The 113,035-nt window shown below is 70.2% G+C and carries 109 protein-coding genes, 5 tRNA genes and 1 riboswitch (1 of these 115 only partly in view); of the genes, 83 read left to right on the top strand and 31 right to left on the bottom strand.

What is annotated here, in order from left to right:
* Nucleotides 1-302 precede the first annotated feature (302 nt).
* The 4 genes from ABZT93_RS13880 to ABZT93_RS13865 all read right to left on the bottom strand — a co-directional run bounded on the left by ABZT93_RS13880 (nt 303) and on the right by ABZT93_RS13865 (nt 5,624).
* Nucleotides 303-878: an ATP/GTP-binding protein gene (locus ABZT93_RS13880; protein ID WP_356103414.1), complete on the bottom strand. Its 576-nt coding sequence runs from the start codon at nt 876-878 to the stop codon at nt 303-305.
* Nucleotides 859-1,257 carry a DUF742 domain-containing protein gene (locus tag ABZT93_RS13875; RefSeq protein ID WP_003973454.1) on the bottom strand — a complete coding sequence of 133 codons (399 nt, stop codon included), beginning with the start codon at nt 1,255-1,257 and terminating at the stop codon, nt 859-861. Before ABZT93_RS13875 ends, ABZT93_RS13880 begins: the two co-directional genes overlap by 20 nt.
* 110 nt (nt 1,258-1,367) lie before the next feature.
* The gene (locus ABZT93_RS13870; RefSeq protein WP_003993189.1) at nt 1,368-1,781 is read right to left on the bottom strand and encodes a roadblock/LC7 domain-containing protein; all 414 of its coding nucleotides are present in this window, start codon (nt 1,779-1,781) and stop codon (nt 1,368-1,370) included.
* A 9-nt stretch (nt 1,782-1,790) separates the two neighbouring features.
* Nucleotides 1,791-5,624, bottom strand: a complete 3,834-nt coding sequence (locus ABZT93_RS13865) for a nitrate- and nitrite sensing domain-containing protein (protein WP_356103412.1) — start codon at nt 5,622-5,624, stop codon at nt 1,791-1,793.
* Nucleotides 5,625-6,190: 566 nt separating this feature from the next.
* On the opposite strand from ABZT93_RS13865, the gene ABZT93_RS13860 reads away from it, so the two are divergent.
* From ABZT93_RS13860 to ABZT93_RS13820, 9 genes are all read left to right on the top strand, one after another.
* Entirely contained in the window at nt 6,191-6,373 is a 183-nt protein-coding gene (locus ABZT93_RS13860) for a hypothetical protein (RefSeq protein WP_356103410.1), read from the top strand.
* A 136-nt stretch (nt 6,374-6,509) separates the two neighbouring features.
* Nucleotides 6,510-7,295: a fumarylacetoacetate hydrolase family protein gene (locus ABZT93_RS13855; protein ID WP_356103408.1), complete on the top strand. Its 786-nt coding sequence runs from the start codon at nt 6,510-6,512 to the stop codon at nt 7,293-7,295.
* Nucleotides 7,279-8,763, top strand: coding sequence for a glutamate--tRNA ligase (gltX, locus tag ABZT93_RS13850; protein WP_356103405.1), 1,485 nt, complete (start codon nt 7,279-7,281; stop codon nt 8,761-8,763). Before ABZT93_RS13855 ends, gltX begins: the two co-directional genes overlap by 17 nt.
* A gap of 123 nt (nt 8,764-8,886) precedes the next feature.
* Nucleotides 8,887-9,621 carry an HAD family hydrolase gene (locus ABZT93_RS13845; protein ID WP_356103403.1) on the top strand — a complete coding sequence of 245 codons (735 nt, stop codon included), beginning with the start codon at nt 8,887-8,889 and terminating at the stop codon, nt 9,619-9,621.
* A gap of 91 nt (nt 9,622-9,712) precedes the next feature.
* Nucleotides 9,713-9,784: transfer RNA gene (locus tag ABZT93_RS13840), tRNA-Gln, on the top strand.
* 40 nt (nt 9,785-9,824) lie between these two features.
* Nucleotides 9,825-9,897: transfer RNA gene (locus ABZT93_RS13835), tRNA-Glu, on the top strand.
* Nucleotides 9,898-9,959: 62 nt separating this feature from the next.
* Nucleotides 9,960-10,032, top strand: a tRNA-Glu gene (locus ABZT93_RS13830).
* 20 nt (nt 10,033-10,052) lie between these two features.
* Nucleotides 10,053-10,124: transfer RNA gene (locus ABZT93_RS13825), tRNA-Gln, on the top strand.
* A 46-nt stretch (nt 10,125-10,170) separates the two neighbouring features.
* Nucleotides 10,171-10,243, top strand: a tRNA-Glu gene (locus ABZT93_RS13820).
* Nucleotides 10,244-10,452: 209 nt separating this feature from the next.
* Here ABZT93_RS13820 and ndgR read toward each other — a convergent pair.
* On the bottom strand, nt 10,453-11,169 hold the full coding sequence (ndgR, locus tag ABZT93_RS13815) for an IclR family transcriptional regulator NdgR (RefSeq protein WP_286064918.1): 717 nt from the start codon (nt 11,167-11,169) through the stop codon (nt 10,453-10,455).
* A 191-nt stretch (nt 11,170-11,360) separates the two neighbouring features.
* Here ndgR and leuC point away from each other — a divergent pair, with 191 nt between their 5' ends.
* The 4 genes from leuC to ABZT93_RS13795 all read left to right on the top strand — a co-directional run bounded on the left by leuC (nt 11,361) and on the right by ABZT93_RS13795 (nt 14,674).
* Nucleotides 11,361-12,785, top strand: a complete 1,425-nt coding sequence (gene leuC / locus ABZT93_RS13810; RefSeq protein ID WP_356103400.1) for a 3-isopropylmalate dehydratase large subunit — start codon at nt 11,361-11,363, stop codon at nt 12,783-12,785.
* Between the two features lie 5 nt (nt 12,786-12,790).
* Nucleotides 12,791-13,384: a 3-isopropylmalate dehydratase small subunit gene (gene leuD / locus ABZT93_RS13805; protein WP_356103398.1), complete on the top strand. Its 594-nt coding sequence runs from the start codon at nt 12,791-12,793 to the stop codon at nt 13,382-13,384.
* A gap of 277 nt (nt 13,385-13,661) precedes the next feature.
* Nucleotides 13,662-13,892, top strand: coding sequence for a hypothetical protein (locus ABZT93_RS13800; protein WP_280849110.1), 231 nt, complete (start codon nt 13,662-13,664; stop codon nt 13,890-13,892).
* Between the two features lie 137 nt (nt 13,893-14,029).
* On the top strand, nt 14,030-14,674 hold the full coding sequence (locus ABZT93_RS13795) for an HU family DNA-binding protein (protein ID WP_356103395.1): 645 nt from the start codon (nt 14,030-14,032) through the stop codon (nt 14,672-14,674).
* Nucleotides 14,675-14,745: 71 nt separating this feature from the next.
* Here ABZT93_RS13795 and ABZT93_RS13790 read toward each other — a convergent pair whose 3' ends face one another.
* Both ABZT93_RS13790 and cofC read right to left on the bottom strand, forming a co-directional pair.
* On the bottom strand, nt 14,746-14,937 hold the full coding sequence (locus tag ABZT93_RS13790) for a hypothetical protein (protein ID WP_356103393.1): 192 nt from the start codon (nt 14,935-14,937) through the stop codon (nt 14,746-14,748).
* 9 nt (nt 14,938-14,946) lie between these two features.
* Nucleotides 14,947-15,585, bottom strand: coding sequence for a 2-phospho-L-lactate guanylyltransferase (gene cofC / locus ABZT93_RS13785; protein WP_356103390.1), 639 nt, complete (start codon nt 15,583-15,585; stop codon nt 14,947-14,949).
* 155 nt (nt 15,586-15,740) lie between these two features.
* Between cofC and ABZT93_RS13780 the strand changes: the two genes are divergently transcribed.
* The 3 genes from ABZT93_RS13780 to ABZT93_RS13770 all read left to right on the top strand — a co-directional run bounded on the left by ABZT93_RS13780 (nt 15,741) and on the right by ABZT93_RS13770 (nt 18,752).
* Nucleotides 15,741-16,505, top strand: a complete 765-nt coding sequence (locus tag ABZT93_RS13780) for a lysophospholipid acyltransferase family protein (protein ID WP_356103386.1) — start codon at nt 15,741-15,743, stop codon at nt 16,503-16,505.
* Nucleotides 16,502-17,512: an NAD(P)H-dependent glycerol-3-phosphate dehydrogenase gene (locus ABZT93_RS13775; protein ID WP_356103383.1), complete on the top strand. Its 1,011-nt coding sequence runs from the start codon at nt 16,502-16,504 to the stop codon at nt 17,510-17,512. The genes ABZT93_RS13780 and ABZT93_RS13775 overlap by 4 nt, the downstream gene beginning before the upstream one ends.
* 82 nt (nt 17,513-17,594) lie before the next feature.
* Nucleotides 17,595-18,752: a D-alanine--D-alanine ligase family protein gene (locus tag ABZT93_RS13770; RefSeq protein ID WP_356103380.1), complete on the top strand. Its 1,158-nt coding sequence runs from the start codon at nt 17,595-17,597 to the stop codon at nt 18,750-18,752.
* A gap of 39 nt (nt 18,753-18,791) precedes the next feature.
* On the opposite strand, the gene ABZT93_RS13765 is transcribed toward ABZT93_RS13770, so the two are convergent.
* Both ABZT93_RS13765 and ABZT93_RS13760 read right to left on the bottom strand, forming a co-directional pair.
* Nucleotides 18,792-19,274: a DUF3515 domain-containing protein gene (locus tag ABZT93_RS13765; RefSeq protein ID WP_356103377.1), complete on the bottom strand. Its 483-nt coding sequence runs from the start codon at nt 19,272-19,274 to the stop codon at nt 18,792-18,794.
* Between the two features lie 20 nt (nt 19,275-19,294).
* Nucleotides 19,295-19,528, bottom strand: a complete 234-nt coding sequence (locus ABZT93_RS13760) for an Lrp/AsnC ligand binding domain-containing protein (protein ID WP_003997603.1) — start codon at nt 19,526-19,528, stop codon at nt 19,295-19,297.
* 206 nt (nt 19,529-19,734) lie between these two features.
* Between ABZT93_RS13760 and ABZT93_RS13755 the strand changes: the two genes are divergently transcribed.
* Entirely contained in the window at nt 19,735-20,703 is a 969-nt protein-coding gene (locus ABZT93_RS13755) for a thiamine-phosphate kinase (protein ID WP_356103374.1), read from the top strand.
* Nucleotides 20,700-21,497 (top strand): bifunctional hydroxymethylpyrimidine kinase/phosphomethylpyrimidine kinase, encoded by a 798-nt coding sequence (gene thiD / locus ABZT93_RS13750; RefSeq protein WP_356103372.1) that lies wholly within the window; start codon nt 20,700-20,702, stop codon nt 21,495-21,497. The genes ABZT93_RS13755 and thiD overlap by 4 nt, the downstream gene beginning before the upstream one ends.
* Before the next feature lie 86 nt (nt 21,498-21,583).
* Here thiD and rpmB read toward each other — a convergent pair whose 3' ends face one another.
* A complete protein-coding gene (gene rpmB, locus ABZT93_RS13745; protein ID WP_003993230.1) occupies nt 21,584-21,769 on the bottom strand; it encodes a 50S ribosomal protein L28 in 186 nt (61 codons plus the stop codon).
* Nucleotides 21,770-22,026: 257 nt separating this feature from the next.
* Between rpmB and ABZT93_RS13740 the strand changes: the two genes are divergently transcribed.
* Nucleotides 22,027-23,715: a DAK2 domain-containing protein gene (locus tag ABZT93_RS13740; protein WP_356103370.1), complete on the top strand. Its 1,689-nt coding sequence runs from the start codon at nt 22,027-22,029 to the stop codon at nt 23,713-23,715.
* Between the two features lie 12 nt (nt 23,716-23,727).
* Here the strand turns inward: ABZT93_RS13740 and ABZT93_RS13735 are convergent, their stop codons facing one another.
* Nucleotides 23,728-26,652: a tetratricopeptide repeat protein gene (locus ABZT93_RS13735; protein WP_356103367.1), complete on the bottom strand. Its 2,925-nt coding sequence runs from the start codon at nt 26,650-26,652 to the stop codon at nt 23,728-23,730.
* On the bottom strand, nt 26,652-28,487 hold the full coding sequence (locus tag ABZT93_RS13730) for an HSP90 family protein (RefSeq protein ID WP_356103364.1): 1,836 nt from the start codon (nt 28,485-28,487) through the stop codon (nt 26,652-26,654). Before ABZT93_RS13730 ends, ABZT93_RS13735 begins: the two co-directional genes overlap by 1 nt.
* A 169-nt stretch (nt 28,488-28,656) precedes the next feature.
* Between ABZT93_RS13730 and recG the strand changes: the two genes are divergently transcribed.
* The 8 genes from recG (at nt 28,657) to mutM (ending at nt 35,880) form a co-directional block, all read left to right on the top strand.
* The gene (gene recG / locus ABZT93_RS13725) at nt 28,657-30,864 is read left to right on the top strand and encodes an ATP-dependent DNA helicase RecG (protein ID WP_356103361.1); all 2,208 of its coding nucleotides are present in this window, start codon (nt 28,657-28,659) and stop codon (nt 30,862-30,864) included.
* A 39-nt stretch (nt 30,865-30,903) separates the two neighbouring features.
* Nucleotides 30,904-31,491: a 16S rRNA (guanine(966)-N(2))-methyltransferase RsmD gene (gene rsmD, locus ABZT93_RS13720; protein WP_356103360.1), complete on the top strand. Its 588-nt coding sequence runs from the start codon at nt 30,904-30,906 to the stop codon at nt 31,489-31,491.
* Between the two features lie 26 nt (nt 31,492-31,517).
* Entirely contained in the window at nt 31,518-31,997 is a 480-nt protein-coding gene (coaD, locus tag ABZT93_RS13715) for a pantetheine-phosphate adenylyltransferase (RefSeq protein WP_020138732.1), read from the top strand.
* A gap of 57 nt (nt 31,998-32,054) precedes the next feature.
* Nucleotides 32,055-33,122: an ATP synthase F0 subunit B gene (locus tag ABZT93_RS13710; protein WP_356103357.1), complete on the top strand. Its 1,068-nt coding sequence runs from the start codon at nt 32,055-32,057 to the stop codon at nt 33,120-33,122.
* A 132-nt stretch (nt 33,123-33,254) separates the two neighbouring features.
* Nucleotides 33,255-33,908, top strand: a complete 654-nt coding sequence (locus tag ABZT93_RS13705; protein WP_031041209.1) for a DUF177 domain-containing protein — start codon at nt 33,255-33,257, stop codon at nt 33,906-33,908.
* Nucleotides 33,909-33,910: 2 nt separating this feature from the next.
* Nucleotides 33,911-34,084 carry a 50S ribosomal protein L32 gene (gene rpmF, locus ABZT93_RS13700; protein ID WP_006139588.1) on the top strand — a complete coding sequence of 58 codons (174 nt, stop codon included), beginning with the start codon at nt 33,911-33,913 and terminating at the stop codon, nt 34,082-34,084.
* A 19-nt stretch (nt 34,085-34,103) separates the two neighbouring features.
* Nucleotides 34,104-34,913, top strand: coding sequence for a ribonuclease III (gene rnc, locus ABZT93_RS13695; RefSeq protein WP_020120996.1), 810 nt, complete (start codon nt 34,104-34,106; stop codon nt 34,911-34,913).
* A gap of 106 nt (nt 34,914-35,019) precedes the next feature.
* A complete protein-coding gene (gene mutM, locus ABZT93_RS13690; protein WP_356103354.1) occupies nt 35,020-35,880 on the top strand; it encodes a bifunctional DNA-formamidopyrimidine glycosylase/DNA-(apurinic or apyrimidinic site) lyase in 861 nt (286 codons plus the stop codon).
* On the opposite strand, the gene ABZT93_RS13685 is transcribed toward mutM, so the two are convergent.
* Together ABZT93_RS13685 and ABZT93_RS13680 are read right to left on the bottom strand one after the other, a co-directional pair.
* Nucleotides 35,853-36,254, bottom strand: coding sequence for a helix-turn-helix domain-containing protein (locus ABZT93_RS13685; protein WP_356103352.1), 402 nt, complete (start codon nt 36,252-36,254; stop codon nt 35,853-35,855). The two genes, mutM and ABZT93_RS13685, sit on opposite strands and share 28 nt — an antisense overlap.
* 78 nt (nt 36,255-36,332) lie before the next feature.
* Nucleotides 36,333-37,415: a CAP domain-containing protein gene (locus tag ABZT93_RS13680; protein WP_356103350.1), complete on the bottom strand. Its 1,083-nt coding sequence runs from the start codon at nt 37,413-37,415 to the stop codon at nt 36,333-36,335.
* A 172-nt stretch (nt 37,416-37,587) separates the two neighbouring features.
* Here ABZT93_RS13680 and ABZT93_RS13675 point away from each other — a divergent pair, with 172 nt between their 5' ends.
* From ABZT93_RS13675 to ABZT93_RS13660, 4 genes are all read left to right on the top strand, one after another.
* Nucleotides 37,588-37,869, top strand: a complete 282-nt coding sequence (locus ABZT93_RS13675; protein WP_356103347.1) for an acylphosphatase — start codon at nt 37,588-37,590, stop codon at nt 37,867-37,869.
* Nucleotides 37,870-38,251: 382 nt separating this feature from the next.
* A complete protein-coding gene (locus ABZT93_RS13670; RefSeq protein ID WP_016432419.1) occupies nt 38,252-38,455 on the top strand; it encodes a hypothetical protein in 204 nt (67 codons plus the stop codon).
* A gap of 238 nt (nt 38,456-38,693) precedes the next feature.
* The gene (gene smc / locus ABZT93_RS13665) at nt 38,694-42,299 is read left to right on the top strand and encodes a chromosome segregation protein SMC (RefSeq protein WP_356103345.1); all 3,606 of its coding nucleotides are present in this window, start codon (nt 38,694-38,696) and stop codon (nt 42,297-42,299) included.
* A 180-nt stretch (nt 42,300-42,479) separates the two neighbouring features.
* Complete coding sequence (locus ABZT93_RS13660; RefSeq protein ID WP_356103342.1) at nt 42,480-43,898, top strand: sugar porter family MFS transporter; 1,419 nt, start codon at nt 42,480-42,482, stop codon at nt 43,896-43,898.
* Nucleotides 43,899-44,015: 117 nt separating this feature from the next.
* Here the strand turns inward: ABZT93_RS13660 and ABZT93_RS13655 are convergent, their stop codons facing one another.
* Both ABZT93_RS13655 and ABZT93_RS13650 read right to left on the bottom strand, forming a co-directional pair.
* The gene (locus tag ABZT93_RS13655; protein WP_356103340.1) at nt 44,016-44,393 is read right to left on the bottom strand and encodes a hypothetical protein; all 378 of its coding nucleotides are present in this window, start codon (nt 44,391-44,393) and stop codon (nt 44,016-44,018) included.
* Nucleotides 44,394-44,452: 59 nt separating this feature from the next.
* A complete protein-coding gene (locus ABZT93_RS13650; RefSeq protein WP_356103338.1) occupies nt 44,453-45,424 on the bottom strand; it encodes an LLM class flavin-dependent oxidoreductase in 972 nt (323 codons plus the stop codon).
* Nucleotides 45,425-45,742: 318 nt separating this feature from the next.
* Between ABZT93_RS13650 and ftsY the strand changes: the two genes are divergently transcribed.
* Nucleotides 45,743-46,936: a signal recognition particle-docking protein FtsY gene (gene ftsY, locus ABZT93_RS13645; protein WP_356103335.1), complete on the top strand. Its 1,194-nt coding sequence runs from the start codon at nt 45,743-45,745 to the stop codon at nt 46,934-46,936.
* A 79-nt stretch (nt 46,937-47,015) separates the two neighbouring features.
* Here the strand turns inward: ftsY and ABZT93_RS13640 are convergent, their stop codons facing one another.
* Entirely contained in the window at nt 47,016-47,672 is a 657-nt protein-coding gene (locus tag ABZT93_RS13640) for a bifunctional DNA primase/polymerase (protein ID WP_356103332.1), read from the bottom strand.
* Nucleotides 47,673-48,104: 432 nt separating this feature from the next.
* On the opposite strand from ABZT93_RS13640, the gene ABZT93_RS13635 reads away from it, so the two are divergent.
* The 6 genes from ABZT93_RS13635 (at nt 48,105) to ftsH (ending at nt 57,690) form a co-directional block, all read left to right on the top strand.
* The gene (locus tag ABZT93_RS13635) at nt 48,105-49,610 is read left to right on the top strand and encodes a hypothetical protein (protein WP_356103331.1); all 1,506 of its coding nucleotides are present in this window, start codon (nt 48,105-48,107) and stop codon (nt 49,608-49,610) included.
* A gap of 311 nt (nt 49,611-49,921) precedes the next feature.
* The gene (locus tag ABZT93_RS13630) at nt 49,922-51,253 is read left to right on the top strand and encodes an ammonium transporter (protein ID WP_356103328.1); all 1,332 of its coding nucleotides are present in this window, start codon (nt 49,922-49,924) and stop codon (nt 51,251-51,253) included.
* Entirely contained in the window at nt 51,250-51,588 is a 339-nt protein-coding gene (locus ABZT93_RS13625; protein ID WP_003997576.1) for a P-II family nitrogen regulator, read from the top strand. Before ABZT93_RS13630 ends, ABZT93_RS13625 begins: the two co-directional genes overlap by 4 nt.
* Nucleotides 51,589-51,614: 26 nt before the next feature.
* Entirely contained in the window at nt 51,615-54,062 is a 2,448-nt protein-coding gene (locus ABZT93_RS13620) for a [protein-PII] uridylyltransferase (RefSeq protein ID WP_356103325.1), read from the top strand.
* 84 nt (nt 54,063-54,146) lie between these two features.
* The gene (gene ffh / locus ABZT93_RS13615; protein WP_356103322.1) at nt 54,147-55,700 is read left to right on the top strand and encodes a signal recognition particle protein; all 1,554 of its coding nucleotides are present in this window, start codon (nt 54,147-54,149) and stop codon (nt 55,698-55,700) included.
* A gap of 49 nt (nt 55,701-55,749) precedes the next feature.
* Nucleotides 55,750-57,690, top strand: coding sequence for an ATP-dependent zinc metalloprotease FtsH (gene ftsH / locus ABZT93_RS13610; RefSeq protein ID WP_356103319.1), 1,941 nt, complete (start codon nt 55,750-55,752; stop codon nt 57,688-57,690).
* Here ftsH and ABZT93_RS13605 read toward each other — a convergent pair.
* On the bottom strand, nt 57,687-58,544 hold the full coding sequence (locus ABZT93_RS13605) for an SAM-dependent methyltransferase (RefSeq protein WP_356103317.1): 858 nt from the start codon (nt 58,542-58,544) through the stop codon (nt 57,687-57,689). The two genes, ftsH and ABZT93_RS13605, sit on opposite strands and share 4 nt — an antisense overlap.
* A 200-nt stretch (nt 58,545-58,744) precedes the next feature.
* On the opposite strand from ABZT93_RS13605, the gene proS reads away from it, so the two are divergent.
* From proS to ABZT93_RS13515, 18 genes are all read left to right on the top strand, one after another.
* Nucleotides 58,745-60,160, top strand: a complete 1,416-nt coding sequence (gene proS / locus ABZT93_RS13600) for a proline--tRNA ligase (RefSeq protein ID WP_356103315.1) — start codon at nt 58,745-58,747, stop codon at nt 60,158-60,160.
* A 261-nt stretch (nt 60,161-60,421) separates the two neighbouring features.
* A complete protein-coding gene (locus ABZT93_RS13595; RefSeq protein ID WP_355741128.1) occupies nt 60,422-61,021 on the top strand; it encodes a hypothetical protein in 600 nt (199 codons plus the stop codon).
* Between the two features lie 253 nt (nt 61,022-61,274).
* Nucleotides 61,275-61,694 carry a 30S ribosomal protein S16 gene (rpsP, locus tag ABZT93_RS13590; RefSeq protein WP_037708517.1) on the top strand — a complete coding sequence of 140 codons (420 nt, stop codon included), beginning with the start codon at nt 61,275-61,277 and terminating at the stop codon, nt 61,692-61,694.
* A 2-nt stretch (nt 61,695-61,696) separates the two neighbouring features.
* Nucleotides 61,697-61,936, top strand: coding sequence for an RNA-binding protein (locus tag ABZT93_RS13585; RefSeq protein ID WP_003973401.1), 240 nt, complete (start codon nt 61,697-61,699; stop codon nt 61,934-61,936).
* Between the two features lie 83 nt (nt 61,937-62,019).
* Complete coding sequence (gene rimM / locus ABZT93_RS13580) at nt 62,020-62,571, top strand: ribosome maturation factor RimM (protein ID WP_356103311.1); 552 nt, start codon at nt 62,020-62,022, stop codon at nt 62,569-62,571.
* On the top strand, nt 62,571-63,404 hold the full coding sequence (gene trmD / locus ABZT93_RS13575) for a tRNA (guanosine(37)-N1)-methyltransferase TrmD (RefSeq protein WP_356103308.1): 834 nt from the start codon (nt 62,571-62,573) through the stop codon (nt 63,402-63,404). Before rimM ends, trmD begins: the two co-directional genes overlap by 1 nt.
* 131 nt (nt 63,405-63,535) lie before the next feature.
* On the top strand, nt 63,536-63,886 hold the full coding sequence (gene rplS, locus ABZT93_RS13570; RefSeq protein ID WP_007384968.1) for a 50S ribosomal protein L19: 351 nt from the start codon (nt 63,536-63,538) through the stop codon (nt 63,884-63,886).
* Between the two features lie 45 nt (nt 63,887-63,931).
* Nucleotides 63,932-64,627 carry a signal peptidase I gene (lepB, locus tag ABZT93_RS13565; RefSeq protein ID WP_356103306.1) on the top strand — a complete coding sequence of 232 codons (696 nt, stop codon included), beginning with the start codon at nt 63,932-63,934 and terminating at the stop codon, nt 64,625-64,627.
* Nucleotides 64,620-65,714 carry a signal peptidase I gene (lepB, locus tag ABZT93_RS13560; RefSeq protein WP_356103304.1) on the top strand — a complete coding sequence of 365 codons (1,095 nt, stop codon included), beginning with the start codon at nt 64,620-64,622 and terminating at the stop codon, nt 65,712-65,714. The genes lepB (ABZT93_RS13565) and lepB (ABZT93_RS13560) overlap by 8 nt, the downstream gene beginning before the upstream one ends.
* Entirely contained in the window at nt 65,602-66,573 is a 972-nt protein-coding gene (gene lepB, locus ABZT93_RS13555) for a signal peptidase I (RefSeq protein WP_356103301.1), read from the top strand. Before lepB (ABZT93_RS13560) ends, lepB (ABZT93_RS13555) begins: the two co-directional genes overlap by 113 nt.
* A 128-nt stretch (nt 66,574-66,701) precedes the next feature.
* Nucleotides 66,702-67,475: a signal peptidase I gene (lepB, locus tag ABZT93_RS13550; protein ID WP_356103298.1), complete on the top strand. Its 774-nt coding sequence runs from the start codon at nt 66,702-66,704 to the stop codon at nt 67,473-67,475.
* Nucleotides 67,465-67,977, top strand: coding sequence for an NUDIX hydrolase (locus ABZT93_RS13545; RefSeq protein WP_356103295.1), 513 nt, complete (start codon nt 67,465-67,467; stop codon nt 67,975-67,977). The genes lepB (ABZT93_RS13550) and ABZT93_RS13545 overlap by 11 nt, the downstream gene beginning before the upstream one ends.
* A gap of 56 nt (nt 67,978-68,033) precedes the next feature.
* Complete coding sequence (locus ABZT93_RS13540; protein ID WP_003965949.1) at nt 68,034-68,342, top strand: DUF2469 domain-containing protein; 309 nt, start codon at nt 68,034-68,036, stop codon at nt 68,340-68,342.
* Between the two features lie 101 nt (nt 68,343-68,443).
* Nucleotides 68,444-68,806 (top strand): YraN family protein, encoded by a 363-nt coding sequence (locus ABZT93_RS13535; RefSeq protein ID WP_356103294.1) that lies wholly within the window; start codon nt 68,444-68,446, stop codon nt 68,804-68,806.
* A gap of 1 nt (nt 68,807) precedes the next feature.
* Nucleotides 68,808-70,433, top strand: coding sequence for a YifB family Mg chelatase-like AAA ATPase (locus tag ABZT93_RS13530; protein ID WP_356103291.1), 1,626 nt, complete (start codon nt 68,808-68,810; stop codon nt 70,431-70,433).
* Nucleotides 70,430-71,587, top strand: coding sequence for a DNA-processing protein DprA (gene dprA / locus ABZT93_RS13525; protein ID WP_356103289.1), 1,158 nt, complete (start codon nt 70,430-70,432; stop codon nt 71,585-71,587). The genes ABZT93_RS13530 and dprA overlap by 4 nt, the downstream gene beginning before the upstream one ends.
* A gap of 243 nt (nt 71,588-71,830) precedes the next feature.
* Complete coding sequence (gene whiG, locus ABZT93_RS13520; protein ID WP_356103286.1) at nt 71,831-72,673, top strand: RNA polymerase sigma factor WhiG; 843 nt, start codon at nt 71,831-71,833, stop codon at nt 72,671-72,673.
* A gap of 105 nt (nt 72,674-72,778) precedes the next feature.
* Complete coding sequence (locus tag ABZT93_RS13515) at nt 72,779-73,336, top strand: helix-turn-helix domain-containing protein (protein ID WP_356103582.1); 558 nt, start codon at nt 72,779-72,781, stop codon at nt 73,334-73,336.
* A gap of 36 nt (nt 73,337-73,372) precedes the next feature.
* On the opposite strand, the gene ABZT93_RS13510 is transcribed toward ABZT93_RS13515, so the two are convergent.
* Nucleotides 73,373-73,921 carry a M23 family metallopeptidase gene (locus ABZT93_RS13510; protein ID WP_356103283.1) on the bottom strand — a complete coding sequence of 183 codons (549 nt, stop codon included), beginning with the start codon at nt 73,919-73,921 and terminating at the stop codon, nt 73,373-73,375.
* A 328-nt stretch (nt 73,922-74,249) separates the two neighbouring features.
* On the opposite strand from ABZT93_RS13510, the gene rpsB reads away from it, so the two are divergent.
* The 14 genes from rpsB to ABZT93_RS13440 all read left to right on the top strand — a co-directional run bounded on the left by rpsB (nt 74,250) and on the right by ABZT93_RS13440 (nt 88,623).
* On the top strand, nt 74,250-75,197 hold the full coding sequence (gene rpsB / locus ABZT93_RS13505) for a 30S ribosomal protein S2 (protein ID WP_356103281.1): 948 nt from the start codon (nt 74,250-74,252) through the stop codon (nt 75,195-75,197).
* Nucleotides 75,198-75,354: 157 nt separating this feature from the next.
* The gene (tsf, locus tag ABZT93_RS13500) at nt 75,355-76,191 is read left to right on the top strand and encodes a translation elongation factor Ts (RefSeq protein WP_356103279.1); all 837 of its coding nucleotides are present in this window, start codon (nt 75,355-75,357) and stop codon (nt 76,189-76,191) included.
* A 187-nt stretch (nt 76,192-76,378) separates the two neighbouring features.
* On the top strand, nt 76,379-77,137 hold the full coding sequence (gene pyrH / locus ABZT93_RS13495; protein WP_356103276.1) for a UMP kinase: 759 nt from the start codon (nt 76,379-76,381) through the stop codon (nt 77,135-77,137).
* 145 nt (nt 77,138-77,282) lie between these two features.
* Nucleotides 77,283-77,840 (top strand): ribosome recycling factor, encoded by a 558-nt coding sequence (gene frr, locus ABZT93_RS13490; RefSeq protein ID WP_356103273.1) that lies wholly within the window; start codon nt 77,283-77,285, stop codon nt 77,838-77,840.
* A complete protein-coding gene (locus tag ABZT93_RS13485) occupies nt 77,840-79,084 on the top strand; it encodes a phosphatidate cytidylyltransferase (RefSeq protein WP_356103271.1) in 1,245 nt (414 codons plus the stop codon). The genes frr and ABZT93_RS13485 overlap by 1 nt, the downstream gene beginning before the upstream one ends.
* A gap of 351 nt (nt 79,085-79,435) precedes the next feature.
* Complete coding sequence (locus ABZT93_RS13480; RefSeq protein ID WP_356103268.1) at nt 79,436-79,765, top strand: type VII secretion target; 330 nt, start codon at nt 79,436-79,438, stop codon at nt 79,763-79,765.
* A complete protein-coding gene (locus ABZT93_RS13475; RefSeq protein ID WP_356103265.1) occupies nt 79,762-80,880 on the top strand; it encodes a WXG100 family type VII secretion target in 1,119 nt (372 codons plus the stop codon). The genes ABZT93_RS13480 and ABZT93_RS13475 overlap by 4 nt, the downstream gene beginning before the upstream one ends.
* Nucleotides 80,877-81,125: a hypothetical protein gene (locus tag ABZT93_RS13470; protein ID WP_356103262.1), complete on the top strand. Its 249-nt coding sequence runs from the start codon at nt 80,877-80,879 to the stop codon at nt 81,123-81,125. The genes ABZT93_RS13475 and ABZT93_RS13470 overlap by 4 nt, the downstream gene beginning before the upstream one ends.
* A gap of 755 nt (nt 81,126-81,880) precedes the next feature.
* Nucleotides 81,881-82,096, top strand: a complete 216-nt coding sequence (locus tag ABZT93_RS13465; RefSeq protein WP_356103259.1) for a hypothetical protein — start codon at nt 81,881-81,883, stop codon at nt 82,094-82,096.
* Nucleotides 82,097-82,824: 728 nt separating this feature from the next.
* Nucleotides 82,825-83,931 carry a 23S rRNA (adenine(2503)-C(2))-methyltransferase RlmN gene (gene rlmN, locus ABZT93_RS13460; RefSeq protein WP_356103256.1) on the top strand — a complete coding sequence of 369 codons (1,107 nt, stop codon included), beginning with the start codon at nt 82,825-82,827 and terminating at the stop codon, nt 83,929-83,931.
* 22 nt (nt 83,932-83,953) lie between these two features.
* Nucleotides 83,954-84,061: riboswitch (TPP riboswitch) on the top strand.
* Nucleotides 84,058-85,134: a thiamine ABC transporter substrate-binding protein gene (locus ABZT93_RS13455; RefSeq protein WP_356103253.1), complete on the top strand. Its 1,077-nt coding sequence runs from the start codon at nt 84,058-84,060 to the stop codon at nt 85,132-85,134. (Overlaps the previous riboswitch by 4 nt.)
* A complete protein-coding gene (locus tag ABZT93_RS13450; RefSeq protein ID WP_356103250.1) occupies nt 85,110-86,780 on the top strand; it encodes an iron ABC transporter permease in 1,671 nt (556 codons plus the stop codon). The genes ABZT93_RS13455 and ABZT93_RS13450 overlap by 25 nt, the downstream gene beginning before the upstream one ends.
* Nucleotides 86,781-87,806 carry an ABC transporter ATP-binding protein gene (locus ABZT93_RS13445; protein ID WP_356103247.1) on the top strand — a complete coding sequence of 342 codons (1,026 nt, stop codon included), beginning with the start codon at nt 86,781-86,783 and terminating at the stop codon, nt 87,804-87,806.
* 25 nt (nt 87,807-87,831) lie between these two features.
* Nucleotides 87,832-88,623, top strand: coding sequence for a maleylpyruvate isomerase family mycothiol-dependent enzyme (locus ABZT93_RS13440; RefSeq protein WP_356103244.1), 792 nt, complete (start codon nt 87,832-87,834; stop codon nt 88,621-88,623).
* Nucleotides 88,624-88,685: 62 nt separating this feature from the next.
* Here the strand turns inward: ABZT93_RS13440 and ABZT93_RS13435 are convergent, their stop codons facing one another.
* The 7 genes from ABZT93_RS13435 to ABZT93_RS13405 form a co-directional block, all read right to left on the bottom strand.
* Nucleotides 88,686-89,378: an LAETG motif-containing sortase-dependent surface protein gene (locus tag ABZT93_RS13435; protein WP_356103241.1), complete on the bottom strand. Its 693-nt coding sequence runs from the start codon at nt 89,376-89,378 to the stop codon at nt 88,686-88,688.
* 147 nt (nt 89,379-89,525) lie between these two features.
* Nucleotides 89,526-90,647, bottom strand: a complete 1,122-nt coding sequence (locus ABZT93_RS13430; protein ID WP_356103238.1) for a Rossmann fold nucleotide-binding protein — start codon at nt 90,645-90,647, stop codon at nt 89,526-89,528.
* A 37-nt stretch (nt 90,648-90,684) separates the two neighbouring features.
* Nucleotides 90,685-91,104, bottom strand: coding sequence for a VOC family protein (locus ABZT93_RS13425; protein WP_356103235.1), 420 nt, complete (start codon nt 91,102-91,104; stop codon nt 90,685-90,687).
* 107 nt (nt 91,105-91,211) lie between these two features.
* Nucleotides 91,212-92,552, bottom strand: coding sequence for a hypothetical protein (locus ABZT93_RS13420; RefSeq protein ID WP_356103233.1), 1,341 nt, complete (start codon nt 92,550-92,552; stop codon nt 91,212-91,214).
* A complete protein-coding gene (locus ABZT93_RS13415) occupies nt 92,534-93,274 on the bottom strand; it encodes an ATP-binding cassette domain-containing protein (protein ID WP_356103231.1) in 741 nt (246 codons plus the stop codon). Before ABZT93_RS13415 ends, ABZT93_RS13420 begins: the two co-directional genes overlap by 19 nt.
* Before the next feature lie 190 nt (nt 93,275-93,464).
* Nucleotides 93,465-94,829 (bottom strand): aspartate aminotransferase family protein, encoded by a 1,365-nt coding sequence (locus ABZT93_RS13410; protein ID WP_356103228.1) that lies wholly within the window; start codon nt 94,827-94,829, stop codon nt 93,465-93,467.
* A gap of 19 nt (nt 94,830-94,848) precedes the next feature.
* Nucleotides 94,849-95,379 (bottom strand): Lrp/AsnC family transcriptional regulator, encoded by a 531-nt coding sequence (locus ABZT93_RS13405; protein ID WP_356103225.1) that lies wholly within the window; start codon nt 95,377-95,379, stop codon nt 94,849-94,851.
* Nucleotides 95,380-95,549: 170 nt separating this feature from the next.
* Between ABZT93_RS13405 and ABZT93_RS13400 the strand changes: the two genes are divergently transcribed.
* From ABZT93_RS13400 to ABZT93_RS13380, 5 genes are all read left to right on the top strand, one after another.
* Nucleotides 95,550-96,989 carry a gamma-aminobutyraldehyde dehydrogenase gene (locus ABZT93_RS13400; protein WP_356103222.1) on the top strand — a complete coding sequence of 480 codons (1,440 nt, stop codon included), beginning with the start codon at nt 95,550-95,552 and terminating at the stop codon, nt 96,987-96,989.
* 223 nt (nt 96,990-97,212) lie between these two features.
* Nucleotides 97,213-98,403: a spermidine/putrescine ABC transporter substrate-binding protein gene (locus ABZT93_RS13395; protein WP_356103219.1), complete on the top strand. Its 1,191-nt coding sequence runs from the start codon at nt 97,213-97,215 to the stop codon at nt 98,401-98,403.
* 111 nt (nt 98,404-98,514) lie between these two features.
* Entirely contained in the window at nt 98,515-98,730 is a 216-nt protein-coding gene (locus tag ABZT93_RS13390; RefSeq protein WP_356103216.1) for a hypothetical protein, read from the top strand.
* Nucleotides 98,731-98,897: 167 nt separating this feature from the next.
* The gene (locus ABZT93_RS13385; protein WP_356103213.1) at nt 98,898-99,323 is read left to right on the top strand and encodes an SRPBCC family protein; all 426 of its coding nucleotides are present in this window, start codon (nt 98,898-98,900) and stop codon (nt 99,321-99,323) included.
* A gap of 43 nt (nt 99,324-99,366) precedes the next feature.
* Nucleotides 99,367-99,882 (top strand): hypothetical protein, encoded by a 516-nt coding sequence (locus ABZT93_RS13380; protein WP_356103211.1) that lies wholly within the window; start codon nt 99,367-99,369, stop codon nt 99,880-99,882.
* Here the strand turns inward: ABZT93_RS13380 and ABZT93_RS13375 are convergent.
* Nucleotides 99,875-101,038 carry a serine hydrolase domain-containing protein gene (locus ABZT93_RS13375; protein ID WP_356103208.1) on the bottom strand — a complete coding sequence of 388 codons (1,164 nt, stop codon included), beginning with the start codon at nt 101,036-101,038 and terminating at the stop codon, nt 99,875-99,877. The genes ABZT93_RS13380 and ABZT93_RS13375 overlap by 8 nt on opposite strands.
* 203 nt (nt 101,039-101,241) lie before the next feature.
* Here ABZT93_RS13375 and ABZT93_RS13370 point away from each other — a divergent pair, with 203 nt between their 5' ends.
* Nucleotides 101,242-102,927 (top strand): sigma-70 family RNA polymerase sigma factor, encoded by a 1,686-nt coding sequence (locus ABZT93_RS13370; protein ID WP_356103206.1) that lies wholly within the window; start codon nt 101,242-101,244, stop codon nt 102,925-102,927.
* Here the strand turns inward: ABZT93_RS13370 and ABZT93_RS13365 are convergent.
* The gene (locus ABZT93_RS13365) at nt 102,872-103,279 is read right to left on the bottom strand and encodes a helix-turn-helix domain-containing protein (RefSeq protein ID WP_356103203.1); all 408 of its coding nucleotides are present in this window, start codon (nt 103,277-103,279) and stop codon (nt 102,872-102,874) included. The two genes, ABZT93_RS13370 and ABZT93_RS13365, sit on opposite strands and share 56 nt — an antisense overlap.
* 82 nt (nt 103,280-103,361) lie before the next feature.
* Between ABZT93_RS13365 and ABZT93_RS13360 the strand changes: the two genes are divergently transcribed.
* Nucleotides 103,362-103,955 (top strand): NAD(P)-binding domain-containing protein, encoded by a 594-nt coding sequence (locus tag ABZT93_RS13360; RefSeq protein ID WP_356103201.1) that lies wholly within the window; start codon nt 103,362-103,364, stop codon nt 103,953-103,955.
* Here the strand turns inward: ABZT93_RS13360 and ABZT93_RS13355 are convergent.
* Nucleotides 103,940-104,647: a glycerophosphodiester phosphodiesterase gene (locus ABZT93_RS13355; RefSeq protein ID WP_356103198.1), complete on the bottom strand. Its 708-nt coding sequence runs from the start codon at nt 104,645-104,647 to the stop codon at nt 103,940-103,942. The genes ABZT93_RS13360 and ABZT93_RS13355 overlap by 16 nt on opposite strands.
* 41 nt (nt 104,648-104,688) lie before the next feature.
* Nucleotides 104,689-105,732, bottom strand: coding sequence for an adenosine deaminase (locus ABZT93_RS13350; protein WP_356103196.1), 1,044 nt, complete (start codon nt 105,730-105,732; stop codon nt 104,689-104,691).
* Between the two features lie 342 nt (nt 105,733-106,074).
* Between ABZT93_RS13350 and ABZT93_RS13345 the strand changes: the two genes are divergently transcribed.
* Nucleotides 106,075-106,782, top strand: a complete 708-nt coding sequence (locus ABZT93_RS13345) for a DUF4190 domain-containing protein (protein WP_356103193.1) — start codon at nt 106,075-106,077, stop codon at nt 106,780-106,782.
* A 45-nt stretch (nt 106,783-106,827) separates the two neighbouring features.
* Here the strand turns inward: ABZT93_RS13345 and ABZT93_RS13340 are convergent, their stop codons facing one another.
* Complete coding sequence (locus tag ABZT93_RS13340) at nt 106,828-107,397, bottom strand: NADAR family protein (protein WP_356103190.1); 570 nt, start codon at nt 107,395-107,397, stop codon at nt 106,828-106,830.
* A 211-nt stretch (nt 107,398-107,608) separates the two neighbouring features.
* On the opposite strand from ABZT93_RS13340, the gene ABZT93_RS13335 reads away from it, so the two are divergent.
* The 5 genes in view from ABZT93_RS13335 to ABZT93_RS13315 are tightly spaced (at most 56 nt apart) and all read left to right on the top strand, a layout consistent with a single transcriptional unit that may run on beyond the window.
* Nucleotides 107,609-109,144, top strand: coding sequence for a gamma-aminobutyraldehyde dehydrogenase (locus tag ABZT93_RS13335; RefSeq protein ID WP_356103187.1), 1,536 nt, complete (start codon nt 107,609-107,611; stop codon nt 109,142-109,144).
* A gap of 56 nt (nt 109,145-109,200) precedes the next feature.
* Nucleotides 109,201-110,448 carry a spermidine/putrescine ABC transporter substrate-binding protein gene (locus ABZT93_RS13330; RefSeq protein ID WP_356103184.1) on the top strand — a complete coding sequence of 416 codons (1,248 nt, stop codon included), beginning with the start codon at nt 109,201-109,203 and terminating at the stop codon, nt 110,446-110,448.
* Nucleotides 110,445-111,611: an ABC transporter ATP-binding protein gene (locus ABZT93_RS13325; RefSeq protein WP_356103181.1), complete on the top strand. Its 1,167-nt coding sequence runs from the start codon at nt 110,445-110,447 to the stop codon at nt 111,609-111,611. Before ABZT93_RS13330 ends, ABZT93_RS13325 begins: the two co-directional genes overlap by 4 nt.
* Entirely contained in the window at nt 111,611-112,540 is a 930-nt protein-coding gene (locus ABZT93_RS13320) for an ABC transporter permease (RefSeq protein WP_356103178.1), read from the top strand. The genes ABZT93_RS13325 and ABZT93_RS13320 overlap by 1 nt, the downstream gene beginning before the upstream one ends.
* Nucleotides 112,541-113,035, top strand: the 5' portion of a protein-coding gene (locus ABZT93_RS13315) for an ABC transporter permease (protein ID WP_356103175.1). The gene runs 306 nt beyond the window's last position; only the first 495 of its 801 coding nucleotides appear in the window; its start codon is at nt 112,541-112,543; its stop codon lies beyond the right edge, outside the window.

Genomic DNA, 113,035 nt, shown 5'->3' with positions numbered 1-113,035 from the left:
CAGTTCAGGCATTCCAGCACGACGGCCTGCACACCTCCAAACAGTGGTACGCACGGATTCCGCGTGATGTAAGCCCCAGATAAAACGGTCATAAAGAGCGAGCCCCGCCAAAAGGCGGGGCCGTTGTGAGCGCAGCGAGACCGGTTGGCAACCACGCGTGGCCGTACCACCCGATTCCTCTGCCGAAACGTTATGAACCCCGGGGCCGACCGTGTCCAAGGCCACAGCCGACTCCGGGACATCTACGACAACTGCCGTATGACGCTGTTGATTTGGGAGCTGGTCGACACGTCCCTGGGGCGTTACCGCAGACGTGCCATCAGGGCGTGCTCGACCAGGGTGATCAGGGCGCTCTTGGCGTCCGAGCGGTGCCGGGCGTCCGTCGTGATGATCGGCGCGTCCGGCCCGATCTGCAGGGCCTCCCGGACCTCCTCGGGAGCGTACGGCTGGTGCCCGTCGAAGCCGTTGAGGGCCACGACGAAGGGCAGACCGCTGTTCTCGAAGTAGTCGACCGCGGGGAAGCAGTCGGCCAGACGCCGGGTGTCGACCAGGACGACCGCGCCGATGGCGCCGCGGACCAGGTCGTCCCACATGAACCAGAAGCGGTCCTGACCGGGCGTACCGAAGAGGTACAGGATCAGGTCCTGGTCGAGCGTGATGCGGCCGAAGTCCATGGCGACCGTGGTGGTCGTCTTGTCCCCGGTGTGGGTGAGGTCGTCGATGCCCGCTGACGCGGACGTCATCACGGCCTCGGTACGCAGCGGGTTGATCTCGGAGACCGCGCCGACGAACGTGGTCTTGCCCACGCCGAAGCCACCCGCCACCACGATCTTCGCGGACGTGGTGGCCCGCCCCGTGTCAGAGCTTGCGAAGTCCACTGAGCACCCTTTCGAGCAGCGTCACATCGGGAGCGCCGCCGTTGTTCTCGTCGCCGCCCGGCTGGTGGATGGCCACCAGGCCGGCCTCGGCGAGGTCCGCGACGAGGATCCTGGCCACCCCGAGCGGCATGGCGAGCAGTGCCGAGACCTCGGCGACCGACTTCACCTCACGGCACAGGTGGCAGATGCGCTGGTGCTCGGGGAGCAGTCCCATGAGCGCCGCCGGGTCGGCCGTGGTGCTGATCAGGGCCTCGATGGCGAGCTGGTAGCGCGGCCGGGTCCGGCCGCCGGTCATCGCGTACGGACGTACCAGCGGCTGGTCGCCCTCGTCCTCGTACGGCTCCGCGTACGGATCATGAGAGGCGGTGGGCGGGGTCATGAATCCTCCGGGCGGGACAGCAAGTCGGTCTGGCTAGCCGTCTGGTGAGGCCGGTGGGGGGATTGTGGCGGCCGGACGGTGATTTGGTGAGACGGGTGGATCCGGTGGGGTCAGTGGAGCAGACTGCCTTGCAGCTCGGCTCGCAGATCCGGCGTGAGGACGGCCCCCGCGCGATCGACGAGCAGTGCCATCTCATAGCCGACGAGGCCGATGTCGCATTCCGGGTGCGCGAGGACCGCGAGCGAGGAACCGTCCGAGACGGACATGAGGAAGAGGAATCCCCGCTCCATCTCCACGACGGTCTGGGCCACGCTGCCGCCCTCGAAGATCCGAGAGGCGCCCGCCGTGAGCGAGGTCAGCCCCGAGGCGACGGCCGCCAGCTGGTCGGCACGGTCGCGCGGGAAGCCCTCGGACATCGCCAGCAGAAGGCCGTCGGCGGACACGACGACGGTGTGGGACACCCCGGGGGTGTTGTCCACAAAGTTGGTGATCAACCAGTTGAGGTTCTGTGCCGCCTGGCTCATCGGGCTCAACTAACGCTCCTGCTGGTGAGTGGGGTTCGGGAAACTGCCCGTCTGGCCGTTGTTGCCGCCGACCTGACGACCTTGCGCGATACCCCGACGGAGATTGGTCAGCCGGCCGCGCACGTCGTCAGGCGCACGCGAGACAGCCGGACCGCTTTGGTGCTGTTGCTGCTGAGCCGTACCCGGGACGAGGTTCGCCCTGGGCACCCGGCGCGGCAGACCGGAGGTGGTGACACCGCCCGCGGCCGGCTGCCGGACGCGCTCCGCCTGCCGGACGAGGTCGTCGTTCGGCGAGCTGCGCCAGGCCGCGGAGGCCGCGGGCCGTTGCGGAGCGGCGGCGGAACTCTGTGATCCCGCCGGAGCCTGCTGCTGCCGCGGAGCCTGAGCCGGGGAGGAGCCGTTGCCGTTGGACGGCTGCTCCTGTCCCTGCTGCTGGCTGCCGTGGAACCAGTTGGTCTCCAACGTGTCGTACAGCGGCGTACGGCCGTCACCGGGACCCGCGGGCGGCAACGCCTCCGGCTCCTGGCGGACCGGCCGCTGCTGCGGCCGCGGCGGCATGGGCGGCCGCGGGGCACCGAAGTCGGCGCCGTTGGTCTGGGGGCGCTCGAACTGGCCCGTGGACGCGGGGTCCGGACGGCCCGGCAGGGAGTGCTGCCCGGTGGAGCTGCCCTCGTAGCCCGGCATCGCGAACTGGCCCGTCGAGCCGTTGTCGTACGCCTGCGGGGTCGCGAACTGCCCGGTCTGCGAGCCGCCGTTCTGCCCGGACGGAGTGCCGAAGACATCCGGTCGGACGAACTGGCCCGTGTTCTGCGGGTCGTTCGCGCCAGGGCGGGGGAACTCGCCCGTGTCCTGGGGGCCGTTGGATCCCGGCCTCGGGAACTGGCCGGTGTTCTGCGGGGCGTTCGCACCCGGCCTCGGGAACTGGCCCGTGTTCTGCGGGGCGTCGAAGTCCGGGCGGGGGAACTCGGAGGTGCTCGCCGGACCCCGGTGGTCCTCGATCCGCGGCATGCGCGCCGTGGCGGCGGGGTCCTGCTCGTCGTGGCCGCGCGGGACGTCGAGCGAGGCCCGCGGCACCGGCGGCTGGGCGTTCTCGTCGCTCCAGCTCGGCGTGCGGGGCTGCTGGTTGCCGCCCGGCAGCTCGGCTCGCGGACCACCGCGGCCCGGCAGCTGCGGCCGACGGCGCCGGCCGCCCGGCTCGGGAGCCTGGCCGGCGTTCGGGGCCTGCGCGGGCGGGGGCACGGCACCCCGGCCGCCGAAGGCGTCCTGTCCGCCGCCGAAAGCGTCCTGGCCACTGAAGGCGTCCTGGCCCGGACCACCCGTGCCCGCGGCCTGGAGGCCCTGCGGGGCACCCGGTGCCTGGCCGCCGAACCCGGCGCCGGCCGGAGCGGGCCGGCCCTGCGGAGGTATACCGGGGACCTGAGGTCCACGCGGCCCGCCCGGCGCACCGGGGCGACCGCCCTGGCCACTGCCGGGCAGCGCGGCCCGCGGTCCCTGACCGGCGTTGAGGCGCCCGCCCGAGGGGGCACCGGCGCCGAGAGCGCCACCGCCCGCGGCACCGGGGGCACCGCCGAGAGCGCCGCCGCCCTGGCCGTTGCCGCCACCACGACGGGCCGCGGCCACACCGGCGGCGGCCTGCGCCGCCGCGGGAGCACCGGGGGCGCCCTGACCGGGCTTGGGCTGGGGCTTCTTGCCGCCCTGGGCGACATCGACGGGCAGCATGACCAGCGCGGTCGTACCACCGGAGTCGGACGGGCGCAGCTGGATGCGGATGCCGTGGCGCTGGGACAGCCGGCCGACCACGAACAGGCCCATGCGGCGGGAGACGGAGACGTCCACGGTGGGCGGCGAGGCGAGCCGCTCGTTGATCGCGGCGAGGTCCTCGGGGGAGAGGCCGATGCCGGTGTCGTGGATCTCGATCAGGACGCGGCCGTCGGGCAGCGCGTGACCGGTGACCTTGACCTTGGTCTGCGGGGAGGAGAACGAGGTGGCGTTCTCCAGCAGCTCGGCGAGCAGGTGCACGAGGTCGTTGACCACACGGCCGGCCACTTCGGTGGTCGGCACGGCGGCCAGCTCGATGCGCTCGTACTGCTCCACCTCGGACGCGGCGGCACGCAGCACGTCGACCAGCGGGACCGGGCGGGTCCAGCGACGGCCGGGCTCCTCGCCCGCGAGGACGAGGAGGTTCTCACCGTTACGGCGCATGCGGGTCGCGAGGTGGTCGAGCTTGAACAGCGAGGACAGCTGGTCCGGGTCGGCCTCGCGGGACTCCAGTTCGGAGATGAGCGAGAGCTGACGCTGGATGAGGCCCTGGGAGCGGCGCGAGAGGTTGGTGAACATCGCGTTGACGTTGCCCCGCAGCAGGGCCTGCTCGGCGGCGAGGCGGACCGCCTCGCGGTGCACGTCGTCGAAGGCCGCGGCCACCCGGCCGATCTCGTCCCGGGAGTGCACACCGACCGACTCCACGGACGTGTCGACGTCCTGCGGGTCGGACTCGGACAGCTGCTTGACCAGCTCGGGCAGGCGGTCCTGGGCGACCTTGGTGGCGGTCTCCTGCAGACGGCGCAGCGAGCGGATCATGGACCGGGCGACGACGAAGGCGCCGACCAGGGACACACCCAGCACGATCAGGATCAGCGCACCGGCGATGATCGCGTCGCGCTCGGTGGCGCTGCGCAGCTCGCGGGCCTTCTGCTCCATGTCCTCGAGCAGCGTGTGCTCGATGTTGCCCATCTGCTGGATCTTGGTCGAGCTGTCGTCGACCCAGTCCTTGTAGGAGCGCCGGTCGAGGTCGGCGAGGCCCTCGGGCCGGCCGAAGGCGCGGCCGGCGTACTGGTCGGAGGCCTCGATCGTGGAGCTGCCGTCCTCGATGGGCTTGAGGAGTTCCTCGGCGCCGTCGTCGCCGTAGATGCTCCGGAAGCTGCTGAGGTCGGACTCCTCGCTCTCGAGGGCGCCCTGGGCGTACAGCCGGTCGTTCTCGGTGAGGTTGCCGAGGGACGTGTTGTTGGCCGGCAGGGCCGCGGCGAGGATCGCGCGCTGGATGGATGCGTACTCCTTGGCGGAGGAGAAGGCCGCCAGGGCGCGGGTGCGCTGGATCATGTCCGGGTTGCTGGTGGCCTCGGCCATGTCCTGGGAGAGGTCCAGCAGGTGGGTGATCAGCCGGTGGTACGACTCCACCGTCTGGGTGGCGTTGCCCTTGGTCTCGTAGGCGTCGCTGCGGATCTTGCTGAGCGTGTCCAGGTCGCGGACCAGACCGACGAGGCTGTCGCGGACACCCTGGAGGTTGCCGTCCTTGCTGGAGGTGTCGATGTCCTCGGCGGCGTTGATGAAGTTGGTCGCGGCCCGGTCCGTCTTGTCCCGGTAGCCCTTGACCGTGATGTTGCTCGCCGTGGAGTTGTGCGCCAGCGGGCCTGCCGACTGGTCGCGCTCCTCCTGGAGGGCGGCGGCCAGCTCGGTGGCCTGCTTGGTCATCTCCGTCAGCAGCTTCATGTTGTCGAGCTGCTGGATGTCGTCCATGGAGTCGTTGATGCGCAGCGCGCCCAGCGAGGTGGCCGCCACCACGGGAAGCGCGAGCAGCGACACCAGGCGCGTGGAGATGCGCCAGTTGCGCAGGGCTACGCGCGACCCCGGGCCGGGGCCCTTCGGCGGCTTCACCGGCGGCGTGGCCGCCGGGCCCGAGGACGCCGACGTGCCGGGGCGCCCGGGGCCGGAACCACCGTCGGCGGACGGGTTCGGGCCCGGGTTCTGGGCGTGCTGGGGGGAGGAACTGCCGACATTGGGGCCAGTCCCGCCGTGCCGCTCCGGCTCGGCCGAAGCGCTGCCATCCCTCTTGAAACGTCCCTGCACTAGCGTCGCAACCTCTGGACCAGGCGCTCCTCCGCAGGACGGCGGAGCACGGTGTCGGCGTTGTGGGGAGCGCCCTGAATACGCACCCCGGATGATCGTGATTGACCGGCGCTGGCTCCCCCTTCTCACCGCCGCTCGGCGCTTCTCAGCGCCCCCTGTGCGCCGGTTCGATCCCGCGGCGGTCCGTGGAATTCCAGCACAGTGCAGGATCTCCAACAAGGTCCGAGGGTCAGACCGTGACCTACGTGACACCACGTGAGGCAGGTGTCACCGGCTGTGGGAAGCGTTTTTGTCTATATCGGACATAGGCCCGCGAGTCACCCCGCGGGGGTGGGTGTCCCAGTCGCCATGATCAGGAGCGGAATGATGGCTTCAGGGAGTCAATGTCCGTTTCGTTGGGGTGGGTTGGGACCGTGAATTGTCCGGTTTGCCCATAGGTCAGTGAGCAAACTCACACGCCGATCATGAGGTCTTCGCGAGTTCGGAGGGGAATGCCATGTTTAGCCTGACGCTTTACAAGAAGGCCCCATCTGCCCAACCCACAACTGCCGAGGTCGAGTACAACCGTGAAGACGACGATGATGTTCCGCAACATTGCCAACCCGCGGCGCACGACGCTGGCGCACCTCGAGGACGCCGACGCACTGCGGACCCAGGAGCAGCCGGAGCACCCCCTCGACCTCCCCGCCCAGACCGCCAACCCCCGGCGCACGGTCCTGATGGAGATCCCGGTCTCCGCCGCGAAGTAACCGTAGCGCGCCCGGATCATCGCCCTTGCGGCAGGTGGCCCGGGCGCCGCGCGGTCCAGAGCCTCGGGGCACCCCTTCCCGCGTTAGCCTGGAGCGTCAGACTCCAGCCGGCCGAGTAGAGGGGCGCCCAGATCCCGTGCGCATCGCCAGATTCTCCATCGACGGGAACGTCGCCTTCGGCGCGGTCGAGGGCGACAGGCCGGACGAGCTCGTCCTCGACATCATCAAGGGCATCCCCTTCGCGGACTTCGAGCTCTCCGGTACGAAGGTCCCGGTCAACAAGGTGCGTCTGCTGCCGCCGGTGCTCCCCAACAAGGTCGTCGCGTACGGGCGCAACTACGCCGACCACGCGAGGGAACTCGGCAACGACGTCCCGGACGTCCCGTTCGCCTTCTTCAAGCCCTCCACCTCGGTGATCGGCCCCGGCGACGAGATCCAGTACCCGTCCTTCTCGGCGGACGTCCACCACGAGGCCGAACTGGCCGTCGTCATCGGCCGTATGTGTCGCGAGGTCCCGCGTGAGCGCGTCAAGGACGTGATCTTCGGGTACACCTGCGCGAACGACATCACCGCCCGGGACGTCCAGAAGCGCGAGAAGCAGTGGGCGCGGGCCAAGGGCTTCGACACCTCCTGCCCGCTGGGCCCCTGGGTGGAGACGGACCTGGACCTCGAAACGGCCGCGGACCTGACCATCCAGCTCACGGTCAACGGCGAACAACGCCAGCTCGGCCGTACCAGCGAGATGATCCACCCGATCGAGGATCTGATCGTCAACATCTCCGAGGCCATGACGCTGCTCCCCGGCGACGTGATCCTCACGGGCACCCCGGCAGGCGTCGGGCCGCTCACCGTCGGCGACGAGGTCGCCGTCACCATCGAAGGCATCGGCACTCTCACCAACAAGGTTGTCAAGCGTGGCTAGCGCACCCGTCCGCGTACGTTTCTGCCCCTCGCCCACCGGTAACCCCCACGTGGGCCTGGTCCGCACCGCCCTGTTCAACTGGGCGTTCGCCCGGCACCACCAGGGCACGCTCGTCTTCCGCATCGAGGACACCGACGCGGCCCGCGACTCCGAGGAGTCCTACAACCAGCTCCTCGACTCGATGCGCTGGCTGGGCTTCGACTGGGACGAGGGCCCCGAGGTCGGCGGCCCGCACACGCCGTACCGGCAGTCGCAGCGCATGGACCTCTACAAGGACGTCGCCGCCAAGCTCCTGGACGCCGGGCACGCGTACCACTGCTACTGCTCCCAGGAGGAGCTGGACACCCGCCGCGAGGCCGCCCGCGCCGCCGGCAAGCCGTCCGGCTACGACGGCCACTGCCGCGACCTGAGCGCCGAGCAGGTCGAGGAGTACAAGGCCCAGGGCCGCACTCCCATCGTCCGCTTCCGCATGCCCGACGAGACGATCACCTTCACGGACCTGGTCCGCGGCGAGCTGACCTTCACCCCGGAGAACGTGCCGGACTACGGGATCGTACGAGCCAATGGCGCGCCCCTTTACACCCTGGTCAACCCGGTCGACGACGCGCTGATGGAGATCACGCACGTCCTGCGCGGCGAGGACCTGCTGTCCTCCACCCCGCGCCAGATCGCCCTGTACAAGGCGCTGATCGAGCTGGGCGTCGCGAAGACCGTGCCCGCCTTCGGCCACCTGCCGTACGTGATGGGCGAGGGCAACAAGAAGCTCTCCAAGCGCGACCCGCAGGCCTCGCTCAACCTCTACCGCGAGCGCGGCTTCCTCCCGGAAGGCCTGCTCAACTACCTGTCCCTGCTGGGCTGGTCGCTCTCGGCGGACAAGGACATCTTCACCACCGACGAGCTGATCGCGGCCTTCGACATCGCCGACGTGAATCCCAACCCGGCACGCTTCGACCTGAAGAAGTGCGAGGCGATCAACGCCGACCACATCCGCCTGCTCGACGTGAAGGACTTCACGGAGCGCTGCGCCCCGTGGCTGAGGGCCCCCTTCGCCCCCTGGGCGCCGGAGGACTTCGACGAGACGAAGTGGCAGGCCATCGCCCCGCACGCGCAGACCCGCCTGAAGGTCCTCTCGGAGATCACCGACAACGTCGACTTCCTGTTCCTCCCCGAGCCGGTCTTCGACGAGCCGTCCTGGACGAAGGCGATGAAGGAGGGCTCGGACGCCCTGCTGCGCACGGCCCGCGAGAAGCTGGAGTCGGCGGACTGGACCTCGCCGGAGTCCCTCAAGGAGGCCGTCCTGGCCGCCGGTGAGGCCCACGGCCTCAAGCTCGGCAAGGCCCAGGCCCCGGTCCGCGTGGCCGTCACCGGCCGCACGGTCGGCCTGCCGCTCTTCGAGTCCCTGGAGGTCCTGGGCAAGGAGACGACGCTGGCGAGGATCGACGCGGCGCTGGCGAAGCTGGCCGCGTAGCTCACGCCCAGGTGAGGGGGCGGGACTCGGAACTCCGGGTCCCGCCCCCTCACGTATCGGCCGTACCCCGTACGCGCTCGAGGCCCCGGTGTGCGGGCGGCCGCCGCAGGCTACCGTCGGCACATGAGCATCCACGCCGTGGTCTGGGACGTCGACGACACCCTGTTCGACTACACGCGGGCCGACCGCATCGGAATGGGCCTGCATCTGGCGGCCGAGGGGCTGCTGGAGGCGTACGAGAGCGTCGAGCAGGCCATCGTGCGGTGGCGGGCGGTCACCGACGCCCAGTGGGCGCGGTTCTCGGCGGGGGAGGTCGACTTCCAGGGGCAGCGGCGGGACCGGGTGCGGGTGTTCCTCGGCGAGGAGCTGACCGACGCGCAGGCCGACGCCTGGTTCCAGCGGTACATCGCTCACTACGAGACCGCCTGGTCCCTCTTCCCGGACGTCCTGCCCGTCCTGGACGCGCTCGCCGCCAGCCACCGGCACGCGGTGCTGTCCAACTCCAGCATCCACGTCCAGGACCACAAACTGCGCGTCCTCGGCGTCCACGACCGCTTCGAGGTCATCCTGTGCGCCGCCGAGCTGGGCGTCTCCAAGCCCGAGGCCGGCGCCTTCCTCGCGGCCTGCGACGCCCTGGAGCTGGCCCCGCACCAGGTGGCGTACGTCGGCGACCATCCGGAGATCGACGGCCGGGGCGCCGCCGAGGCCGGACTGCTGTCGGTCTGGATCGACCGCGACGGCGGTGTGCACGCCCAGGTGCCCACGCCCGCCGGGCCGCGACGGATCGCCTCACTCGCCGAACTCCCCGCGGTCCTCGGCGCGGATACCCGTTTTGGAGCCCCGTCCACCTTCGGGTAATGTTCTTCCTGCGCCGCCGGGGAGCGGGCCGAAAGGCCGGGAACCGGAGGAGCGAACTAGAACAAAGTCCCCTGGGGGGCTTGCGTTCCAGTGGCCTATGGTGTAATTGGCAGCACGACTGATTCTGGTTCAGTTAGTCTTGGTTCGAGTCCAGGTAGGCCAGCTCGCAGAGCTCATCTGCAGGCGGAGATCAACTCCGCGAAGCCCCCGTTGTGTAGCGGCCTAGCACGCTGCCCTCTCAAGGCAGTAGCGCCGGTTCGAATCCGGTCGGGGGTACAGATCCTTCCCGGAGGGTCAGTCAGGGTCGCACCCGCTGGCTCTCATGCAGGATCGCTAGGGCCCCCGTTGTGTAGCGGCCTAGCACGCCGCCCTCTCAAGGCGGTAGCGCCGGTTCGAATCCGGTCGGGGGTACGCTTTACCTTGAATTACATTGGTCTATGGTGTAATTGGCAACACTACGGTTTCTGGTACCGTCATTCTTGGTTCGAGTCCAGGTAGACCAGCTCGGACCTGCGGCGTTGTAAATTAAACGCTTGCAGGATCGCTAGGGCCCCCGTTGTGTAGCGGCCTAGCACGCCGCCCTCTCAAGGCGGTAGCGCCGGTTCGAATCCGGTCGGGGGTACGAGACGAAGGCTCTTCGCTTTGGCGGAGGGCCTTCGCTGCGTTCCGGTGGGCCCGGCGCGCCAACCGTGCGTAAGGAACGGTTCGTTCACAAGTCCGGGACTGCAACTCCCCGCGTCCCGAGGTGGATCATCTGCCCGCCGGTCCAGGACCTGCCGCGGCGTTGAGGCCGGTCCCTTTCCGACGGGGGCATGACGATCCCGGGCGCCCTCAGCCTGTACGGCGCAGTGCCTCGGAGAGGCGGGCCGCCGCGTCGATGACCGCCTGGGCGTGCATGCGACCCGGGTGGCGGCTCAGGCGCTCGATGGGGCCGGAGACCGAGACGGCGGCCACCACGCGGTTGGAGGGGCCGCGTACGGGCGCGGAGACGGACGCGACGCCCGGCTCGCGCTCACCGATGGACTGGGCCCAGCCGCGGCGCCGTACCCCCGAGAGGGCGGTGGCCGTGAAGCGGGCGCCCTGGAGGCCGCGGTGCAGGCGCTCCGGCTCCTCCCAGGCCATCAGGATCTGCGCCGAGGAGCCCGCCTTCATGGTGAGCGTCGAGCCGACCGGGACCGTGTCCCTGAGGCCCGACAGGCGCTCCGCCGCGGCGACGCAGATGCGCATGTCGCCCTGGCGGCGGTAGAGCTGCGCGCTCTCGCCGGTGATGTCCCGCAGATGCGTGAGCACCGGGCCGGCCGTCGCGAGGAGGCGGTCCTCGCCGGCGGCCGCGGCCAGCTCGGCGAGGCGCGGGCCCAGAATGAAACGGCCCTGCATGTCGCGTGCCACCATGCGGTGGTGTTCCAGAGCCACGGCCAGCCGGTGGGCCGTGGGTCGTGCCAGTCCGGTCGCCGCGACCAAGCCCGCGAGGGTGGCCGGACCGGACTCCAGAGCGCTCAGGACAAGGGCTGCCTTGTCCAGAACGCCGACGCCGCTACTGTTGTCCATGAAACGATACTCACGTCTCACTCTGTGAAACGCAAGTTCCTTTTTTCGTGAGACGCGCAACCCTTGTAGGCACAGCGGCCCGCAGACCAACGGGCCTGGCGGCGGGTGCCCGGGAACAGGGGCCGAGGGCGTCGCCTCCACAAGAGCTTCTAGTTGGGTCGGCGCGGCTCTGGCCGACCGGAGGGAAAGCGATGGGTAGGACACTCGCGGAGAAGGTCTGGGACGACCATGTCGTCCGGCGCGCCGAGGGCGAGCCCGACCTCCTCTACATCGATCTGCACCTGCTGCACGAGGTGACCAGCCCGCAGGCCTTCGACGGTCTGCGCAAGAGCGGTCGCCAGGTGCGTCGGCTCGACCTGACCATCGCCACCGAGGACCACAACACCCCGACCCTCGACATCGACAAGCCGATCGCCGACCCGGTCTCGCGCATCCAGCTGGAGACGCTGCGCAAGAACGCCGCCGACTTCGGTGTGCGTCTGCACCCGCTGGGCGACGTCGAGCAGGGTGTCGTGCACGTCGTCGGCCCGCAGCTGGGTCTGACCCAGCCCGGTATGACGGTCGTCTGCGGCGACTCCCACACCTCCACGCACGGCGCCTTCGGCGGTCTGGCCTTCGGTATCGGCACCTCCCAGGTCGAGCACGTGCTGGCCACCCAGACGCTGCCCCTGGTCCGCCCGAAGACCATGGCCATCACGGTCAACGGCGAACTGCCCGACGGCGTCACCGCCAAGGACCTGATCCTGGCGATCATCGCCCGCATCGGCACCGGCGGCGGCCAGGGCTACGTCCTGGAGTACCGCGGCTCCGCCATCGAGAAGCTCTCGATGGAAGCCCGCATGACCATCTGCAACATGTCGATCGAGGCCGGTGCCCGCGCGGGCATGATCGCCCCCGACCAGACCACCTTCGACTACCTCGAGGGCCGCCCGCACGCGCCCAAGGGCGAGGACTGGGACGCGGCCGTCGCGTACTGGAAGACCCTCAAGACGGACGAGGACGCCGAGTTCGACGCCGAGGTCGTCATCGAGGCCGCCGAACTGTCGCCGTTCGTCACCTGGGGCACCAACCCGGGCCAGGGCGCGCCGCTTTCGGCCGACGTCCCCGACCCTGCTTCGTACGAAGACGCTTCGGAGCGCCTCGCCGCCGAAAAGGCCCTGGAATACATGGGGTTGGAGGCCGGCCAGCCGCTGCGCTCCATCAAGGTGGACACCGTCTTCGTAGGTTCGTGCACCAACGGACGCATCGAGGACCTGCGCGCCGCCGCCGAGCTCGTCAAGGGCCGCAAAGTCGCCGACGGCGTACGGATGCTGGTCGTCCCCGGCTCCGCGCGGGTGGGCCTGCAGGCCGTCTCCGAGGGCCTGGACGTCGTCTTCAAGGAGGCCGGCGCCGAATGGCGGCACGCGGGCTGCTCGATGTGTCTGGGCATGAACCCGGACCAGCTGGCCCCCGGTGAGCGCTCCGCGTCCACCTCCAACCGCAACTTCGAGGGCCGGCAGGGCAAGGGCGGTCGTACGCACCTGGTGTCGCCGCAGGTCGCGGCCGCGACCGCCGTGCTGGGCCACCTGGCTTCGCCCGCCGACCTGTCCGACGCCCCTGTCGCCGCTGGAGTCTGAGAGTCATGGAAGCATTCACCACGCACACCGGCCGGGCCGTCCCGCTGCGCCGTTCCAACGTCGACACCGACCAGATCATCCCTGCTCACTGGCTCAAGAAGGTCACGCGGGACGGGTTCGAGGACGGACTGTTCGAGGCCTGGCGCAAGGACGAGAAATTCATCCTCAACCAGCCCGAGCGCAAGGGCGCCACGGTCCTGGTCGCCGGTCCCGACTTCGGCACCGGTTCCTCCCGTGAGCACGCGGTGTGGGCGCTGCAGAACTACGGCTTCAAGGCCGTGATCTCCTCCCGCTTCGCCGACATCTTCCGTGGCAACTCGCTCAAGAACGGCCTGCTCACGGTCGTTCTCGACCAGAAGATCGTGGACGCGCTCCAAGAGCTCACGGAGAAGGACCCGGAGGCCGAGATCACGGTCGACCTCCAGGCCCGAGAGGTGCGCGCCGAGGGCATCACCGCGAGCTTCGAGCTGGACGAGAACTCCCGCTGGCGGCTGCTGAACGGGCTGGACGACATCTCCATCACCCTCCAGAACGAGCCCGACATCGCCACGTACGAGGCCAAGCGGCCCTCGTACAAGCCGCGGACACTGCAGGCGTGACCGCACCCCTCCTTCGGAGCAACTGAACAGGTCGAGTTTCGGCCAGCCCAACACCCCTGCCGTACCCCCGATCAGCCCGATCGGGGGTACGGCCGTGTCTGGGTCCGGACGGGCTCGCGCCGCGCGACACGCCCGTTCAACTTCCCACGTTACGGCGGGTGTTGTCGGGGTACGCGTCCCTTGTAGCCGTGACTCCCGGATGTGCCCGGAAGGCCGTTCGAGGCGGCAGTTGCACCCCTAGCAGGCGACAACTCGCCCCAGATGGCACAATCTGTGCATGGAACACGACGGCCAACTCGAGCTCTATGCGGCAGTCGCGGACCAACTGAAGGAAGCGCACGCAAGAGTGCGCGCACTGCAAGTCCCGGAGGGCGTACGGATGGCGCTGACCCGGAAGCTGCTGGTCATTACGGCCGCGGCCAAGCACGACGTCGTCGAAGCGACAAGGCGTCTGGAGGGGTTCATGACCGACCTCGACGCGGGTCGAATCCCGGAAGAGGAACGCTGAACAAGTCCAGAGCAGTCGAGTTCGTTGCGGCACAAGGGTGATAAGCCCGTTTCGTGTTTGATTTGCGGTATATATCTGCCTAACGTGCGAAAAAGCTTGAACAGTTTCGTTCTGGCAATGTCTCCGAAGGGGAAGACGTGAACAAGGCGCAGCTCGTAGAAGCGATTGCCGACAAGGTGGGCGGCCGCCAGCAGGCCGCCGACGCGGTCGACGCGGTCCTGGACGCCATCGTCCGCGCGACGGTCGCGGGCGACCGGGTCTCGGTCACCGGCTTCGGTTCGTTCGAGAAGGTCGACCGCCCGGCCCGTTACGCCCGCAACCCCCAGACGGGAGAGCGGGTTCGGGTCAAGAAGACCTCCGTTCCGCGCTTCCGCGCGGGCCAGGGCTTCAAGGACCTGGTGAGCGGCACGAAGAAGCTCCCGAAGAACGACGTCGCGGTCAAGAAGGCGCCCAAGGGCAGCCTGACCGGCGGAGCTTCGGCCACGGTCAAGAAGGCGGCCGCGAAGAAGGCCACCGCCAAGACCGCCGCGGCCAAGAAGACCACCGCGAGGAAGACGACGGCCAAGAAGACCACGGCCACCGCCAAGACGACGGCGAAGAAGGCCCCCGCCAAGAAGGCGACCGGCACCGCCGCCAAGAGCACCGCGGCCACCAAGACCGCCGCCAAGAAGACGACGGCCAAGAGCGCCCCGGCGAAGAAGGCGACCGCCAAGAAGGCGCCCGCCAAGAAGTCGGCCGCCCGCACCACCACCGCCAAGAAGGCCACGGCCCGCAAGAGGTAAGGGCACAGGGGCACTCACGCGCCGGGCCGGACTCCGTATCGGAGTCCGGCCCGCGGCGTGTGCAAGGGGGTTCAGAAGGTCTGGAGGGTCACCAGGGTGACCTTGTCCCCGGCCATCTCGATCCGCACGCGCTGTCCGGGACGCAGCAGCCTCAGACCGCCCGCGTCGAACGCCGGCGCCTCGAAGGGTACGGGGGTGCCGTCGTCGAGAAGCACCTGCCCGCTGCGGCTTTCGGGGTCGTACGTGTACGCGGTCGCCTGCATGTCCGCAGCCTACTGCCCGGGAATCAGCAACCGCGCCGCGGCGGCGGCCGTCCGGGGACCCACCCCGAGCGCGAGCGCGGCCCGCAGGTCATCGCCGGTGTCCACGTCCTGGCGTACGGAATCCACCGCGGTGAGCGGGAGTTCCACCGCTCCCGAGGCGCGATGCCGGGCACGCGAATCCGGGCCGAAGGCGGGACGCAATTCCTCGCCTTCCCCGGCCGCCAGCAGAGTGGTGCCTATTGCTGCGGCATCCGCGAGAAAAGCACGCGGGAATGCGGCGGCGGCGTCGAGGACCCGGGCCAATTCCAGCGGCCGTAGTGCCGGAAGGTCTGCGTTCAGGGCTGCGAGGGCGCTTTCGGGACGCGTCGACCGTACGAAGGCCGCCGCGTGCGCGAGGGCCGCGTTCAGGCCCCCCAGGGGCTCGTCGGGGACGATGCGGGCGCCCAGGGCCGCGAGCTCGCGGCCGGCCAGGGCGTCGTCGGTGACCACCGCCACATCCCCAACCGCCGGGCAGGCCAGCGCGGCCGCCACGGTGTCCTGGGCGAAGGCGAGGGCCAGACCCGGGCGCACCCCGTCGTTCGCGGTGTCCGAGAGCCTGCTCTTGGCCCGCGCCAGAGGCTTCAACGGGATGACCAACGTCCACTGCACGAGCGTTCCGTCCTTGTCTTCTGGCGGCCATTGTCACTCAGTCGTCACGCGCCCCATCTGGCGGTGTCGGTGGCGGGGCGTACGGTGTTCTCGACAGACAGACGGCCTGGGGCGACACTTGTGCGGCCCCCCAGGCTCTAGAGGAAGGTGTCCGAGTGCCCCGCCGCAGAATCGGCTTCTGGTACCGCCTGGCAGCGGTGATCGCCAAACCGCCGCTCATGGTTCTGCTCAAGCGGGACTGGCGTGGAATGGAGCACATTCCGGCTGACGGCGGATTTATCACCGCGGTCAACCACAATTCCCACATCGATCCCTTCGCGTACGCGCACTTCCAGTACAACACCGGCCGCGTTCCGCGATTCCTCGCGAAGAGCCCTCTTTTCAACAAGGGATTCGTCGGTGTCATGATGCGCGGCACCGGGCAGATTCCCGTCTACCGCGAGACCACGGACGCGCTCAGCGCCTTCAGGGCCGCCATCGACGCCGTGGAACGCGGCGAATGCGTCGCGTTCTACCCCGAGGGCACCATCACCCGGGACCCCGCCCAGTGGCCCATGATCGGCAAGACCGGCGCCGCGCGCGTGGCCCTGCAGACCAAGTGCCCGGTGGTCCCGGTCGCGCAGTGGGGCGCCAACGAACTGCTGCCGCCGTACGCGAAGAAGCTGCACGTCCTTCCGCGCAAGACCTCGCACGTCCTGGCGGGGCCGCCCGTGGACCTGTCGCCGTTCTACGACAAGGAGATGACCCCGGACCTCCTGAGGGAGGCCACCGAGGTCATCATGGCCGCCGTCACCGCCCAGCTGGAGATCGTCCGGGGCGAGAAGGCACCCGAGACGGCGTACGACCCACGCCGTGAGCGGATCGAGCAGCGGCGCCGGACCCAGGCCCAGAGCGGTCACGAGGGGGAGAAGAGCAAGTGAGCAAGCCCGTCAAGGCGGCTGTCTTCGGCACCGGTTCATGGGGCACCGCCTTCGGCATGGTGCTGGCCGACGCGGGGTGCGAGGTCACCCTGTGGGCACGCCGCCCCGAACTCGCGGAAGCGGTCAACTCCACCCGCACCAACCCGGACTACCTTCCCGGTGTGGAACTCCCGGAGAACCTGCGGGCCACGGCGGACGCCGCTCAGGCAGCGCGCGACGCCGAGTTGACGGTCCTCGCGATCCCCTCGCAGACCCTGCGCGCCAACCTCGCCGAATGGGCCCCGCTGCTCGCCCCCGACACCGTCCTCGTCTCCCTCATGAAGGGCGTCGAGCTCGGCTCCGCCATGCGGATGAGCGAGGTGATCGAGGACGTCGCGAAGGTGGGCGCCGACCGCATCGCCGTGGTCACCGGGCCCAACCTCGCGCGGGAGATCGCCGCCCGGATGCCGGCCGCCGCCGTGGTGGCCTGCACCGACGAGGCCGTCGCCCAGCGGCTCCAGGCGGCCTGCCACACGCCGTACTTCCGCCCGTACACCAACACGGACGTGGTGGGCTGTGAGCTCGGCGGTGCCGTGAAGAACGTCATCGGCCTCGCCGTCGGCATCGCGGACGGCATGGGACTCGGCGACAACGCCAAGGGCTCGCTCATCACGCGCGGTCTCGCGGAGACGACCCGGCTCGGCCTCGCCATGGGCGCCGACCCGCTGACCTTCTCCGGCCTCGCCGGTCTCGGCGACCTGGTGGCGACCTGCTCCTCGCCGCTGTCGCGCAACCACACCTTCGGCACCAACCTCGGCAAGGGCATGACCCTGCAGGAGACCATCGCGGTCACCAGGCAGACCGCGGAGGGCGTCAAGTCCTGTGAGTCCGTGCTGGATCTCGCCCGCAGGCACGGCGTCGACATGCCGATCACCGAGACCGTCGTCGGCATCGTGCACGAGGGCAAGTCCCCGGTGGTCGCCGTCAAGGAACTGATGTCGCGCAGCGCGAAGCCCGAGCGACGCTGAGCCACGACACCGCTTTTTGCCTCGTTCGCCGCGGGGGTGGACGCTGTATCACGGCACTACCAACGGGTACTCTCAACGCGATATGAGCACCGAGAACCTCCCCCAGAACCCTGAGCAGCCGCCTCGCAAGCCGCGCGTGGCCGTCGTGTTCGGCGGGCGCAGCTCCGAACACGGGATCTCCGTGGTCACCGCCGGCGCGGTACTGCGGGCCATCGACCGGACCAAGTACGACGTCCTGCCGATCGGCATCACCCGGGACGGCCGCTGGGCGCTCACCACCGACGAACCGGACCGCATGGCGATCACCGAACGCCGTACGCCGAGCGTCGATGACCTCGCCGAGTCGAGCGAGGGCGGCGTGGTGCTCCCCGTGGACCCCGCGAACCGCGAAGTCGTCTACAGCGAGCCCGGATCGGTGCCCAAGGCGCTCGGTGAGGTCGACGTCGTCTTCCCCGTCCTGCACGGCCCCTACGGCGAGGACGGCACCCTCCAGGGCCTCCTGGAGCTCTCCGGGGTCCCCTACGTCGGCTCGGGCGTGCTCGCCTCGGCCGTCGGCCAGGACAAGGAGTACATGAAGCGGGTGTTCACCTCCTTCGGGCTCAAGGTCGGCCCGTACGTGGTGATCCGGCCGCGCGAGTGGGAGCGGGACGAGTCCGCGGCACGAAAGAAGATCGTCGACTTCGCGGGCGAGCACGGCTGGCCGCTGTTCGTGAAGCCCGCGCGCGCGGGTTCCTCGATCGGCATCACCAAGGTCGACGACCTGTCCGGCCTGGACGAGGCGATCGCCGAGGCACAGAGCCACGACCCGAAGATCCTCGTGGAGGCGGCGCTGCGGGGCCGCGAGATCGAGTGCGGTGTCCTGGAGTTCGAGGACGGCCCGCGCGCGTCGGTCCCGGCCGAGATCCCCCCGCCGCAGGAGCACGCGTACTACGACTTCGAGGCGAAGTACATCGACTCGACCCCGGGGATCGTGCCGGCGCCGCTCACGCCCGAGGAGACGGCCGAGGTCCAGAAGCTCGCGGTCGACGCCTTCGACGCGGCCTCCTGCGAGGGCCTGGTCCGCGCGGACTTCTTCCTCACCGAGGACGGCGAGTTCGTGATCAACGAGATCAACACGCTCCCGGGCTTCACCCCGATCTCGATGTACCCGCAGATGTGGGAGAAGAGCGGGATCAGCTACCCGGAGCTGGTGGACCGGCTCATCGAGGCGGCACTTCGCAGGTCGACGGGGCTGCGGTAGCCGGTCGGCAGTCAGTCAGTCTGTCTGTCGGTCTGTCGGTCAGTCGGCGATCCCTTCGGGGATCGCCTTCTTTATGCCGGACGCCAGGTCCACCAGCGGCGCCAGGCCGTCCGCGGTGCGGCCCTCGGGGATCGTCACCTCGACGTACGCCTTGCGCAGGGTCGTGGTGAAGCGGAACGAGCCGTCGTCCCGCTTCTCCAGCAGCCACCCGACTCCGTCCGCCTCGACCCCGTCGGCCTCCGGATCGTCCATCTTCGAGGGCCGCGCGACACCGCACCGCAGTATGATCGCCGGGTCACCCCAGCCCGCGGTCAGCGCGGACGCGGGCTCGGGATCCCGACGGTCCTGGTCGTCGACCTTGGACGGCAGTACCCGGTCCAGTTCTCGGCACAGCTTCGTGACGCCCGCCCCCGGCGAGGGAACCGCCGCCGACGCGCTGTCGTCTGCGGAGGAGCAGCCCGCGACCGTGATCAGCAGGGCGAGCGCGGAAAGACCGAGAGGCCGGTGACGGAAGAAGTTCACCGGCCAAGGTTAGACGGGGGCTACAGATGGACGACCGGGCAGGTCAGGGTGCGGGTGATGCCGTCCACCTGCTGGACCTTGGCGACCACCATCCGGCCCAGGTCGTCCACGGTGTCGGCTTGTGCGCGGACGATCACGTCATACGGTCCTGTCACGTCCTCGGCCTGGATGACTCCAGGGATCTTGCTGATCGTCTCGGCGACGGTCGACGCCTTGCCGACCTCCGTCTGGATCAGGATGTACGCCTGTACCACGGAACCTCCAGGGCGGCCACGAGGATCATGTGGGGAAAAGGAACGCCACGGTATCGCGTCGCCCCTCGTCGCGGGGAGACCCGCGGGGACGCGGACACCCGCGCCGGGGTGCGGAGACGACAGAAGTTCACGGTCCCCTCGACCGTATCGAGGACACTGATGACGCGCGACCGGGCACGGCACGGCACAGAAGGGGCGTAAGGGCCATGAAGGGCACTGTTGGTGAGCTCGGCGAGTTCGGGCTCATCAGGGAGCTCACCTCCCGTCTCACCACCACCCCGGCGGTCCGGGTGGGCCCCGGCGACGACGCCGCGGTGGTCGCCGCGCCCGACCGCAGGGTCGTGGCGAGCACCGACATCCTTCTGGAGGGCCGGCACTTCCGCCGCGACTGGTCCACGGCCTACGACGTCGGACGCAAGGCGGCCGCGCAGAACCTCGCGGACATCGCCGCCATGGGTGCCGTGCCGACCGCCCTGCTGCTCGGCCTGGTGGTGCCCGCCGAACTCCCCGTCACCTGGCCCTCGGAGCTCATGGACGGCCTGCGCGACGAATGCCAGGTCGCGGGCGCCTCGGTGGTCGGCGGGGACGTCGTACGCGGGGACACGATCATGGTCTCGATCACCGCCCTCGGCGATCTGCGGGGCCAGGAGCCGGTGACCCGGGCGGGCGCCCAGCCCGGCGACCTCGTGGCGGTGACCGGCTGGCTGGGCTGGTCGGCGGCCGGGTACGCGGTGCTCGCCCGCGGCTTCCGCTCGCCCCGGGCCTTCGTGGAGGCGCACCGGCGCCCCGAGCCGCCGTACCACGCGGGCCCGGCCGCCGCGGCGCTCGGCGCGACCGCGATGTGCGACGTGAGCGACGGGCTGATCGCCGACCTCGGGCACATCGCCGAGTCCAGCAAGGTCCGGATCGACATCCGCTCCGGCGCGATCGACATCCCGACCCAGATGAACGACATCGGGCAGGCCGTCGGTGTCGATCCCATCCAATGGGTGCTGACCGGGGGAGAGGACCACGCGATCGTGGCGACCTTCCCGCCGGACGTGAAGCTCCCGGCCCGCTGGAAGGTGATCGGCGAGGTCCTCAACCCCTCGGCGCTGCCCCAGGTGACCGTCGACGGGGCGCCCTGGACCAGCAAGGGCGGCTGGGACCACTTCGGCGGGGACATCGAGTCGTGAGGCCCCTGGTGCTCACGGTGGCCGGTTCGGACTCCGGCGGAGGCGCCGGGATCCAGGCCGACCTGAAGACCATGCTCGCGCTCGGCGTGCACGGCATGAGTGTCGTCACGGCCGTCACCGCGCAGAACTCCCTCGGCGTACAGGGCGCCTGGGAGCTGCCGGTGGAGGCGGTGCGGGCCCAGTACCGCAGTGTCGTGGACGACATCGGCGTCCAGGCCGTGAAGACGGGGATGCTCTCCTCGGCCGAACTCGTGGAGACGGTGTCCGAGTTGATCGCCGGCACGGACGCTCCGGCCGTGATCGACCCGGTCGGCGTATCCAAGCACGGCGACTCGCTGCTGGCGTCGTCCGCCCTGGACTCCGTACGCCGACGACTGCTCCCGGTGGCGACCGTCGCCACCCCGAACCTCGACGAGGTGGCCCAACTCACCGGCGTCCGGGTCGAGTCGGAGAGCCACCTGCGAGAAGCCGCCGACGCCGTCCTGTCGTACGGACCGAAGTGGGTGCTCATCAAGGGCGGCCATCTCCCGGGTGACGCGGTCGACCTGCTCAGTGACGGCTCCGAGGAGCACTGGCTGCGCGCGTCCCGCCACGACAACCGGCACACCCACGGCACCGGCTGCACCCTCGCCTCCGCGATCGCCTCGCAGCTCGCGAAGGGCGGGTCCGTCCCGGAGGCGGTGACGGCCGCCAAGGAGTACGTCACCGGGGCGATCGCCGCCGGGTTCGCGCTCGGCGGCGGGATCGGGCCCGTGGACCATGGATGGCGGTTCCGTCGGCAGACGGGCGCGTAGACGCGGGCACGGCAAAAAGCCGGCCCACCTCTCGGTGGACCGGCTCAGTGCAGCGAACCAGCAGTGGCCGCGCGCTTAGCTGTGCGTCAGCGCGAGACCTTGCCGGCCTTGATGCACGAGGTGCAAGCGTTCACGCGCTTCGGCGTCCCGCCCACCACGGTACGGACGCGCTGGATGTTCGGGTTCCAGCGACGGGACGTACGGCGGTGCGAGTGCGAGATGTTGTTGCCGAAGCCCGGCCCCTTGCCGCAGACGTCGCAGTTGGCAGCCACGGGTCACTCCAAAGACTTCAGATGCACTTACGGTCGGATCCCGGCGGGCCGGGATCGAGATCGTAGGATCAAAGATCTGAGTGGCGCTGCCAGGGGGATTGGCCCGATCTGCATCGGGCAACCGGAGCAGCATACAACGACTGCGCCAGCAGAACGAAACTACCATGGCTGATCAGGCACCCGCTCCCGGCCCTTCTCCGGCAAAGACCCGCCCGGGGTCTACGCTGCGTCCAGTCCAGCAGCCCGAGGAGGCGCAGGTGGCGCAGGTGCCGCAGACATTCTTCGATGCTCTCGCGGTGCGCACCTGGTGCGGTCTCGCGCTGCGGGCGCTGGGCCGGGCCCGCGAGGAGATCGACGCGATCAACGTCTACCCGGTCGCCGACGGGGACACCGGCACCAACCTGTACCTGACGGCGGAGTCGGCGGCCGCGGCCGTGGAGGCCGTCTTCGAGGCCCATGACGCCCATGGCGAGGGGAAACCGGCGCTCGCCGACGCCGCGCGCGCGATGGCGCACGGGGCCCTCATAGGCGCCCGCGGCAACTCGGGCACGATCCTCGCCCAGCTGCTGCGCGGCATGGCCCAGGTGCTCGCCGCCGAGGGTGAGACGGCTCACACGGACGGCGAGGGACTCCGGATCGCCCTGCGGCACGCCGCCGAATCCGCCCGCGAGGCCGTGGCCCACCCCGTCGAGGGCACGGTCCTCACGGTCGCCTCGGCCGCCGCCGACGCGGCCGGGGCAGCGCAGGGCGACTGCGGGACGGTCGCCCGGGCCGCCTACGACGGAGCGCGCGCCGCTCTGGCCGCGACACCCGGGCAGCTGGACGTCCTGGAGCGGGCGGGAGTGGTGGACGCCGGCGGGCGGGGACTGGTGGCGGTGCTCGGGGCGCTGGTGGAGACGTTCACGGGGGAGGTGCCCAGAGCGGTGCCGGTGGTGAGCGGGGCGTCCCGGGAAGTGCCGGCGGGCTCCGTCGAGATCTTCGCGGCCTCCCCCGAGGACTGCGCCGACGCCCCGGCCGCCGGAGGCCCCGCCTTCGAGGTGATCTACCTCCTGGAGGCCGACGACACCGCCGTCGCGCGACTGCGGCAGCGCCTCGACGGGCTCGGGGACTCCCTCGTGGTGGTCGGCGGCGACGGACTGTGGAACGTCCATGTGCACGTCGACGACGCGGGCGCCGCCGTGGAGGCGGGCGTCGAGGCCGGGCGGCCGTACCGGATCCGGATCACCCACTTCGGCCTCGGTGACGTGCACACCACCGGCGCCGAACGGCCGCCCCGCGAGCCCGCCCAGCGGGCCGTCGTCGCCGTCGTGCCCGGCGAGGGCCTGGCCGGGCTGTACACCGAGGCCGGCGCCACTGCCGTACTCGCCCGTCCCGGCGAGCCGCCCGCGAGCGGGGAGCTCGTGGAGGCCGTACGACGGGCCCACGCGCGCGAGGTCGTGCTGCTGCCCAACGACGCCGACCTGCGCCACACCGCGGCCGCCGCGGCCGAGCAGGCCCGCACGGAGGGCATCCGGGTCGCGCTGATCCCGACCCGTTCCGCGGTCCAGGGCATCGCGGCGCTCGCCGTGCACGAACCGGAGCGCCGGTTCGACGAGGACGTCGTCCAGATGACCTCGGCGGCCGGCGCGACCCGCTACGCCGAGGTCGCCGTCGCCGAACGGCAGTCCTGGACCATGGCCGGCATCTGCCAGGCCGGTGACGTCCTCGGGCTCATCGACGGGGACGTGGCGGTGATCGGCTCGGACGTCATCGTCACCGCCGAGGCCGTCCTCGACCGCATGCTCGCGGCCGGTGGCGAGCTGGTCACCCTCGTCCTCGGCGACCAGGCCCCCGAGACCGTCGCCGACCACCTGGAGGCGCGCGTACGGGAGTCGTACCTCGCCGTGGACACGGTGGTGTACCGGGGCGGCCGGCAGGGGGCCGTGCTGCTCATCGGGGTCGAGTAGGACCCCTCGCGATCAGCTGTCCTGCCCCTCCACGAGCCCCAGCAGCTGCTCCGCCTCGGCACGTCGCGCCCGCGCCGTGTCATCGGCCCCGTCCGCGTCGCCGTAGGCGTCGAGCACCGCACGCGCGCGTGCCGCTGCCTGAGCCGGCCGGCTCAGGTCGGCCGCGAGCCAGCCCGCCGCCAGCTCGGCACCGGTCCGGGCGTCCAGGGCGCCGTCCCCCAGCGAGGCGAACACGACGATCGCCTCCGCCACCTCGGCCAGCGCCTCCTCCAGCACCGCCCGGATCGAGTCGTCCTCGGCGTCCTCGGGCCCGGAACGGGCGAGCAGGTCCCCGAACTGCCGGTGGGTGTGCCCGAGTTCGCCGACCAGCCGCTGCCGCGCCTCCTCGTCGTCCCGCACCTCACCCAGCGCTGCCTCGCACTCCCGGACCGCGCCCGCCATCAACTCCCGTGCCGCGTCCGCCCCGTCGTCCACGCGCAGCGCCAGCCACGCGCGGGCGCGCAGGGAGCGGACGAGACCGTGCACGTTGCCGAGCTCGCGCCACAGGGCGCCCGCGCGTGCGTACGCCCGGTCGGCCTCGGCAGGAAGCCCCGCGGCCCCGAGGGACTCGGCGGCGAGGTGGGCGAGGGTCGCGTGGTCGTGCTGCTCGGGCCATTGCCGGGCGATCTCGGCGGCCTGGAGGCGCCGCTCGGCCGCCTCCCGGTGCTCGCCCAGCTCGCTCAGACAGTCGCCGAGCCACCACTGCGTCTGAACGACCGCCCCCTCGCCGTGCCGCTCCGCGCTCAGGTCGGGCAGCGCCGACTCCAGCACCTCCGCGGCCTCGGCCCACCGGCCCAGGCGCAGCAGGAACCCGCCCAGCTGGTGCCGGGCCAGGGCACCCAGCGTCGGCCCCTCCCCGGCCTCGTCGGCCCAGTGAGCGGCCTCCAGGGCATGCTCGGCGGCCTCCTCGGCGAGCCCTCGGCCGCCGACGACCTCCGCGAGCTGGAGATGCAGCTGGGCGCGTCCGACAGCCTCCAGATGCGGCCCACCGTGCTCCAGGGCCGCCCGCAGCGCCCGTTCCGTCCCGGCCGGGTCGCCCAGGTGGTGCATCAGACCGGCCAGCCGGGCCTCGTACTCCACCGCGAACCACGGCAGGCCCGCCGCCACGAACCGGGCCGCGGACCCCGCGAACAGCTCCGCGGCGGCCTCCAGTTCCCCGGCCCGCGCGGCCAGCTCCGCCAGCATCGCCTGCGCCTCGGCGATCCGCGCGGCGAGCCGTACGTCGTCCCCGGCCCGCCCCTCGACGAGGGCGAGCACCTCCCTGACGGCGGACTCGGCGTCGGCCAGGAACGTCTCGTCCTCGCTCTGGTGCACCCCTCGCATCAGGATCCGCGCCCGGGACATCAGCACCGACGCCGTCTGCGGTACGCCGGTCTCGTCCGCGGAGTAGAGCGCGAGGACCTCGTCGTACGGCCCGGCGACCGCTGTGAGCGCCTCGTCCACGCCGCCCGCCAGCGCGCGTACGTACGCGGCACGCGCGTGTGCGGCCAGCGACTCGCCGGGGTCGCCCGCCTCCGCGTACAACTCGGCTGCCCGCTCGAACAGTTCGAGACCCTCTGGGCCCAGATCCATCGCCTCGTGGTCGGCGATCTCCGCCCGGTCGCGCGGGTCCAGCTCGACGCCCTCGGCGGCCCGTGCGACCGCCGCCCACGCTTCCACGGCGTTCGGCCGGAGGGTGTCCGACAGTCGCCGGGCCTCGGCGACCAGCGCGGGCAGATCGGGCTCCCGCGCGGGCGCGGGGGCCGCGGGCGCCACCACGGGCGCGGCGACCGTCCGGACCGCCCGAACCCCCAGCGGCAGCCGCTCCACCAGCGGCCGCTGCGCCATGCGCGCGCGTGCCTGCTCGCTGACGTGGGCCGTGCCGTTGCGCTCGTCGAAGCGGGCGGCCAGCGTGAGGGCCTCCCCGCGCGCGTGGGCGGCGAGCTCGGCCGCCGTCCAGGACCGGCCCGCGGGCCCCGGCACCGGCCGCTCGCCGAGGCCCAGCCCGGTCAGCCGGTCCATCAGCAGGGCCACCACCGCCATGAAGTCCAGCCTGCTGCGCGGATGACCGTCGTCCGTGAAGTACGCGGGACGCTCCGCGAGCAGCTCCAGCGCGCGTGCCTCGTTGCCGCTGAGCGCGCAGAACTCGACATGGTCCGCGTAGGCGCCGCGCATGCTCTCCATGGACCGTACGAGCCGGAAGCCCCGCAGGTGGTTGGCGCGCGCCTCGTCGAGACGCCCCAGGCGCAGCAGCGGCCCGAGGGAGGACGCGAGGACCGCGTGCGGCTCGTGGGCGCAGGTGAACTCGCCCTCCAGGACCGGCGCCCACAGGTCGAGCGCCTCCTCGTGCCGCCCGCGCTGCGACTGCCACCAGCCCTGCTCGTGCAGCTCGCAGGCATGGCAGTCGGCCATGCTGTCGCGGTCGGCGGCCAGCCACGCGGCGTACGCGCGCTCGGCCCGCTCCAGGTCCCCGACGTGCGCGGCCACGCTGTACTCGGCGCTGCGCACGGCCCGTTCGGAGTGCCCGGCCAGCCGGTAGCGGTGCTCCATCTCGCCGAGCCACTTCTCCATGGCGGAGAGCGGGATGTGCGGCTGGTCGAGCATGCCGGTCGTCATCCACTTGAAGACCCAGTGCAGCGAGTGCGTCTCGTACTCGTCGAAGTCCTCGGGGCGCTCGTCCCACATGCGCAGCAGCCGCGCGAAGGGGACGAACATCTTGGCCTTCTCGGAGCTGTAGTTGTAGACCTTCAGCTGGTGTCCGAGCGCCTCGATCACCGCGAGCGGGATGTTCAGCTTCTCGGCCTCGGCGAGCAGCTGCTCCGCGCGCGCGTTGCGGGCGGGCCCCTCCGGCTCCTCGGCGTTCTCCGCCATCGCCCGGCGCAGCGCGTCGAAGGCCGCACCCCCGTCGACCCCGCTCATCAGCGGCCCTCCTCGCCGTTCGTGGCCCACTCCAGCAGGCCTATGAAGGCCCGGTTCAGCAGCGCCGAGTCCGCGGGCCTGAGCGGCCGCTGGGCCATCAGCAGCGCCTGCCCGTACAGGGACTCGGTGGCGGTGCCCATCAGCTCCGGATCGCCCAGCGAACCGATCCGCCGTACCAGCGGGTTGAGATGGTTCAGCACGAGACGCGCGCGTGGGGCGCTCCCGCGCAGTGAGCCGAGGATGCCCGCCCACAGGTCGTCGGCCTGGTCCTCGGCCTCCGCGCGGGCTTGTTCGTGCCGGCCGTCCCGGTCGTCCAGGTGCAGCGCGGGCACGGACAGCGGCCGGAAGGCCCGCAGGACGACATCGCAGCCCAGCGGGTCGAGCCTGGCCCGCGCGGCCGCCAGGAAGCCCGACAGCGCCAGCTCCTCGGCCGGATCGACCAGGTTCATGTGGGCGGTGACGGTGTCCGCGTCCAGCTCGGCGACGACCGTCCCCGGCCGCACCGAGGGCAGCGCTTCGACCAGGTCGCTGTCGTAGGTGTAACCGCCGTTGACCACCCCGACGCCCTGCGCGGAGGCGATCGGCGCGACCTGCCGGTACTCCTCCACGGTCCGCGTGAAGTGCACCACCGGGTGCCGCTGCGCGAACTCCTCCAGCGACAGCCGCCCGTCGGTCGTCTCGAACGGCAGCCACGGCAGCATCGTGCGCAGCATGTCCTTGTCGTGCCGCGCGAGCGACTTCACACCCAGGTGATGCACGGACAGGAAGGCCGCGAGCCGTTCCGGATCCCCGGCGGCGAGGCCGGTCAGCCAGGACCGGATCCGCTCCCCGAGCGCCTCCCGCACGGCCGCCAGCGTCTCGTCCTCGTACAGCGACTCGCGCGAGGCCGTGGGCCGCAGGCTGTCGGTGTCCAGGACACAGCGCACGAAGAACGCCCAGTCCGGCAGCAGCTGTTCGGCCCGCTCGGTCAGCAGCATGCCCTTGAGGTGCACGCGATGGGTCGCCCGCTGGGCGGGACTGACCGCCGCGGGAAGGACGTACGCCACGCCCCGGATCCCGGCGAGCGGAACGTTCAGCTCGATCGAGTCCAGCGGGGTGAAGCCGAACTGCTCGTGACAGTGCCGGGCCAGGGCCACCCTGCGGGTGGCGGGGGAGGGGTACGGACGGTCCCAGGGCGCGGGCAGATCGGTGACCGCCTCGTCGCCGACCCGGACGTCGTACGGCAGCAGCGAGCCGAAGTCCCGGGCGAGCCGGAGGACCCGCTCGGGCGCGAGCCATTCACCGGCACCCGCCCGCGCCACCAGGTGGACGGTGGTCCCCGGCTCCGGACGGGCGTCGTGCGGCAGCGTCCGCACCCGGTACGACCCGTCGTCGCTCGCCGTCCACTCCACGGGCTGCGCGTCCGGCGTACGGGCGCTGCGGCTGACCACGCGGATCCGCTCGGCGACCACGAAACAGGCGAGCAGCCCGATGCCGAACTGCCCGAGGAAGTCGGAGCGCACCTCCTGAAGTCCCTCGGCCCGCTTGGAACTGCGTCCGATGGTGGCCAGCAGGTCGTGCACGTCCGCCTCGGTGAGCCCGACCCCCGAGTCCTCGACCCGCAGGGTGCCGTTCTCGGCGTACAACCGCACGCGGGCCGGGGCGTCCGGCTGTTCGGCCCGCCGGGCCGTGATCGCGTCCACCGCGTTCTGGAGGAGCTCGCGGAGGTAGACCTTGGGGCTGGAGTAGAGGTGATGGGAGAGGAGGTCCACCAGACCGCGCAGGTCGACCTGGAACGTATGAGGTTGCTGGGGTACCTGGGGTGTCTGTGATGACTGTGAGGTCTGGGAATCCATCGTCGCAGCGCCGGTGGGGGGAACGTTCGCGCGGCGCGGGGTCGGGCGGTCCCGGGTGGGGCGGTGACCGCGGGCGGATGGCCGGAGCGCGCCATCGTATGCCCCCAACCAGCCGTCTGACCAGGGGTTTCCCGGTATGTATACGGCAATGTCAGTGGTGTGGTGTGCAATGGATCTCGTGCCCGCGCTGGAAGAACCACTGAAGAAGGTGCTCGGCCCCGCCACCGCGAAGGTGATGGCCGAGCATCTCGGCCTGCACTCCGTCGGCGACCTCCTGCACCATTACCCGCGCAGATACGAGGAGCGGGGGCAGCTGACCCACCTCGCCGACCTGCCCATGGACGAGCACGTCACCGTGGTCGCCCAGGTCGCCGACGCCCGTCTGCACACCTTCGCCTCCGCCAAGGCCCCGCGCGGCAAGGGGCAGCGGCTGGAGGTCACCATCACGGACGGCAGCGGCCGCCTCCAACTGGTCTTCTTCGGCAACGGCGTCCACAAACCCCACAAGGACCTCCTGCCGGGCACCCGCGCGATGTTCTCCGGCAAGGTCTCCCTCTTCAACCGCCGCCTCCAACTCGCGCATCCGGCCTACGAGTTGCTGCGCGGTGACGCGGAGGAGGCGGTGGAGACCTGGGCGGGCGCCCTGATCCCCATCTACCCCGCCACCGCCAAACTGGAGTCCTGGAAGATCGGCAAGGCGATCCAGACGGTCCTGCCGAGCGCGCAGAAGGCGGTGGACCCCCTTCCGGAGTCCCTCCGCGAGGGCCGCGGCCTGGTCCCCCTCCCCGAGGCCCTCCTCAAGATCCACCGCCCGCACACCAAGGCAGATGTCGCCGACGCCCACGCCCGCCTCAAGTGGGACGAGGCCTTCGTCCTCCAGGTGGCCCTCGCCCGCCGCCGCCACGCGGACGCCCAACTCCCCGCGGTGCCGCGGAAACCCGCCCCGGACGGCCTCCTCACCGCCTTCGACGACCGCCTGCCCTTCACCCTCACCGACGGCCAGCAGAAGGTCTCCAAGGAGATCTTCGACGACCTGGCGACGGACCACCCGATGCACCGGCTGCTGCAGGGCGAGGTCGGATCGGGAAAGACCTTGGTGGCCCTGCGCGCCATGCTCGCCGTCGTCGACGCCGGTGGACAGGCCGCCATGCTGGCCCCCACGGAAGTGCTCGCCCAGCAGCACCACCGCTCGATCGTGGAGATGATGGGCGAGCTCGCCGAGGGCGGGATGCTGGGCGGTTCCGAGCACGCCACCAAGGTCGTGCTGCTCACCGGTTCGATGGGCACGGCCGCGCGCAGGCAGGCGATGCTGGATCTGGTCACCGGTGACGCCGGGATCGTGATCGGCACGCACGCGCTGATCGAGGACAAGGTGCAGTTCCACGACCTGGGCCTGGTCGTGGTCGACGAACAGCACCGGTTCGGGGTCGAGCAGCGGGACGCCCTGCGCGGCAAGGGAAAGCAGCCGCCCCACCTCCTCGTCATGACGGCCACCCCCATCCCGCGCACGGTCGCCATGACGGTCTTCGGCGACCTGGAGACCTCCGTCCTCGACCAGCTCCCGGCCGGCCGCTCGCCCATCGCCAGCCATGTCGTCCCCGCCGCCGACAAGCCCCACTTCCTCGCCCGCGCCTGGGAACGCGTCCGCGAGGAGGTGGAGAACGGCCATCAGGCGTACGTCGTCTGCCCCCGCATCGGCGACGAGGAGGACGACCCCAAGAAGTCCGCCAAGAAGAAGTCCCCGGAGGACGAGGCCGAGAAGCGCCCGCCGCTCGCGGTGCTCGACGTGGCGGACCAGCTCACCAAAGGCCCGCTGCACGGCCTGCGGGTCGAGGTCCTGCACGGCCGTATGCACCCCGACGACAAGGACGCGGTCATGCGCCGCTTCGCCGCCGGCGAGACCCACGTCCTGGTGGCCACCACGGTCATCGAGGTCGGCGTCAACGTCCCCAACGCCACGGCGATGGTCGTCATGGACGCCGACCGCTTCGGCGTCTCCCAGCTCCACCAGCTGCGCGGCCGGGTCGGCCGGGGCTCGGCGCCCGGCCTGTGCCTCCTGGTCTCGGAGATGCCCGAGGCGAGCCCGGCCCGCCAGCGCCTGAACGCGGTGGCGTCGACCCTGGACGGCTTCGAACTGTCCCGCATCGACCTGGAACAGCGCCGCGAGGGCGATGTCCTCGGCCAGGCCCAGTCCGGCGCCCGGACCTCCCTGCGCGTCCTGGCCGTGATCGAGGACGAGGAGATCATCGCGGAGGCCAGGGAAGAGGCGACGGCGGTGGTGGAGGCGGACCCGGAGCTGACAGCACTTCCCGGCCTGCGCACGGCCCTGGACGCGCTCCTGGACGAGGAGCGGGAGCAGTACCTGGAAAAGGGCTGAGAAACTGGACCCGCAGCCATCCCCGAACAAGGACCGAAGATGACCCGCGTGATCGCCGGCAAGGCCGGTGGGCGCCGCCTGGCCGTCCCGCCGGGCAACGGCACCCGTCCCACCTCCGACCGCGCACGCGAAGGACTCTTCTCCACCTGGCAGTCCCTCCTCGGCGGCCCCCTGGCCGGGGAGCGGGTCCTCGACCTCTACGCCGGATCAGGCGCGGTCGGTCTGGAGGCACTCTCCCGCGGCGCGGGCCACACCCTGCTCGTCGAGGCCGACGCCCGCGCCGCCCGCACCATCCGCGAGAACGTCAAGAACATCGGCCTCCCCGGTGCCGAGGTACGGGCGGGCAAGGCGGAACAGATCATCCGGACAGGGGCGCCGGCAGAGCCGTACGACCTCGTCTTCCTGGACCCCCCGTACCGAGTCACAGATCACGATCTTCGCGAGATTCTCCTCACACTCCGTGCGGAACACTGGCTCGCGCCGGAGGCCCTCGTCACCGTGGAGCGCAGCACCAGAGGTGGAGAATTCAAGTGGCCGCCCGGTTTCGACGCGGTCAAGGCCCGTCGCTACGGCGAGGGAACGTTTTGGTACGGTCGCGCCGCCTCTACGTGCGAAGACGCACGATGACCGGACCGGAGAGCGAGGGATCTCAAGTGCGCCGCGCCGTCTGTCCCGGGTCGTTCGACCCGATCACCAACGGACACCTCGACATCATCTCCCGCGCCTCCAGACTGTACGACGAGGTCTATGTCGCGGTGATGATCAACAAGTCCAAGAAGGGCCTCTTCGAGATCGACGAGCGGATCGACCTGATCCGCGAGGTCACCGCCGAGTACGGCAACGTGATCGTGGAGGCCTTCCACGGCCTGCTCGTCGACTACTGCAAGGAGCGCGACATCCCGGCCATCGTCAAGGGCCTGCGCGCGGTCAGCGACTTCGACTACGAGCTGCAGATGGCCCAGATGAACAACGGCCTGAGCGGAGTCGAGACCCTCTTCGTGCCGACCAACCCCACTTACAGCTTCCTGTCCTCCTCGCTCGTCAAGGAGGTCGCGACCTGGGGCGGAGACGTCTCCCACCTGGTTCCCCCGAGGGTTCTGGAAGCGCTGAACGAGCGTCTCCGCAAAGGCTGATGGGGCTACAGTCGTCCCGTCCGTCTCCAACACGGCTGTAGAGAGTGGCGAGCACAGGTGGACGTGCAGAAGAAGCTCGACGAGATCGTGGCCACGGTCTCCGGTGCCCGGTCGATGCCCATGTCGGCCTCGGTGATGGTCAACCGCGCCGAACTGCTCGCGATGCTGGAAGAGCTGCGCCAGGCCCTGCCCGGCTCCCTCGCGCAGGCCCAGGAGCTGATCGGTGACCGTGAGCAGATGGTCGAGCAGGCCCGCCAGGAGGCCGAGCGCATCATCTCCACGGCGCACGCCGAGCGCGGCTCCCTGATCTCCGACACCGAGATCGCCCGCCGCTCCCAGGCCGAGGCCGACCGGATCCTGAACGAGGCCCGCCAGGAGGCCGAGGAGGTCCGCGCGGAGGCCGACGACTACGTCGACTCCAAGCTCGCCAACTTCGAGGTCGTCCTCACCAAGACCCTCGGCTCGGTCGGCCGCGGCCGCGAGAAGCTCCTCGGCACCGGTCCCGGCCTCGACGAGAACGGCTACGAGGACGAGGACGCCCCCGAGCGCAGCCACGACCCGGAGACGCTGCGCAAGGACGCCGACTCCTACGTCGACGCCAAGCTCGGTGCCTTCGAGGCGGTCCTCGCCAAGACCCTGGAGGCCGTCGGCCGCGGCCGCCAGAAGCTGCACGGCCGAATCGCCAGCGACGACCTCGGCGCCCTCGGCGACCACACCTCCACCGTCCAGCACTCCAGCGACGCCGACTACCTGGCCGACCTCACCGCCCTCGCGGAGCAGGACGCCCGGGCCCAGGCCCGGAACCAGTCCGAGCAGCAGGACTACGCCCAGCAGCCGGCGTACGGCTACCAGCAGCAGACCGACGCCTACGCCGGCTACCAGCAGCAGCCCGACCCCTACGCCCAGCAGGACCCGTACGGCTACCAGCAGGCCGACCCCTATGCCTACCAGGGCTACGACCAGCAACAGGCCGCGTACGACCAGCATCAGGCCCAGCAGGCCCAGCAGCCGCAGCAGCCGCACCAGCCCCAACAGGACTACGCCCTCGACGAGACGAGCCTCTTCGACACCGGCATGATCACGCCGGAGCAGTTGAGGGCGTACGAGCAGGGTCGCGGCCAGTAGGAGACCACCGGATTGGGCCGTGAGCGAAAGGTCCAGTATCCTGGCCCTTCGGTCGCGTGTACGTCCGCGATCAACGCTGCCCGGGAACACCGAAGGGCAGCGTCCCCCAGAGCTCGAAGATCGAAAGCAGGAATGGCCCTGAACGCCCGCCTCGACCACCGCAACCCTCTCGTGTTCGACACACACGAGCTGGGTCGGCGTCCTGGCGCGCTGCAGCGCCTGACCCGTGAGATCGACGCTCCCAAGGATCTCGGTATCCAGGGAGTGATCGGAGTGCCGGAAGGCGCCCCGGTCGTGCTCGAACTCCGGCTCGAGTCGGTCATGGAAGGGGTGCTTGTCACAGGCACCGCCCGTGCACAGGCCGAGGGGGAGTGCGTAAGGTGTCTGGAGCCGCTTGAGCTGGCGCTCGAAGCGGACTTCCAGGAGATGTTCTCGTACCCTGACGCCGACGACCGTGGCCGCGTGAAAGCGGAACCGGCCGACGACGCCGAGGAAGACGAGGACAGGCTCTTCATCGAGGACGGCCTGTTCGACCTCGAGCCCGTGCTGCGCGATGCGGTGGTGCTCGCACTGCCGATGCAGCCGGTGTGCCAGGACGACTGCCTGGGCCTGTGCTCCGAGTGCGGAGAGCGGCTCACGGACGACCCGGACCACCACCACGACGCCGTCGACATCCGTTGGGCGGCACTGCAGGGACTCGCCGGTTCACTCGAAGACGGCGAGAAGGACGAGATGAGTGGCGAAGCGCCTCGATCGGCGCCCGCCAACGAGAAGCAGGAGAAGTAGCCGTGGCTGTTCCGAAGCGGAAGATGTCGCGCAGCAACACGCGCCACCGCCGGTCGCAGTGGAAGGCTGCGGTCCCCACCCTGGTTGCGTGCGAGCGCTGCCACGAGCCCAAGCTGCAGCACATCGCGTGCCCCGCTTGTGGCACCTACAACAAGCGCCAGGTCCTCGAGGTCTGAGCGGCTGGTGAGAGGCACTGTGTCCACGCCGAAGAAGAACTCGGGCGACAACCAGGCCTCGTCCCACACGCTGTTGGAAGGGCGGCTCGGGTACAAGCTCGAGTCCGCCCTTCTGGTGCGTGCGCTGACCCACCGTTCCTACGCGTACGAGAACGGCGGCCTGCCGACCAACGAACGCCTGGAGTTCCTCGGGGACTCCGTGCTCGGCCTCGTGGTCACGGACACGCTGTACACCACCCACCCGGACCTGCCCGAAGGCCAACTGGCCAAGTTGCGGGCCGCGGTGGTCAACTCGCGTGCGCTGGCGGAGGTCGGTCGCGGCCTGGAACTGGGCTCCTTCATCCGGCTCGGCCGTGGTGAAGAGGGCACAGGCGGCCGGGACAAGGCGTCCATCCTTGCCGACACCCTGGAAGCGGTGATCGGCGCGGTCTATCTCGACCAGGGCCTGGAGGCGGCGAGCGAACTCGTTCACCGGCTCTTCGACCCTCTGATCGAGAAGTCCTCCAACCTCGGTGCCGGCCTGGACTGGAAGACCAGTCTCCAGGAGCTCACCGCGACCGAAGGACTCGGCGTGCCCGAGTACCTGGTCACGGAGACCGGCCCCGATCACGAGAAGACCTTCACTGCTGCCGCCCGCGTCGGAGGCGTCTCGTACGGCACCGGCACCGGCCGCAGCAAGAAGGAGGCGGAGCAGCAGGCCGCGGAGTCCGCCTGGAGGTCCATCCGGGCCGCCGCGGACGAGCGCGCCAAGGCGGCGGCCGAAGCGGCTGTCGAAGCCGTGGAGGCTGCCGAGGACGACGACGAAGGTCCGTCGTCCGTCTCCGCCTGACGCCTGGAAGTTCCAGCGCGTCCGGAAGAACAGCGCAGCCGAGCGCCTGCCCCTGAACACCGGGGCGGGCGCTCGGCTCATACACCGTCCGTGACGGGGGAGCCCCATGCCCGAGTTGCCCGAGGTCGAGGTCGTACGGCGGGGTCTTGAGCGGTGGGTCGCCCACCGCACGGTCGCCGAGGCCGAGGTGCTGCACCCGCGTGCGGTCCGCCGGCACCTCGCCGGTGCCGACGACTTCGCGCACCGCCTCAAGGGCCGCCGCGTCGGCACCCCGAGCCGCCGCGGGAAGTACCTCTGGCTGCCTCTGGAGGACACGGACCAGTCGATTCTGGCCCACCTCGGGATGAGCGGCCAGCTGCTGGTCCAGCCGCACGCGGCGCCCGACGAGAAGCACCTCAGGATCCGGGTGAGGTTCGCCGACGAGGTCGACACCGAACTCCGCTTCGTCGACCAACGCACCTTCGGCGGGCTGTCGTTGCACGACAACACCCCCGACGGCCTGCCCGATGTCATCGCGCACATCGCGCGCGACCCCCTCGACCCGCTCTTCGACGACGAGGCCTTCCACCAGGCCCTGCGCCGCAAGCGCTCCACCATCAAACGGGCCCTGCTGGACCAGTCGTTGATCAGCGGAGTCGGCAACATCTACGCGGACGAGGCCCTTTGGCGCTCCCGCATCCACTACGAGCGCCCCACCGCGAACTTCACCCGCCCGCGCACGACCGAACTCCTGGGCCACGTCCGGGACGTGATGAACGAGGCCCTCGCGGTCGGCGGCACCAGCTTCGACAGCCTGTACGTCAACGTGAACGGCGAGTCCGGGTACTTCGACCGGTCCCTCGACGCGTACGGCCGGGAAGGGCTGCCGTGCAAGCGCTGCGGTACGCCGATGCGCCGACGGCCCTGGATGAACCGGTCCAGCTACTTCTGCCCGAGGTGTCAGCGGGCGCCGCGCGTCACGTCGTAACGCTCGCGGGCGGCCAGGACGTCGTCCATGCGGCCCTCGACGAAGTGGATCAGGCCCAGGAGGCGCTCGGCGAGCTCGTGGCCCAGCGGGGTCAGCTCGTAGTCGACCCGGGGCGGGTTGGTGGGCTGGGCCTCGCGGTGCACCAGGCCGTCGCGCTCCAGTGCCTGGAGCGTCTGGGAGAGCATCTTCTCGCTGACGCCGTCGACCCGGCGGCGCAGCTCGTTGAAGCGCAGCGAGCCCTCGTACAGGGCGCCGAGGGTGAGTGCGCCCCAGCGGCCCGTCACGTGCTCCAGCGTGCCGCGCGAGGGGCAGGCCTTGGCGAACACGTCGTACGGGAGGTCCCGCGCCTCCGGGGGCTGCTGCGTGGTGTCCATATCACGAGCCTACTGGAAGAGAGCACTAACCGACAGGTCGCACTAACCATAAGTTAGCGCGACCGTCGTCCGTGGTGTCTAGTACCCGAAGTCCTGGGTCCACCAGGGGCCGCCCGTACCGAACTGCACACCCACGCCCAGGGTCTTGAAGTCGCAGTTCAGGATGTTGGCCCGGTGGCCGGGGCTGTTCATCCAGGCTTCCATGACCGCGGCCGGGTCGGCCTGGCCCCGGGCTATGTTCTCGCCGCCGAGCGTGGTGATCCCGGCCTTCGCCGCACGGTCCCACGGCGTGGCGCCGCTCGGGTCGGTGTGGTCGAAGAAGCCCTGGTCGGCCATGGCCTTGCTGAAGGCACCGGCCAGGTCGGCCAGCGCGCTGTTGGCGGCGACCGGGCTGCAGCCGACCTTCGCCCGCTCGGCGTTGACGAGCTCCAGCACCTGGGCCGCGGCCGCGGCCTCCGTGGAGACCTCCACCGGCGCGGTGGTCTCCTGCTTGGCCGGCTCCCGCTCCTTCTGCGAAGGAGTCGTCTCCGGCTTCTTGCTCGGCGTGGCCGCCGGCTTCTTCGTCGGCTTCTCGGTCGGCGCGGTCGGCGAGGCCGAGGTCGAGGTCGACGGGGCCGGCGAGGGCGAGGAGGCGCGCTCGGCGTCCCGGCTCGTCGAGGAACCGTCCTCGCGGCCCTCGGCACTGCCGGAGGCGCCGCCCTGCTCGGCCGGGGAGTTGGTCGGCGAGCCCGCTGCCTGCACGTCACCGCCGGTGGTGCTGCCACCGCCGATCTTGTAGTTGTCGAGGCCGGGCACCACGCCCGCGGCGACGGCGACCGTGCCGATCGCGACGGCGGCGGAGACCCCGAGCAGACCGGTCTTGACCGGCGTCACGAGGTTCTTCCTGCGCCGGCGGTGCGAACCGCGACGCGGACCGTCGGCGGGCGTGTAGCCCTCGCCGCGGTACAGCGCGTACTCCTCCTCCGACGCGAACAGGTAGGCGTCACTGCGCGCGTAGGGGTCGGGGTCCTCGTGGCCCAGGTGGGTGGGGGGACCCACCGAGGTGAAGTCGTACGAGTCCTGCGGGTCGTGTCCGCTCCCGTAGGAGCTGTACGTCTGTGTGACCCCCGTGGCGCGGCCCGTGGCGGCGCGGCCGGCGGCGGAGCGTCGGTGGCGTCCCATGTCCTTGCCTTCCTCGTCTGTTCTTGAGGTCGACGCGTCCCCCCGGTCAACCAAAGTCACAAAACCCACACGATCAAGTGAGTTTCGTATGAGATTCATTGGCAGCGGACAGTACCGCATTGCGCCAGATGGAGGAGTGTCGGAAGAGACATTGGCCGGTTAGGTTGCACCCATGAGCGAGGATGTGCGGCTGGTCGCCTGGGTGCGAGGACGCGTCCAAGGTGTGGGTTTCCGCTGGTTCACGCGGGCCAAGGCCCTCGAGATCGGTGGCCTTAGTGGTTTTGCTCTCAATCTGGACGACGGACGCGTGCAGGTGGTCGCGGAAGGGGCGCGGAAGGGCTGCCACGAGCTCCTCGACTGGCTTCTGGGTGACGACACGCCCGGCCGCGTCGACGGGGTCACCGAGATCTGGGACACACCTCGCGGGGGTTACGACGGCTTCGCCATCCGATGAGCCGTTTCTGTAAAACGGCCCAGGCGGGAGCGGAGGGACATGCCACTGGCACCTGCCGGAAGCAGAAAGGCCCAGGTGGTTGCCAAGAAGCCCGTGCCGTGGCAGGCTCCCGGGCTAAGAATGATCGTCACGCCCCCGGGGTCCCGAGGGAGTCGCAGCGCCGCCGTTCCGAGGCCGCGCCGGTGCGGGTTGCCACCAATACGGGGCGTGATCGTGTTGACCGTCAAACTTTTTGGTGAGACGCTGAAAGCACCCCGCGCACCTTAGCTGTTTGGCATGGAAGAACGGCAGCACGAACTAAAGAGTGTCAAGCACCGCGGGTGCGAATCCCTCACGACCCACACCGCATCGGTCGGTCACTCAGTGTGGAGGACCATCCATCATGGCAAAGGCGCTTCTCGGTTACGTCGGCGGCTCGGACCCTCGACTCCTCGCCGAGATGCGACGGCTCCAGCAGCGCGTCCAGGACCTGGAATCCGAGCTCGTACGGATCCAGGCTGAGAACGACGCGCTCGCGGCTGCCGCTTCTCACGACAGGATCATGGAGAGCATCGACGCACACCAGGCGGAGCCTGCGCTCACCTGATCACTGCATCGCTCCACGACAGCTCACGCAGTGGTCGGGCGGCAGTATCAACCGCTAACCCGTATCAGCCGCTAAGTTGTCAGAGTTTGCAAGGGACGCTTCGGCGTCCCTTCTTTCTTGCCCCCGTGCACCCTTTCACTCTCTTAACGTTTGGTGTGCCCTCCACGTTCAACGGTGAAACCGCGGGCAACAGCGCGTTCATGGAGTGAGACACCCCCGGAAGGTAGAGTCCAGCGGCGTGCACCTCAAGGCCCTGACCCTCCGAGGGTTCAAGTCGTTCGCCTCGGCGACCACGCTCCGGTTCGAGCCGGGGATCACGTGTGTGGTCGGCCCGAACGGCTCGGGCAAGTCCAATGTGGTGGACGCGCTCAGCTGGGTCATGGGGGAGCAGGGTGCCAAGTCGCTGCGCGGCGGCAAGATGGAGGACGTCATCTTCGCCGGCACCACCGGGCGCCCGCCGCTGGGCCGCGCCGAGGTGTCCCTGACCATCGACAACTCCGACGGGGCCCTGCCCATCGAGTACGCCGAGGTCACCATCACGCGGATCATGTTCCGCAACGGCGGCAGCGAGTACCAGATCAACGGCGACACCTGCCGTCTCCTGGACATCCAGGAACTCCTGTCCGACTCCGGCATCGGCCGCGAGATGCACGTGATCGTCGGCCAGGGTCAGCTCGACTCCGTCCTGCACGCGGATCCGACGGGCCGCCGCGCCTTCATCGAGGAGGCCGCCGGCGTCCTCAAGCACCGCAAGCGCAAGGAGAAGGCGCTGCGCAAGCTGGACGCGATGCAGGCCAACCTCGCACGCGTGCAGGACCTCACCGACGAACTCCGGCGCCAGCTCAAGCCGCTCGGCCGGCAGGCCGCGGTCGCCCGCCGGGCCGCCGTCATCCAGGCCGACCTTCGCGACGCCCGCCTCCGGCTGCTCGCCGACGATCTCGTACGGCTGCGGCAGGCGCTGCAGGCCGAGGTCGCGGACGAGGCCGCGCTGAAGGAGCGCAAGGAGAGCGCCGAGCAGGAACTGAAGAAGGCCCTCCAGCGCGAGGCCCTGCTGGAGGACGAGGTACGGCAGCTCACGCCCCGGCTCCAGCGCGCCCAGCAGACCTGGTACGAGCTCTCCCAGCTCGCCGAGCGGGTGCGCGGCACGATCTCGCTGGCCGACGCGCGCGTGAAGAGCGCGACCTCGGCGCCGCCCGAGGAACGGCGGGGCCGTGACCCCGAGGACATGGAGCGCGAGGCCGCCCGTATCCGCGAGCAGGAGGCCGAGCTGGAGGCCGCCCTGGAGGCGGCCGAGCACGCTCTGGAGGACACGGTCGCGCACCGCGCCGAACTGGAGCGCGAGCTCGCACAGGAGGAACGGCGTCTGAAGGACGTGGCCCGGGCCATCGCCGACCGGCGTGAGGGCCTCGCCCGCCTCAGCGGCCAGGTCAACGCGGCCCGGTCCCGTGCCGCCTCCGCCCAGGCCGAGATCGACCGTCTCGCCGCCGCGCGGGACGAGGCCCAGGAGCGGGCGTTCGCCGCTCAGGAGGAGTACGAGGCGCTGAAGGCCGAGGTCGACGGCCTCGACGCGGGCGACGCGGAGCTGGCGGAGCAGCACGACGCGGCCAAACGGCAGCTCGCCGAGGCGGAGGCCTCGCTGACCGCCGCCCGCGAGGCGGTCACGGCGGCGGAACGCCGGCGCGCGGCGACCCAGGCCCGCCATGAGGCGTTGGCGATGGGGTTGCGGAGGAAGGACGGCACGGGAGCACTGCTGGGGGCGAAGGACCGTCTCTCGGGCTTGTTGGGTCCGGCGGCGGAGTTCCTGTCGGTCACTCAGGGCCACGAGGTGGCCCTGGCGGCAGCCTTCGGAGCGGCGGCGGACGCCCTGGCGGTCACCTCCCCCTCGGCGGCGGCGGACGCGATCCGCCTGCTGCGAAAGCAGGACGGAGGCAGAGCGTCCCTGCTTCTCGCCGGAGCACCGGACTCACCTGGGGGCGCGGGGCTGCATGAGTCTGCGGCTCCGCCGCGGGGCGCGACCAGCCACGGCGGACCCGCGGACGCCACCCATCAGCACGCGGCAGATCTCGTCCGCGCCCCCTCCGAACTGATGCCCGCAGTAAGGCGCCTCCTCCACGGCATCGTCGTCGTCGGCACCCTCGAAGACGCCGAGGACCTCGTGTACGCCAACCCTCACCTCACCGCCGTCACCGCCGAAGGCGACCTCCTCGGCGCCCACTTCGCCCACGGCGGCTCCGCGGGCGCCCCGAGCCTGCTCGAAGTACAGGCCTCCGTGGACGAGGCCGCGGCCGAACTCGAAGAGCTGGCCGTGCGGTGCGAGGAACTCACCGAGGCCCAGCGCACCGCCGTAGAGCATCGCAAGGCAGCGGCCGCCCAGGTCGAGGAGCTCGGCGAGCGCCGCCGCACCGCCGACCGCGAGAAGTCGGCCGTGGCCCAGCAGCTCGGCCGGCTGTCCGGTCAGGCGAAAGGCGCCGCCGGTGAAGCCGAGCGGTCCACGGCCGCGGCCGCCCGGGCGCAGGACGCGTTGGAGAAGGCCCTCGAAGAGGTCGAGGAACTCGCCGAACGGCTCGCCGTGGCCGAGGAGATGCCGGTGGAGGAGGAGCCCGACACCTCTGTACGGGACCGTCTCGCCGCCGACGGGGCCAACGCCCGCCAGACCGAGATGGAGGCCCGCCTCCAGGTCCGTACCCACGAGGAGCGGGTCAAGGGACTCTCCGGCCGTGCCGACTCCCTCGACCGCGCCGCCCGTGCGGAGCGGGAGGCACGCGCGCGTGCCGAACAGCGGCGGGCCCGGCTGCGGCACGAGGCCGCCGTGGCCGAGGCGGTCGCTTCCGGTGCGCGGCAGCTGCTCGCGCACGTCGAGGTGTCCCTCGCGCGCGCGGACGCGGAGCGCACCGCCGCCGAGGCGGCGAAGGCGCTGCGGGAACGGGAGTTGACCGCCGCGCGGAACACCGGCCGCGATCTCAAGGCCGAGCTCGACAAGCTGACCGACTCCGTCCACCGGGGCGAGGTGCTCGGCGCCGAGAAGCGGATGCGGATCGAGCAGCTGGAGACCAAGGCGCTGGAGGAACTGGGTGTCGAGCCGGCGGGTCTCGTCGACGAGTACGGCCCCCACCAGCTGGTACCGCCCTCTCCGCCCGCCGAGGGCGAGGAACTGCCCGAGGACCCGGAGCATCCGCGCAACCAGCCCAAGCAGTTCCACCGGGCCGAGCAGGAGAAGCGGCTCAAGGCGGCCGAGCGGGCCTACCAGCAGCTGGGCAAGGTCAATCCGCTCGCGCTGGAGGAGTTCGCGGCGCTGGAGGAGCGGCACAAGTTCCTCAGTGAGCAGCTGGAGGACCTGAAGAAGACCCGCGCCGACCTGCTTCAGGTGGTGAAGGAGGTGGACGAGCGCGTCGAGCAGGTCTTCACCGAGGCCTACCGGGACACGGCCCGTGAGTTCGAGGGCGTTTTCAGCCGGCTCTTCCCGGGCGGTGAGGGGCGGCTCATCCTCACCGACCCGGACAACATGCTCACCACGGGCGTGGACGTCGAGGCGCGACCGCCGGGCAAGAAGGTCAAGCGGCTCAGCCTGCTCTCCGGTGGCGAGCGCTCACTGACGGCCGTAGCGTTGCTGGTGTCGATCTTCAAGGCGCGGCCCAGCCCGTTCTACGTCATGGACGAGGTCGAGGCCGCCCTCGACGACACCAACCTCCAGCGGCTGATCCGCATCATGCAGGAGCTGCAGGAGGCCTCGCAGCTCATCGTGATCACGCACCAGAAGCGGACGATGGAGGTCGCCGACGCGCTGTACGGCGTCTCCATGCAGGGCGACGGGGTGTCGAAGGTCATCAGCCAACGGCTGCGTTGACCTCCCCTTACTTCAAGAAGTGAACGCATGTGACGGTCACCTGTCTAAGTTCTCACAATTCAGCGCGTTTGAATTTGAGACTTGAAGGCATAAGGTCAGCAACGTTGGATTTACCTTCAGGTACCACCTACCTGGGGGCTGACCACACCGACAGCGTTGCCGGTGGCCCGAGGAGTAAACGTGACCAGCACAGCACAGGCGTCCGAGCCAGGAGCCCGTACGGCTCACCCCGACCATCTCGGGCATGTCATCTTCATCGCGGCGGCGGCCGCGATGGGCGGATTCCTCTTCGGCTACGACAGTTCCGTGATCAACGGCGCGGTCGAGGCCATCCGGGGCCGCTACGACATCGGCTCCGCGGCCCTGGCGCAGGTCATCGCCATCGCCCTGATCGGCTGTGCGATCGGCGCGGCCACCGCCGGACGCATCGCGGACCGCATCGGCCGTATCCGGTGCATGCAGATCTCGGCCGTCCTCTTCACGATCAGCGCCGTGGGGTCCGCCTTGCCCTTCGCGCTGTACGACCTGGCGTTCTGGCGGATCGTCGGCGGCTTCGCCATCGGTATGGCCTCGGTCATCGGCCCCGCCTACATCGCCGAGGTGGCCCCGCCCGCCTACCGCGGCCGTCTCGGCTCCTTCCAGCAGGCCGCGATCGTGATCGGCATCGCCGTCTCGCAGCTGGTCAACTGGGGCCTGCTGAACGCCGCCGGCGGCGACCAGCGCGGCAAGCTGATGGGCCTGGAGGCCTGGCAGGTCATGCTCGGCGTCATGGTGATCCCGGCCGTCCTCTACGGGCTGCTCTCCTTCGCCATTCCCGAGTCCCCGCGCTTTCTGATCTCCGTCGGCAAGCACGAGCGGGCCCGGGAGATCCTTGCGGAGGTCGAGGGCGACAAGATCGACCTCGACGCGCGCGTGGCCGAGATCGAGCACGCTATGAAGAGCGAGCACAAGTCGACCTTCAAGGACCTGCTCGGTGGGAGCTTCTTCTTCAAGCCGATCGTCTGGGTCGGCATCGGCCTCTCGGTCTTCCAGCAGTTCGTCGGCATCAACGTCGCGTTCTACTACTCCTCGACGCTGTGGCAGTCGGTCGGCGTGGACCCGACGGACTCGTTCCTCTACTCCTTCACGACGTCGATCATCAACATCGTCGGCACCGTGATCGCGATGATCTTCGTGGACCGCGTCGGCCGCCGCCCGCTCGCCCTGATCGGCTCGGTCGGCATGGTGATCGGTCTCGCGTTGGAGGCCTGGGCGTTCTCCTTCGACCTGGTCGACGGCAAGCTGCCGGCCGCGCAGGGCTGGACCGCGCTGATCGCGGCCCACGTCTTCGTCCTCTTCTTCGCCCTGTCCTGGGGTGTGGTCGTCTGGGTCTTCCTCGGCGAGATGTTCCCGAACCGGATCCGCGCCGCCGCGCTCGGTGTGGCCGCGTCCGCGCAGTGGATCGCCAACTGGGCCATCACCGCGAGCTTCCCGTCGCTGGCCGACTGGAACCTGTCCGCGACCTATGTGATCTACACGGTCTTCGCCGCGCTCTCCATCCCGTTCGTCCTCAAGTACGTCAAGGAGACGAAGGGCAAGTCGCTGGAGGAGATGGGCTGACGGCCCCCGCGAACCCGGGGGGAGGGGCCAACACCCCGCTGCCCTTCTCCCCGTACCGTCCGCCGCCCCCGTTCCGGCAACCGCCTGGACCGGGGGCGGCGGTGTTGTCCGTGTGGGTCACCAGATGAGGACGCCTCCGCCGATCTCCAGGGCCTTGCGGATGCTCTCCTCGATGATCTGCAACCGAGTCTCGATCTGGTGCCGGTGCTCCTCGACCGTCCGTGGCCGCTGCGTGCCGTGGGCGACCTCGTCCAGGCGGGAGCGCAGCAGGGCCACCTCGCGCTGGAACTCCGGCAGGCCCTCGGCCTCGACATAGAGGTCGTCCTCGGCCAGTACGGGCAGGAAGCGCGCACCGAGTGAGCGCACGAACTCCGAGCCCCACACCGTCGTACGCCAGGACTCGAAGCCGCCGGACTGGTACACGCCGTCCGGCACGTCGAGTATCCGCCGCGTGCCGTCCGGCTCCCGGACGAACACTTCCACCAACAGACTCATGGGCTCAGTCGAGCATCGCCGAGTCCTCGTCCACCACCGGATATCGCCGGCTCGGCCATTCAGCCGCCCAGTGCCGGAAGCACCCGTTCCGCGAACAACCGCAGACTCCGCCACCCCTCCTCCACCGGCATCCCGCCCGCCAGCGGATGCAGGACGAGGTTGTCGAGCCCCTGCTCCACGCACTCGTCCGGTGTCAGGATCCGGTACACGCCTTCCGCGCGCAGCTCCTCCACGCTCACAGCCGCCGACCGCACCGCCGAGCGGATGTCACCGGACTGCCAGGAGGCGTACGTCCGGGCCTCGTGCAGGAAGTGTTCCCCGTGCCGTGCCCACACCTCGTCCGGGTTCTCGGCGATGTGCAGCAGCGGCGTCTCGGCCGTCGGCATCATGGTCCAGCCCTCGGTGCCGTACTCGACGAGGCGCTCCTTGTAGTACGCCTCGAGCTCCGGCAGATGCGCGCTGGGGAAGAAGGGGAGGCCCAGGCGGGCGGCCCGGCGGGCGGCGGCCTTGGAGGAGCCGCCGACCAGGAGGAGGGGGTGCGGGTCGGTGAAGGGGCGCGGGGTGACCCGTACCGTACGACCGCGGTACTCGAACTCCTCGCCGGTCCAGGCCTTGAGGAGGGTCTCCAGGAGCTCGTCCTGCAAGCGGCCGCGCCGCCTCCACTCCACGTCGAACAGCGCGTACTCCTCCGGCCGGTACCCGATCCCGGCGACCGTCACCAGGCGGCCGCCGCTCAGCAGGTCCAGTACGGCGATCTCCTCGGCCAGGCGGAGCGGGTCGTGCAGCGGGCCGATCACGGCGGAGACGGTGACCGCGATCCTGCGCGTCGCGCCGAAGACCGCGCCCGCGAAGGCGAACGGCGACGGCAGCCAGTTGTTGTCGACGCCATGGTGCTCCTCGGTCTGCACGGTGGTGATCCCGTGCTCGTCGGCGTACGCGGCCATGTCCAGGGCGGCCCGGTAGCGGGCGCTGAGGGAGGCGGGCGTCGCGCCGGGCTCGACGAGGTTGAAACGGACGACCGTGACGGGCATGGGAGGTCCCCCTTCGCCGGACGGGTGGTGCGGGGACGGTAGCTGACGGAGCGTCAGATTGCCATGGGGGTGGCACGCACGACCGTGGGGAGGGAACCGTCGCGGCCGGGTGCGTCCCGTTCGGCCGTCCGCCCGGCCGGTTCCTGCCCGATCGGCGCACCGGTCCGTACGACACGATCGGCGCCGCGACGCCGACGGCCAGGGCCTGCCGGAAGCCGAGGCCGTACGAGCAGGGTCCGCTCCCGGCCGATCTGCTCGCTCGCCCGAGCGATGCGGCGCAGTCGCCGCGGCGAGGGTGGGATGGATACTGGACGGGTTATGGAAACCGTCATCCTTGCTGTAGTCATCGCCGTGGTCGTGCTCGGTGTGCTCGGCGGGCTCGTCGTCGGCAGCCGACGCAAGAAGCCGCTGCCCCCGCCGCCCCCTTCCGCGCCCGACATCACCGCCCCTCCGGCCGAGCCGCACGTCGGCGACGAGGCCGAGACCCCGCGCGACGAACCGCGCCGGACCATAGAGGAGGTCGATCTCCCGGACGGCTCGGCGCCGCCCGTCACAGAAGAGCTCCCCCCGACCGAGATCGAGATCCCCGAGCCCACGGCCGGACGCCTGGTCCGACTGCGTGCCCGGCTCTCCCGCTCGCAGAACGCGCTCGGCAAGGGGCTGCTCACACTCCTGTCGCGCGAGCACCTCGACGACGACACCTGGGAGGAGATCGAGGACACCCTCCTCACCGCCGACGTCGGCGTGGCCCCCACCCAGGAACTGGTCGACGGGCTGCGTGAGCGGGTGAAGGTGCTCGGCACCAGGACCCCCGACGAACTGCGCGGACTGTTGCGCGAGGAGCTGCTGAAGCTGGTCGGCACCGAGGTCGACCGCACGGTGCGGACCGAGCCCGAGGAGCGCAAGCCGGGCATCGTGATGGTCGTCGGGGTCAACGGCACCGGCAAGACCACCACCACCGGCAAGCTCGCGCGCGTGCTCGTGGCCGACGGGCGGACCGTCGTCCTGGGCGCCGCCGACACCTTCCGGGCCGCAGCCGCCGACCAGCTCCAGACCTGGGGCGAGCGGGTGGGCGCCCACACCGTGCGCGGGCCCGAGGGCGGCGACCCCGCCTCCGTGGCCTTCGACGCGGTGAAGGAGGGCAAGGAGATGGGAGTGGACGTGGTCCTCATCGACACCGCGGGCCGCCTCCACACCAAGACCGGTCTCATGGACGAACTCGGCAAGGTCAAGCGGGTCGTCGAGAAGCACGCCCCGCTCGACGAGGTACTGCTGGTGCTGGACGCCACGACCGGGCAGAACGGCCTGGTGCAGGCCCGCGTCTTCGCCGAGGTCGTCGACATCACCGGCATCGTCCTGACCAAGCTGGACGGCACCGCCAAGGGCGGCATCGTGGTCGCGGTCCAGCGTGAGCTGGGTGTGCCGGTCAAGCTGATCGGCCTGGGAGAGGGCGCGGACGACCTGGCGCCGTTCGAGCCGGAAGCGTTCGTGGACGCGCTGATCGGGGACTAGGTCACCGGTCACCGATACAGGTGCGAAGAAGCGCCCGCCCCCGAGGTGCAGTCGGGAGCGGGCGCTTCGCTGTGTACGTCTACGCCTGTGACCGGTGTGCCACGTACGCCAGCGTCCCCAGCAGCAGGCGGGCCGCCGGAGGTTTCGTCGCCGCGTCCAGCGAAGGCGGCCGCAGCCACCGCACCGGCCCCAGACCGCCCCGGTCCGACGGCGGAGCCGTGATGTACGTGCCGGGGCCCAGGCCGCGCAGGTCCAGGGAGGCGCTGTCGTCCCAGCCCATGCGGTAGAGGAGTTCGGCCAGGTCGGACGCGGCACCGGGGGCGACGAAGAACTGGGCGCGGCCTTCGGGCGTCGCGATCACCGGCCCGAGGGGCAGGCCCATGCGCTCCAGGCGGACCAGGGCGCGGCGCCCGGCCGGCTCGGCGACCTCGATGACGTCGAAGGCCCGGCCGACCTGCAGCATCACCGAGGCGCCGGGGAACTCGGACCAGGCCTTGGTCACGTCGTCGAGCGTGGCCCCGGCCGGCACCGCGGGCGCGAAGTCGAGGGGGTGGGCGCCGGGGTGACGACAGTCCGCGCGGCCGCAGGAGCAGGCGCCGGCCGAGGCCCGCGCGCCCGGGACGACGTCCCAGCCCCAGAGTCCGGTGAACTCGGCGACGGCGGTGCACTCCGAGGAGCGGCCGCGCCTGCGCGTGACGGAACGAATCTCCCGAATGCCGCCGATCGTGAAACCCATGCCCCCTCCAACGGGTCCAGCGTGCCGGTGGTTACGAGGCGGACGCGAACAGTCACTCTCCGTTGCCACTTCCGGGCGATGGCGGCGCTCGGCAGTGTCCCGGGTGGTGTGCTGGGTCATGTGCGCCCCTGAGTGCACCGCTCCGCCCACCGCGCTCGGTCTATGTCAAGTGAATCGTGTGGGGGCGACGGTGAGTTCATTCGAAGGGGTGGCGAATGGTGGCGTTTCCGGGATCGCCATGGCTGGACGCGTGATCGTAGGATTACGCTGAGTGCACGAGTCCTGGAGCGCATGCACTCATGGGTATGCCGGAGGCAAGTCGGTTCCCCGTTCGAAGGCTGACAACCGCCGGACGAACGGCCGTATTTACCGGCATTCTGATAAGGCTTGGCGCACTCGGCGACAAGTGGTCTCAGGGATGGGGGCGTTCCAGTGGGCGGCAACAGCGGAAGCGGGACGGGCGCCGGGAGTGCAGCGCAGAGCTCCTCTTCGGTCGACAAGCGCCCCAACGAGCTGCTGACCTCCTGGTTCGTGCGCAGCGGCTGGTCGAAGGGCGAGCTCGCCCGCCAGGTCAACCGCAGGGCCCGCCAGTTGGGCGCCAATCACATCTCCACCGACACCTCGCGGGTGCGCCGCTGGCTGGACGGCGAGAACCCCCGCGAACCCATCCCGAAGATCCTCTCCGAGCTGTTCTCCGAGCGGTTCGGATGTGTCGTCTCCGTCGAGGACCTCGGACTGCGCGCCGCCCGCCAGTCACCGTCCACGACCGGGGTCGACCTGCCCTGGACGGGCCCGCAGACCGTGGCTCTGCTCAGCGAGTTCTCGCGCAGCGACCTCATGCTGGCGCGGCGCGGCTTCCTCGGGAGCTCGCTGGCCCTGTCCGCGGGCCCGTCCCTCATCGAGCCCATGCAGCGCTGGCTGGTCCCCGGCCCCGCCGCCCCCCCGCACCGGGAGCCCGACCCCGCCGCGGCCCGCCGCGTGGGCCGGCTCTCCAAGCCGGAACTCGACCTCCTCGAGTCGACGACCGTGATGTTCCGTCAGTGGGACGCCCAGTGCGGCGGCGGCCTGCGCCGCAAGGCGGTGGTCGGCCAGCTGCACGAGGTGACGGACCTCCTCCAGGAGCCCCAGCCCGAGACCACCACCCGCAAGCTGTTCAAGGTCGCCGCCGAGCTGGCCGAGCTCGCGGGCTGGATGTCGTACGACGTAGGGCTCCAGCCCAGCGCGCAGAAGTACTTCGTGCTCGCACTGCACGCCGCCAAGGAGGCCGGCGACAAGCCGCTCGGCTCCTATGTCCTGTCCAGCATGAGCCGCCAGATGATCCATCTCGGGCGGCCCGAGGACGCCCTGGAGCTGATCCACCTCGCGCAGTACGGCAGTCGGGACTGCGCGAGCCCGCGGACCCTGTCGATGCTGTATGCGATGGAGGCCCGTGCCTACGCCAACATGGGCCAGCCCGGCAAGTGCAAGCGGGCGGTCCGGATGGCCGAGGACACCTTCGCCGAGGCGGACGAGTGGGACGAGCCGGACCCCGACTGGATCCGCTTCTTCTCCGAGGCGGAGCTGTACGGCGAGAACTCCCACTCCTACCGCGACCTGGCCTACGTCGCCGGTCGCAGCCCGACCTACGCCTCCCTGGCCGAGCCCCTCATGCAGCGGGCGGTGGAGCTCTTCTCCGGCGACGGCGAGCACCAGCGGTCGTACGCGCTCAACCTCGTCGGCATGGCCACGGTGCATCTGCTGCGGCGCGAGCCCGAGCAGAGCACCGTGCTGGTGGAACAGGCCATGCACATCGCCAAGAAGGTCCGCTCCGAGCGGGTCAACACTCGTATCCGAAAGACGGTCGACACGGCCGTACGCGATTTCGGTGCTCTCGCCGAGGTCGTGGCTCTCACCGACAAGCTCGCAGCCGAACTCCCGGAGACCGCGGAAGCCGTCTGAATCCCCGGAACCCCGGCCGCGGCCGGCCCTCCCGAACTGCCCGACTCGGCTCCCCCATGCCAGGTCGTCGGAAGGCCGACCGTGGCCGGTTTCTCACCTTCTCCGAAGGTTGCGCCACGATAACGATCGACGCGGCCCATATCCGCCAGTTCATCGACGCGTAACACGCAAGGCGTCTTCGTCACGGCGGCGAAACAACGAGGGGCTTCCACCGAAACCGCGCTGCGCGAATCTCATGGCGCATAACCGGCCCACCCCTCAATCCGCTCTGGCTTCCCGCACGGGGCCGTACCTACGACGAGGAGACGCCGATGGCACCAGCCATCACGCTCGCCGCAGACAAGCTGTCTGTGGCGAACACAGGCTTCATGTTGATCTGTTCCGCCCTGGTGCTGATCATGACCCCGGGCCTTGCCTTCTTCTACGGAGGCATGGTCCGCGTCAAGAGCACCCTGAACATGCTGATGATGAGCTTCATCAGCATGGGTATCGTCACCATCCTGTGGGTGCTCTACGGCTTCTCCATGGCGTTCGGTACGGACCACGGCTCGCTCATCGGCTGGGAGAACGACTTCTTCGGCTGGACCGGCATCGACAAGGGCGACATCTGGTCCGGGTACACGATCCCGGTCTTCGCCTTCGCGGTCTTCCAGATGATGTTCGCCATCATCACGCCCGCCCTGATAAGCGGTGCCCTCGCCGACCGCGTGAAGTTCAGCGCCTGGTCGCTGTTCGTCGTCCTGTGGGCGACGGTCGTCTACTTCCCGGTCGCCCACTGGGTCTGGGGCACCGGCGGCTGGGCCTTCGAGCTCGGTGTGATCGACTTCGCCGGTGGTACCGCGGTCCACATCAACGCGGGTGCCGCGGCGCTCGGCGTGATCCTGGTCATCGGCAAGCGCGTCGGCTTCAAGCGCGACCCGATGCGCCCGCACAGCCTCCCGCTGGTCATGCTCGGCGCGGGCCTGCTGTGGTTCGGCTGGTTCGGCTTCAACGCCGGCTCGTGGCTCGGCAACGACGACGGCGTCGGCTCCCTGATGTTCGTCAACACGCAGATCGCCACCGCCGCCGCCATGCTGGCCTGGCTCGCCTACGAGAAGATCCGCCACGGCGCGTTCACCACGCTGGGCGCCGCCTCTGGCGCGGTCGCCGGTCTGGTCGCCATCACCCCGTCCGGTGGCGCGATCACCCCGATCGGCGCGATCTGCATCGGCGCCATCGCCGGTGTCGCCTGCGCCGCGGCCGTCGGCCTGAAGTACCGGTTCAACTACGACGACTCCCTGGACGTCGTCGGTGTCCACATGGTCGGCGGTGTCATCGGCTCCCTGCTGATCGGCTTCTTCGCCAGCGGCAAGGGCCAGTCCGACGTCAAGGGCCTGTTCTACGGCGGCGGCCTGGACCAGTTCTGGAAGCAGTGCGCCGGTGTCTTCGCGGTCCTCGCCTACTCCCTGATCGCCTCCGCGATCCTGGCCTTCCTGCTCGACAAGACGATCGGCATGCGGGTCACTGAGGACGAGGAGATCTCGGGCATCGACCAGGCCGAGCACGCCGAGACCGCATACGACTTCAGCGGTGCCGGTGGCGGCGCCGCCCGGACCTCCGCCACGGCCCCGACCGCCGACGCGGGCAAGAAGGTGGACGCATGAAGCTCATCACCGCCGTCGTCAAGCCGCACCGGCTCGACGAGATCAAGGAAGCCCTCCAGGCATTCGGCGTCCACGGCCTGACGGTCACCGAGGCGAGCGGTTACGGTCGTCAGCGGGGCCACACCGAGGTCTACCGCGGTGCCGAGTACACCGTGGACCTGGTGCCGAAGATCCGCATCGAGGTCCTCGCCGAGGACGACGACGCCGAGCAGCTGATCGACGTCATCGTCAAGGCGGCCCGCACCGGCAAGATCGGTGACGGCAAGGTCTGGTCCCTGCCGGTCGAGACCGCCGTACGGGTCCGGACGGGCGAGCGCGGCCCGGACGCGCTCTGAGCGAAGTACAGAACAGGAGCTGCTGGGTGACGAGCACGAACGTGCACAAGGACGTAGAGGACTCGGGACCCAGCGGCTATGCGGCGGCCCGGCTGCGCCTCCTCCAGGAGGGGGCGCGGTCCGGGCCGCCGCGCCGTTCCGCCCTCTCCGCGCTGACCGACGACTGGCTCTCCGGGCTGTTCAGCGCGGGCGCCGAGCAGCTGCGCGGGGTCTCCCTGATCGCCGTCGGCGGCTACGGCCGCGGCGAGCTGTCGCCCCGCAGCGACCTGGACCTGGTCCTGCTGCACGACGGCAGCGACTCGGACGCGGTCGCCGCCCTGGCCGACCGCATCTGGTACCCCGTCTGGGACCTGGGCCTCGCCCTCGACCACTCCGTGCGCACGCCCGCCGAGGCCCGCAAGACGGCCGCGGAGGATCTGAAGGTCCAGCTCGGCCTCCTGGACGCCCGCCACATCGCCGGTGACCTGGGGCTCACCGCGGGATTGCGTACGACCGTCCTCGCCGACTGGCGCAACCAGGCCCCCAAGCGCCTTCCCGAGCTCCAGGAACTGTGCGCCGAGCGCGCCGAGCGCCAAGGTGAGCTCCAGTACCTCCTGGAACCCGATCTCAAGGAAGCCCGCGGTGGTCTCCGGGACGCCACCGCCCTGCGCGCCGTCGCCGCCTCCTGGCTGGCCGACGCCCCGCGCGAGGGCCTCGACGACGCCCGGCGCCGGCTGCTCGACGTCCGGGACGCCCTGCACCTGGCGACGGGCCGTGCGACCGACCGGCTCGCGCTCCAGGAACAGGACCAGGTCGCCGCCGAACTCGGCCTGCTCGACGCCGACACCCTGCTGCGGCAGGTCTACGAGGCCGCGCGGGTCATCTCGTACGCCAGTGACGTCACCTGGCGCGAGGTGGGGCGGGTGCTCAGGTCGCGGGCGGTGCGGCCACGTCTGCGCGCCATGCTCGGGGGCGGCAAGCCGGTGGCCGAGAGGTCGCCCCTGGCGGAGGGGGTCGTCGAGCAGGACGGCGAGGTGGTGCTCGCCCGCGCCGCGCGCCCCGACCGGGACCCCGTGCTCCCGCTGCGCGCCGCGGCCGCCGCCGCCCAGGCCGGACTCCCGCTCTCCCTGCACGCCGTCCGGCGCATGGCGGCCGGTGTGCGCCCGCTGCCCACGCCCTGGCCCGCCGAGGCCCGCGAACAGCTCGTGACCCTGCTCGGCTCCGGCCAGCCCACCATCGAGGTCTGGGAGGCGCTGGAGGCCGAGGGGCTGATCACCCAGATGCTGCCCGACTGGGAGCGGGTGCGCTGCCGTCCGCAGCGCAACGCCGTGCACATCTGGACCGTGGACCGGCATCTGATCGAGACGGCGGTCCGCGCCTCGGAGTTCACCCGGCGCGTTCACCGTCCCGACCTGCTGCTCGTCGCCGCGCTGCTGCACGACATCGGCAAGGGCTGGCCGGGTGACCACTCGGTGGCCGGCGAGATCATCGCGAAGGACGTCGCCGCGCGTATCGGCTTCGACCGCGACGACGTCGCCGTACTCTCCACGCTCGTACGGCACCACCTGCTGCTCGTGGACACCGCCACCCGGCGTGACCTGGAGGACCCGGCCACCGTGCGCTCGGTCGCCGACGCGGTCCGGTCGCAGGGCACCCTGGAGCTGCTGCACGCGCTGACCGAGGCGGACGCCCTGGCCACCGGACCGGCTGCCTGGTCGTCCTGGCGGGGTTCGCTCGTCGCCGACCTGGTCAAGCGGGTGGCCGCGGTGCTCGCCGGGGACGACCTCGACGAGCCCGAGGCCGCCGCGCCCACCGCCGAGCAGGAGCGGCTCGCCATCGAGGCGGTCGCGACGGGCGGCCCGGTGCTGTCCCTGCGCGCACAGACCGAACCGCCCGTGGACGCCCAGCCCTCGGCCGACCCGGAACCGCTCGGTGTGGAGCTGGTGATCGCCGTACCGGACCAGCCAGGGGTGCTGCCCGCGGTCGCCGGAGTGCTGGCCGTGCACCGGCTGACCGTCCGCACCGCCGAACTGAGCACCCAGGATCTGCCCGATGGCGTCGAAGGTGCCGTGCTCCTGCTGAACTGGCGGGTCGCCGCCCAGTACGGCTCGCTGCCCCAGGCGGCCCGGCTGCGCGCCGATCTCGTACGGGCCCTGGACGGGTCGCTGGACGTCGCCGGGCGCCTCGCCGAGCGGGACGCCGCGTATCCGAGGCGCCGGGGTGTCGTCGCGCCCCCCGCGCGCGTGACGGTCGCCCCGGCCGCCTCCCGGCACGCCACGGTGATCGAGGTGCGCGCCCAGGACGCCCCCGGACTGCTGTTCCGCATCGGACGCGCCCTGGAGGACGCCGGGGTGCGGATGCGCAGCGCACATGTGTCGACGCTGGGCGCCAACGCGGTGGACGCCTTCTACGTCACCGACGGCAAGGGAGCCCCGCTCGGGGTCGGCGAAGCGGCTTCCGTGGCCCGGAAGCTGGAGGAGACCCTGCGGGGCTGACCGGGGGATCCCGGCCACGTGTGTCGCCGGGATACCCTGGAGGGCGATTCCCAGCTGCCACCGACCCCGAGGACCGCGAGCGCCGTGTTCGATACTCTTTCCGATCGCCTCTCAGCGACTTTCAAGAACCTGCGCGGCAAGGGACGGCTCTCCGAGGCGGACATCGACGCCACCGCGCGCGAGATCCGTATCGCGCTCCTCGAGGCGGACGTGGCCCTGCCGGTCGTCCGGTCGTTCATCAAGAACGTCAAGGAGCGGGCCCTCGGTGCCGATGTCTCCCGGGCGCTGAACCCCGCCCAGCAGGTTCTGAAGATCGTGAACGAGGAGCTCGTCACGATCCTGGGCGGCGAGACCCGGCGCCTGCGGTTCGCCAAGAACCCGCCCACCGTGATCATGCTGGCGGGTCTCCAGGGTGCCGGTAAGACCACCCTCGCGGGCAAGCTCGGCCACTGGCTGAAGGAGCAGGGCCACTCGCCGCTGCTCGTCGCCGCCGACCTCCAGCGCCCCAACGCCGTCAACCAGCTGAGCGTCGTCGCCGAGCGCGCCGGGGTCGCGGTCTACGCCCCCGAGCCGGGCAACGGCGTCGGTGACCCGGTCAAGGTCGCCAAGGACTCCATCGAGCACGCCAAGGCGAAGGTCCACGACATCGTGATCGTGGACACCGCCGGCCGTCTCGGTATCGACCAGGAGCTGATGCAGCAGGCCGCGGACATCCGCGACGCCGTCAGCCCCGACGAGATCCTCTTCGTCGTCGACGCGATGATCGGCCAGGACGCGGTCAACACCGCCGAGTCCTTCCGCGACGGCGTCGGCTTCGACGGCGTGGTGCTCTCCAAGCTCGACGGCGACGCCCGCGGTGGTGCGGCCCTGTCGATCCGGCAGATCACCGGCAAGCCGATCATGTTCGCCTCCAACGGCGAGAAGCTCGAGGACTTCGACGCGTTCCACCCTGACCGGATGGCCTCCCGCATCCTCGACATGGGTGACCTGCTCACCCTGATCGAGCAGGCGGAGAAGACGTTCAGCCAGGAAGAGGCCGAGAAGATGGCCTCCAAGCTGGCGTCCAAGAAGGGCGAGGACTTCACCCTCGACGACTTCCTGGCCCAGATGGAACAGGTCCGGAAGATGGGCAGCATCTCCAAGCTGCTCGGCATGCTCCCGGGCATGGGCCAGATCAAGGACCAGATCAACAACCTCGACGAGCGGGACGTCGACCGCACCGCCGCCATCATCAAGTCGATGACCCCGGCCGAGCGCGCCGACGCCACGATCATCAACGGCTCGCGCCGCGCCCGTATCGCCAAGGGTTCCGGTGTCGAGGTCAGCGCGGTCAAGAACCTCGTCGAGCGGTTCTTCGAGGCCCGCAAGATGATGTCCCGCATGGCTCAGGGTGGGGGAATGCCGGGTATGCCCGGGATTCCGGGCATGGGTGGCGGTCCCGGCCGCGCCAAGAAGCAGCCGAAGAAGGCCAAGGGCAAGCAGCGCTCCGGCAACCCGATGAAGCGCAAGCAGCAGGAGGCCGAGGAGGCCGCGCGCAAGGCCGCGGGCGCCCAGGGAGGCAACGCCTTCGGGGTGCCCGGCCAGCAGGCCCCGCAGGACTTCGAGCTGCCGGACGAGTTCAAGAAGTTCATGGGCTGAGTTCATCTCCGCGTGTGCCGGGGGTGGGTGTTTGTCGTAACGTCCGGATATGACCAACCCCGCCCCGCCGCGCAAGTCTCCCGAGCAGCCCTGGCGTACCGAGGGCACCCCCGAGGAGCCGCCGAAGCCGCCGTCGGGCGGGCGCAGGCCGCGCGGCGGCTGGTGGAGCCTGGTCGTCACCGCGCTGGTCGTGTACCTGATCGCCAACCTCGTGCTGTCCTTCTTCAACGAGGGCGACGAGCCGACGATCTCCTACACGGAGTTCAGCAAGCAGGTCGACGCCGGCAACGTCAGCAAGATCTACGCCAAGGGCGACGCGATCCAGGGGCAGCTCAGGAAGAAGCAGGACAACCCCGAGGGCGACGGCACCTACACCAAGTTCAACACCGAGCGGCCGACCTTCGCGGACGACCAGCTCTGGGAGGACCTGACCAAGAACGACGTCACGGTCACCGCGGAGCCGGTCGTCCAGCACCGCAGCTTTCTGGCCAACCTGCTGATCGCGCTGGCCCCGATGCTGCTCCTGGTCGTGCTGTGGATCTTCGTCGCGCGGCGGATGCGGGGAGCGTTGGGCGGCGCCGGCGGCATGCTCGGCCGCAAGGCCCCGCCCAAGCCGGTCGAACTGGAGGAGGGCACGAGGCGCACCACCTTCGAGGATGTGGCCGGCATCGACGAGGTCGAGGGCGAGCTCAACGACGTCGTCGACTTCCTGAAGAACCCCGACGCGTACCGCCGCATGGGGGCCAAGATGCCGCGGGGTGTACTGCTCGCCGGTCCGCCCGGCACCGGCAAGACGCTGCTCGCGCGAGCAGTGGCCGGGGAGGCCGGCGTGCCCTTCTTCTCGGCCTCCGCGTCCGAGTTCATCGAGATGATCGTCGGCGTCGGCGCCTCACGCGTGCGTGAACTGTTCGCCGAGGCCCGCAAGGTGGCCCCGTCGATCATCTTCATCGACGAGATCGACACCATCGGCCGGGCCCGCGGCGGCGGCGCCGGCATGGGCGGCCACGACGAACGCGAGCAGACCCTCAACCAGATCCTCACCGAGATGGACGGCTTCTCCGGCTCGGAGGGCGTCATCGTCATCGCGGCCACCAACCGCGCCGACGTCCTGGACCCGGCCCTGACCCGCCCCGGCCGCTTCGACCGGGTGGTCATGGTCTCGCCCCCGGACCGCGGCGGCCGCGAGGCCATCCTGGAGATCCACACCCGCGAGATCCCGCTCGCCGACGACGTGAACCTCGCCCAGGTCGCCCGTACGACCCCGGGCATGACCGGTGCCGAACTCGCCAACCTCGCCAACGAGGCCGCGCTGCTGGCGGTCAAGCGCAAGCAGGAGAGAGTGACCCAGTCCGACCTCTCGGAGGCCCTGGAGAAGGTCCAACTGGGCGCCGAACGGCCCCTGGTGATGCCCGAGGAGGAGCGCCGCAGGACGGCCTACCACGAGAGCGGACACGCCCTCCTCGGCATGCTCCAGCCCGGCGCCGACCCCGTCCGCAAGATCACCATCGTCCCGCGCGGGCGGGCGCTCGGCGTGACCCTCTCGACGCCGGACGCGGACAAGTACGCGTACACCGAGCAGTACCTGCGCGGCCGGATCATCGGCGCCCTCGGCGGCATGGCCGCGGAACAGGTCGTCTACGGCGTCGTCACGACCGGTGCGGAGAACGACCTCGAACAGGTCACCAACATCGCGCGCGGGATGGTCGCGCGCTGGGGCATGAGCGAACGGGTGGGCCGGCTCTCCGCCCTCCCCGGCGACGCCCAGCAGGCGTACGGCCTCGCCGCCGCGCCCCAGACCCTCGATGTGATCGACGGCGAGATGCGGCGGATCGTCGACGAGTGCTACGAGGAGGCGTGCCGCAAACTCACCGAGCACCGCGACCAACTGGACGCCCTCGCCGAGGCGCTGCTGGAGCGGGAGACGCTGGAGGAGACCGACGCGTACCGCATCGCGGGCATCACACGGCTGACGAAGGAGACCGACGGCTAGGGCACGCGCGCGACCAGGTACCGGAAGACGTTCGGCATCCACACCGTGCCGTCCCCGCGCTGGTACGGATGCAGGGCCTCCGTCACCTCCTTGTCCACCTGCGCCTGGTCGGTCGCCTCGATGGCCGCGTCGAAGAGGCCCGTCGACAGCAGCCCCTTGAGCGCGCTGTCGAGATCGGCGTAACCGAAGGGGCAGGAGACCCGGCCCGAGCCGTCGGGCCGCAGGCCGGCCCGCTGGGCGACCTCCTCCAGGTCGTCGCGCCGGGCCGGGCGCCAACTTCCCGTACCGCGCAGCGGATCCGCCAGTCTGGTGGCCACCCGCAGCACGGCCGCCGTGGCGCACCGCTCCGGGGGGCCCCAGCCGACGAGCGCCACGGGTGCCCCGCGCTCGGCGAGCGGGGTCGCCGAAACGAGAAGCTCACCGAGCCCCTCCGAGTCGCCCGCGAGACACCCGATCGGCTCGAAGGCCGTCACGAGGGTGTACGGGGTGGTCCCGGCGTCGGCGGCGTCCCCGGGCGTTCCCTCGACGACCCGCGTGCCGGCCCGCGCGCGTGTGCCCCACGCCTCCGGCTGCAGCCGCTCCCGCGCGAGCGCCAGCCGTTCCGGGGAGGCGGGCTCTACACCGGCGACCGCGGCGCCTCTGGAGGCCGCCATCAGCAGGGCGAGCCCGCTGCCGCAGCCAAGGCCCAACAGCCGTGTCGCGGGGCCCACTTCCAGTCGCTCGTAGACGGCCTCGTACAGCGGAACCAGCATTCGCTCCTGGATCTCGGACCAGTCACGCGCGCGTGCACCGAGGTCCCGACGGGATGTCTCTCCTGTCGAAGGCAGGTGCTGCCGCACGAGCGTAGGTGTCATGGATAAGCGCCCCAATCCGCCGAGAGTTGACTTGGTGCCCGATTCCGTAGCCCCCGTGACGTGCGCTCGCAGTTCCCCCGTATGCCAGGTAACTCCGCACTCGACCGCGCGTCCAGAGGCAGAAGGGCCCTGCTTGCGGGTTGGCATGTGCCGGGGAAAAGAATTCACATCCCGGCAATCTGGGCCCGTAACATCGCGCCATGGCAAAGGCACCTGTTCTCACACCCCGGGCGGACGACTTCCCGCGCTGGTACCAGGATCTGGTCAGCAAGGCCGAACTGGCCGACAACGGTCCGGTGCGCGGCACCATGGTCATCCGACCGTACGGGTACGGGCTGTGGGAGCGGATGCAGGCCGAGATGGACGCCCGGATCAAGGAGACGGGCACGCAGAACGCGTACTTCCCGCTGCTGATCCCGCAGTCGTACCTCACCCGTGAGGCCGACCATGTCGAGGGCTTCGCGCCCGAGCTCGCGGTCGTCACCCACGGCGGCGGCAAGGAGCTGGAGGAGCCCGCGGTCGTCCGCCCCACCTCCGAGATGATCATCAACGACTACTTCTCGAAGTGGGTGCAGAGCTACCGCGACCTGCCCCTGTTGATCAACCAGTGGGCGAACGTGGTGCGTTGGGAACTGCGGCCCCGGCTCTTCCTGCGCACGTCGGAGTTCCTGTGGCAGGAGGGCCACACCGCGCACGCGACCCAGGAGGACGCGCGCGCGTTCGCCTCGCACATCCACCGGCAGGTCTACGAGGACTTCATGACCAACGTCCTCGCCATGGACGTCGTCCCCGGCCGCAAGACCGTCAAGGAGCGCTTCGCCGGCGCCATCAACACCCTCACGCTCGAAGGCATGATGGGCGACGGCAAGGCCCTCCAGATGGCCACCAGCCATGAGCTGGGCCAGAACTTCGCCAAGGCCTTCAACACCTCGTACCTGTCGAAGGACGGCACCCAGGAACTCGTCTGGCAGACCTCCTGGGGCTCCACCACCCGCATGATCGGCGCCCTGGTGATGATGCACGGCGACGACAACGGCCTGCGCGTCCCGCCGCGGCTCGCGCAGACCCAGGTCGTCGTCCTCGCGATCAAGGGCGACGAACCGGTTCTGGCCAAGGTCCGCGAGATCGGCGACCGGCTGAAGGCAGCGGGGCTGCGCGTCCACGTCGACGACCGCACCGACACCCCCTTCGGCCGCCGCGCGGTCGACTGGGAGCTCAAGGGCGTGCCGGTCCGCGTCGAGATCGGGCCCCGTGACCTGGAGAGCGGCACCGCGATGGTGGCCCGCCGCATTCCGGGCGGCAAGGAGGCGATCGCCGTCGACGATCTCGTACGACTGCTCCCGGCCGTCCTGGAGGAGGACCAGGCGCTGCTGCTGGCCCAGTCCCGCGAGCGCCGTGAGTCCCGGACGACCGAGGTGTCGACGTTCGACGAGGCCGTCGAGGCCGCCGTCGGCGGCGGCTGGGCGCGGATCCCGTGGGCCGCTCTGGGCGAGGAAGGCGAGGCCAGGCTGGCCGAGCACGCGGTGACCGTACGGTGTCTGGTCGCGGAGGACGGGTCGGTGCCGGGAACCGACGACGCCCCCGGTAACGTCGCAGTGGTCGCGCGCGCTTACTGAGGCAGGGCCCTTCCGGTGCGAGAGCGACCGAAACGCCTCTTGCGCACCTGCGGATCACAACCGCACCGGCGCGTGGACACGATCTACGCGCCGGGGCGTACCTCACACTACGTACCGGCTTGGTATGAGCTGTGAGGCTTCTCCGCAGATCAGCGCACCCGCCCTCGTCTCCACGCATCAGCGGCAACTGACGGGTACGTGCAAATTATTTGGGATGCCCCGGAATAGGAACACCGGGGCACCCTGGCTCGTTGTCATTACGTGAGCACGACACAGACACCACCTGTTCTCGCCGCAGAGCTGGCCGAGGCGTGGGCCGACATTCAGCGGTACCACCCCGAGCTGCCGGATCTTGCCGCGCCAGAGTCCCTGATCGGGGAGTCGTCGTCCGCTTGCGGTCACGAGCTCTCCTTCGAGCGACTGCTTCACGAGGCAGTCCACGGCATCGCCGCCGCGCGAGGCATTCGAGACACCTCCCGCGCCGGCCGCTACCACAACCGCAGATTCCTCGCGATCGCCGAGGAGATGGGCCTGGACCACCCCGAGGAGCCGCACCCGAGCAGCGGCTTCTCACTGGTCACGCTCACCCCCGAGGCGAAGCGCCGCTACCGTCCGACCATCGAGCGGCTCCAGCGCGCGCTCAAGGCCCACACGGCAGCGACCTCCGCCGACACCGCCCGCTCCTTCCGGGGTCCGGCGGCGCGTCACGGCTCCTCCGGAGGCGGGGTCCGGGTCAAGGCGGTCTGCGACTGCGGCCGCAATGTGAGGGTCGTTCCCTCCGTACTGGCCCAGGCGCCGATCGTCTGCGGGGGCTGCGGGAAGCCGTTCCGCATTCCCGAGATCGTCGCCGCGGCGAGCTGAGATCGCGGCTGCTCGTGGCAGTCGCGGTCCTGCCCTGGGGCACCTGGAGTGCCAGGTGCCCCTCAGGCATGCTCGTGCGCGGCCTCGGTCCGAAGAGAGCCCCGGGGTGTGGCACAATGGCTAGCTGTACTCGACAGCCGCACAGGAACCCTCTCGCCTCCGGCTGACGCGTCCATCGGGCACTCGGGTACCGCAACCCCACGCGGCAGTCTCGCCGTGCCCAACCACGTCAAATCCAGGAGAACCCACTCCCGTGGCAGTCAAGATCAAGCTGAAGCGTCTGGGCAAGATCCGTTCGCCTCACTACCGCATCGTCGTCGCCGACTCCCGCACCCGTCGTGACGGCCGTGCGATCGAGGAGATCGGCCTGTACCACCCGGTGCAGAACCCCTCGCGCATCGAGGTCGACTCGGAGCGTGCGCAGTACTGGCTGGGTGTCGGCGCGCAGCCGACCGAGCCCGTGCTCGCCATCCTGAAGAAGACCGGCGACTGGCAGAAGTTCAAGGGCGAGCCCGCCCCGGCTCCGCTGCTCCAGCCGGCCGAGAAGGCCGCGCGTCCCTCGTTCGAGGCCCTCGGTGGCGACGACGAGGGCAAGGGTGAGGCCATCACCCAGAAGAAGAAGGCTGAGAAGAAGGACGAGGCTGCGGCTGAGTCCGAGTCGACCGAGGCCTGAGCATGCTCGAGGAGGCTCTCGAGCACCTCGTGAAGGGCATCGTCGACAACCCCGATGATGTGCAGGTCGCCTCGCGCAACCTGCGTCGCGGGCGAGTGCTCGAGGTCCGGGTCCATCCCGACGACCTCGGAAAGGTGATCGGCCGCAACGGCCGCACCGCACGCGCCCTGCGGACCGTCGTGGGCGCCATCGGCGGCCGCGGTGTCCGCGTCGACCTCGTCGACGTCGACCACGTCCGCTGACGTCAAACGCAGCACCGGCTCGGGCCGGGGAGGGCCTACGGGCCGTCCCCGGCCCGTAGTCGTATGACAGGAGAGCAAGCACAGTGCAGCTGGTAGTCGCACGGATCGGCCGCGCCCACGGCATCAAGGGCGACGTCACCGTCGAGGTACGAACCGACGAGCCCGAACTCAGGCTCGCCCCCGGCGCCGTCCTGGCCACCGACCCGCCCTCCACGGGGCCGCTCACCATCGAGACCGGCCGCGTCCACAGCGGCCGCCTCCTCCTGCGCTTCGAGGGCGTGAAGGACCGCACCGCCGCCGAGGCCCTCCGCAACACCCTCCTGATCGCCGAGGTCGACCCGGAGGAGCTGCCGGAGGAGGAGGACGAGTACTACGACCACCAGCTGATGGACCTCGACGTGGTCACCGCGGACGGCGTCGAGGTCGGCCGGATCACCGAGATCTCGCACCTGGCCTCCCAGGACCTCTTCATCGTCGAGCGGCCCGACGGCAGCGAGGTGATGATCCCCTTCGTCGAGGAGATCGTTGCCGAGATCGACCTGGCGGAGCAGAAGGCGGTCATCACACCACCGCCCGGGCTGATCGACGACCGCGCCGAGATCGCCTCCTCCCGGGATTCCGAGGACGAGTCCTGATGCGCCTCGACGTCGTCACGATCTTCCCCGAGTACCTCGATCCCCTGAACGTCTCCCTCGTCGGCAAGGCACGCGCGCGGGGGCAGCTGGACGTGCACGTCCACGATCTGCGCGAGTGGACGTACGACCGGCACAACACCGTCGACGACACCCCGTACGGCGGCGGCCCGGGCATGGTCATGAAGACCGATCCCTGGGGGGACGCCCTGGACTCGGTGCTGGCGGACGGCTACGAGACGGGCTCTCACGCGCCCGCTCTCATCGTCCCCACCCCGAGCGGCCGCCCCTTCACCCAGGAACTCGCCGTGGAGCTGTCCGAGCGCCCCTGGCTGATCTTCACGCCCGCGCGTTACGAGGGCATCGACCGCCGGGTGATCGACGAGTACGCCACGAGGATGCCGGTCCACGAGGTGTCCATCGGCGACTACGTCCTCGCCGGCGGCGAAGCGGCCGTACTGGTGGTCACCGAGGCGGTGGCCCGGCTGCTGCCCGGCGTCCTCGGCAACGCCGAGTCGCACCGGGACGACTCCTTCGCGCCCGGAGCCATGGCGAACCTGCTCGAAGGCCCCGTCTACACCAAGCCGCCCCAGTGGCGCGGCCGCGGCATCCCGGACGTCCTGCTCAGCGGCCACCACGGCAAGATCGCCCGCTGGCGCCGCGACGAGGCGCTCAGACGTACGGCGGCCAACCGGCCCGACCTCATCGAGCGCTGCGACCCGGCGGCCTTCGACAAGAAGGACCGCGAGATGCTCTCCATCCTGGGCTGGGCGCCGGACCCGGCGGGGGAGCCGTACGGCCGATTTTGGCGCAGGCCAGAAGGCGTGGAACAATAGGCCGCTGTTGTGCGTCGTCCGGCGTGCGCCCCTGCCACAGGGGGACACGACGCCCGCCCCGACACGGACAGCCTCCTCACGAACCTATCTACCGCCGATGACCTGTGGCATGGGCGAAGAAAGCAGACGAAATGTCTCACCTGCTCGACACCGTCGACTCCGCGTCGCTGCGCACCGACATCCCGGCCTTCCGCCCGGGTGACACCGTCAACGTCCACGTCCGCGTCATCGAGGGCAACCGCTCCCGTGTGCAGCAGTTCAAGGGCGTGGTGATCCGTCGCCAGGGCGCCGGTGTCCGCGAGACCTTCACGGTCCGCAAGGTCTCGTTCTCCGTCGGCGTCGAGCGCACCTTCCCGGTGCACACCCCGATCGTCGAGAAGATCGAGCTCGTCACCCGCGGTGACGTGCGTCGCGCGAAGCTGTACTACCTGCGCGAGCTCCGCGGCAAGGCCGCGAAGATCAAGGAGAAGCGCGACAACTGAGCGCCTTTCGGACGTCACAGCGGGGCCGGATAGCATCTGGCTCCGATGGACACCGAAGCACAGCCGACGGAGCGCGACCGCTCCTCCCGCCCCGCACCAGGGGCCGCGGAGGGCCGGTCGCGTTTCGCGTTGGTGTCGAGAATCACCCAGCAGCTGCCCGGCGGCCGGATCTCCCTGGCCCTGCTGCTCTGCCTGGTCCTTCTTCTGCTGATCAGTACGTTCGTGGTCAGACCTTTCCTGATTCCTAGCGGATCCATGGAAAACGGATTGAGGATCGGGGACCGCGTTCTCGTAAATAGGTTGGCGTACCGTTTCGGTGCCGAGCCGCGGCGGGGAGATGTGGTCGTGTTCGACGGAACCGGGTATTTCGGGGACGGGGACTACATCAAGCGGGTTGTGGGTGTGGGGGGAGACCATGTGGTCTGCTGCGACAAGAAGGGGAGGGTCGAGGTGAACGGCCGGTCGGTCGACGAGTCGGGCTTTCTGTACCCCGGCGACAGCCCCTCCTCGGTGCCCTTCGACGTCGAGGTGCCCGACGGCGACCTGTTCCTCCTCGGCGACCACCGCAGCGTCTCCAGCGACTCCCGGGACCATCTGGGCTCACCGGGCGGCGGCATGATCCCCGTGGAAGTCGTCCTCGGGCGGGCCGACTGGATCATCTGGCCCGCCGGCCACGCCACTCGCCTGTCCCGTTCCGCCGCCTACGCGCGCGTGCCCGCGGCGGAGGGCGCGCATGGGTAACCGCGGAAAACCGCGCGGTGTGTCGGGCACCGCGGCCGACAATCTGCTGCCCACCGGCGTGAGGCGCTCCGCCAGCCCGGCGGGCGGCCGCTCGCGCGCGGAGCGACGCAAGCTCCAGCGCAAGGTCAAGCGGCGCAGAAGGCGCGGGGCGGTCAAGGAGATACCTCTCCTCGTCGGCGTGGCCGTCCTGATAGCCCTGGTCCTGAAGACGTTCCTGGTCCAGGCGTTCGTGATCCCGTCCGGCTCGATGGAGCAGACGATCCGGATCGGCGACCGCGTCCTGGTCGACAAGTTCACCCCGTGGTTCGGCTCGGAGCCGAAGCGCGGGGACGTCGTCGTCTTCAAGGACCCCGGGGGCTGGCTCCAGGACGAGCAGACCACGACGAAGAAGGACGACCCCGTCGTCGTCAAGCAGGTCAAAGAGGGGCTCACCTTCATCGGCCTGCTGCCGTCCGATAACGAGAAGGACCTGATCAAGCGGGTCGTCGGGGTCGGCGGCGACCGCGTGAAGTGCTGTGACACCGAGGGCCGGGTCACCGTCAACGGCGTCCCTCTGAGCGAGACGGACTACCTGTATCCCGGGAACGCCCCGTCCACCCAGCAGTTCGACATCACCGTCCCCGAGGGGCGGCTGTGGGTGATGGGCGACCACCGTGCCAACTCCGCGGACTCCCGCTCGCACCAGGACACCGACTACGGCGGCACCGTGTCCCTGGACTCGGTGGTGGGGCGGGCCAGGGTCATCGCATGGCCTTTCGGCCACGCGACCATGCTGGACGAACCGAAAACTTACTCTTCCGTTGCCGACTCGGCGTCCGGGACGACCGCAGCTTCCCGGGCGTCGCTTAGGGTTGCTCCCGAGGATCCGAACGAAGCGATCCAACTCCCGAGCCCTGCGGAACTCCCGCTCGTTATGGGAGTGGTGGGCCTGCGCCGTACTTGGGGCAGGCGGCGGCACAGAGTGAGGAGTTGGCGTGGGGGATGTGGCGGTTGGCGCACGGTCCGGGCACGACGGCGAGGAGCACCGCGGACGCCCCGTGGAAGCAGCCGACCCGGCCGCGGACAGCGCCGTGACCTCCGGGAGTGACTCCGGGGTGACCGAGGACGGTACGACGACGGATGCTCGGGGAGGAGGGTCCGGCGATTCGGCCCCTGGGGCGAGGAAGCAGCGCTCCTTCTGGAAGGAGCTGCCCATCCTGATCGGCATCGCGCTCGTGCTGGCGCTGCTGATCAAGACGTTCCTGGTGCAGGCCTTCTCGATCCCGTCCGACTCGATGCAGAACACCCTCCAGCAGGGTGACCGGGTGCTGGTCGACAAGCTCACCCCGTGGTTCGGCTCCGAGCCCGAGCGCGGCGAGGTCGTCGTCTTCCACGACCCCGACAACTGGCTGGCGGGCGAGCCGACGGCGAACCCGAACGCCGTACAGACGTTCCTCTCCTGGATCGGCCTGATGCCCTCCGCCGAGGAGAAGGACCTCATCAAGCGCGTCGTCGGCGTGGGCGGTGACACGGTCTCCTGCGAGGGCACCGGCCCGCTGAAGGTCAACGGCAAGGCGCTGAGCGAGTCGTCGTACGTCTACGCGGGCAACACCCCGTGCAGCCAGGACGACCAGGGTGGCCAGTTCACCGTGAAGGTCCCCAAGGGCTACATCTGGGTGATGGGCGACCACCGGCAGAACTCCCGTGACTCGCGCTACAACCAGTCGGACAGGCACCACGGCATGGTCCCGGTCGACGACGTCGTGGGCCGCGCCATCGTGAAGGCCTGGCCGATCAACCGCTGGGGCACGCTGCCCAAGCCGGACACCTTCGACCAGGCCGGCATCAACGACAAGTCGTCGGCCTCCGCGGCTCTGACGGTCGCGCCGCAGGGGATCGCCCTCGTCGGTGCGGTGCCGGTGGCGCTGTGGCGCCGCAGGAAGGCCGCCGTCGAGCGGACCCGCTGAAGCACCGCACGGCCGACTGGGCTGCCACCGGACCGCCACGGGCCTGGTGAAAGCTTTGCGGAGCTTGGGGCTCCGGCCGGGCGGGAGGGGCTGACCCGCTCAGGTACCGCCGGGTAGGGTGCGGGTCCATGGGTGGCGAGAGCACTACACGTACGGCCCCGCACAGCGGGGGCAAAAGCACGGGCCCGGTGGGCAGCCGGACCGGACAGCGACTGTCCGGACTGGCCGTCGCGCTGGGCCTGGTGCTGTTCCTCGGGGGATTCGCCTGGGGAGCGGTGCTGTACCGGCCGTACACCGTGCCCACCGGCTCGATGACGCCCACGATCGACGCCGGCGACCGGGTGCTGGCACAGCGCGTCGACGGCGACGAGATACGCCGGGGCGACGTCGTCGTCTTCACCGACGAGACCTGGGTGTCCAACGCCTCCGTGGTCAAGCGGGTCGTCGCGGTCGGTGGCGACACGGTCTCCTGCTGCACGGACGGGAAACTGACCGTCAACGGCAAGAAGATCGACGAGACCTATCTCAAGGGCGGCGTGGTGGAGGACAAGTCCATCCCGACCGTGAAGGTGCCCAAGGGCCGCCTGTTCCTGCTCGGTGACGAGCGCCAGGGCTCGCTGGACTCCTCCGCGCACCTCACCGACGCCGCCCAGGGCACCGTGGCGCGCTCGGCCGTGACCGCCCGCGTGGACGCCGTCGTCTGGCCCATGAAGGGCATGCTGGAGCGTCCCACCGCCTTCGAGTCGCTCGGCGCGCCGTCCTCCCCGGGCCCACTGCGTACGATCTTCTTCCTGATCGTCGCCGGCGGGGTGCTGGTTCTGGGCGGCGGGGCGTACGGCCCCGTGGCCAAGCTGTTCGGCGGGCGCTCCCGCGTCCGGACGGAGCCCGTCGGTGCCCGCTGAGGCGTCGGACGGGCCCGAGGGCGGGTTGCGCAAGGTGGCCCGGGTGGTACTGCTGGATCCCGAGGACCGCATCCTGCTGCTGCACGGGCACGAACCGGACGATCCGGCAGACGACTGGTGGTTCACGCCCGGCGGTGGACTGGAGGGCGACGAGACCCGTGAAGAGGCCGCCCTGAGGGAACTCGCCGAGGAGACCGGCATCACCGAGGTGGAACTCGGGCCGGTGCTCTGGCGGCGGACATGCTCGTTCCCGTTCGCGGGCCGTCGCTGGGACCAGGACGAGTGGTACTACCTGGCCCGTACGACGGTGACGGCCATCGGGGCCACGGCCCTGACCGAGCTGGAGCGGCGCAGCGTCGCCGGAGCGCGCTGGTGGACGTGTCAGGAACTGAGCCAGGCACATGAGACGGTGTATCCGACCAGACTCGCCGAGCTGCTGCGCAGGCTGCTCGACGAAGGTCCCCCCGCCGGGCCCGTGACCCTCGACACCGAAATCGTCTAGGTGCTGACGGGACTGGCGCACAATGGTGGGATCGCACGGCTGAAGGGGAACATGCCATGAGCGCCGAGGACCTCGAGAAGTACGAGACCGAGATGGAGCTCAAGCTCTACCGGGAGTACCGCGATGTCGTCGGTCTGTTCAAATACGTGATCGAGACCGAGCGGCGCTTCTACCTGACCAACGACTACGAGATGCAGGTGCACTCGGTCCAGGGTGAGGTGTTCTTCGAGGTGTCCATGGCGGATGCGTGGGTGTGGGACATGTACCGGCCTGCTCGCTTCGTGAAACAGGTCCGGGTGTTGACGTTCAAGGACGTGAACATCGAGGAGCTGAACAAGAGCGACCTGGAGCTGCCGGGCGGGTGACCCTTGTGGGTGACCCGGTTTTCCACAACCGCTGAGTAGTCCACCAAGATCAACTCGGTGGGCGGGGTTGCGTGATCGTTGGCGCCGGAGGTGGTGCCGACATGAACGCACGCAGTGCACTCGGCAGGTACGGCGAGAGTCTGGCCGCGCGGCGGCTGACCGAGGCCGGGATGACGGTCCTGCAGCGCAACTGGCGCTGTGGCAGGACGGGCGAGATCGACATCGTGGCGCGGGACGGCGAGGTCCTGGTCGTCTGCGAGGTCAAGACACGGCGGGCGGGTGCCTTCGAGCACCCGATGGCCGCGGTGACCCCCGAGAAGGCGGAGCGCCTGCGGTGCCTCGCCGCCTGCTGGATCCACGCCCACGGAGGGGCACCACCGGGAGGCGTCCGCATCGACCTGGTGGGCGTCGTCCTGCCCCAGCGCGGCGCGCCCGTGGTCGAGCACGCACGGGGGGTGGCCTGAGATGGGTTTCGCTCGTACGTGCTCGGTGGCGCTGGTGGGCGTCGAGGGGGTCGTGGTCGAGGTCCAGGCCGACCTGGAGCCCGGGGTCGCGGCCTTCACACTGGTGGGGCTGCCCGACAAGAGCCTGACGGAGAGCCGGGACCGGGTCCGGGCGGCCGTCGTGAACTCGGGCGGTGAATGGCCTCAGAAGAAGCTCACGGTGGGGCTCAGTCCGGCGTCGGTGCCGAAGGCTGGTTCGGGGTTCGACCTGGCCGTCGCGAGCGCCGTGCTGGGGGCCTCGGAGAGGATCGACCCGCGCGTGCTCGCCGACATCGTGATGATCGGCGAGCTGGGCCTGGACGGGCGGGTGCGTCCGGTCCGGGGCATCCTGCCCGCGGTGCTGGCCGCCGCGGACGCCGGCTACGTACAGGTCGTCGTACCGGAGTGCGCCGCGGCCGAGGCGTCGCTGGTGCCCGGCGTCTCCGTGCTGGGAGTGCGCACTCTGCGGCAGCTGATCGCGGTCCTCGCGGACGAACCGGTGCCCGACGAGGAACCGCACGAGCCGGGCCGCCCCGATCCGCTGCTCGCCGGACTGCGCGTGCCGGGCACGGGGGCCGCCACCGGCATGCACAGCACCGGGGCCGCTCAGCAGGACCACGGACACGACCTGGCCGACGTCGTCGGTCAGACCTCGGCGCGGACGGCCGTGGAGGTCGCGGCGGCCGGGGGCCATCACCTGTTCCTGGAGGGACCGCCCGGCGCCGGCAAGACGATGCTCGCCGAGCGGCTGCCCGCGGTGCTGCCCCGGCTGGCCCGGGAGGAGTCGCTCGAGGTCACGGCGGTGCACTCGGTGGCCGGCCTGCTGCCACCGGGCAAGCCCCTGATCGACGTCGCCCCCTACTGCGCCCCGCACCACTCGGCCACCATGCAGGCCCTCGTCGGCGGCGGACCCGGCATCGCCCGTCCCGGGGCGGTGTCGCTCGCGCATCGAGGCGTCCTCTTTCTGGACGAGACACCCGAGTTCAACACCCGGGCCCTCGACGCGCTGCGACAGCCCCTGGAGGCAGGACACGTCGTGATCGCGCGCAGCGCGGGTGTCGTACGGTTCCCGGCGAAGTTCCTGATGGTGCTCGCGGCCAACCCGTGCCCCTGCGGTCGCTTCTCGCAGACCGACGACTTCTGCGAGTGCGCTCCCTCGGCCGTCCGCCGATACCAGGCCAGGCTCTCCGGCCCGCTGCTCGACCGGGTCGACCTGCGGGTACAGGTCGACCGAGTCACGCGGGACCAGCTCGCAGGCCGCGGTGCCCGGGGCGAGTCGACCGCCGTGGTCGCCGACCGGGTCCGGGCCGCCAGGGAAAAGGCCGCGACGCGCTTCACCGGTACGCCGTGGCGGACCAACAGCGAGGTGCCCGGACGCGAGCTGCGCAGCCGCTGGCACGCCGTGTCCGGGGCGATGGACGAGGCCGAGCGCAATCTGGAGCGGGGCGTCCTGACCGCCCGGGGCCTCGACCGCGTCCTGCGCGTCGCCTGGACCGTCGCGGACCTCGTCGGACACGACCGCCCGGACACGACGGACGTCGCCCTGGCGCTGCAACTGCGCACCGGAGTGCCCCGGGGCGTGCCCATGGCCATCGGGGCGCTGACATGACCGGCGACGGACCCGGTGACGAGCTGTTCGACCGCGTCTTTCTCGCCCGGGTCGCCGAGCCCGGCGACGAGGCCGCGGGGCGCTGGGTCCGTGAGCGGGGGGTGGCGGAGGTGGCCTCGCGGTTGCGCGGATGCGGGGAGCCGTTGCCGGGGGTGAGCGAGAAGCGGTGGAGCGGAATGCGGGCCCGGGCCCGGGTGGCCGAGCCGCGCCGGGATCTCGCCGTCGCGCACGAGGCCGGTGCGCGGTTCGTCGTTCCCGGGAGCACCGAGTGGCCGGGACAGCTCGACGACCTCGGGGACGCGCGGCCGCTCGGACTGTGGGTGCGGGGACGGCCCAGCCTGCGGATGTGGGCGCTCAGGTCCGTCGCCCTCGTCGGGGCCCGTGCCTGTACCGAGTACGGGGCCCATATGGCGGCCGTCCTCGCCACCGGGCTCGCCGAGCTCGGGTGGGTCGTTGTGTCCGGCGGGGCCTACGGGGTCGACGGTGCCGCCCACCGTGGTGCCCTCGGCGCGGGCGGTGCCACCGTCGCCGTCCTGGCCTGCGGGGTCGACAGGCCCTACCCGCGCGGACACACCCAATTGATCACCAGGATCGCGGAACAGGGGCTGGTGATCGGGGAGTTGCCGCCCGGCGATCATCCGACGCCCAGTAGATTCGTGCTGCGCAACAGGGTGATCGCCGCTCTCACCCGGGGCACCGTGGTCGTCGAGGCCGCCCACCGCAGCGGCTCACTGGTCACCGCGCGTGCGGCACAGCGGTTGGGCCGTCACACGATAGGGGTGCCCGGGCCGGCCACCAGCAGCCTGTCCGCGGGGGTGCACGAGCTGCTGCGCGGGGAGGCCACGCTGGTCACGGACGCCGCGGAAGTCGTGGAGCTGGTCGGTGACATGGGAGAACTGCCCCCCGACCGGCGCGGACCCGTGCTGCCGCGCGATCTGCTGGACCCGGAGGCACGGCGGGTTCTGTCCGCGCTGCCCGGGCGGCGGGAGGCCGGCGTGGACGAGATCGCGCGCGGTGCGCAGACCACCCGGGACGACGCCGTCGCGAGACTGTACGAACTCCGTGCACTTGGTTACGTCGAACGACACGGCGATGGCTGGAAGTTGACACGCCAGGCGATGATCTCCGTCCGGCGCGGCCGCGGCCCGTGTTGACCGAGCGTGTTCGGCCGTCCGGGGGAACCCCGAAGCCCTTGGGAATTCCCGCAGTTGGGGAGTTCGGTTGATCACACAGGGCGACGACCGGGCCCTGCGGGAGCGGCCTGCGGAACGTGTTCGGGCATCGCCCGAGGCGCAGTGTTTGCGCACTGCGACTCTTCAGTCACGCTACGCTCACGTGAATTCCGACGCACTCCCCGTACATCGCGTACTTCACAGCAGAACGGCACAAGGCGACGCATGCCCCAGCACACTTCCGGGTCCGACCGGGCGGCCATCCCCCCAGCCGCCCGTGACGGCGGCAGCGTGCGGCCGCCGGCTCCCTCGACGCTCGACGAGCTGTGGCGGTCGTACAAGACGACGGGAGACGAGCGGCTGCGAGAGCAGCTGATCCTGCACTACTCCCCGCTCGTGAAATACGTCGCCGGGCGGGTGAGCGTCGGCCTGCCGCCCAATGTCGAGCAGGCGGACTTCGTCTCCTCGGGGGTCTTCGGGCTCATCGACGCGATCGAGAAGTTCGACATCGACCGGGAGATCAAGTTCGAGACGTACGCGATCACCCGGATCCGGGGCGCGATGATCGACGAACTGCGGGCGCTGGACTGGATCCCGCGCTCCGTGCGGCAGAAGGCGCGCAATGTCGAGCGGGCGTACGCGACGCTGGAGGCGCGGCTGAGACGGACGCCGACGGAGGGGGAGGTCGCCGGCGAGCTGGGGATCGCGGTGGACGATCTCCATGCGGTCTTCAGCCAGTTGTCGCTGGCCAACGTGGTGGCGCTGGAGGAATTGCTGCACGTCGGCGGCGAGGGCGGCAACCGGCTGAGCCTCATGGACACGCTGGAGGACACCGCCGCGGACAACCCCGTGGAGGTCGCCGAGGACCGGGAGCTCAGACGGTTCCTCGCTCGGGCCATCAACACACTGCCCGAGCGGGAGAAGACCGTCGTGACCCTGTACTACTACGAGGGGCTCACGCTCGCCGAGATCGGGAACGTACTGGGAGTGACCGAGAGCCGGGTCAGCCAGATCCACACCAAATCCGTGCTGCAGCTGCGGGCGAAGCTGGCCGGTTTCGGTCGCTGACCTGGCCGGACGGCCTGCCGGTCACGGCTGGTCGAGCGGAGTGGCTCCCACCCGCAGTGGCGCGTCCGTACAGTGGTTGACGTGCCAAGGATTCGAGCGGCCTCCGTGGCCGAGCACCGGTCGATGCAGCGAGCCGCCCTGCTGGACGCGGCTCGCTCTTTGCTGTCCGAGGGCGGGACCGAGGCGCTGACCTTCCCGGCCCTCGCCGAGCGGACGGGCCTCGCGCGGTCGTCGGTGTACGAGTACTTCCGGTCGAGGGCCGCCGTGGTCGAGGAGCTGTGCGAGGTCGACTTCCCGGTGTGGGCCGCGGAGGTCTCGGCGGCGATGGCCTCGGCGCAGGGCGCGGAGGCCAAGGTCGAGGCGTATGTGCGGCGGCAGCTGACCCTGGTGGGGGACCGGCGGCACCGTGCCGTCGTCGCCATCTCCGCGAGTGAGCTGGACGCCGGGGCCCGGGAGAAGATCCGGGCGGCGCACGGCGGACTGGTCGCGATGATCGTCGAGGCGCTCAGGGAGATGGGGCACGAGCAGCCCCGGCTGGCGGCGATGCTGGTGCAGGGGGTCGTGGACGCGGCTGTGCGCAGGATCGAGCTGGGGGCGGCGGAGGAGCCTTCGGCGATCACCGAGGCAGCGGTTTCCATGGCACTGCGGGGTGTGCGGGGCTGAGGCTCTGGCTCGCCCCTGTGTGCGGGACGCTCGGGGTCAGGGCAGGGGGACACCAAGGACGGGGAGCAGTCTCGACGGCCCCCTGTGCAGCAGCCACGGGGGGAGCAGGGAGAGCGGGTCGAGGTAGGTCTCACCTCTGCGCAGACCCCAGTGCACGCACGTGGTCGTGCAGTGGGAGCCGGTCGGCTCCACCGTCCCCACCGCCTCGCCCGCCGCCACCTCGTCGCCTTTCTCCACCGACGCCGTCACCGGCTCGTAGGTCGTTCGAAGGTCTGTGCCCGTCAGCTCCACCGAGACGACCCCCTTGCCCGCCACCCGGCCCGCGAAGGACACCCGGCCCGCCGCCACCGCCCGTACCGGGGTGCCGGCGGGTGCTGCCAGGTCCACGCCCCGGTGGCCGCGGCCGTACACCGTCGCCGGGGGTTCCCAGCCGCGCAGGACCATCGGGCGGCTGCCCACGGGCCAGGCGCGGCCGATCGCCGGTACCGAGACGTCCGTGGTCGCGGCCGTCGGCGTGAGGGGGGCCTGCCTCGGCGGGGGCGCCGGCGCCGTCAGGAACAGCAGAAACCCCAGCACCAGCCACATACCGCGTCGTCCGGGGCGTCCGCGTCGTCCGGGGCATCCGCATCGCTTCGCTCGCATGCGGAAACCGTCCCGCACCTGCCCCGGTCGTGGCCGGGACCTGTGGACTACTCCCGGGTTGTGGACAGCGGCGTCACCCGGTGCTCCGCCGGTCCCGTACACTTCTTCTGGCGATCCGGGTCACCGGGTCGACTTCGCACGCCCCGACATCAGGCCGTCACGCGGTCGGTGTCAGCGCCTCTCGGTCCTCTGTGGCAGGCGCGTCGCGGGCGTCAGGCGCGAGTGCCCTCCGGTACCCGCGGTACAACCGAGAACACCAAGGAGAACGGCCATGGCCGTCGTCACGATGCGGGAGCTGCTGGAAAGCGGCGTCCACTTCGGTCACCAGACCCGTCGTTGGAACCCGAAGATGAAGCGCTTCATCTTCACGGAGCGCAACGGCATCTACATCATCGACCTGCTCCAGTCGCTGTCGTACATCGACCGCGCCTACGAGTTCGTCAAGGAGACCGTTGCCCACGGCGGCACGGTCATGTTCGTCGGCACGAAGAAGCAGGCGCAGGAGGCCATCGCCGAGCAGGCCACCCGCGTCGGCATGCCCTACGTCAACCAGCGCTGGCTGGGCGGCATGCTCACCAACTTCTCGACCGTCTACAAGCGTCTGCAGCGCCTCAAGGAGCTCGAGCAGATCGACTTCGAGGACGTCGCCGCGTCCGGTCTGACCAAGAAGGAGCTTCTCGTGCTCTCGCGCGAGAAGGCCAAGCTGGAGAAGACCCTCGGCGGTATCCGCGAGATGTCCAAGGTGCCCAGCGCCGTCTGGATCGTGGACACCAAGAAGGAGCACATCGCGGTCGGCGAGGCCCGGAAGCTCAACATCCCGGTCGTCGCCATCCTCGACACCAACTGCGACCCCGACGAGGTCGACTACAAGATCCCCGGCAACGACGACGCGATCCGCTCCGTCACGCTGCTCACCCGCGTGATCGCCGACGCCGTCGCCGAGGGCCTCATCTCCCGCTCGCGCGTCGCCACCGGTGACAAGGGTGAGAAGGCCGCGGGCGAGCCGCTCGCCGAGTGGGAGCGCGACCTGCTCGAGGGTGGCGAGAAGAAGGCCGAGGAGGCTCCCGCCGAGGCCGCTCCGGCCGCGGACGCCGCTGAGGCTCCTGCTGCCGAGGCCCCGGCCGCCGAGGCCGCCGAGGCTGAGGCTCCCGCCGCCGAGGCTCCCGCCGCCGAGGCTCCGGCCGAGGCCGCTCCGGCCGCGGACGCCGAGCAGGCCTGATCCGTCAGCGTCAGGGGTGACGGCGGGAGCGGTGCATCAACTCCGCTCCCGCCGTTCACCCGTAGGTCAGCGGAGAGTCGGCGGCCCCCGGCTACATGGGGGCCGTAGACCCCGTAGATCTTCGATCTTCCAGACTTCGAGAAAGATTCACAGACTCATGGCGAACTACACCGCCGCCGACGTCAAGAAGCTCCGTGAGCTCACGGGCGCCGGCATGATGGACTGCAAGAAGGCGCTGGACGAGGCCGCGGGCGACGTCGACAAGGCCGTCGAGGCGCTCCGGATCAAGGGCCAGAAGGGCGTCGCCAAGCGCGAGGGCCGCTCCGCCGAGAACGGCGCCGTGGTCTCGATCATCGCCGACGACAACTCCTCCGGTGTCCTGGTCGAGCTGAAGTGCGAGACGGACTTCGTCGCCAAGGGCGAGAAGTTCCAGGCCGTCGCCGACAAGATCGCGCAGCACGTCGCCGCGACCTCCCCCGCCGACTTGGAGGCCCTGCTCTCCTCCGAGATCGAGGCCGGCAAGACCGTCCAGGCGTTCGTGGACGAGGCCAACGCCAACCTCGGTGAGAAGATCGTCCTGGACCGCTTCGCGCAGTTCGCCGACGGTTACGTGTCCGCGTACATGCACCGCACGATGCCCGACCTGCCCCCGCAGATCGGTGTCCTCGTCGAGCTGGACAAGCCGGACGCGGAGACCGCTCGCGGTGTCGCCCAGCACATCGCCGCCTTCGCGCCGAAGTACCTCTCCAAGGAGGACGTGCCGGCCGAGGTCGTCGAGTCCGAGCGCCGTATCGCCGAGGAGACCACCCGCGCCGAGGGCAAGCCCGAGGCCGCGATCGCCAAGATCGTCGAGGGTCGCGTCAACGGCTTCTTCAAGGACGCCACGCTGCTCGGTCAGCCGTACGCGCTCGACCCGAAGAAGTCGGTCCAGAAGGTCCTGGACGAGGCCGGTGTCACCCTGAAGCGCTTCACGCGCATCAAGGTCGGCATCTGAGTCCGTACCGCGAGCGACGTGCGGGCCCTATAGGGTCGTCAGCAGTCGTCCGGTACGCCGCCACGCACGCGCGTGGCGGACGACAGCAGATCTGACGAGGAGGCCATTGCCGAGCATGGGATGCGAACCAGTTCCCAGCGGCAGTGGCCTTCTTCGTATGTGCAACAGGTGAAAGAGGCGGGATCCCATGACCACCAAGGCCCAGAAGAGCGACGACGGCAAAGTACGCGGCCGGTTTCTGCTGAAGCTGTCCGGAGAGGCGTTCGCCGGTGGCGGGGGCCTTGGTGTGGACCCCGACGTGGTGCACAAGATCGCTCGTGAGATCGCCGCCGTCGTCCGGGACGGCGCCGAGATCGCTGTCGTCATCGGCGGCGGCAACTTCTTCCGCGGTGCCGAACTCCAGCAGCGCGGCATGGACCGCGCCCGCTCGGACTACATGGGCATGCTCGGCACCGTGATGAACTGCCTCGCGCTCCAGGACTTCCTGGAGAAGGAGGGCATCGACAGCCGGGTGCAGACCGCCATCACCATGGGCCAGGTCGCCGAGCCGTACATCCCGCTGCGTGCCGTGCGCCATCTGGAGAAGGGCCGCGTGGTCATCTTCGGCGCCGGTATGGGCATGCCGTACTTCTCCACCGACACCACCGCCGCCCAGCGCGCCCTGGAGATCGACGCCGAGGCGCTGCTGATGGGCAAGAACGGCGTGGACGGGGTCTACGACTCCGACCCGAAGACCAACCCCGACGCGGTCAAGTTCGACGCCCTCGGATACGGCGAGGTCATCACCCGCGACCTGAAGGTCGCCGACGCCACGGCCGTCACCCTGTGCCGCGACAACAAGCTTCCCATCGTGGTCTTCGAGCTCCTGACGGAGGGAAATATCGCGCGAGCCGTCAAGGGTGAGAAGATCGGCACGCTGGTGGGTGACCAGGGCAGCCGGGACTGATCAGGGACACACCCGGTCCCTGACCGGGGGATGGACAATGTCCTGCCGGTCGGGAACCGTGCAGGAAGAAGACGCGACGCAGCCGGCCGCCGCCCACGCACATGGAACAGCAGCCGGGCCTACTCAAGACACGCAGGAGCAAGTGGTGATCGAAGAGACCCTCCTCGAGGCCGAGGAGAAGATGGAGAAGGCCGTCGTGGTCGCCAAGGAGGACTTCGCCGCGATCCGCACCGGGCGTGCGCACCCGGCGATGTTCAACAAGATCGTGGCCGACTACTACGGTGCGCCGACGCCGATCAACCAGCTGGCTTCGTTCTCCGTGCCGGAGCCGCGCATGGCCGTGGTGACCCCGTTCGACAAGAGCGCCCTGCGCAACATCGAACAGGCGATCCGCGACTCCGACCTGGGCGTCAACCCGAGCAACGACGGCAACATCATCCGAGTGGTGTTCCCCGAGCTCACCGAGGAGCGCCGCCGCGACTACATCAAGGTGGCCAGGGCCAAGGCCGAGGACTCGCGCGTGTCCATCCGCTCGGTCCGTCGCAAGGCCAAGGACGCGATCGACAAGCTCGTCAAGGACGGCGAGGTCGGCGAGGACGAGGGCCGCCGTGCGGAGAAGGAGCTCGACGACGCGACGCACAAGTACGTCGCTCAGGTGGACGAGCTCCTCAAGCACAAGGAAGCGGAGCTTCTCGAGGTCTGATGAACGACTCTTCCTGGGCGACGCCGCCACACACCGGGTACTGGGGGCCGTCCGACCAGGGGCCTGTCCAGGGGGCTGCCCCGGCGGGTCCCGCGTACGATGCGCATGACGCGCAGCACACTCGCCCCATGCCCATCGTGCCCGACGGACCCGCTGTACCTCGATACGGCGACGACCAGGATGACGACCGGGGGACCGCTCGGCTGAGCGGTCCCCCGTTCCGGGACGAGACGTTCCGCAACGAGATGTCCCATGACGGGACGTTCCGTGACGGGACGACTCATGGCGGGACGACCCATGACGGTGCGTTCCCCGACGGGACGTCCCGTGAAGAGACCGCATCGGCGCAGCCCTACGCGGCGGCGCCGCAGAAGCAGAATCCGGAGCCCATGCCCGATGCCTCGCAGCCGGCACCCGCGCCGCAGAAGAAGAGCGCGGGGCGGGACCTGGGCGCGGCCATAGGGGTCGGGGTCGGACTCGGCGCGGTGATCATCGCGTCGCTCTTCTTCGTCAAGGCCGCGTTCGTCGGCGTGATAGCGGTCGCCGTGGTGGTCGGGCTGTGGGAGCTGACGCAGCGGCTGGAGGAGCGCAAGGGCATCAAGGCGCCGCTCGTGCCGCTGGCGCTCGGCGGGGCCGCGATGGTCGTCGCCGGGTACGTCCGCGGCGCCGAGGGGGCCTGGGTCGCCATGGCGCTCACGGCACTCGCGGTCCTCGTCTGGCGGATGACGGAACCGCCGGAGGGCTATCTCAAGGACGTCACGGCGGGTGTCTTCGCGGCGTTCTACGTCCCGTTCCTGGCCACGTTCGTCGCCATGATGCTGACGGCCGAGGACGGGGCGGCTCGCGTCCTGACCTTCTTGCTCCTGACCGTCGTCAGCGACACCGGCGCCTACGCGGTCGGCTGGCGCTTCGGCTCCCACAAGCTCGCGCCGCGCATCAGCCCCGGCAAGACCCGGGAGGGCCTGGTCGGGGCGGTGGCGTTCGCGATGGCGGCGGGCGCGCTGTGCATGGAGTTCCTGATCGACGACGGCACCTGGTGGCAGGGTCTGCTCCTCGGGCTCGCGGTCGCGGCCAGCGCGACGCTGGGTGACCTCGGCGAGTCGATGATCAAGCGGGACCTCGGCATCAAGGACATGGGCACGCTCCTGCCGGGCCACGGCGGCATCATGGACCGCCTCGACTCACTGTTGCCGACGGCGCCGGTGGTGTGGCTGCTGCTGGTGCTGTTCGTGGGCTCGGGCTGACCCCACGTCCTTCGCGTACGACCTTTCCCGTACGGCTGCACGGCCCCGTTCTGTTCAGGACGGGGGCCGCGTTGTGCGGGTCCCGGCATCGCACGAAGACCCACGTCAGCCATGTCGTCGTCGTGGTCGTAGAGCTCTGTCGGGGCAGCAGGGCTCCGTCGTGGTCGCAGGGCTCTTCTGACGGCCGCTGACCCTGTCGGCCCTTTGCATTTCGCCAAGGCGGGCATGGCGCAGGCCAGGGAGGCGCAAATTGTGTGTCAGGCCTTGCTTCGCAGACGTAAAAAGAGCCGTTTCCGCGGGATCTCGTCCGGGATGCTGACCGTCGCGTCGGTTTTCGAACGGGGGAGCGGGATGAGCGAGCAGTTCGGGGTGGACCCCGACACGTTGACGGATCTGGCGGGCAGGTTCGACCGGGAGGCGTCGGGGCTTGCCAGGCCCATCGGGACGTTCTCGGGAAGCGCGGCGGAGATCGGGCAGGCGTTCGGGCTGCTGGGGATCTGTGACGGGGCGACCGAGAAGTACCGGCAGCTGCTGGAGAACACCGTCAAGGCGCTCGGTCATCTTCCGGACGTGCTCAGGAGCGACGGCGACCGGCTGCGCTTGAACGCCACCCACTACACGGACTCGGACCGGACGGCCCTCGGCTATCTGCACTCCGCGGCCTCGGGCGGCCGCCCGTGAGCGTCAACGACTGGATCGACGGCAAGGTCCTGGAAATCCTCCAGGCGGCCGGAGTGGAGCTCCCCGGCGGCGACGGCGACACGCTTCGGGCCATCGCCCGTTCCTGGGAGGCCATGGGCACCGAACTGACGGATGTCGTGCGAGCCGTGGACTCCGCGATCGCCGGGGTCGACCAGCAGGGCTGGCACGGAGCCGCCCGGCAGGCCTTCGAGAAACACTGGGGCGAGCAGAAGAAGGTCGTCCAGGACATCGCCGCCAACTTCCATCACGTCGCCGACGGCCTGCGGTCCTACGCGGACGAGATCGACGGGATCAACAAGGAGATCATCGACATCTGCGTCGAGATCGCCGAGATGGAGATCGCCGGGGTCGCGCTGTCGTTCTTCACCGGCTTCGTCTCCGACCTCGTCGCCAATACGGCGGTGGCGGAGCGGGTGGCCAAGATCGTGGACCTGGTGCGGTTGTTCACGTCGGCGGCGGAGAAAGTGGGCGGTCTGCTGGAGCGACTGGGCGCGAGCGGTGCCGAACAGACGGCGAAGCTGGTGGAGTGGCTCGCCGCGTTCGGGCGCTTCAGCGCGAAGGCCACCGAGACCTTCGTCACCAACTTCGTCGCCGACTCGGGAAGCCTGATGCTGAACCAGGCCGCCCACGGGCAGCCGGTGACCGTCGGGGACGACTTCAGGAACGGCGGCTGGGCCGCGGCGGGCACTTCGGGGTTCGTCGCGGGTGCCGGGGCGTTGGGTGCCCGCTTCGCCGGGACCGCCGGTGACCTCCTGAAGGGGGAGGGCCTGGTCGGAACCACGGTCAACGGCGCGGCCGGCAATGTGGCGGGAGGCTTCACCGCCGACGCCATGAGCGGCCAGGACGCATCCACCATGGGCCAGGACGCCCTGACGAACATGGCCACGGGTGCCTTCGGAAATGCCCAGAACCACGGGGTCGACCATGCCCTGGAGCAGCACGGCAGCCTCGGCGGGGAGCACCTCAGCGACCGGGGGAAGCTCGCGGACGGAGCCTTCCGGAACACTGTGGGCACCACGCTCAACACCGGTGTGTATGCGGCTGGGACCGGCATCGAGGCCGACATCCAGGACCTGACGAAGGACGACAAGTGAGCGACCCCGCCGCCGTGCCCCTCGCAGCCGTGTTCACGCCCAACCCGGATCACCCCGTCACCTGGACCGGCATGTTCGGCCTTCTCATTCTGATCGTCGGTGTCGGCATCGTGGTCCTCGGCGTCACCTTGAGTGTCGTGCTGGTGCGGGGGATCCAGGACAGGAAATGGGGTGGGTACGTGATCGGCCCGGTCATCACCATGATCGGCCTCGCGGTCTCGTACGGCGGTGTCCAGCTCCTCTGATCGGGGCCCAGTTGATCTGCGGTGCCGCTGGGCATCAGGTGTGCGGAGGCGTAGGGCTTCCCGGGTTCCGGCGTCGGGACCGGCCCCGGCGAGAGCGCGCCTCCACTCGTGGACGTTGAGGTTGCTCCGCCCGACGATCCCGCCGACCTCGGCGATGCCCATCCGAAGATGTGATCACCGAAGCCAGGGAGCCTTTGTTCGACCAGGCCGAAGAAGTGCTTGCAGATCGAGGCTCGATTCCCTGAGAGGAGCGAGTCATTGCACGTCCGTCCCCCTATCCGCCCGAGCTTCGTGAGCGCGCGGTGCGCATGGTCGCGGAGATCAAGCGGCTGAGGGCCGAGAACGCCGAGCTGCGGCGGGCGAACGATTTGTGAGCAGAGAGTGCGAGATGCAACGGCAGTTACGCAGGCGCACGAGCATTCGTCGCCGCCGCGACCCTGATTCTTCCGGTCGCCCTTTCAGGCGGGCCGGCCGCCCGCAGCATCGCAAACGACGAGGTTCTTCCAGGAATGCGCCGAAATCGCAGTCGACGGGCGCATCGGAGCGCAGACGTGGTCGTTCCTCTCCTTCTGGGCCAATCAAACAGACGCCCCGTTCGACTGCTGACCGGATCGAGGACTCACGTACACAGGCAAAGCAAGTGCCGCATGAGTCCTCGTCACCTCGCCAGTCCCCGGCCGCCGCAGTCCACGCGACTGGCCCATGCGACACTCAGGCGCCCCTTTTTCGGGGGCGTACCTGACTCAGGAGTGCGCATGACTCCGCGCCTGAAGCGACTCGGCAACGGACTGATGACCTGCATAGCCGTCGTATGGTGCGGCCACCAGGCCTTGTACGGCGAGGGAGGGCTACGCATCGTGTCCATCGCCTTGTTGATCGTGGGCACGGTGACCGCCATTGGCGCGATCCTCGATCACGTCCTTCCTCGACCGAGGCGACGCCGATCGCCCGACAAGCGAGACGCGGCCTGAGGCTCCTGCAGCCACTCGTTCTCCAGGGTGACGCGTGCTGGAACGTCTTCGCCGACGAGATGGCCGTGACCGACGGGGCTACCACTCCCCCGAGGCCGGAGCCGGATCCCGACGACGTCTCATGGATCGATCCTCCGACTTGCCCCGGATGCGGTGCCTTCGTTCGCATCTACCCGACCACCTACGACCGATGGGTCAGTCTCGCCACGGTGGAGATGCCCGCCAAGGACGTCCCAGAGCCCTTCCGCGGGCGTCTGATGAAGCTGCCGGACCTATCCCGCGTCACGACCGAAATCGTGGCCGTACGGGTCCGTGCAATCGATCCCCTGCCCGGCGAGTCTGTCGTCCCGGCCCACCGCATGATGTGCGGCCCCGCCCGGCCAGAGTTGTAGATCACAGCAGGGAGCCGGCGCGTGCCCCCGGCGTGCCTGATCGGGTGGTGACAGGTCAGCGACTCGCCGGCTCAGACAGCATCCGCGTACGCGATCTTCCGAGCTGGTGATCATTCCTCGGACGCGGAGAAGTCTTCGCCGGCACCATGAGGCCCGAGATCTGCTCCGCGCAGGTGGACCATTACGGCAGCCAGTGTTGGCTCAGCCAGGGCATACGGCGCCTGCGGCCGGGCCGTCCCTGGGCCGTCCGGCGCCGACAGTCGGCACCCACAGGTGACCACCCCCACCCCGCTCCGGCCTGGGCTCCCGGTGATGATCTGCCACACTGGAAGGGTTATGCCTGCACCCGGAGAACTCACTTTCGTCGCCCCCCGCGGAGCCCAGAAGCCGCCGCGGCACCTCGCCGACCTCACGCCCGCCGAGCGCAAGGAGGTCGTGGCGGGGATCGGGGAGAAGCCGTTTCGTGCGAAGCAGCTCTCGCAGCACTACTTCGCGCGGTACGCGCACGACCCGGCGGAGTGGACGGACATCCCGGCCGGGGCGCGCGGCAAGCTCCAGGAGGCGTTGCTTCCCGAGCTCATGACCGTCGTACGGCATCTGTCGACCGACCAGGGGACCACGCGCAAGACGCTGTGGCGGCTGTTCGACGGGACGCTCGTGGAGTCGGTGCTGATGCGGTACCCGGACCGGGTGACCATGTGCATCAGTTCGCAGGCCGGGTGCGGGATGAACTGTCCCTTCTGCGCCACGGGGCAGGCGGGGCTGGACCGGAATCTGTCCACCGCCGAGATCGTCCATCAGATCGTGGACGGGATGCGGGCGCTGCGGGACGGGGAGGTGCCGGGCGGGCCCGCGCGGCTCTCCAACATCGTCTTCATGGGGATGGGCGAGCCGCTCGCCAACTACAAGCGGGTGACGCAGTCCATCCGCGCGCTCACCGATCCCGCTCCTGACGGGCTCGGGCTCTCGCAGCGGGGCATCACCGTGTCGACCGTCGGGCTCGTGCCGGCCATCCACCGGTTCTCCGACGAGGGCTTCAAGTGCCGGCTCGCGATCTCCCTGCACGCGCCCGACGACGAGCTGCGCGACACCCTCGTGCCCGTGAACACCCGGTGGAAGGTGCGCGAGGTCCTCGACGCCGGGTTCGAGTACGTGGAGAAGAGCGGGCGTCGGCTGTCGATCGAGTACGCCCTCATCCGGGACATCAACGACCAGGCTTGGCGGGGGGACCGGCTCGGGCGGCTGCTCAAGGGCAAGCCCGTGCACGTCAACCTCATCCCGCTGAACCCGACCCCCGGGTCCAAGTGGACCGCCTCGCGGCCCGAGGACGAGAAGGCGTTCGTCGAGGCCATCGCCGCCCATGGTGTGCCGGTGACGATCCGGGACACCCGTGGGCAGGAGATCGACGGGGCCTGTGGTCAGCTGGCGGCCACCGAGCGGTAATCTTTGCCTGTACGTACATCTTCATATCCGACAGGGGAGCGCCACAGCGCTGAGAGTGCGGCAATCGGGCCGCAGACCCTCTGAACCTCGCCCAGGTCATTCTGGGTAGGAAGTTCGGTCATCACCGTGAACAACAAGAAGTTTTTCGCTGCCGTCGTCGGCCTCGGCCTGGTCACGCTGTCCGCGTGCGGGTCGTCGTCCGACAAGGGCAGCAGCTCCGACTCCAAGACCGTCACCCTCGTCAGCCACGACTCCTGGGCCGTCTCCAAGAGCGTCCTCGCCGACTTCGAGAAGAAGTCCGGCTACAAGGTCAAGGTCCTGGAGGACGGCGACGCCGGGCAGGCCGTCAACAAGGCCATCCTGACCAAGGACAACCCGCAGGGCGACGTCTTCTTCGGCGTCGACAACACCCTGCTGTCCCGCGCGCTCGACAACGGGCTCTTCCAGTCGTACGAGGCGAAGGGCTCGGACCGGATCAAGGACGAGTACCGGGTCGACCAGGACAAGCACCGGGTCACCCCCATCGACACGGGCGACATCTGCGTCAACTACGACAAGGCCTGGTTCACCGAGCACAAGCTCCAGCCGCCGACGTCGTACGACGATCTGATCAAGCCCGCCTACAAGAACCTCCTCGTCACCGAGAACGCCTCCACCTCCTCGCCGGGCCTCGGCTTCCTTCTCGGGAGCGCCGCGAAGTACGGCGACGACGGCTGGCAGGGCTACTGGAAGAAGCTCAAGGCCAACGGCGTCAAGGTCGTCGACGGCTGGGAGCAGGCCTACAACGAGGAGTTCTCCGGGTCGGCCGGAGGCAAGAAGGCCAAGGCCGACCGGCCGCTCGTCGTGTCGTACGCCTCCTCGCCGCCCGCCGAGGTGATCTACGCCGACCCGAAGCCGAAGACCGCGCCCACCGGGGTCGCCGACGGCACCTGCTTCCGGCAGACCGAGTACGCCGGGCTGCTGAGCAACGCCAAGAACACCAAGGGCGGCAAGGCGTTCCTGGACTTCCTGCTCACCAAGGAGTTCCAGGACGACATGCCGCTCAACATGTTCGTGTATCCGGTCGTCGAGGGCGCCCAGGTGCCCGCCGAGTTCACGAAGTACGGTCCGCAGGCCAAGGATCCCGAGACCATGGACCCGGCGAAGATCGCCGACAACCGTGACGACTGGGTCAAGTCATGGACCTCGCTCGTACTGAAGTAAGGCCCCGCCAGGGCTTCAGGAACGCGGCGGCCCGGCTCGGGCTGGTGGCCGTGCCCGTCGCGTTCTTCGCGGTCTTCTTCGCCTATCCCGTCGCCGCGATCGTCACGCGCGGACTCAAGGCCGACGGGACCTGGCAGCTCGGCAGGATCACCGACGTCCTCGCCCAGCCGGACATCCGGCACGTCCTGTGGTTCACCACCTGGCAGGCGCTCGTCTCGACAGCGCTCACGCTCCTGGTCGCACTCCCCGGCGCGTATGTCTTCGCGCGCTTCGACTTCCCCGGCAAGCAGGTCCTGCGGGCCGTGGTCACCGTCCCCTTCGTGCTGCCGACCGTCGTCGTCGGCACGGCCTTCCTGGCGCTCGTCGGAAGGGGCGGCCTCACGGACGACCTGTGGGGCGTACGGCTGGACACCACCGTGTGGGCGATCCTGCTCGCGCACGTCTTCTTCAACTACGCGGTCGTCGTACGGACCGTCGGCGGACTGTGGGCCCAGCTGGATCCGCGTCAGGAGGAGGCCGCGCGGATGCTGGGCGCGTCCCGGCCGGCGGCCTGGCGGACCGTCACGCTGCCCGCGCTCGCGCCCGCCGTGGCCGCCGCCGCGCTGATGGTCTTCCTCTTCACCTTCACCTCCTTCGGTGTGGTGCAGATCCTCGGCGGGCCGACCTTCTCGACCCTCGAGGTGGAGATCTACCGGCAGACCTCCGAGATCTTCGACCTGTCCACGGCCGCCGTGCTGACGCTGATCCAGTTCGCCGCGGTGGGCGCGGTCCTCGCCCTGCACGCCTGGACCGTACGGCGCCGGGAGAGCGCGCTGCGGCTCGTGGACGCGTCCGTCACCGCCCGACGGCCGCGCGGCGCGGGGGAGTGGGGGCTGCTGGCCGGGGTCGTCGGCAGCGTCGCCGTACTCCTGGTACTGCCGCTCGCCGTGCTCGTCCAGCGGTCGCTCGGCGCCCCCGGCTTCGGCTATTACCGGGCGCTGACCCGCGACGACGGCGGGGTCTTCCTCGTCGCGCCGATCGAGGCGGTCGGGAACTCGCTGGAGTACGCCCTCGCCGCGACCGCCATCGCGGTGCTGGTCGGAGGACTCGCGGCGACCGCGCTGACACGGCGGGACGCGGGGCGGTTCGTGCGGGGCTTCGACGCGCTGCTGATGCTGCCGCTCGGGGTGTCCGCGGTGACCGTGGGCTTCGGGTTCCTGATCTCCCTCGACGAGCCGCCGCTGGACCTCAGGCAGTCGTGGATCCTGGTGCCGCTCGCGCAGGCGCTGGTCGGGGTGCCGTTCGTCGTCCGGACCATGCTGCCCGTGCTGCGGGCCGTCGACCACCGGCTGCGGGAGGCCGCGGCCGTGCTCGGGGCCTCGCCGTGGCGGGTGTGGCGGGAGGTCGATCTGCCCATGGTGCGGCGGGCGTTGCTGATCGCGGCGGGCTTCGCTTTCGCCGTGTCGCTGGGCGAGTTCGGGGCGACCGTGTTCATCGCGCGGCCCGACAACCCGACGCTGCCGGTCGCCGTGGCCCGGCTGCTCGGACGTGCCGGGGACCTCAACTACGGCCAGGCGATGGCTCTTTCGACGATCCTGATGGTGGTGTGCGCGGTGGCGCTGCTGGTCCTCGAACGGCTGCGGACCGACCGGACCGGGGAGTTCTAGATGCTGCTGAGCCTTCAGGACGCGACCGTACGGTTCGGTGGGCGAGCCGTGCTCGACGGGGTGGGCCTCGATGTCGCCGAGCACGAGATCGTGTGTGTGCTCGGCCCCAGCGGAAGCGGCAAGTCGACACTGCTGCGGGCGGTGGCCGGGCTCCAACCACTGGACCATGGGCGGGTGTTGCTCGACGGGTGCGACCAGGGCGCGGTGCCCGCGCACAAGCGCGGGGTCGGGCTGATGTTCCAGGACCACCAGTTGTTCCCGCAGCGGGACGTGGGTGCCAACGTGGCCTTCGGGCTGCGGATGCACGGGGCCGGAAAGGGTCGACAGGACGAGCGGGTACGGGAGTTGCTCGACCTCGTCGGCCTTCCGGGCGCCGGTCGCCGTGCCGTGGCCGCGCTCTCCGGCGGTGAGCAGCAGCGGGTCGCGCTGGCCCGGGCGCTCGCCCCGCGCCCCCGGCTGCTGATGCTCGACGAGCCGCTCGGGCAGCTGGACCGGTCACTGCGGGAGCGGCTGGTCGTCGAACTGCGTGAGCTGTTCGGTCGGTTGGGCACCACCGTGCTCGCGGTCACCCACGACCAGGGCGAGGCCTTCGCGCTCGCCGACCGGGTCGTGGTGATGCGGGACGGACGGATCGCCCAGTCCGGGACGCCTCTTGAGGTGTGGCAGCGTCCGGCGGACGAGTTCGTGGCCCGCTTCCTCGGCTTCCAGAACGTGGTCGAGGGGACGGTGGCTGGCGAGGTGGCGGACACGGCATGGGGCAAGGTGCCGGTGCCCTCGGGAGCCGCCCAGGGCATCCGGAGCGTGCTGGTGCGGCCCGCGGGAGTGCGGCTCGTGGCGGCCGACGAGGGGCTGCGCTGCACGGTCGCCGCGCGCACCTTCAAGGGCACGCATGTCGCCGTACAACTGCACCCCTCGGAAGGCGACGGGCCGCGGTTGGAGGCCGCGTGTGCGCTGCGCGCGGCTCCGGAGGTCGGGGATGCGGTCGGGGTGGAGTTCGACGCGGCGGAAATCGTGGTGCTGGGCTGACGGGGGCGGACCTACAGTGCGGGGCATGACACTGCTCCCGCACGACCGTTACTGCGACGAGATCGCCCACCAGGTCGGCCTGTTGAGGACCGTGGTGACCTCTGCGGCCGACCTGTCCGCCACCGTGCCGACCTGCCCGGAGTGGTCCCTGGAACGGCTGGTGCGACACACCGGGGGCGCCCTGCGCTGGGCGGAGTCGATGGTGCGGACGCGGGCGCGGGAGGAAGTGCCCGAGAGCCGGGTGCCCTCGGGGGAGGGGCCCCAAGGTGCGGCTGAGCTCGACGCGTGGCTCGCCGAGACCGGCGAGTTGCTTGTCGCCACCCTCCGGGAGGCCGGCCCGGACGCCGAGGTGTGGTCCTGGGCCGGGATCCCCACCTCGGGTTTCTGGGCCCGCCGGATGGCTCACGAACTCACGATTCACCGCGCCGACGCCGCGCTCACCGTCGGCCGGCCGTACGAGGTCGCTCCGGACATCGCCGCCGACGCGATCGACGAGTGGCTCCAGATAGTGGAGTTCGTGCAGCGGGCCATGCCCCACGACGAGGCGACGCAGTTGAGGGGGCCGGGGCGCCGCAGCATCCATCTGCACGCCACCGACGGGACTGCCGAGCTCAATGCCGACTGGGTGGTAGAGCTCACCGAGGACGTCATCGCCTGGCGCCGTGGACACGAGAAGGCGACCGTCGTGCTGCGCGGCCCGCTGACCGCCGTCCTGCTCGCCTTCTACCGTCGGCTGCCCCTGGACAGCCCGGAGCTGGAGGTGCTGGGGGAGCGGGAGTTGCTGGAGTTCTGGCTGGAGCGGGCCACGTTCGGGTGATGTCGTGGCTGTGGCCCGCCCCCACACCGGGGACGGGCCACAACGGTCGTTCAGGTACGGCGTCAGCGGCTGCCGGCGCCACGACGGCGCAGGCCGAAGAACACCGCGCCGCCGCCGAGGGCGACCAGGGCGATGGCGATCCCGGCGATCATGCCGGTGTTGGAGTTCGCACCGGTCTCGGCGAGGTTGGAATCACCGGCCGCGGGCGACGGGGCGTTGCTCTCGACGGTCGCCGGAGCGGTGGTGCCCTCCGAAGCCGACGGGGTCGGGGTCGGGGACTCCTCGGCCGGGGTGCTGGCGGAGTCCGACGGGGTGGGCGTGGGCGTCGGGGTCGGCGTGTCCTCGGTCTTGCAGGCGGTTGCCGGGGTGATCAGGTTGGGCTTGATGTCCTCGCCCTTGATGTAGGGCAGGGCTTCCACGTGGATGCGGTACTCCGCGTTGGGCGCCCAGTCCTCCTCGAAGGTGATGGTGGTGCCCTCCTTGGAGCCCTTCACCGTCTGCTCGCCGACCTTCTTCGCGTCGGCGCCGTTGCTCTGCAGGTACACGGAGACGGTCGCCTCGACGCCGCTCTTGTCCACGTCGGTGACGGTGATGACGCCCTGGGTGCCGTCACACTTCGCTTCGGCGGAGAACTCCTTGATGTTGCAGGCAAGGGCGTTGCCGGAGGTGCCGAGCACGATCGCGGTCGTGGCGGCGGCGACGCCGAGGAAGCGCGCGGCGCGGGAGGTGCGGCGGGATATGGGCGTAAATGCCACGTCTGTCCTTCACGGGGTGCGCAAATGCGGGGGGTTGAAGGGATGGTGATGTGTCATCACCATCCCCAGGAGTCTCACAGGTCTATAAGCGCTACATAAGAAGTGTCAACGTGTAGGCGCCTTACAATCGTTGGCTTTACTTTCTTATTACACAGTGAGACGTTTCAGCGCCGCCGGAGCGTGCTCGATCCGGTCAACCAGGGCGATTCGGGCCTCCATCGACCGCTCCCGCGCGAGCGCCTGGAGCAGCGGCCAGGTGGGCAGCTTCTCCGTCCAGTGGACGCGGTTCACGAGCACCATCGGCGTGGGTTCGCCGCGCGACTCGTAGTAGTTGGGCGTCGCGTTGTCGAAGATCTCCTGGACGGTGCCCGCGGCCCCCGGCAGGAAGACAACGCCCGCGTTCGAGCGGGCCAGCAGGCCGTCCTCGCGGGTGGCGTTGGCGAAGTACTTGGCTATGTGCGAGGCGAAGGCGTTCGGCGGCTCGTGCCCGTAGAACCAGGTCGGGATGCCGACGGACTGGCCGCCCCGGGGCCATCGGGACCGGATCTCGAAGGCGGCGCGCGCCCAGTCGCTGATCGACGGTGTGAACGACGGTGCCTTGGCGAGGAGTTCGCACGCCTCGTCGAGCATGGTGTCCTCGAAGGGGGCCGCGTAGGCGCCGAGGTTGGCCGCCTCCATCGCGCCCGGGCCGCCACCGGTGGCCACGGTGAACCCGGCGCGGGTCAGTTCGCGGCCGAGGCGGGCGGCACCGGCGTAGGCCTCCGTGCCGCGGGCCATCGCGTGGCCGCCCATCACCCCCACGACCCCTGCGCCGCGCAGGAGTTCGTCGAGGGCGTCGGAGACGGCGTCGTCGTGGACGGAGCGGAGCATCGACGCGTATATGTCGCCGTCGGCCTTGGTGCGCTGGAACCAGGCGTAGGCGAGCGCGTCGGGGGTGTGCTCGTAGCCCTTCTCCAGTCCGTCGAACAACTCGTCCGGGGAGTAGAGCAGTCCGCGGTACGGGTCGAACGGCAGGTCGGGGACGGGCGGGAAGACCAGGGCGCCGTCGCCGCGGAGCTTCTCCGCGGCGCTCTCGCGCATCGGGCAGCCGAGAAAGACGGCGCCCGCGGTGTCGGTGGCCAGCAACTCCCTTGTCCGGTCGGTCAGATCGACGGACTGGACCCGGAATCCGGCGAGGGTGCCACGGGCCGGTACGACCGCGTCGAACTCCTCCAGCGTCTCGATCTCACGGTCGTCGTGGTGTGCCGCGTGGGCGGGGCTCGTCTGCACCCGCCCATGCTCGCACGCCGAGTTGCGGCCCCGGGGATCAGCCCTGGATCGCCGCCGGGTCCATCCAGACGACCTCCCAGCCGTGGCCGTCGAGGTCGTTGAAGGAACGGCCGTACATAAAACCCTGGTCCTGGACGTCGTCGTTGGCCGTGCCGCCCGCGGCGACCGCCTTCTCGACCAGCTCGTCCACCTTGTCGCGGCTCTCGGCGCTCAGACAGAGCAGCACCTGGCTGGTCTTCGTCGCGTCCGCGATCTCCTTCTTGGTGAAGGTCGCGTAGAACGGCTTCGTGAGCAGCATCGCGACGATGGTCTCGCTGATCACGACGGAGGCCGCCTTGTCGTCGCTGAACTGTTCGTTGAGTGTGTAGCCGAGCTCCGTGTAGAACTTCTTCGAGGCGTCGAGGTCGTTCACGGGCAGGTTGACGAAGATCATCTGCTGGTAGGCCGGTGCGGTCATCGGAGTCTCTCCCATCGGGTGCGTGCTGTTCGGTGGGTAGACGGCCGGGCTCGGCGGAACTCATCGGCGGCCCGTGATTTTTTTTCGTACGGGTTTTTGCACGGCGTTCAGGAGGCCAGGGGCAGGGCCGCCAGCTCGGCCACGACCAGGGTGAGCGGGCCGAAGAGGGCGAAGAGGGCGCCGGCGCGGAGGGCCGCTGCGCTGCGGAGCATGGTCGCGGGGGCGCCCAGGCGCAGCAGCGCGGCCGTGGTGTCCGACCTCGCGTGCTTCGCCTCCACCGCCGCCGTCAGCAGCGTGGCGAGGGCGCAGCTCGTCACGAGGAGCACACCGAGGGCGGTGAGGGGGCCCATGTCGGGGCCCGCGGGGTCGTACAGGGTGGCCATGGCGTAGGCGCCGGAGGCCACCGCGCAGACGATGCCCAGGGGACGGCCGATACGACCGGCTTCCGCCATGAGGACGCGTCCGGCGAGGAGGCGCAGGGCGCCGGGCTGGGTGGACTGCAGGAGACGACCGCAGAGGTGGGTGAGTCCGGGTCCGGCGACGGCCAGTCCCACGGCGGTGAGGAGCCAGCCGACGAGGACGGACGGGGTGCCCGCGAGGCCGCTGGGGAGGGGGGCGGCGGGGGCGGTGCCGTGGCGGTTGGCGTAGGCCTCGACCGCCAGGCCCGCGGCGAGTACCGCGATGCCCCAGGGAAGGCCCTTCGGGGGGTCCTGCGGGACAGGGGGGAGGACGCTGCCCTGGCCGGGGTCCAAGGGCTGGTTCTCGTCGGCGGCAGCGGGAGCGGGGGCGGCGTCGTCCTCAGGGGCTGCGGGCCCACCCGTGCTCTGACGTGCGCGGAAACGGCCGTACGCCCCGAACGGCTCCCTTGCCGTCGCCCTGCCGTACGCCCCGAAGCGGCCGAACGACCGTGCCTGCCTCCTCGCCGACGCCGGCCTGTCGTCGCGTGGCCGCAGGACGAAGCCCACCGTCACCGACGCGATCGCCGGGACCAGGCCCAGCAGGGTCAGGGCCGCCGGCAACGGCAGGGGGGCGTCCGCCGCCAGGAAGTCCGCCGCCGCTCCGTCGAAAGGCATGCCCGTCAGGTCGCCCCGCAGATGGAGGAAGACGAGCAGCGCCAGCATCGAGCCGAGAGTGCAGGACAGGGCTGTCGTCGTGGCCGTGACGGCCATCAGGCGGGCCGGGCCGAGGCCGATCGCCGCGAGACCGGGACGAGGTCGGGTGCCCGGATCGGTGCGGGCGACCGCCAGGGCGAGATGGACCGTGGCCGCCAGCGGAGTCAGGCACCACGCCAGTCGAAGGACCGCGCCCGACGGGTCCTCGGGGTGGCTGATCGCGTGGCCGAGGGTGCACAGGAGGAGGAAGCCCGTGCCCGCCGAGGCGAGCGCCACCAGGAGGCGGCGCAGCTGTACGGCGGGACGGGCGCCCCGGGTCAGACGGAGAGCGAGCACGCGGTACGGCCCTCCGAGTCGGCCATCGGGGGCAGGTGCACGGTGTTCACCCGGCGTCCGTCCAGGAGGGTGACCGTGCGGTCCGCCAGGGCTGCGGTGTCGGGGTCGTGCGTCGCCAGGACCACGGTGATGCCGTGGGAGCGGGCGGCCGTCGTGAGCGTGCGCAGGACGTGCGCGCGGTCCGCCCGGTGCAGGGGAGCCGTCGGTTCGTCCGCGAACAGGACCGAGGGGGCCGGGGCCAGAGCGCGGGCGACGCAGACACGCTGGCGTTCGGACTGGCTCAGCTCGTGCGGGCGGCAGCGGGTCCGGTCGCCGATGTCGAGGCGCTCCAGCCACTCCAGCGCGGACGTCCTGGCGCGTCGGCGACCGGTGCCGCGCAACATGAGGGGGAGGGCGGCGTTCTCCCAGGCGTTGAGCTCCGGGACGAGCACCGGGGCCGGGTCGATCCAGCCGAAGCGGTCACGGCGCAGGCGCTCACGGGACAGCGGGCCCATGGTGTGCACGGGCACGCTGTTGAACCAGACCTCGCCGCGCTGGGCCGGGGTGAGCCCCGACAGACATCTGAGCAGGGCGGTCTTGCCGCTGCCGCGCGGCCCGGTGACGGCGAGGATCTCGCCCTCGCGCACACCCAGGGAGACACCCTGGAGCGCCGGTGAGCCGTCGCGGTGGGTGAAGTGCAGGGAGCGTGCCCAGAGCACATCGTTGTCCGGCGGGGCCTCCATGGGCGTACACCTCGTTCTGGTCCGTTGTGCCTTGCAATCCCCCGAGCGGGGGAACGAAAGCAGGGCCGATCGGTTACCAGGCACGCTAAGGAGGCGGGGGCGGGACGCCGTACAGCACACGGCCCGGGGTGCGCGCCTGTCACTCGGACGGGCGCACTCCGGGCCGGATGAGCCGCTGAATCGCCGGGGGCTAGAGCTTGGTCCAGGCCTCGGTGAGGGTCGCGCGCAGGATCTGCTCGATCTCGTCGAAGGTCCCCTGGTCGGAGATCAGCGGCGGGGCGAGCTGGACGACCGGGTCACCGCGGTCGTCGGCACGGCAGTACAGGCCGTTGTCGTACAGCGCCTTGGAGAGGAAGCCGTACAGGACGCGCTCGGTCTCCTCGTCGTTGAAGGACTCCTTGGTCACCTTGTCCTTGACCAGCTCGATGCCGTAGAAGAAGCCGTTGCCGCGGACGTCGCCGACGATCGGCAGGTCGTGCAGCTTCTCCAGGGTCGAGCGGAACGCGCCCTCGTTGTCCAGGACGTGCTGGTTGAGGTTCTCGCGCTCGAACAGGTCGAGGTTGGCGAGGCCCACCGCGGCCGACACGGGGTGGCCGCCGAAGGTGTAGCCGTGCAGGAAGACGTTGTCCTCCTTGTAGAACGGCTCCGCCAGGCGGTCGGAGATGATGCAGGCGCCGATCGGGGAGTAGCCCGAGGTCATGCCCTTGGCGCAGGTGATCATGTCCGGGACGTAGTCGAACTTGTCGCAGGCGAACATGGTGCCGAGGCGGCCGAAGGCGCAGATGACCTCGTCGGAGACCAGCAGCACGTCGTACTGGTCGCAGATCTCGCGCACGCGCTGGAAGTAGCCGGGCGGGGGCGGGAAGCAGCCGCCCGCGTTCTGGACCGGCTCCAGGAAGACCGCGGCGACCGTGTCCGGGCCCTCGAACAGGATCTGCTGCTCGATCTGGTCGGCGGCCCAGCGGCCGTAGGCCTCGGGGTCGTCGCCGTGGATCGGGGCGCGGTAGATGTTGGTGTTCGGGACCTTGTGGGCGCCCGGGACCAGCGGCTCGAAGGGGGCCTTGAGGGCCGGCAGGCCGGTGATGGACAGGGCGCCCTGCGGGGTGCCGTGGTAGGCGACCGCGCGGGAGATGACCTTGTACTTGGTCGGCTTGCCGGTGAGCTTGAAGTACTGCTTGGCGAGCTTCCAGGCGGTCTCGACCGCCTCACCGCCACCGGTGGTGAAGAAGACCTTGTTCAGGTCGCCGGGCGCGTGCTGCGCGAGGCGCTCCGCGAGTTCGACGGCCTTCGGGTGGGCGTAGGACCACACCGGGAAGAACGCGAGCTCCTGGGCCTGCTTGAAGGCGGCCTCGGCGAGCTCGACGCGGCCGTGGCCGGCCTGGACCACGAACAGGCCCGCGAGACCGTCGAGGTAGCGCTTGCCCTTGTCGTCGTAGATGTAGGTGCCCTCGCCCCGGACGATGGTCGGGACCGGGGAGTTCTCGTACGAGGACATGCGGGTGAAGTGCATCCACAGGTGGTCGTACGCGGTGCGGCTGAGGTCCTTGGAGCTCACGGTTATCGGGTCCTCACGGTTATCGGGTTCCCCACATGTAGGTCTGCTTCTTGAGCTTCAGATAGACGAAGCTCTCGGTGGAGCGCACTCCGGGGATGGCCCGGATGCGGCGGTTGATGACCTCGAGGAGGTGGTCGTCGTCCTCGCAGACGATCTCCACCATCAGGTCGAAGGAGCCGGCCGTCATCACCACGTACTCGCACTCGGACATGGCGGTCAGCGCGTCGGCCACGGACTCGACATCGCCCTCGACATGAATGCCGACCATCGCCTGACGCCGGAAGCCCACGGTGAGCGGGTCCGTGACGGCGACGATCTGCATCACGCCCTGGTCGAGCAGCTTCTGGACGCGCTGGCGCACGGCCGCCTCGGACAGGCCCACGGCCTTGCCGATCGCGGCGTACGGACGGCGGCCGTCCTCCTGGAGCTGTTCGATGATGGCGAGGGAGACGGCGTCCAGGTTCGGGCTGCTGCCGTTCCTGGACTCGCTCCTGGACTCGCGGGAGTCCCTGGGGTCTGCGCTTCGACTGGCCACGAGCTCACTGTGCACGACGTCTCGTCGGTTTCGCAAGGTCGGGGCGATGAAATTCGTTGTTTACGTGACTGAGACCTGCGGATTTCGCAGCCTTGGCGGGATCGGGGGTGTTGAAAACGTGGGCCTGGCGATTAGGGTGGGTGTCTCAGTCAGTGGACAGTTCCAAACCCTCCAGGAGGCCGGCAGTGAGCACCGAGCTGCGTCGTCTGCGCAACTACATCGACGGTGAGTTCCGGGACGCCGCCGACGGGCGGACCACCGAGGTGGTCAACCCCGCGACCGGTGAGGCCTACGCGACCGCCCCGCTGTCCGGACAGGCCGACGTGGACGCGGCGATGGCCGCCGCTGCCGCCGCCTTCCCGGTCTGGCGCGACAAGACCCCCGCCGAGCGTCAGAAGGCCCTGCTGAAGATCGCGGACGCCTTCGAGGACCGGGCCGAGGAGCTCATCGCGGCCGAGGTGGAGAACACCGGCAAGCCGATCGGGCTGACGCGGGACGAGGAGATCCCGCCCATGATCGACCAGATCCGCTTCTTCGCCGGTGCGGCAAGGATGCTGGAGGGGCGTTCCGCGGGCGAGTACATGGAGGGCCTGACCTCCATCGTGCGGCGCGAGCCGGTCGGGGTCTGCGCGCAGGTCGCGCCGTGGAATTACCCGATGATGATGGCCGTGTGGAAGTTCGCGCCGGCGATCGCGGCGGGCAACACGGTGGTGCTGAAGCCGTCGGACACGACGCCCGCGTCGACCGTCCTGATCGCCGAGATCATCGGCGGGATCCTGCCGAAGGGTGTCTTCAACGTCATCACCGGTGACCGCGACACCGGCCGGCTGATGGTCGAGCACCCGACGCCGGCGATGGCGTCCATCACCGGGTCGGTGCGGGCCGGTATGTCGGTCGCCGAGTCCGCGTCCAGGGACCTGAAGCGGGTGCACCTGGAGCTGGGCGGCAAGGCCCCGGTCGTCGTCTTCGAGGACACCGACATCGCGAAGGCCGTCGAGGACATCTCGGTGGCGGGCTTCTTCAACGCCGGGCAGGACTGTACGGCGGCCACGCGCGTACTGGTGCAGTCCTCGATCCACGACGAGTTCGTCGCGGCGCTGGCGAAGGCCGCCGCCGACACGAAGACCGGGCAGCCGGACGACGAGGACGTGCTCTTCGGTCCCCTGAACAACCCGAACCAGCTCAAGCAGGTCTCCGGGTTCATCGAGCGGCTGCCCGCGCACGCCAAGGTCGAGGCGGGCGGTCACCAGGTCGGTGAGAAGGGGTACTTCTACGCCCCGACCGTCGTGTCCGGGCTCAAGCAGGACGACGAGATCATCCAGAACGAGGTCTTCGGACCGGTCATCACCGTGCAGTCCTTCTCCGACGAGGAGCAGGCCGTGTCCTGGGCCAATGGCGTCGAGTACGCCCTCGCGTCCTCGGTGTGGACCAAGGACCACGGCCGCGCGATGCGGATGTCCAAGAAGCTGGACTTCGGCTGCGTGTGGATCAACACGCACATCCCGCTGGTCGCCGAGATGCCGCACGGCGGGTTCAAGAAGTCGGGGTACGGCAAGGACCTCTCGGGTTACGGCTTCGAGGACTACACGCGGATCAAGCACGTCATGACGTCGCTGGACGCGTAGTTTTCCTGGTCGCGGATGCGGTTGCGACCGCGACCGCGACCGCGGGGCGTGGGGGCTGGTCGCGCAGTTCCCGCGCCCCTGGGGTGAGTTGGGGCGCCGGCGTCGAGAGGCCGCGGACCGGTCCCGGTGACCGGTCCCCGCTCGACAGGGTGTCCGCCGTGCCCCGCTCCGCTCGACGCTGCGTCGATTGTCGGCGTGCGGCCCGGGGCGGCATGCTGCGGCAATGCCCCTCACTCCGAAGACGTCCCCGCTCTCCCGCAGGACCCTGTTGCGCGCGCTCGGCGGCGGGGCGGTGCTGGGCGGTCTCGCCGGGTGCGGGGTGCCCGCCGCCTACGTGGCCGCCGGTGACCGGGCCGTCGCCGATCGCTCCGCCACCGACAAACGGCTGACGTGGGCGAACTGGCCGCTCTACATCGACACGGACGACGACGACCCGACGCGGCGGCCGACCCTGGACGCCTTCGAGAAGCGGACCGGGATATCCGTCGACTACGTCGAGGAGATCAACGACAACGACGAGTTCTTCGGCAAGATCAGCCCCGCGCTGATGAACCACCAGCGGACCGGTCGCGACCTCGTCGTCATGAGCGACTGGATGTGCGCGCGGTTCGTACGGCTCGGCTGGGTCCAGGAGATGGACCGCGCGAACCAGCCGAACGTCACCGAGCACCTGGACCCGCTACTGCGTTCACCGGCCTTCGACCCGGGCCGCGAGTACACCGTGCCGTGGCAGTCGGGGATCACCGGGATCGCGTACGACCGCAGGAAGCTGGGCCGCGAGATCCGGCATGTGAAGGATCTCTGGGCGAGCGACCTCAAGGGCCGCGTCACCCTGCTCTCCGGACTCGACGAGGCCTTCGCGCTGCTGATGCAGGGCAACGGCGTCGACGTCACCCGGTGGACGGCGCACGACTTCGACGAGGTCTGCGACCAGGTCGAGAGGAACGTCAGGAACGGCCAGATCCGCCGCTTCACCGGCAACGACTACACCAAGGACCTCGTGACCGGGGATGTCCTGGCCTGTCAGGCCTACTCCGGGGACGTGATCCAGCTCCAGGCCGACAACCCGGACATCCGCTTCGTCGTCCCCGAGGAGGGCGCGGAGCTCTGGTCGGACTCCCTGATGATCCCCGACCGCGCCTCGCACAAGACCAACGCGGAGCGCCTGATCGACTACTACTACGCCCCCGAGGTGGCCGCCGAACTCGCCGCCTGGGTCAACTACGTCTGTCCTGTCCCCGCCGCCCGGGACGTCCTGGCCGCGTCGAAGGACGCGGACACCGCGGCCCTCGCCGAGAACCCTTTGATCTTCCCGGACGCGGAGATGCGCGAGCGGCTGGTGATCGCGCGGGACATCACGTCGACGGAGCGGGTGGAGTACGCGAAGCGGTGGAACGTGATCGTGGGGTTGTGAACGCCGGTCGGCGGGGTGCGTGCACAAGCGGCTCGTTCTGAGGCGCTCCAGCTCGCGTGAGCCCGTACGGGCGCCGGTACGAGGACACGGACCAGCGCAAAGGATGTGACGATGAGCAGGTTCGGTAGGGCGGCGTACGGTTCGGACTCCGCCATCCGCAGAAACGGGCTGCTGACCTACGCGATCTCCGTCGTGATGCTGGTCGCCGGCATCATGATGATCGTCAACGGCATTCCGAAGTGCTGGATCTGCGTCGGGCTGGCCGTGCTCTACACCGGCTTCGTCTTCGTCGCGATGCGGGTCAAGGACCGCAGGGACGCGGGGTGAGTGGCTTCACCGCTCGTGGGGCGGCCGCTTCCGTGCTCCCCGGCCGGGACCCGTGCGACGCGGTGTCCCGGCCGTCGGCATTGCCGTGTGCGCCGCCCCGACGGGGGTATCCGCTTCGCACCGCACCCGTCGGGCCGGCCCCGGCCAATCGGAAGGAGAGGTACCGCATGTCCGCGTCCCTTGTGGAAACCGTCGACATCGAGGCTCCCGTCGCTGTCGCCTGGGCACTGTGGAGCGATGTGACCCGGTGGCCGAACTTTCTGAGCCACGTACGCCTGGTGGAGCGGCTGGACGAGCGCCGCTTCGCCTGGCAGCTCCAACTGCCCGGCGCCGACAAGAACTTCGTCGCCGAGCTCACCGAGGTCGTGCCGGAGGAACGCATCGCCTGGCGCACCGTGGAGGGGGTCCACCACGCGGGCGTGGTCACCTTTCACCGGCTCAGCGACACCACGAGCCGGGTGACGTTGCAGATCGAGTACGACCCCAAGGGGTTCATCGAGCACCTCGGCGCCCTGACCAACCTGGACTCGGCGCTGGCCAACTACGACCTCGGCGAGTTCCAGAAGCTGGCGGAGACGGCCGCCGCCTCCTGACCCACCTTTTGAACATGTTCAATTCCGGGCGTACGCTGCTGCCATGAGCGACAGAGCCGCCCAACTCAGGGGCATCCGCGCATGGCTGGTCTTCTTCGTCGTCTGCCTGGTGCTCAGCGGTGCCACGGCCTTCCCGCTGGTCCACGAACTGCGCTGGACCGAGGAGGTGCTGCGGCACCTTCCCACGCCGGACGCCCTGACGGAGTGGATCACGCGCGTCCGGCGCGGGCTCGACACCGCCGACTCCGACTACCCCTTCCTCCTCTACGGCACGGACTGGCTGGCCTTCGCCCATCTGGTCATCGCGGTCGCCTTCTACGGCCCCTACCGTGATCCGGTCCGCAACATCTGGGTCGTCGAGTTCGGGATGATCGCCTGCGCCGGAATCGTCCCGCTCGCCCTGATCTGCGGGCCCGTCCGGGGCATCCCGTTCTGGTGGACCGTGATCGACATGGCCTTCGGGGTGTTCGGCGTGCTCCCGCTGTACGTCGTACGGAAGAAGATCAAGCGGCTGGAGGCGCTTGCGCCGCCGAACCTCCAAGCGCTGCCCGCTACTTGAGCGCGGCCGTGATGATCCGGACGATGACCGGGTTCGCGTCCTCGCTCTTGGCGTCGGTGGAGTTGACCGAGTACACGACCGTGCGGCTCAGGTCGCGGGTGGCGGCGACAGCCGAGTTGTAGCCGTACCGGCCACCGGACTTGACCCAGTAGACCTTCCCGTCGGACTCGAAGCGCTGGAGGCCGCCCGCGCTGTAACTGGCGCCGGTGACGCCCGGCGGGACCGAGAACACCTCCCGCAGCTGTGGCCGCGGGACGATCCGGCCCCGGAAGAGGCCGGTGAGCAGCCGCTCCAGGTCCGCGGTCGTGGAGATCATGTCCCCGGCCGCGAACCGGTCCGCCTGGTTCCACTCCGTGACGTCCACGAACTCGGTCGTCCCGTCGGCCCTCCGCACCGCCTGGTAGCCCCGGTTGTGCGGACCGAGGATGCGCGGGTCGGTGCCCGGGAAGTACGTGTCTCGCATCCCGGCCGGAGTGAGCACCAGCCGGGCGGCCTCGGAGGCGTACGAGCGTCCGGTCACCCTCTCGATCAGCAGGCCGAGGAACGTGTAGTTGATGTTGAGGTAGTGCTGCTGCGACCCCGGGCGGAACTCCGGCTTCTTGGCACCCGCGGACGCGGCGACCCGCTGCGGGGTGAGCGTGTCGAAGCGGTGGGCGTACACCTCCTCGAAGGTGGTGCCCAGACCGTCGCCCGCCGGGATGCCGCTGGTGTGATCGAGCAGCCGCCGCACGGCAACCGGCCGGAACCGCTTGCCGAGGAGGCCGGGCAGGTAGTGCTGGACCGGGGTGTCCAGGTCGATCCGCCCCTCGTGCGCCAGCCGCAGCACGGTCGCCGCCGTGACCACCTTCGTCGTCGAACCGGCCCGGAACCGCGCGTCCGGATCGGCGGGCCGCCCGCTCTCCAGATCGCGCACACCCGAGCTGCCGCGCCAGCGGCCGTCGGTGCCGCCGACCCGGACCAGGGCCGCGGTGGCGTTCGCGTCGGGGAGCCCCGCGATCGCCGCGCGCAGTGCCCCGGCGTCCGGCGCGCAGGTGCTGTGCACGGTTGCGGACGTGGTCGCGGTCGCGGTCGCAGAAGCGGACGCGGTCGGCAGGCCGGTGGTCAGGGGCACGGCGAGGGCACCGGCGAGAAGGCTTCTGCGACGAATGTCACGCATGGGTCGGCTCCTGGGGATGTGGGATGTGTGTGATCATCCTGCGGGGCTACCGAGGTGGCGGGATCGTCGGCGAGAAGGGTCCGACCCCTGGCGGAACCCCGAGCAACTCCAGCTGCATTTAAGGGAGTTGTAGGGGGAGGCCCCCTAGGGGCGAAAAAGTGTTATCGCGGAGCCCTTCACTCCGTCTCCACGCACGCACATGTATGAAGGGGGCACCGGCCGGAAAGGACGACGTGGACACGCGGCAGTGGCGCGACACCATCGCGGCGGCGCAGGACGGCGACCGGCGGGCGCTGGACGAGCTCGTCGAGGGCTGGCTGCCGCTGGTGTACAACATCGTGGGCCGCGCCCTGAACGGTCACGCCGACGTCGACGACGTCGTCCAGGAGACCATGCTGCGGGCCGTCGACAACCTCGGCAGTCTCCGCGACCCGGACAGCTTCCGGTCCTGGCTGGTCGCCATCGCCATGCGCCAGATACGCGACCGGGCCCGCCGCAGGACCGCCGCCCCGCTGGACGAGTCGGCCGCGCGTGAGGCTGCCGACTTCGCCGAACTGACCGTCTTGCGACTTCAGTTGGAGGGGCAGCGGCGCGAGGTCGCGGAGGCCGTGCGCTGGCTCGACGACGAGGACCGGGAACTGCTGTCGCTGTGGTGGCTGGAGGTCGCGGGCGAACTCTCCCGGCGTGACCTGGCCGCCGCCGTCGGCATCAGCCGGCAGCACGCCGCCGTGCGCGTCCAGCGGATGAAGGAGCGCCTGGAGACCTCCCGCGGCATCGTCCGCGCCCTCGACGGCGCCTGCCCCGACCTGCGCGAACTGGCCGCCCGCTGGAACGGTCGCCCCGACTCGGTCTGGCGCAAGCGCCTCGCCCGGCACATCCGCGGCTGCGGTTACTGCGGAGACCCCCGCGAGTCCGTCGTACCGGCGGAGCGGCTGCTCGTCGGGATCGCGCTGGTGCCCGTCCCGGTCGGGTTCACCCTCTCACTGGCCCTCGGCGGCAAGACGGCCGCGGCCGCCACCGCCACGGTCGCGTCCGCCGGCTGGTCCGCCAAGGTGCTGGGCGCGCTCACCCAGCCCGTCGTCGCGGTCACCGCCGGGGCGACGATCGTCGCGGGCGGCGCGTACGTCGTCACGCAGGCCCCGGACACCCCGCCGCCGCGCGTGGCGGTCTCGCCCACGGCGGCGAGCACGCATCGGCCGCCGCCCGTGGTGCACACCCCGTCGCCGTCCCCTTCGCCGTCGGTGACACCCACGAAGACCCTTCTCTACGGCAGCGTCGTCGACGCCGTCGACCGGGCACCGGACCCCGACACCCCGCCCGGCGCCCTGCCGCACCGGCCCGAGACCGGCATCACCAGCACCGGCGGCGCGCACGCCGTCATGAACCACCGCGGGGACGGCGTCACCCTCACCGGCAAGGGCTATGTCCTCGTCCGCTGGCAGATCTCGCCCCAGTACCGGGCCGGCAGCCTGGTCATGCCGGCCTGGACCGGCCTCAGGGGCGAGCTCTTCCACGTCGCCTCGGGCGGCGGCCGCCGGATGGACGACTCCGTCAGCGCCACGGACAGCACCGCCACCGGCATGGGCAACTCCACCGTCGGCTTCACCGTCCTCCCCCCCGGCACCCAGCAGATGTGGCAGAACGAGTACTTCTACCTCGACGGCAGCGTCACCCTCACGGTCAACGAACGCGGTGCCGACTACGGCCTCAGCGTCTTCCCGTCCAGCTGGGACGCGACGGAGAAGGACATCACCACCGGGCCCGACCAGGGCGCCAAGCGCTACGGCCTGGTCCGCGACACCGGCAGGGACGACACGCCTGTGCCGCAGTACGTCACCCGGTCGACTCCGGCCGATCCGGCGACGGTTGCTCAGCGGTCCCGGGTGTAGCGCCGCCGTAGCGCTCCTGGGCGTCCATCACCTCGTCCCCGTGATCGTGCGCCCAGGCACCGAACGCCTCGATCGGGGCGATCAACGTCCGCCCCAGGGCGGTCAGTTCGTACTCGACGCGGGGCGGGGAGCCGCCGTAGGCCCGACGTGCCACGAGCCCGTTGCACTCCAGTCTGCGCAGCGTCTCCGTCAGCACCTTCTGGCTGATCCCGCCGATGCGCGCCCGGAGTTCACCCGGGCGTCCGGGGCCGTCCTTGAGGGCCCAGATCACCACCGGGTTCCAGGTGTGGGAGACGAGGTCGAAGGCGAGGCGGGTGCGGCAGTCGGCGAGGAAGGCGAGGTCGGCGGTCACGTACCGAATGGTGCCCGAGCGGCTTCCTAAGGTCGTGCCTGATCCGGAGAGACCGAGGCTCCGGCGCACGGGAGGAGACGTCATGCGGGTGGGAATCATCGGCCGGGGCGGCATGGCGGACGCGCTGGGTACGCAGTGGCGGCGGGCCGGGCACGAGGTGGTCACCGGCAGCCGCTCGGGCGGGCTGCGCGAGGCGGCGGAGTTCGGGACGGACGCGGTGCTGCTGGCGGTGCCGTACCAGGCGGTCGTCGAGGTCGTCGGTGGGCTCGGGGACGCCTTGCGCGGCAGGGTGCTGATCGACTGCACCAATCCCGTGGGACCAGATTTCGGTCTGCTCACCTCGGGTGGGCCCTCGGCCGCCGAACGCATCGCCGCCGCCGCGCCTTCGGCGCACGTCGTGAAGGCCTTCAACCTCTGCCATGTCGACGTCTGGCGGCTCACCCCGCCCGTCTTCGACGGCCGCCCCCTCGCGGTACCGCTGTGCGGGGACGACGAGGGGGCCCTGACCGTCGTACGACGACTCGTCCGCGACCTGGGCTGCGAGCCGCTCAACGGCGGGGGACTGGACCGGGCGGGCCTGGTCGAGGCGACCGCGGCGCTGCTGATCCGGCTGTGGGTGGGGGAGGGGGCGGACGCGCAGGCGATCTCGCCGCCGCGGGCCTACTCGGGGGTCTGACTCCCGTCCGCGTGCGCCCTCAGCGCGCAGAGCACGTCCACCCGGTTCGTCGTGATCGAGTCGACGCCCGCGGCGGCGAGGCGGCGCATCGAGCGGCGGGTGTCGGGCGTCCACACGGAGATCAGGTAGCCGTCGGTGTGGATCCGCTCGGCGAGGTCCCGGTCCATCAGGCCGAAGCGGTAGTTGAGCCAGCGGGGCTGCACCGCGTTCAGCAGGGCGGGGCGCGGGGGCGCGAGGCTTGTCCAGGTCAGGGCGATCTCCGCGGACGGGTCGGCCTCGCGGACCGCGAGCATGGCGGTGGCGTCGGCGCAGTAGTAGACGCGGTCCCGGGCCCCGCACTCGCGGACCACGTCGACCACGCGACGGGCGACCCGTACCTCTCTCGTGCCGGGCAGATCGAGCATCAGGCGGTGACCGTCGGTGGCTTCGAGGGCCTCCGCGAGCGTCGGCACCTTGCCGTCCGTCAGCCCCCGCACCTCGTCCGCCGACAGGGACAGCAGGGGGCGGTCGTGGTCCCACAGCCGCTTCAGCGTCTCGTCGTGGAGCAGCACCGGTACGCCGTCCCTGGTGAGCCGTACGTCGACCTCCACCGCGTCCGCGCCCCGGTCGAGCGCGGACCGCAGGGAGTCGATCGTGTTCTCACGGACGCGGTAGGGGTCGCCGCGGTGTGCCACGGCCGTCAGCTTCTGCATGCGCCCATTGTGCTGGGATCAGTGGGCCGCTCGTGGCGGGGTCACGGCGCGAGCCAGGCTGCCGTGTAGGTGTCGATCTCTTCCTTGATCCTGGTCTTGCCGGGCTCGTCGAGGAACGACGCGTCGACCGCGTTCTTCGCGAGTCGGGCCAGGCCCTGCTCGTCGAGGTCCAGGAGCTTCGCCGCCACCGCGTACTCGCTGTTCAGGTCCGTGCCGAACATCGGGGGGTCGTCGGAGTTGATCGTGACGACGACCCCCGCCCGCACGAACTCCTTTATGGGGTGCTCGTCGAGGGTGCGGACGGCTCGGGTGGCGATGTTGGAGGTGGGGCACACCTCCAGCGGGATGCGGTGTTCGGCGAGGTGGGTGAGGAGCGCCGGGTCCTGGAAGGAGCTCGTGCCGTGGCCGATGCGCTCGGCGCGCAGGTGGGTGAGGGCGTCCCACACCGTCTCCGGGCCGGTCGTCTCGCCGGCGTGCGGGACCGAGTGCAGGCCGGCGGCGATCGCCCTGTCGAAGTACGGCTTGAACTGGGGGCGGGGGACGCCGATCTCGGGGCCGCCGAGACCGAAGCTCACGAGGCCCTCCGGGCGGAGGCGGTCGTCGGTGGCGAGGCGGGTCGTCTCCTCGGCGGCCTCCAGGCCGGCCTCGCCGGGGATGTCGAAGCACCAGCGCAGCAGCGTGCCGAACTCCGACTCCGCCGCCTTGCGGGCGTCCTCGATCGCCTCCATGAACGCGCGCTCGTCGATGCCGCGGCGGGTCGAGGAGAACGGGGTGATGGTGAGTTCGGCGTAGCGGACCTGCTGGCGGGCGAGCTCCCGTGCGACCTCGTAGGTGAGGAGCCGCACGTCCTCGGGGGTGCGGATCAGGTCCACGACGCTGAGGTACACGTCGATGAAGTGGGCGAAGTCCGTGAAGGTGAAGTAGTCGACGAGCGCCTCGGGGTCCGTGGGGACCTTGGAGTCGGGGTGGCGGGCGGCCAGTTCGGACACGATGCGCGGGGAGGCCGAGCCGACGTGGTGGACGTGGAGTTCGGCCTTGGGCAGCTCGGCGATGAAGGCGTGCAGGTGGTCGGGCGTCGTCGTCATGGGGCCTCCCCTTGCTGGGCGCCTGGCACGGTGGGTGGTGTGCGGCGCGGTGATCGGCTGATCGATGCGGAACATGTTAGGCGGGTGGGGTTGTCGGTCGTCTGCGGGCCGGTGGGGGCTGGTCGCGCGGTTCCCCGCGCCCCTGAGGCCTGCGGCGGCCTGCGCGGGGCGCGTGAGGTGCGGTGGGTGGGCCGACCGTCGGGTGGCGGACGGTCCGTCCTGGCGCAGGTGAGTGCAACTCCCCAGGGGCGCGGGGAACCGCGCGACCGGCCCCCACCTGTCCTACAACCCGACCACGGCTCCCGTAACATGGCCGCACGAACGACCTAGGGGGACGTGAGCATGACGGACGGAACGCAGTCGAACGGGGACGGTCGGGACCCGTGGGCGCCACCGGAGAGTGGGCCCTCGTTGGAGAAGAGCCCGTCGCCCGGTGCCGGGCAGCCGCCGGCGCCCTCCGTGCATGATCAGGCCACCGTGACCTCCGGACCGAACGACGGTTACGGCTTCCCGCCTCCGGGAGCAGCGCCCACCCCTGGTTACGGCTACCCCGCCCCCGAGCAGGGCGTGCCCGTCGGCGGACCCGCACCCGGCATACCCGGCGGCCCCGCCTCCGTGCCGCCTCCGCCCATCGGGCCCGAGGGCCCCGGCGCTCCCGTCGGCTACGGCTACCCCGCCTATCCGCAGAGCCCGCAGGGATACGGCGGCTGGGCCCCACCCATGCCCCCGCAGAACGGCATGGGTGTCGCCGCGATGGTGCTGGGCATCCTGTCCTGCGCCCTGTTCTGCATGTACGGCATCCTCTCGCTGGTGCTCGGGGTCCTCGCCATCGTGTTCGGGGTCAAAGGGCGCAAGCGGGCCGAGCGGGGTGAGGCCACCAACCGCGGGCAGGCGCAGGCCGGGTTCATCATGGGGATCATCGGGACGATCCTCGGCATCGCCGTGATCGTGTCGCTCATCATCGGCATCACGGCCGCCATCAACTCGGAGGACGACTCCGACTACTACGACGGCTCCCTCGCCGTCGTGGCGTCCGCCCCGGTGGTGTAGCGCCCGGAGCGGAAACAAGGGGACCACCGGATCCGGTGGTCCCCTTCACGCGTTTCTGAGGCGGTCCCTCGCCTCCATCAGCGCGAAGCCCAGGAGGTTCGGGCCCCGCCAGCGCCCCGGATCGCCCGCCGCCTCGTCGTCCGCGGCGAGCCCGATGCCCCACACCCGGTCCAGCGGGCTCGCCTCCACCAGCACCCGGTCGCCGGTGTTCAGGAGGTACTCCCGCAGGTCTTCGTGGGCCGCGAACTTGTGCACGCTGCCCTCCACGACGATCCCGAAGCGCTCACGCCGCCAGATCTGCTCGTCGAAGCCTCTGACCAGCCGGCCCATGTTCTTGGCCTGAGCCGGGGATCCGGCCGCCAGGATCCGGCGCTCCGCCTCCTGATCTTCGAAAAGGCGTGCCTTGGCCGCCATCATCCAGTGTTCGGCGGTCGCAAAGGTCGCCCCGTCCACGGCGAACGGCGCGGGCCACCACTGGCTCAGACAGCTCGCGCCGACCCGGCCGTCCGCACGCGGGCGGTGGCCCCAGAAGTGCAGATACTTGATTTTCGCTCCGGCCCGGACCTGCTTGACCAGGGCATCCTGTGAATCGATCTTCCCCGTGATCTTCCCCATGCACGCGAGTCTGGCAGGAGCCACTGACACTCCGTCTCTCCTTTTCGGGAGTGACTCGACACCTGGTCGACAGATTTCGTCGCGTAACCGAAAGGCAACAACGGAATCACTTGTAGGAGTGTCATTGCTCTGTCAGGATCGGCACTCAAATCGAGCTGGAGCTACGCCACCCGCCCGCGGCCACCGCGGGGTGACGGCGGAGGAGAGCGACATGCACAACCCGGGCACTGCCACCCCGGAACGGTTCGCGGCGCAGGAGCGGTTCGCCGAAGGCGCGCAGTTCATCGGAGGGCGTCTCACCAAGGGAACCTCCGGCCGTACACACGCGGTCGTGGATCCCGCGAGCGGTGAGGAGGTCTTCACGTACGAGCTGGCGGGCGTCGAGGACGTGGACGCAGCCGTCGCCGCGGCCCGCGCGGCCTTCCCGGGCTGGTCGTCCGCCACTCCGGGCGACCGTTCCGACGCCCTGCACCGGTTCGCCGCTGTGCTCGCCGACCGTGCCGAGGACTTCGCCCGCGCGGAGTCGCTCCAGTGCGGGAAGCCGCTGAAGCTGACCCGGGAGTTCGACGTCCCGGGGACCATCGACAACACCGCCTTCTTCGCGGGTGCGGCCCGGCATCTTCAGGGGCAGTCCGCCGGGGAGTACTCCGGCGATCACACGTCGTACGTCAGGCGTGAGCCCATCGGTGTCGTCGGGTCCATCGCGCCCTGGAACTATCCGCTCCAGATGGCCGCCTGGAAGATCCTCCCGGCGATCGCCGCGGGCAACACCATCGTTCTGAAGCCCGCCGAGATCACCCCGCTCACCTCCCTTCTCTTCGCCCAGGCCGCCACCGACGCCGGGATTCCCGACGGTGTCATCAACATCGTCACCGGGACCGGCAAGGAGGCGGGGGAGCGTCTGGTCGGTCATCCCGACGTGGCCATGACCTCCTTCACCGGGTCGACGGCCGTCGGCAAGCGGGTCGCCGAGATCGCCACCGCCACCGTCAAGCGGCTGCACCTGGAACTCGGCGGCAAGGCCCCCTTCGTCGTCTTCGACGACGCCGACCTGGAGGCCGCCGTCAACGGGGCGGTCGCGGGCGCGCTCATCAACACCGGGCAGGACTGCACGGCCGCCACCCGCGCGTACGTACAGCGGCCGCTGTACGAGGCCTTCGTCGAGAGGACCGCGGCTCTGATGGAGAGCGTCCGTCTCGGGGACCCCTTCGCCGCCGGCACCGATCTGGGGCCGCTCATCTCCCACGTCCAGCGGGACCGGGTCGCCGGGTTCATCGACCGTGCGCGCGGCTACGCGCGCGTGGTGGCCGGCGGGGAGGCGCCGGGCGGGGAGCTCGCGAAGGGGGCCTACTACAAACCCACTCTCGTCGCCGACGCCGCCCAGGACAGCGAGATCGTCCAGTCCGAGATCTTCGGGCCGGTGCTGGTCGTGCTGCCCTTCGACAGCGACGACGACGGCATCCGGCTCGCCAACGACACCCCCTACGGGCTCGCCGCCTCCGCCTGGAGCCGGGACGTCTACCGGGCGAACCGGGCCACGCGGGAGATCAAGGCCGGGTGCGTGTGGGTCAACGACCACATCCCGATCATCAGCGAGATGCCGCACGGCGGGTACAAGGCGTCCGGCTTCGGCAAGGACATGTCCTCGTACTCGTTCGAGGAGTACACGCAGATCAAGCACGTTATGTTCGACAATACGGCGGTGGTCAGGAAGGACTGGCACCGCACGATCTTCGGGGACCGATAGCCGTATACAGGCCGCCCGACCCGCGGCCGCCCACTTTCCCGAAAGGGCACCAGCGCATGGAGCAGTACGAGCCCGACCGCCTGTCGCCGGCCCAAGTGGCCGCCATGCGGCGCAGCTTCCGAAGCGGCCGGGCCGCCATGACCCGGCGGTCCCTGTTGCGCGCCTCCGCGGGCGGCGCGCTCGCGGTCGGCGGCCTCGGCACGCTGAGCGCCTGCGGCATCCCCGCGGCCGGCAACACCCAGGGCGGCGTCTCCGCGGAGGACCACTCGGCCAAGGAGAAGACCGTCAACTTCTCCAACTGGACCGAGTACATCGACGTGGACGAGAGCGAGAAGCACCACCCCACGCTCGACCAGTTCAAGAAGCAGACCGGCATCTCGGTCAAGTACACCGAGGACATCAACGACAACGTCGAGTTCTTCGGGAAGATCAAGCCCCAGCTGGCGGCGGGGCAGGACACCGGGCGCGACATCATCGTGCTCACCGACTGGCTCGCCGCCCGGCTCATCCGGCTGGGTTGGGTCCAGAAACTGGACGCCTCCAACCTGCCCCACGCGTACGCCAACCTGTCCCAGCAGTTCCGTGACCCCGACTGGGATCCGGGGCGGGCGTACTCGTATGTGTGGCAGGGCATCTCGACCGTCATCGCCTACAACAAGAAGGCCCTCGACGGCCAGGAGGTGAAGTCGATCTCCGACCTGCTGGACAACGCCAAGCTCAAGGGCCGGGTCGGCTTCCTGTCGGAGATGCGCGACAGCATCGGGATGACCCTGCTCGACATGGGCAAGGACCCGGCGAACTTCACCGCGGACGACTACGACGCGGCCATCGCGCGCCTCCAGAAGGCCGTCGACAAGGGGCAGATCCGCCGCTTCACCGGCAACGACTACACCTCCGACCTGACCAGCGGGGACTTCGCCGCCTGTGTCGCCTGGGCCGGTGACGTCGTCCAGCTGAAGGCCGACAGCCCCGACATCGACTTCATCATCCCGGACAGCGGATACATGACGTCGACCGACAACATGCTGATCCCCAACAAGGCCCGTCACAAGACGAACGCCGAGCGGCTCATCGACTTCTACTACCAGCCCAAGCCCGCCGCCGAGCTCGCCGCGTACATCAACTACGTGTCGCCCGTCGACGGTGTGAAGCCCGAGCTGGAGAAGCTCGACCCGGATGCGGCGAACAACCCGCTGATCATCCCCGACAAGGCCATGGCCGCGAAGTCCCACCCCTTCCGCTCACTGAGCGCGAAGGAAGAGACGGCCTTTGAAGAGAAGTTCGCGAAGCTGACTGGGGCGTGATCACCGTGACGAACAAGCACACCGACAACAGCGGCGACGTCCGCCTCTCCGGCATCAGCAAGACGTACGACAACGGCTTCACCGCCGTACAGCCGCTCGACCTGACCGTGCCCCAGGGCTCCTTCTTCGCCCTGCTCGGTGCCTCCGGCTGCGGCAAGACCACCACCCTGCGCATGATCGCCGGCCTGGAGGAGCCCACCACGGGCACCGTGCACCTCGGCGACCAGGAGGTGACCCGGCTGCCGCCCTACAAGCGGCCGGTGAACACCGTCTTCCAGTCCTACGCCCTCTTCCCGCACCTGGACATCTTCGAGAACGTCGCCTTCGGTCTGCGCCGACGTGGCATCAAGTCGGTGAAGAAGCAGGTCGAGGACATGCTGGAGCTCGTACAGCTGGGGGAGCAGGCCCGTAAGAAGCCCCACCAGCTCTCGGGTGGCCAGCAACAGCGGGTCGCCGTGGCGCGGGCGCTGATCAACACCCCCAAGGTCCTCCTCCTCGACGAACCGCTCGGCGCCCTCGACCTCAAGCTGCGCCGCCAGATGCAGCTGGAGCTCAAGCGCATCCAGACCGAGGTCGGCATCACCTTCGTGCACGTCACGCACGACCAGGAGGAGGCCATGACCATGGCCGACACGGTCGCCGTGATGAACGCGGGCCGCGTCGAGCAGCTCGGCTCACCGACCGACCTGTACGAGAACCCGAACACCACCTTCGTCGCCAACTTCCTCGGCACCTCCAACCTCATCGAGGCCGAGGTCGACTCCCGGAGCGGCGGCGAGATCGTGCTGAAGGCGGGCGGCGGGAAGCTGGTGCTGCCCGAGGCGCGGTACGCCGGTCCGACCACGACCGGCGGCAAGGTGCTGGTCGGCGTCCGGCCCGAGAAGATCGCCCTCACCCACGCCGACGAGGCCGGCGAGATCCCCGTGGGCCGCAACCGGATCACCGGGAAGATCGCCGATTCGAGCTTCATCGGTGTCTCCACCCAGTACGTCATCGACAGCCCCGTCTGCCCCGAGTTCGAGGTCTACGCCCAGAACATCGACCGCGACGACCGGCTCGTGCCCGGCGCCGAGGTCGTCCTGCACTGGAACCCGGCGCACACCTTCGGTCTGGACGCCGACCAGGACATCGACGCGGGCATCCAGGAAGAGGCGACGGTCTGATGGCGACGCTCACCGAGGCGCCGCCGCCTCTCTCCCCCACCGCGCCCGAGAAGAAGCCCCCGCGCAAGCGCGGCCGCTTCACGCCGTACTGGCTGCTGCTGCCCGGCATCCTGTGGCTGCTGGTCTTCTTCGCGCTGCCGATGATCTACCAGGCCTCCACGTCCGTGCAGACGGGATCCCTGGAGACGGGCTACAAGGTCACCTGGCACTTCGCGACCTACTGGGATGCGCTGGCCGACTACTGGCCGCAGTTCCTGCGCTCGATCCTGTACGCCGGTGCCGCGACGATCCTCTGTCTGGTGCTGGGGTATCCGCTCGCGTATCTGATCGCGTTCCGCGCGGGGCGCTGGCGGAACCTGATCATGGTTTTGGTGATCGCGCCGTTCTTCACCAGCTTCCTGATCCGCACCCTCGCCTGGAAGACGATCCTCGCGGACGGCGGCCCGGTCGTCGGCGCCCTCAACACCCTGCACGTCCTGGACGTCACCAGCTGGCTCGGCTGGACCACCGGCGACCGCGTCCTGGCCACACCGCTCGCGGTGGTGTGCGGTCTGACGTACAACTTCCTGCCGTTCATGATCCTGCCGCTGTACACCTCCCTGGAGCGCATCGACGGGCGGCTGCACGAGGCGGCGGGCGACCTGTACGCCAAGCCGGTCACCACCTTCCGCAAGGTGACCTTCCCGCTGTCGATGCCGGGCGTGGTCTCCGGGACGCTGCTGACCTTCATCCCGGCGGCCGGCGACTACGTGAACGCCGATCTGCTCGGCTCCACGGACACCCGCATGGTCGGCAACGTCATCCAGACGCAGTTCCTGCGGATTCTGGACTATCCGACGGCCGCGGCCCTCTCCTTCATCCTGATGGCCGCGATTCTCTTCATGGTCACGTTCTACATCCGTAGGTCCGGCACGGAGGATCTGGTTTAAATGACCTTCGTCAACTGGCTCAAGCGTCATCTCGTCGTCATCGCGGGACTGATCACCCTCGGATATCTGCTGCTGCCGAACGTCGTCGTCACGGTGTTCTCCTTCAACAAACCGAAGGGGCGCTTCAACTACGAATGGCAGCAGTTCTCCACGGACGCCTGGAAGGACCCCTGCGGGGTCGCCGACATGTGCGGATCGCTGTCCATCAGTCTCCAGATCGCGTTCTGGGCGACGCTCGGCGCGACCGTCCTCGGCACGATGATCGCCTTCGCGCTGGTCCGCTACCGCTTCCGCGCCCGCGGCGCCGTGAACTCGCTGATCTTCCTGCCGATGGCGATGCCCGAGGTCGTCATGGCGGCCTCGCTGCTCACCCTGTTCCTCAACATGGGCGCACAGCTGGGCTTCTGGACGATCCTCATCGCCCACATCATGTTCTGCCTGAGTTTCGTCGTGACGGCGGTCAAGGCGCGCGTGATGTCGATGGACCCGCGACTG

The sequence above is a fragment of the Streptomyces sp. NPDC005303 genome (assembly GCF_040607335.1).
Taxonomy (GTDB): Bacteria; Actinomycetota; Actinomycetes; order Streptomycetales; family Streptomycetaceae; genus Streptomyces.
This window is presented reverse-complemented; position numbering and strand designations above follow the sequence as displayed.

What these genes read in the sequence shown, in the direction of transcription:
- ABZT93_RS13630 (WP_356103328.1), top strand. Translation starts at nt 49,922, where the DNA reads ATGGCACCAGCCATCACGCTCGCCGCAGACAAGCTGTCTGTGGCGAAC.
- ABZT93_RS13480 (WP_356103268.1), top strand. Translation starts at nt 79,436, where the DNA reads ATGAGCGAGCAGTTCGGGGTGGACCCCGACACGTTGACGGATCTGGCG.
- tsf (WP_356103279.1), top strand. Translation starts at nt 75,355, where the DNA reads ATGGCGAACTACACCGCCGCCGACGTCAAGAAGCTCCGTGAGCTCACG.
- ABZT93_RS13450 (WP_356103250.1), top strand. Translation starts at nt 85,110, where the DNA reads ATGGACCTCGCTCGTACTGAAGTAAGGCCCCGCCAGGGCTTCAGGAAC.
- ABZT93_RS13705 (WP_031041209.1), top strand. Translation starts at nt 33,255, where the DNA reads ATGGCCCTGAACGCCCGCCTCGACCACCGCAACCCTCTCGTGTTCGAC.
- ABZT93_RS13485 (WP_356103271.1), top strand. Translation starts at nt 77,840, where the DNA reads ATGAACGACTCTTCCTGGGCGACGCCGCCACACACCGGGTACTGGGGG.
- ABZT93_RS13330 (WP_356103184.1), top strand. Translation starts at nt 109,201, where the DNA reads ATGGAGCAGTACGAGCCCGACCGCCTGTCGCCGGCCCAAGTGGCCGCC.
- ABZT93_RS13395 (WP_356103219.1), top strand. Translation starts at nt 97,213, where the DNA reads ATGCCCCTCACTCCGAAGACGTCCCCGCTCTCCCGCAGGACCCTGTTG.
- ABZT93_RS13735 (WP_356103367.1), bottom strand. Translation starts at nt 26,652, where the DNA reads ATGAGCGGGGTCGACGGGGGTGCGGCCTTCGACGCGCTGCGCCGGGCG.
- ABZT93_RS13870 (WP_003993189.1), bottom strand. Translation starts at nt 1,781, where the DNA reads ATGAGCCAGGCGGCACAGAACCTCAACTGGTTGATCACCAACTTTGTG.
- ABZT93_RS13360 (WP_356103201.1), top strand. Translation starts at nt 103,362, where the DNA reads ATGCGGGTGGGAATCATCGGCCGGGGCGGCATGGCGGACGCGCTGGGT.
- lepB (WP_356103304.1), top strand. Translation starts at nt 64,620, where the DNA reads ATGGGTAACCGCGGAAAACCGCGCGGTGTGTCGGGCACCGCGGCCGAC.
- ABZT93_RS13335 (WP_356103187.1), top strand. Translation starts at nt 107,609, where the DNA reads ATGCACAACCCGGGCACTGCCACCCCGGAACGGTTCGCGGCGCAGGAG.
- ABZT93_RS13670 (WP_016432419.1), top strand. Translation starts at nt 38,252, where the DNA reads ATGGCAAAGGCGCTTCTCGGTTACGTCGGCGGCTCGGACCCTCGACTC.
- ABZT93_RS13415 (WP_356103231.1), bottom strand. Translation starts at nt 93,274, where the DNA reads ATGGAGGCCCCGCCGGACAACGATGTGCTCTGGGCACGCTCCCTGCAC.
- rplS (WP_007384968.1), top strand. Translation starts at nt 63,536, where the DNA reads ATGTCTCACCTGCTCGACACCGTCGACTCCGCGTCGCTGCGCACCGAC.
- ABZT93_RS13770 (WP_356103380.1), top strand. Translation starts at nt 17,595, where the DNA reads ATGAGCACCGAGAACCTCCCCCAGAACCCTGAGCAGCCGCCTCGCAAG.
- ABZT93_RS13375 (WP_356103208.1), bottom strand. Translation starts at nt 101,038, where the DNA reads ATGCGTGACATTCGTCGCAGAAGCCTTCTCGCCGGTGCCCTCGCCGTG.
- proS (WP_356103315.1), top strand. Translation starts at nt 58,745, where the DNA reads ATGGCAAAGGCACCTGTTCTCACACCCCGGGCGGACGACTTCCCGCGC.
- dprA (WP_356103289.1), top strand. Translation starts at nt 70,430, where the DNA reads ATGACCGGCGACGGACCCGGTGACGAGCTGTTCGACCGCGTCTTTCTC.
- ABZT93_RS13685 (WP_356103352.1), bottom strand. Translation starts at nt 36,254, where the DNA reads ATGGACACCACGCAGCAGCCCCCGGAGGCGCGGGACCTCCCGTACGAC.
- rsmD (WP_356103360.1), top strand. Translation starts at nt 30,904, where the DNA reads ATGACCCGCGTGATCGCCGGCAAGGCCGGTGGGCGCCGCCTGGCCGTC.
- ABZT93_RS13640 (WP_356103332.1), bottom strand. Translation starts at nt 47,672, where the DNA reads ATGGGTTTCACGATCGGCGGCATTCGGGAGATTCGTTCCGTCACGCGC.
- ABZT93_RS13755 (WP_356103374.1), top strand. Translation starts at nt 19,735, where the DNA reads ATGAAGGGCACTGTTGGTGAGCTCGGCGAGTTCGGGCTCATCAGGGAG.
- ABZT93_RS13650 (WP_356103338.1), bottom strand. Translation starts at nt 45,424, where the DNA reads ATGCCCGTCACGGTCGTCCGTTTCAACCTCGTCGAGCCCGGCGCGACG.
- ABZT93_RS13530 (WP_356103291.1), top strand. Translation starts at nt 68,808, where the DNA reads ATGGGTTTCGCTCGTACGTGCTCGGTGGCGCTGGTGGGCGTCGAGGGG.
- ABZT93_RS13675 (WP_356103347.1), top strand. Translation starts at nt 37,588, where the DNA reads ATGAGCGAGGATGTGCGGCTGGTCGCCTGGGTGCGAGGACGCGTCCAA.
- lepB (WP_356103306.1), top strand. Translation starts at nt 63,932, where the DNA reads ATGGACACCGAAGCACAGCCGACGGAGCGCGACCGCTCCTCCCGCCCC.
- ABZT93_RS13425 (WP_356103235.1), bottom strand. Translation starts at nt 91,104, where the DNA reads ATGACCGCACCGGCCTACCAGCAGATGATCTTCGTCAACCTGCCCGTG.
- ABZT93_RS13680 (WP_356103350.1), bottom strand. Translation starts at nt 37,415, where the DNA reads ATGGGACGCCACCGACGCTCCGCCGCCGGCCGCGCCGCCACGGGCCGC.
- ABZT93_RS13345 (WP_356103193.1), top strand. Translation starts at nt 106,075, where the DNA reads ATGACGGACGGAACGCAGTCGAACGGGGACGGTCGGGACCCGTGGGCG.
- ABZT93_RS13875 (WP_003973454.1), bottom strand. Translation starts at nt 1,257, where the DNA reads ATGACCCCGCCCACCGCCTCTCATGATCCGTACGCGGAGCCGTACGAG.
- ABZT93_RS13350 (WP_356103196.1), bottom strand. Translation starts at nt 105,732, where the DNA reads ATGACGACGACGCCCGACCACCTGCACGCCTTCATCGCCGAGCTGCCC.
- ABZT93_RS13800 (WP_280849110.1), top strand. Translation starts at nt 13,662, where the DNA reads ATGGAACACGACGGCCAACTCGAGCTCTATGCGGCAGTCGCGGACCAA.
- leuC (WP_356103400.1), top strand. Translation starts at nt 11,361, where the DNA reads ATGGGTAGGACACTCGCGGAGAAGGTCTGGGACGACCATGTCGTCCGG.
- recG (WP_356103361.1), top strand. Translation starts at nt 28,657, where the DNA reads ATGGATCTCGTGCCCGCGCTGGAAGAACCACTGAAGAAGGTGCTCGGC.
- rlmN (WP_356103256.1), top strand. Translation starts at nt 82,825, where the DNA reads ATGCCTGCACCCGGAGAACTCACTTTCGTCGCCCCCCGCGGAGCCCAG.
- pyrH (WP_356103276.1), top strand. Translation starts at nt 76,379, where the DNA reads ATGACCACCAAGGCCCAGAAGAGCGACGACGGCAAAGTACGCGGCCGG.
- ABZT93_RS13605 (WP_356103317.1), bottom strand. Translation starts at nt 58,544, where the DNA reads ATGACACCTACGCTCGTGCGGCAGCACCTGCCTTCGACAGGAGAGACA.
- ABZT93_RS13535 (WP_356103294.1), top strand. Translation starts at nt 68,444, where the DNA reads ATGAACGCACGCAGTGCACTCGGCAGGTACGGCGAGAGTCTGGCCGCG.
- ABZT93_RS13465 (WP_356103259.1), top strand. Translation starts at nt 81,881, where the DNA reads ATGACTCCGCGCCTGAAGCGACTCGGCAACGGACTGATGACCTGCATA.
- ftsY (WP_356103335.1), top strand. Translation starts at nt 45,743, where the DNA reads ATGGAAACCGTCATCCTTGCTGTAGTCATCGCCGTGGTCGTGCTCGGT.
- rpsB (WP_356103281.1), top strand. Translation starts at nt 74,250, where the DNA reads ATGGCCGTCGTCACGATGCGGGAGCTGCTGGAAAGCGGCGTCCACTTC.
- ABZT93_RS13440 (WP_356103244.1), top strand. Translation starts at nt 87,832, where the DNA reads ATGACACTGCTCCCGCACGACCGTTACTGCGACGAGATCGCCCACCAG.
- ftsH (WP_356103319.1), top strand. Translation starts at nt 55,750, where the DNA reads ATGACCAACCCCGCCCCGCCGCGCAAGTCTCCCGAGCAGCCCTGGCGT.
- ndgR (WP_286064918.1), bottom strand. Translation starts at nt 11,169, where the DNA reads ATGGACAACAGTAGCGGCGTCGGCGTTCTGGACAAGGCAGCCCTTGTC.
- ABZT93_RS13655 (WP_356103340.1), bottom strand. Translation starts at nt 44,393, where the DNA reads ATGAGTCTGTTGGTGGAAGTGTTCGTCCGGGAGCCGGACGGCACGCGG.
- ABZT93_RS13585 (WP_003973401.1), top strand. Translation starts at nt 61,697, where the DNA reads ATGCTCGAGGAGGCTCTCGAGCACCTCGTGAAGGGCATCGTCGACAAC.
- ABZT93_RS13385 (WP_356103213.1), top strand. Translation starts at nt 98,898, where the DNA reads ATGTCCGCGTCCCTTGTGGAAACCGTCGACATCGAGGCTCCCGTCGCT.
- whiG (WP_356103286.1), top strand. Translation starts at nt 71,831, where the DNA reads ATGCCCCAGCACACTTCCGGGTCCGACCGGGCGGCCATCCCCCCAGCC.
- ABZT93_RS13510 (WP_356103283.1), bottom strand. Translation starts at nt 73,921, where the DNA reads ATGTGGCTGGTGCTGGGGTTTCTGCTGTTCCTGACGGCGCCGGCGCCC.
- ABZT93_RS13355 (WP_356103198.1), bottom strand. Translation starts at nt 104,647, where the DNA reads ATGCAGAAGCTGACGGCCGTGGCACACCGCGGCGACCCCTACCGCGTC.
- ABZT93_RS13445 (WP_356103247.1), top strand. Translation starts at nt 86,781, where the DNA reads ATGCTGCTGAGCCTTCAGGACGCGACCGTACGGTTCGGTGGGCGAGCC.
- ABZT93_RS13320 (WP_356103178.1), top strand. Translation starts at nt 111,611, where the DNA reads ATGGCGACGCTCACCGAGGCGCCGCCGCCTCTCTCCCCCACCGCGCCC.
- ABZT93_RS13340 (WP_356103190.1), bottom strand. Translation starts at nt 107,397, where the DNA reads ATGGGGAAGATCACGGGGAAGATCGATTCACAGGATGCCCTGGTCAAG.
- ABZT93_RS13625 (WP_003997576.1), top strand. Translation starts at nt 51,250, where the DNA reads ATGAAGCTCATCACCGCCGTCGTCAAGCCGCACCGGCTCGACGAGATC.
- ABZT93_RS13380 (WP_356103211.1), top strand. Translation starts at nt 99,367, where the DNA reads ATGAGCGACAGAGCCGCCCAACTCAGGGGCATCCGCGCATGGCTGGTC.
- ABZT93_RS13370 (WP_356103206.1), top strand. Translation starts at nt 101,242, where the DNA reads ATGAAGGGGGCACCGGCCGGAAAGGACGACGTGGACACGCGGCAGTGG.
- ABZT93_RS13390 (WP_356103216.1), top strand. Translation starts at nt 98,515, where the DNA reads ATGAGCAGGTTCGGTAGGGCGGCGTACGGTTCGGACTCCGCCATCCGC.
- mutM (WP_356103354.1), top strand. Translation starts at nt 35,020, where the DNA reads ATGCCCGAGTTGCCCGAGGTCGAGGTCGTACGGCGGGGTCTTGAGCGG.
- ABZT93_RS13730 (WP_356103364.1), bottom strand. Translation starts at nt 28,487, where the DNA reads ATGGATTCCCAGACCTCACAGTCATCACAGACACCCCAGGTACCCCAG.
- ABZT93_RS13540 (WP_003965949.1), top strand. Translation starts at nt 68,034, where the DNA reads ATGAGCGCCGAGGACCTCGAGAAGTACGAGACCGAGATGGAGCTCAAG.
- trmD (WP_356103308.1), top strand. Translation starts at nt 62,571, where the DNA reads ATGCGCCTCGACGTCGTCACGATCTTCCCCGAGTACCTCGATCCCCTG.
- ABZT93_RS13790 (WP_356103393.1), bottom strand. Translation starts at nt 14,937, where the DNA reads ATGCAGGCGACCGCGTACACGTACGACCCCGAAAGCCGCAGCGGGCAG.
- lepB (WP_356103298.1), top strand. Translation starts at nt 66,702, where the DNA reads ATGGGTGGCGAGAGCACTACACGTACGGCCCCGCACAGCGGGGGCAAA.
- ABZT93_RS13845 (WP_356103403.1), top strand. Translation starts at nt 8,887, where the DNA reads ATGAGCATCCACGCCGTGGTCTGGGACGTCGACGACACCCTGTTCGAC.
- leuD (WP_356103398.1), top strand. Translation starts at nt 12,791, where the DNA reads ATGGAAGCATTCACCACGCACACCGGCCGGGCCGTCCCGCTGCGCCGT.